At 73.2% G+C, this 113854-nt stretch carries 97 protein-coding genes and 1 pseudogene (2 of these 98 only partly in view); 47 read left to right on the top strand and 51 right to left on the bottom strand.

Going from position 1 to position 113854, the window contains the following annotated elements; genetic code table 11:
• The 4 genes in view from HEK131_RS13310 to HEK131_RS13295 are tightly spaced (at most 27 nt apart) and all read left to right on the top strand, a layout consistent with a single transcriptional unit that may run on beyond the window.
• Positions 1–1891, top strand: the 3' portion of a protein-coding gene (locus HEK131_RS13310; protein WP_244335193.1) for an alpha-L-rhamnosidase. Its footprint begins 1298 nt before the window's first position; 1891 of the gene's 3189 nt are visible here — the last part of the coding sequence; the start codon falls outside the window, past its left edge; its stop codon occupies positions 1889–1891.
• Positions 1892–1918: 27 nt separating this feature from the next.
• A complete protein-coding gene (rhaI, locus tag HEK131_RS13305) occupies positions 1919–3109 on the top strand; it encodes an L-rhamnose isomerase (RefSeq protein WP_244335191.1) in 1191 nt (396 codons plus the stop codon).
• A complete protein-coding gene (locus tag HEK131_RS13300) occupies positions 3106–5142 on the top strand; it encodes a bifunctional aldolase/short-chain dehydrogenase (protein ID WP_244335189.1) in 2037 nt (678 codons plus the stop codon). Before rhaI ends, HEK131_RS13300 begins: the two co-directional genes overlap by 4 nt.
• On the top strand, positions 5139–6602 hold the full coding sequence (locus HEK131_RS13295; RefSeq protein ID WP_432215627.1) for a rhamnulokinase: 1464 nt from the start codon (positions 5139–5141) through the stop codon (positions 6600–6602). Before HEK131_RS13300 ends, HEK131_RS13295 begins: the two co-directional genes overlap by 4 nt.
• A 2-nt stretch (positions 6603–6604) precedes the next feature.
• On the opposite strand, the gene HEK131_RS13290 is transcribed toward HEK131_RS13295, so the two are convergent.
• Positions 6605–8524, bottom strand: coding sequence for an N-acetylmuramoyl-L-alanine amidase (locus HEK131_RS13290; protein WP_244335188.1), 1920 nt, complete (start codon positions 8522–8524; stop codon positions 6605–6607).
• Positions 8525–8766: 242 nt separating this feature from the next.
• Here HEK131_RS13290 and HEK131_RS13285 point away from each other — a divergent pair, with 242 nt between their 5' ends.
• Together HEK131_RS13285 and HEK131_RS13280 are read left to right on the top strand one after the other, a co-directional pair.
• A complete protein-coding gene (locus HEK131_RS13285) occupies positions 8767–11379 on the top strand; it encodes an excinuclease ABC subunit UvrA (RefSeq protein WP_244335187.1) in 2613 nt (870 codons plus the stop codon).
• A gap of 156 nt (positions 11380–11535) precedes the next feature.
• Entirely contained in the window at positions 11536–11781 is a 246-nt protein-coding gene (locus HEK131_RS13280) for a hypothetical protein (RefSeq protein ID WP_161147436.1), read from the top strand.
• A 103-nt stretch (positions 11782–11884) separates the two neighbouring features.
• Here HEK131_RS13280 and HEK131_RS13275 read toward each other — a convergent pair whose 3' ends face one another.
• Complete coding sequence (locus HEK131_RS13275; protein ID WP_244335185.1) at positions 11885–12544, bottom strand: histidine phosphatase family protein; 660 nt, start codon at positions 12542–12544, stop codon at positions 11885–11887.
• A gap of 78 nt (positions 12545–12622) precedes the next feature.
• Complete coding sequence (locus HEK131_RS13270; RefSeq protein ID WP_244335184.1) at positions 12623–13222, bottom strand: TetR/AcrR family transcriptional regulator; 600 nt, start codon at positions 13220–13222, stop codon at positions 12623–12625.
• Positions 13223–13346: 124 nt separating this feature from the next.
• Here HEK131_RS13270 and HEK131_RS13265 point away from each other — a divergent pair, with 124 nt between their 5' ends.
• Positions 13347–14165 (top strand): alpha/beta fold hydrolase, encoded by an 819-nt coding sequence (locus tag HEK131_RS13265; protein ID WP_244452006.1) that lies wholly within the window; start codon positions 13347–13349, stop codon positions 14163–14165.
• Between the two features lie 30 nt (positions 14166–14195).
• Here HEK131_RS13265 and HEK131_RS13260 read toward each other — a convergent pair whose 3' ends face one another.
• From HEK131_RS13260 to HEK131_RS13250, 3 genes are all read right to left on the bottom strand, one after another.
• Positions 14196–14483 (bottom strand): hypothetical protein, encoded by a 288-nt coding sequence (locus tag HEK131_RS13260; RefSeq protein WP_244335183.1) that lies wholly within the window; start codon positions 14481–14483, stop codon positions 14196–14198.
• Between the two features lie 92 nt (positions 14484–14575).
• Entirely contained in the window at positions 14576–15526 is a 951-nt protein-coding gene (locus tag HEK131_RS13255; protein ID WP_244335181.1) for a carbohydrate kinase family protein, read from the bottom strand.
• A gap of 67 nt (positions 15527–15593) precedes the next feature.
• Positions 15594–16625, bottom strand: coding sequence for a LacI family DNA-binding transcriptional regulator (locus HEK131_RS13250; RefSeq protein ID WP_244335180.1), 1032 nt, complete (start codon positions 16623–16625; stop codon positions 15594–15596).
• Between the two features lie 216 nt (positions 16626–16841).
• On the opposite strand from HEK131_RS13250, the gene HEK131_RS13245 reads away from it, so the two are divergent.
• Entirely contained in the window at positions 16842–17900 is a 1059-nt protein-coding gene (locus HEK131_RS13245) for a zinc-dependent alcohol dehydrogenase family protein (protein WP_244335178.1), read from the top strand.
• Complete coding sequence (locus tag HEK131_RS13240; RefSeq protein WP_244335176.1) at positions 17897–19348, top strand: sugar porter family MFS transporter; 1452 nt, start codon at positions 17897–17899, stop codon at positions 19346–19348. The genes HEK131_RS13245 and HEK131_RS13240 overlap by 4 nt, the downstream gene beginning before the upstream one ends.
• Before the next feature lie 48 nt (positions 19349–19396).
• On the opposite strand, the gene HEK131_RS13235 is transcribed toward HEK131_RS13240, so the two are convergent.
• The gene (locus HEK131_RS13235; RefSeq protein WP_244335174.1) at positions 19397–20467 is read right to left on the bottom strand and encodes a glycoside hydrolase family 43 protein; all 1071 of its coding nucleotides are present in this window, start codon (positions 20465–20467) and stop codon (positions 19397–19399) included.
• A 127-nt stretch (positions 20468–20594) separates the two neighbouring features.
• On the opposite strand from HEK131_RS13235, the gene HEK131_RS13230 reads away from it, so the two are divergent.
• On the top strand, positions 20595–21701 hold the full coding sequence (locus tag HEK131_RS13230) for a hypothetical protein (RefSeq protein WP_244452005.1): 1107 nt from the start codon (positions 20595–20597) through the stop codon (positions 21699–21701).
• On the opposite strand, the gene HEK131_RS13225 is transcribed toward HEK131_RS13230, so the two are convergent.
• The 7 genes from HEK131_RS13225 to HEK131_RS13195 form a co-directional block, all read right to left on the bottom strand.
• Positions 21698–23104: a hypothetical protein gene (locus HEK131_RS13225; protein ID WP_244335172.1), complete on the bottom strand. Its 1407-nt coding sequence runs from the start codon at positions 23102–23104 to the stop codon at positions 21698–21700. The genes HEK131_RS13230 and HEK131_RS13225 overlap by 4 nt on opposite strands.
• A complete protein-coding gene (locus HEK131_RS13220; protein WP_244335170.1) occupies positions 23101–24216 on the bottom strand; it encodes a hypothetical protein in 1116 nt (371 codons plus the stop codon). Before HEK131_RS13220 ends, HEK131_RS13225 begins: the two co-directional genes overlap by 4 nt.
• 232 nt (positions 24217–24448) lie before the next feature.
• Positions 24449–25327 carry a geranyl diphosphate 2-C-methyltransferase gene (locus HEK131_RS13215; protein ID WP_217464092.1) on the bottom strand — a complete coding sequence of 293 codons (879 nt, stop codon included), beginning with the start codon at positions 25325–25327 and terminating at the stop codon, positions 24449–24451.
• A 67-nt stretch (positions 25328–25394) separates the two neighbouring features.
• Positions 25395–26447 carry a family 2 encapsulin nanocompartment cargo protein terpene cyclase gene (locus HEK131_RS13210; RefSeq protein WP_244335169.1) on the bottom strand — a complete coding sequence of 351 codons (1053 nt, stop codon included), beginning with the start codon at positions 26445–26447 and terminating at the stop codon, positions 25395–25397.
• Between the two features lie 16 nt (positions 26448–26463).
• Positions 26464–27906, bottom strand: a complete 1443-nt coding sequence (locus HEK131_RS13205; protein WP_244335167.1) for a family 2B encapsulin nanocompartment shell protein — start codon at positions 27904–27906, stop codon at positions 26464–26466.
• Between the two features lie 552 nt (positions 27907–28458).
• Positions 28459–29697 carry a hypothetical protein gene (locus tag HEK131_RS13200; RefSeq protein WP_244335165.1) on the bottom strand — a complete coding sequence of 413 codons (1239 nt, stop codon included), beginning with the start codon at positions 29695–29697 and terminating at the stop codon, positions 28459–28461.
• Entirely contained in the window at positions 29697–29981 is a 285-nt protein-coding gene (locus HEK131_RS13195) for a chaplin family protein (protein WP_244335163.1), read from the bottom strand. The genes HEK131_RS13200 and HEK131_RS13195 overlap by 1 nt, the downstream gene beginning before the upstream one ends.
• A 601-nt stretch (positions 29982–30582) precedes the next feature.
• Here HEK131_RS13195 and HEK131_RS13190 point away from each other — a divergent pair.
• Together HEK131_RS13190 and HEK131_RS13185 are read left to right on the top strand one after the other, a co-directional pair.
• Positions 30583–30930, top strand: coding sequence for a peptidase inhibitor family I36 protein (locus HEK131_RS13190; RefSeq protein WP_217464087.1), 348 nt, complete (start codon positions 30583–30585; stop codon positions 30928–30930).
• 233 nt (positions 30931–31163) lie between these two features.
• Positions 31164–32540, top strand: a complete 1377-nt coding sequence (locus HEK131_RS13185; protein WP_244335161.1) for an MFS transporter — start codon at positions 31164–31166, stop codon at positions 32538–32540.
• A 39-nt stretch (positions 32541–32579) separates the two neighbouring features.
• On the opposite strand, the gene HEK131_RS13180 is transcribed toward HEK131_RS13185, so the two are convergent.
• From HEK131_RS13180 to lnt, 4 genes are all read right to left on the bottom strand, one after another.
• Positions 32580–34532, bottom strand: a complete 1953-nt coding sequence (locus HEK131_RS13180; RefSeq protein WP_244335159.1) for a helix-turn-helix domain-containing protein — start codon at positions 34530–34532, stop codon at positions 32580–32582.
• Between the two features lie 76 nt (positions 34533–34608).
• The gene (locus HEK131_RS13175) at positions 34609–35406 is read right to left on the bottom strand and encodes a 3-hydroxybutyrate dehydrogenase (protein ID WP_244335157.1); all 798 of its coding nucleotides are present in this window, start codon (positions 35404–35406) and stop codon (positions 34609–34611) included.
• Between the two features lie 55 nt (positions 35407–35461).
• Entirely contained in the window at positions 35462–35941 is a 480-nt protein-coding gene (locus HEK131_RS13170) for an NUDIX hydrolase (RefSeq protein WP_217464083.1), read from the bottom strand.
• A gap of 68 nt (positions 35942–36009) precedes the next feature.
• A complete protein-coding gene (lnt, locus tag HEK131_RS13165; protein WP_244335155.1) occupies positions 36010–37617 on the bottom strand; it encodes an apolipoprotein N-acyltransferase in 1608 nt (535 codons plus the stop codon).
• Positions 37618–37892: 275 nt separating this feature from the next.
• Between lnt and HEK131_RS13160 the strand changes: the two genes are divergently transcribed.
• Positions 37893–38873 (top strand): O-antigen ligase family protein, encoded by a 981-nt coding sequence (locus HEK131_RS13160; RefSeq protein WP_244452004.1) that lies wholly within the window; start codon positions 37893–37895, stop codon positions 38871–38873.
• A 6-nt stretch (positions 38874–38879) separates the two neighbouring features.
• Here the strand turns inward: HEK131_RS13160 and HEK131_RS13155 are convergent, their stop codons facing one another.
• Both HEK131_RS13155 and HEK131_RS13150 read right to left on the bottom strand, forming a co-directional pair.
• Positions 38880–39425: a hypothetical protein gene (locus HEK131_RS13155; RefSeq protein ID WP_161146341.1), complete on the bottom strand. Its 546-nt coding sequence runs from the start codon at positions 39423–39425 to the stop codon at positions 38880–38882.
• Between the two features lie 113 nt (positions 39426–39538).
• Positions 39539–40318, bottom strand: coding sequence for a glutamate racemase (locus tag HEK131_RS13150; RefSeq protein WP_217464457.1), 780 nt, complete (start codon positions 40316–40318; stop codon positions 39539–39541).
• Positions 40319–40390: 72 nt separating this feature from the next.
• Here HEK131_RS13150 and HEK131_RS13145 point away from each other — a divergent pair, with 72 nt between their 5' ends.
• Positions 40391–41566 (top strand): glycosyltransferase, encoded by a 1176-nt coding sequence (locus HEK131_RS13145; protein WP_244335153.1) that lies wholly within the window; start codon positions 40391–40393, stop codon positions 41564–41566.
• A gap of 7 nt (positions 41567–41573) precedes the next feature.
• Here HEK131_RS13145 and HEK131_RS13140 read toward each other — a convergent pair whose 3' ends face one another.
• Positions 41574–42791 (bottom strand): TerD family protein, encoded by a 1218-nt coding sequence (locus tag HEK131_RS13140; RefSeq protein WP_244452003.1) that lies wholly within the window; start codon positions 42789–42791, stop codon positions 41574–41576.
• Between the two features lie 211 nt (positions 42792–43002).
• On the opposite strand from HEK131_RS13140, the gene HEK131_RS13135 reads away from it, so the two are divergent.
• From HEK131_RS13135 to HEK131_RS13120, 4 genes are all read left to right on the top strand, one after another.
• Positions 43003–43485 carry a DUF6643 family protein gene (locus HEK131_RS13135; protein WP_217464078.1) on the top strand — a complete coding sequence of 161 codons (483 nt, stop codon included), beginning with the start codon at positions 43003–43005 and terminating at the stop codon, positions 43483–43485.
• Positions 43486–43529: 44 nt separating this feature from the next.
• Positions 43530–44354, top strand: a complete 825-nt coding sequence (locus tag HEK131_RS13130) for an MOSC domain-containing protein (RefSeq protein ID WP_244335151.1) — start codon at positions 43530–43532, stop codon at positions 44352–44354.
• A gap of 204 nt (positions 44355–44558) precedes the next feature.
• Positions 44559–45164, top strand: coding sequence for an Rv1733c family protein (locus tag HEK131_RS13125; protein WP_244335149.1), 606 nt, complete (start codon positions 44559–44561; stop codon positions 45162–45164).
• 245 nt (positions 45165–45409) lie between these two features.
• On the top strand, positions 45410–47851 hold the full coding sequence (locus HEK131_RS13120; protein WP_244335147.1) for a right-handed parallel beta-helix repeat-containing protein: 2442 nt from the start codon (positions 45410–45412) through the stop codon (positions 47849–47851).
• A 7-nt stretch (positions 47852–47858) separates the two neighbouring features.
• Here the strand turns inward: HEK131_RS13120 and HEK131_RS13115 are convergent, their stop codons facing one another.
• Positions 47859–50207 (bottom strand): hypothetical protein, encoded by a 2349-nt coding sequence (locus HEK131_RS13115; protein WP_432215626.1) that lies wholly within the window; start codon positions 50205–50207, stop codon positions 47859–47861.
• A 315-nt stretch (positions 50208–50522) separates the two neighbouring features.
• Between HEK131_RS13115 and HEK131_RS13110 the strand changes: the two genes are divergently transcribed.
• A complete protein-coding gene (locus tag HEK131_RS13110; RefSeq protein WP_161149562.1) occupies positions 50523–51371 on the top strand; it encodes a DeoR/GlpR family DNA-binding transcription regulator in 849 nt (282 codons plus the stop codon).
• Between the two features lie 19 nt (positions 51372–51390).
• On the opposite strand, the gene HEK131_RS13105 is transcribed toward HEK131_RS13110, so the two are convergent.
• On the bottom strand, positions 51391–52515 hold the full coding sequence (locus tag HEK131_RS13105) for a PLP-dependent cysteine synthase family protein (RefSeq protein WP_217464073.1): 1125 nt from the start codon (positions 52513–52515) through the stop codon (positions 51391–51393).
• A 296-nt stretch (positions 52516–52811) separates the two neighbouring features.
• Between HEK131_RS13105 and HEK131_RS13100 the strand changes: the two genes are divergently transcribed.
• Together HEK131_RS13100 and HEK131_RS30290 are read left to right on the top strand one after the other, a co-directional pair.
• A complete protein-coding gene (locus tag HEK131_RS13100) occupies positions 52812–53135 on the top strand; it encodes a hypothetical protein (protein ID WP_217464072.1) in 324 nt (107 codons plus the stop codon).
• Between the two features lie 208 nt (positions 53136–53343).
• Positions 53344–53784: pseudogene (locus HEK131_RS30290) on the top strand (ATP-binding protein); the annotation flags it as partial.
• A 359-nt stretch (positions 53785–54143) separates the two neighbouring features.
• Here HEK131_RS30290 and HEK131_RS13090 read toward each other — a convergent pair.
• From HEK131_RS13090 to HEK131_RS13080, 3 genes are all read right to left on the bottom strand, one after another.
• The gene (locus tag HEK131_RS13090; protein ID WP_244335145.1) at positions 54144–54869 is read right to left on the bottom strand and encodes an NUDIX hydrolase; all 726 of its coding nucleotides are present in this window, start codon (positions 54867–54869) and stop codon (positions 54144–54146) included.
• Positions 54866–56104, bottom strand: coding sequence for an ROK family protein (locus HEK131_RS13085; RefSeq protein WP_244335143.1), 1239 nt, complete (start codon positions 56102–56104; stop codon positions 54866–54868). The genes HEK131_RS13090 and HEK131_RS13085 overlap by 4 nt, the downstream gene beginning before the upstream one ends.
• A gap of 61 nt (positions 56105–56165) precedes the next feature.
• Positions 56166–56831: an alpha-ketoglutarate-dependent dioxygenase AlkB family protein gene (locus HEK131_RS13080; protein ID WP_244335142.1), complete on the bottom strand. Its 666-nt coding sequence runs from the start codon at positions 56829–56831 to the stop codon at positions 56166–56168.
• Between the two features lie 78 nt (positions 56832–56909).
• On the opposite strand from HEK131_RS13080, the gene HEK131_RS13075 reads away from it, so the two are divergent.
• On the top strand, positions 56910–58046 hold the full coding sequence (locus tag HEK131_RS13075; RefSeq protein ID WP_244452000.1) for a methyltransferase: 1137 nt from the start codon (positions 56910–56912) through the stop codon (positions 58044–58046).
• Here HEK131_RS13075 and HEK131_RS13070 read toward each other — a convergent pair.
• Positions 58033–58902 carry a class II fructose-bisphosphate aldolase gene (locus tag HEK131_RS13070; protein ID WP_244335141.1) on the bottom strand — a complete coding sequence of 290 codons (870 nt, stop codon included), beginning with the start codon at positions 58900–58902 and terminating at the stop codon, positions 58033–58035. The genes HEK131_RS13075 and HEK131_RS13070 overlap by 14 nt on opposite strands.
• 20 nt (positions 58903–58922) lie before the next feature.
• Positions 58923–59804 carry an SIS domain-containing protein gene (locus HEK131_RS13065; protein WP_244335139.1) on the bottom strand — a complete coding sequence of 294 codons (882 nt, stop codon included), beginning with the start codon at positions 59802–59804 and terminating at the stop codon, positions 58923–58925.
• A 124-nt stretch (positions 59805–59928) separates the two neighbouring features.
• Here HEK131_RS13065 and HEK131_RS13060 point away from each other — a divergent pair, with 124 nt between their 5' ends.
• Positions 59929–60708, top strand: coding sequence for a DeoR/GlpR family DNA-binding transcription regulator (locus HEK131_RS13060; RefSeq protein ID WP_244335137.1), 780 nt, complete (start codon positions 59929–59931; stop codon positions 60706–60708).
• An 11-nt stretch (positions 60709–60719) separates the two neighbouring features.
• Here the strand turns inward: HEK131_RS13060 and HEK131_RS13055 are convergent, their stop codons facing one another.
• A complete protein-coding gene (locus HEK131_RS13055) occupies positions 60720–61412 on the bottom strand; it encodes a TetR/AcrR family transcriptional regulator (RefSeq protein WP_217464064.1) in 693 nt (230 codons plus the stop codon).
• Between the two features lie 129 nt (positions 61413–61541).
• On the opposite strand from HEK131_RS13055, the gene HEK131_RS13050 reads away from it, so the two are divergent.
• On the top strand, positions 61542–62003 hold the full coding sequence (locus HEK131_RS13050) for a nitroreductase family deazaflavin-dependent oxidoreductase (RefSeq protein WP_217464063.1): 462 nt from the start codon (positions 61542–61544) through the stop codon (positions 62001–62003).
• A 6-nt stretch (positions 62004–62009) separates the two neighbouring features.
• Here the strand turns inward: HEK131_RS13050 and HEK131_RS13045 are convergent, their stop codons facing one another.
• Positions 62010–63284: a geranylgeranyl reductase family protein gene (locus tag HEK131_RS13045; RefSeq protein WP_244335135.1), complete on the bottom strand. Its 1275-nt coding sequence runs from the start codon at positions 63282–63284 to the stop codon at positions 62010–62012.
• Positions 63285–63454: 170 nt separating this feature from the next.
• Here HEK131_RS13045 and HEK131_RS13040 point away from each other — a divergent pair, with 170 nt between their 5' ends.
• The gene (locus HEK131_RS13040) at positions 63455–64810 is read left to right on the top strand and encodes a dipeptidase (RefSeq protein ID WP_244335133.1); all 1356 of its coding nucleotides are present in this window, start codon (positions 63455–63457) and stop codon (positions 64808–64810) included.
• A gap of 58 nt (positions 64811–64868) precedes the next feature.
• Here the strand turns inward: HEK131_RS13040 and HEK131_RS13035 are convergent, their stop codons facing one another.
• Both HEK131_RS13035 and HEK131_RS13030 read right to left on the bottom strand, forming a co-directional pair.
• On the bottom strand, positions 64869–65912 hold the full coding sequence (locus HEK131_RS13035) for an NUDIX hydrolase (RefSeq protein WP_244335131.1): 1044 nt from the start codon (positions 65910–65912) through the stop codon (positions 64869–64871).
• Positions 65913–66054: 142 nt separating this feature from the next.
• Entirely contained in the window at positions 66055–66243 is a 189-nt protein-coding gene (locus HEK131_RS13030; protein ID WP_031180355.1) for a hypothetical protein, read from the bottom strand.
• A gap of 173 nt (positions 66244–66416) precedes the next feature.
• On the opposite strand from HEK131_RS13030, the gene HEK131_RS13025 reads away from it, so the two are divergent.
• Positions 66417–68435: an NPCBM/NEW2 domain-containing protein gene (locus HEK131_RS13025; protein ID WP_244335129.1), complete on the top strand. Its 2019-nt coding sequence runs from the start codon at positions 66417–66419 to the stop codon at positions 68433–68435.
• Between the two features lie 42 nt (positions 68436–68477).
• On the opposite strand, the gene HEK131_RS13020 is transcribed toward HEK131_RS13025, so the two are convergent.
• Complete coding sequence (locus HEK131_RS13020) at positions 68478–69431, bottom strand: ROK family protein (protein ID WP_217464058.1); 954 nt, start codon at positions 69429–69431, stop codon at positions 68478–68480.
• 219 nt (positions 69432–69650) lie between these two features.
• Here HEK131_RS13020 and HEK131_RS13015 point away from each other — a divergent pair, with 219 nt between their 5' ends.
• On the top strand, positions 69651–70700 hold the full coding sequence (locus HEK131_RS13015; protein ID WP_217464057.1) for a LacI family DNA-binding transcriptional regulator: 1050 nt from the start codon (positions 69651–69653) through the stop codon (positions 70698–70700).
• A gap of 5 nt (positions 70701–70705) precedes the next feature.
• On the opposite strand, the gene HEK131_RS13010 is transcribed toward HEK131_RS13015, so the two are convergent.
• The 5 genes from HEK131_RS13010 to HEK131_RS12990 form a co-directional block, all read right to left on the bottom strand.
• Positions 70706–71968, bottom strand: a complete 1263-nt coding sequence (locus HEK131_RS13010) for a DUF6986 family protein (protein WP_244335127.1) — start codon at positions 71966–71968, stop codon at positions 70706–70708.
• Positions 71969–72177: 209 nt separating this feature from the next.
• A complete protein-coding gene (locus tag HEK131_RS13005; RefSeq protein WP_217464055.1) occupies positions 72178–73140 on the bottom strand; it encodes an electron transfer flavoprotein subunit alpha/FixB family protein in 963 nt (320 codons plus the stop codon).
• 51 nt (positions 73141–73191) lie between these two features.
• Positions 73192–73977, bottom strand: a complete 786-nt coding sequence (locus HEK131_RS13000; protein WP_244335125.1) for an electron transfer flavoprotein subunit beta/FixA family protein — start codon at positions 73975–73977, stop codon at positions 73192–73194.
• Between the two features lie 220 nt (positions 73978–74197).
• Positions 74198–74707: a flavin reductase family protein gene (locus HEK131_RS12995; RefSeq protein WP_217464053.1), complete on the bottom strand. Its 510-nt coding sequence runs from the start codon at positions 74705–74707 to the stop codon at positions 74198–74200.
• Positions 74708–74899: 192 nt separating this feature from the next.
• Complete coding sequence (locus tag HEK131_RS12990; RefSeq protein WP_244451999.1) at positions 74900–75304, bottom strand: TlpA family protein disulfide reductase; 405 nt, start codon at positions 75302–75304, stop codon at positions 74900–74902.
• Positions 75305–75508: 204 nt separating this feature from the next.
• Between HEK131_RS12990 and HEK131_RS12985 the strand changes: the two genes are divergently transcribed.
• On the top strand, positions 75509–76237 hold the full coding sequence (locus HEK131_RS12985) for a lysophospholipid acyltransferase family protein (RefSeq protein ID WP_217464051.1): 729 nt from the start codon (positions 75509–75511) through the stop codon (positions 76235–76237).
• Between the two features lie 66 nt (positions 76238–76303).
• On the opposite strand, the gene HEK131_RS12980 is transcribed toward HEK131_RS12985, so the two are convergent.
• The 3 genes from HEK131_RS12980 to HEK131_RS12970 are packed head-to-tail and all read right to left on the bottom strand — an operon-like array spanning position 76304 to position 79556.
• Positions 76304–77374, bottom strand: coding sequence for a threonine aldolase family protein (locus HEK131_RS12980; RefSeq protein WP_244335123.1), 1071 nt, complete (start codon positions 77372–77374; stop codon positions 76304–76306).
• A complete protein-coding gene (locus tag HEK131_RS12975; RefSeq protein ID WP_244335121.1) occupies positions 77371–78117 on the bottom strand; it encodes an SDR family NAD(P)-dependent oxidoreductase in 747 nt (248 codons plus the stop codon). The genes HEK131_RS12980 and HEK131_RS12975 overlap by 4 nt, the downstream gene beginning before the upstream one ends.
• A gap of 41 nt (positions 78118–78158) precedes the next feature.
• Positions 78159–79556, bottom strand: a complete 1398-nt coding sequence (locus HEK131_RS12970; RefSeq protein ID WP_244335119.1) for a DUF6421 family protein — start codon at positions 79554–79556, stop codon at positions 78159–78161.
• 342 nt (positions 79557–79898) lie between these two features.
• Here HEK131_RS12970 and HEK131_RS12965 point away from each other — a divergent pair, with 342 nt between their 5' ends.
• On the top strand, positions 79899–80582 hold the full coding sequence (locus HEK131_RS12965; RefSeq protein ID WP_217464047.1) for a glycerophosphodiester phosphodiesterase: 684 nt from the start codon (positions 79899–79901) through the stop codon (positions 80580–80582).
• Between the two features lie 15 nt (positions 80583–80597).
• Here HEK131_RS12965 and HEK131_RS12960 read toward each other — a convergent pair whose 3' ends face one another.
• On the bottom strand, positions 80598–81134 hold the full coding sequence (locus HEK131_RS12960) for a GNAT family N-acetyltransferase (protein ID WP_244335117.1): 537 nt from the start codon (positions 81132–81134) through the stop codon (positions 80598–80600).
• Between the two features lie 70 nt (positions 81135–81204).
• Here HEK131_RS12960 and HEK131_RS12955 point away from each other — a divergent pair, with 70 nt between their 5' ends.
• Positions 81205–81597: a VOC family protein gene (locus tag HEK131_RS12955; protein WP_217464045.1), complete on the top strand. Its 393-nt coding sequence runs from the start codon at positions 81205–81207 to the stop codon at positions 81595–81597.
• Positions 81598–81607: 10 nt separating this feature from the next.
• On the opposite strand, the gene HEK131_RS12950 is transcribed toward HEK131_RS12955, so the two are convergent.
• Both HEK131_RS12950 and HEK131_RS12945 read right to left on the bottom strand, forming a co-directional pair.
• Entirely contained in the window at positions 81608–82162 is a 555-nt protein-coding gene (locus tag HEK131_RS12950; protein ID WP_244335115.1) for a MarR family winged helix-turn-helix transcriptional regulator, read from the bottom strand.
• Positions 82163–82210: 48 nt separating this feature from the next.
• Positions 82211–83899 carry an FUSC family protein gene (locus HEK131_RS12945; RefSeq protein WP_244335113.1) on the bottom strand — a complete coding sequence of 563 codons (1689 nt, stop codon included), beginning with the start codon at positions 83897–83899 and terminating at the stop codon, positions 82211–82213.
• A gap of 174 nt (positions 83900–84073) precedes the next feature.
• On the opposite strand from HEK131_RS12945, the gene HEK131_RS12940 reads away from it, so the two are divergent.
• From HEK131_RS12940 to HEK131_RS12905, 8 genes are all read left to right on the top strand, one after another.
• Positions 84074–84619: a DUF5134 domain-containing protein gene (locus HEK131_RS12940; protein WP_244335111.1), complete on the top strand. Its 546-nt coding sequence runs from the start codon at positions 84074–84076 to the stop codon at positions 84617–84619.
• 84 nt (positions 84620–84703) lie between these two features.
• Positions 84704–85636, top strand: coding sequence for a M56 family metallopeptidase (locus tag HEK131_RS12935; protein WP_244335109.1), 933 nt, complete (start codon positions 84704–84706; stop codon positions 85634–85636).
• Between the two features lie 113 nt (positions 85637–85749).
• Positions 85750–86403 (top strand): phosphatase PAP2 family protein, encoded by a 654-nt coding sequence (locus HEK131_RS12930; protein ID WP_244335107.1) that lies wholly within the window; start codon positions 85750–85752, stop codon positions 86401–86403.
• Positions 86400–87110, top strand: coding sequence for an HAD family hydrolase (locus HEK131_RS12925; protein ID WP_244335105.1), 711 nt, complete (start codon positions 86400–86402; stop codon positions 87108–87110). Before HEK131_RS12930 ends, HEK131_RS12925 begins: the two co-directional genes overlap by 4 nt.
• Positions 87111–87224: 114 nt before the next feature.
• Positions 87225–87911, top strand: a complete 687-nt coding sequence (locus HEK131_RS12920; protein WP_217464037.1) for a TetR/AcrR family transcriptional regulator — start codon at positions 87225–87227, stop codon at positions 87909–87911.
• 96 nt (positions 87912–88007) lie between these two features.
• Entirely contained in the window at positions 88008–89348 is a 1341-nt protein-coding gene (locus HEK131_RS12915; protein WP_244335103.1) for an NAD(P)-binding protein, read from the top strand.
• 137 nt (positions 89349–89485) lie between these two features.
• Positions 89486–90829 (top strand): nucleobase:cation symporter-2 family protein, encoded by a 1344-nt coding sequence (locus HEK131_RS12910; RefSeq protein ID WP_244335101.1) that lies wholly within the window; start codon positions 89486–89488, stop codon positions 90827–90829.
• A 31-nt stretch (positions 90830–90860) separates the two neighbouring features.
• Positions 90861–91676 carry a phosphotransferase gene (locus HEK131_RS12905; protein ID WP_244335100.1) on the top strand — a complete coding sequence of 272 codons (816 nt, stop codon included), beginning with the start codon at positions 90861–90863 and terminating at the stop codon, positions 91674–91676.
• Between the two features lie 25 nt (positions 91677–91701).
• On the opposite strand, the gene HEK131_RS12900 is transcribed toward HEK131_RS12905, so the two are convergent.
• The 3 genes from HEK131_RS12900 to HEK131_RS12890 form a co-directional block, all read right to left on the bottom strand.
• Positions 91702–96051: a cation-translocating P-type ATPase gene (locus tag HEK131_RS12900; protein WP_244335098.1), complete on the bottom strand. Its 4350-nt coding sequence runs from the start codon at positions 96049–96051 to the stop codon at positions 91702–91704.
• A gap of 9 nt (positions 96052–96060) precedes the next feature.
• Positions 96061–96588, bottom strand: coding sequence for a hypothetical protein (locus HEK131_RS12895; protein ID WP_244335096.1), 528 nt, complete (start codon positions 96586–96588; stop codon positions 96061–96063).
• 149 nt (positions 96589–96737) lie between these two features.
• Positions 96738–97499 (bottom strand): PaaX family transcriptional regulator C-terminal domain-containing protein, encoded by a 762-nt coding sequence (locus HEK131_RS12890; RefSeq protein ID WP_244335094.1) that lies wholly within the window; start codon positions 97497–97499, stop codon positions 96738–96740.
• A gap of 73 nt (positions 97500–97572) precedes the next feature.
• On the opposite strand from HEK131_RS12890, the gene HEK131_RS12885 reads away from it, so the two are divergent.
• On the top strand, positions 97573–99225 hold the full coding sequence (locus HEK131_RS12885) for a DNA alkylation response protein (RefSeq protein ID WP_244335092.1): 1653 nt from the start codon (positions 97573–97575) through the stop codon (positions 99223–99225).
• A gap of 14 nt (positions 99226–99239) precedes the next feature.
• Here HEK131_RS12885 and HEK131_RS12880 read toward each other — a convergent pair whose 3' ends face one another.
• Positions 99240–99827 carry an Rv1733c family protein gene (locus HEK131_RS12880; RefSeq protein WP_244335090.1) on the bottom strand — a complete coding sequence of 196 codons (588 nt, stop codon included), beginning with the start codon at positions 99825–99827 and terminating at the stop codon, positions 99240–99242.
• 114 nt (positions 99828–99941) lie between these two features.
• Here HEK131_RS12880 and HEK131_RS12875 point away from each other — a divergent pair, with 114 nt between their 5' ends.
• Positions 99942–101117: a WD40/YVTN/BNR-like repeat-containing protein gene (locus HEK131_RS12875; RefSeq protein WP_374201493.1), complete on the top strand. Its 1176-nt coding sequence runs from the start codon at positions 99942–99944 to the stop codon at positions 101115–101117.
• 68 nt (positions 101118–101185) lie between these two features.
• Here the strand turns inward: HEK131_RS12875 and HEK131_RS12870 are convergent, their stop codons facing one another.
• Complete coding sequence (locus tag HEK131_RS12870) at positions 101186–101863, bottom strand: uracil-DNA glycosylase (protein ID WP_244335088.1); 678 nt, start codon at positions 101861–101863, stop codon at positions 101186–101188.
• Between the two features lie 124 nt (positions 101864–101987).
• Here HEK131_RS12870 and HEK131_RS12865 point away from each other — a divergent pair, with 124 nt between their 5' ends.
• Positions 101988–102995: an N-acetylglucosamine kinase gene (locus HEK131_RS12865; protein ID WP_244335086.1), complete on the top strand. Its 1008-nt coding sequence runs from the start codon at positions 101988–101990 to the stop codon at positions 102993–102995.
• A 152-nt stretch (positions 102996–103147) separates the two neighbouring features.
• On the top strand, positions 103148–104068 hold the full coding sequence (locus tag HEK131_RS12860) for a sirohydrochlorin chelatase (RefSeq protein WP_217464026.1): 921 nt from the start codon (positions 103148–103150) through the stop codon (positions 104066–104068).
• Between the two features lie 102 nt (positions 104069–104170).
• Here the strand turns inward: HEK131_RS12860 and HEK131_RS12855 are convergent, their stop codons facing one another.
• On the bottom strand, positions 104171–105664 hold the full coding sequence (locus tag HEK131_RS12855; protein ID WP_217464025.1) for an FUSC family protein: 1494 nt from the start codon (positions 105662–105664) through the stop codon (positions 104171–104173).
• Positions 105665–105926: 262 nt separating this feature from the next.
• On the opposite strand from HEK131_RS12855, the gene HEK131_RS12850 reads away from it, so the two are divergent.
• Together HEK131_RS12850 and HEK131_RS12845 are read left to right on the top strand one after the other, a co-directional pair.
• The gene (locus tag HEK131_RS12850; RefSeq protein ID WP_244335084.1) at positions 105927–106406 is read left to right on the top strand and encodes an Lrp/AsnC family transcriptional regulator; all 480 of its coding nucleotides are present in this window, start codon (positions 105927–105929) and stop codon (positions 106404–106406) included.
• Positions 106407–106469: 63 nt separating this feature from the next.
• A complete protein-coding gene (locus tag HEK131_RS12845) occupies positions 106470–107957 on the top strand; it encodes an MFS transporter (protein ID WP_217464023.1) in 1488 nt (495 codons plus the stop codon).
• A gap of 39 nt (positions 107958–107996) precedes the next feature.
• Here HEK131_RS12845 and HEK131_RS12840 read toward each other — a convergent pair whose 3' ends face one another.
• A complete protein-coding gene (locus tag HEK131_RS12840; RefSeq protein WP_244335082.1) occupies positions 107997–108746 on the bottom strand; it encodes a LysR family substrate-binding domain-containing protein in 750 nt (249 codons plus the stop codon).
• A gap of 58 nt (positions 108747–108804) precedes the next feature.
• Here HEK131_RS12840 and HEK131_RS12835 point away from each other — a divergent pair, with 58 nt between their 5' ends.
• The 3 genes from HEK131_RS12835 to HEK131_RS12825 form a co-directional block, all read left to right on the top strand.
• Positions 108805–109197: a DUF5997 family protein gene (locus HEK131_RS12835; protein ID WP_161150933.1), complete on the top strand. Its 393-nt coding sequence runs from the start codon at positions 108805–108807 to the stop codon at positions 109195–109197.
• Positions 109198–109306: 109 nt separating this feature from the next.
• Positions 109307–110161, top strand: a complete 855-nt coding sequence (locus HEK131_RS12830; RefSeq protein WP_244335080.1) for a DUF4132 domain-containing protein — start codon at positions 109307–109309, stop codon at positions 110159–110161.
• On the top strand, positions 110158–113854 hold the 5' portion of the coding sequence (locus HEK131_RS12825; RefSeq protein ID WP_244335078.1) for a hypothetical protein. The gene runs 1304 nt beyond the window's last position; only the first 3697 of its 5001 coding nucleotides appear in the window; its start codon is at positions 110158–110160; its stop codon lies beyond the right edge, outside the window. Before HEK131_RS12830 ends, HEK131_RS12825 begins: the two co-directional genes overlap by 4 nt.

The raw sequence follows: 113854 nt of genomic DNA, 5'->3' as shown, positions 1-113854 counted from the left end.
CGGCCAGTTGGAGGTGACCTACACCGACGGGTCGACGGACCGGGTGCTGTCCGGCTCCGGTTGGCGTGCGGCCACGGGGCCGGTCACCAGCGCGGATCTGATGTCGGGCGAGGACTACGACGCCCGCCTGGAGACACCGGGCTGGACACGGGCCGGGTTCGACGACGCCGGGTGGGCGGCCGTGGACGAGGTCCAGAAGGTGACGGCCGGGCTGGTCGCCCAGGTCGACGGCCCGGTCCGGGTGGAGCGCGAGGTGGCCGCCAAGAAGGTGACCGAGCCGAAGCCCGGCGTGTTCGTCTTCGACCTCGGCCAGAACATGGTGGGCGCCGTCCGCCTGCGCGTCCGGGGCGCGGCGGGGACCACGGTGCGGCTGCGGCACGCCGAGGTGCTGAACCCCGACGGCACGCTGTACACCGCGAACCTGCGCACGGCGCGGGCCACGGACACCTGCGTGCTCAAGGGCGGCGGCACCGAGACCTTCGAGCCGCGCTTCACCTTCCACGGGTTCCGGTACGTGGAGGTCACCGGCTTTCCCGGCCGGCCGCCGCTCGACGCGGTCACCGGCCGGGTGCTGCACACCTCGGCGCCGTTCACCATGTCCTTCAGGACCGACGTGCCCATGCTCAACCAACTGCACAGCAACATCACCTGGGGACAGCGCGGCAACTTCCTCTCCGTGCCCACCGACACCCCTGCCCGCGACGAACGGCTCGGCTGGACCGGCGACATCAACGTCTTCGCGCCGACGGCCGCCTACACCATGGAGTCGGCGCGGTTCCTCGCCAAGTGGCTGGACGACCTGCGCGACGGCCAGACGGCGGACGGCGCCTTCCCGAACGTGGCGCCGTACATGGACGTCGGCGTCGGCGCGGCGGGCTGGGGCGACGCCGGGGTGACCGTGCCGTGGGCGCTGTACCGGATGTACGGGGACGTACGGGTGCTGGAGCGGGCCTGGGCGTCGATGCTGAGGTGGCTGGACCATCTCAAGGCGCACAGCAGCGGGTACCTGCGGCCCGACGAGGGCTACGGGGACTGGCTGAACCTCCAGGACGAGACCCCGAAGGACGTCATCGGCACCGCGTACTTCGCGCACAGCGCCGACCTGGTCGCGCGGGCGGCCGAGGCGCTGGGCAAGGACCCGGAGCCCTACCGGACGCTCTTCGGACACGTCCGGGACGCCTTCCGGGCCGCGTACGTCACCGGGGGCGGCCGGGTGAAGGGGGACACGCAGACGGCGTACGTGCTGGCGCTGTCCATGGATCTGCTCGCCGAGGCGGACCGCGCCCCCGCCGCCACCCGCCTGGTCGAGCTGATCGAGGCGCGGGACTGGCACCTGTCCACCGGTTTCCTCGGCACCCCGAGGCTGCTGCCCGTGCTCACCGACACCGGGCACACGGATGTCGCCCACCGGCTGCTGGCCCAGCGCTCGTACCCGGGCTGGGGCTACCAGATCGACCGGGGCGCCACCACGATGTGGGAGCGCTGGGACTCCATCCGGCCGGACGGCACCTTCCAGGACGCCGGGATGAACTCCTTCAACCACTACGCGTACGGCTCGGTCGGCGAGTGGATGTACGCCCACATCACCGGGATCGCCCCCGCCGCGCCCGGCTTCCGGAAGATCCTGATCCGGCCCCGGCCGGGCGGCGGTGTGACCGAGGCGCACGGCCGTTTCGACTCGGTGTACGGACCGGTCTCCACGGACTGGACGACGGGCGCCGGGGGTTTCCGCCTCACCGTGTCCGTACCGCCCAACACCACCGCCGAGGTGTGGATACCCGAGGCCCGTGAGAAGGCCCACGCCGTGGGCGGCACCGCCGCTCTGCTGCGCCGGGAGGACGGCTGCGCCGTCTTCGCCGCGGGCTCGGGCACCCACCGCTTCAACGGCTGACCCACCATCCTCCAGAAGGGCTGCGCGATGACCACCAAGGACGCCGCCGGGGCCGAGCCTCGCGCGCGGGACGCCGTGAAGGCGGCACTGAGCACCCAGGCCGTCGAGACCCCGTCCTGGGCGTACGGCAACTCCGGCACGCGCTTCAAGGTCTTCGCGCAGCCCGGCGTACCCCGCACCCCCTTCGAGAAGCTGGACGACGCCGCCCGCGTGCACGCGCACACGGGTGTCGCGCCGGCCGTCGCGCTGCACATCCCGTGGGACCGGGTGGACGACTACGGCGCACTGGCCGCCCACGCCTCGAAGCTCGGTCTGCGGATCGGCGCGATCAACGCGAACGTGTTCCAGGACGACGACTACAAGCTCGGCTCGGTCACCAACCCGGACCCGGCGGTGCGCCGCAAGGCGGTCCGGCACCTGCTCGACTGCGTGGAGGTCATGGAGGCGACCGGGTCGCGGGACCTGAAGCTCTGGTTCTCCGACGGCACCAACTACCCCGGCCAGGACGACCTGCGCACCCGGCAGGACCGGCTCGCCGAGGCCCTCGGTACGGTCTACGACCGGCTGGGCGAGGGCCACCGGATGCTGCTGGAGTACAAGCTCTTCGAGCCCGCCTTCTACGCCACCGACGTACCGGACTGGGGCACGGCCTACGCCCACTGCCTCAAACTCGGCCCCAAGGCAAGGGTGGTGGTGGACACCGGGCACCACGCGCCCGGCACCAACATCGAGTTCATCGTCGCCACGCTGCTGCGGGAGGGACGGCTCGGCGGCTTCGACTTCAACTCCCGCTTCTACGCGGACGACGACCTGATGGCCGGCGCCGCCGACCCCTTCCAGTTGTTCCGCATCATGTACGAGGTGGTGCGCGGCGGCGGCCTGACCGCGGACGTGGCCTTCATGCTCGACCAGTGCCACAACATCGAGCCGAAGATCCCCGCGATCATCCGCTCGGTGATGAACGTCCAGGAGGCGACCGCCAAGGCCCTCCTCGTCGACACCGGGGCCCTGGCCGAGGCCCAGCGCACCGGGGACGTGCTCGCGGCCAACGGCGTCCTGATGGACGCGTTCGACACGGACGTACGGCCGCTGCTCGCCGAGCTGCGCGAGGAGGCGGGCCTCGACCCCGACCCGATGGGTGCCTACCGGCGCTCGGGCTGGCCGGAACGGATCGTGAAGGAACGGGTCGGCGGCGAGCAGGCGGGGTGGGGCGCATGACACGGCAGCCTCTCGTGGTGGACGAACTCCTGGAGCGGGCGCACCGTCTGGGAGCCGACCCGCGCAACACCAACTACGCGGGCGGCAACGCCTCCGCCAAGGGCACGGCCGTCGACCCGGTGACCGGTGACGACGTCGGCCTGATGTGGGTCAAGGGCTCGGGCGGCGACCTCGGCACCCTCACGGCCGAGGGCCTCGCCGTGCTGCGCCTGGACCGGCTGCGTGCGCTCGCCGGTGTGTATCCGGGGGTGGCCGGCGAGGACGGGATGGTCGCCGCCTTCGACCACTGCCTGCACGGCAGGGGCGGTGCCGCTCCGTCCATCGACACCGCGATGCACGCGCTGGTGGACGCGGCCCATGTGGACCATCTGCATCCGGATTCCGGCATCGCGCTCGCCTGCGCGGCGGACGGCGAGAAGCTGACCGCCGAGTGCTTCGGCGAGCAGGTCGTGTGGGTGCCGTGGCGGCGGCCCGGTTTCCAACTGGGGCTCGACATCGCCCGGGTGAAGGAGGACAACCCGCGGGCGATCGGGGTGATCCTGGGCGGGCACGGCATCACCGCCTGGGGCGACACCTCCGCCGAGTGCGAGCGCAACAGCCTGCACATCATCCGGACCGCCGAGGCCTTCCTCGCCGCCCGCGGCAAGGCGGAGCCCTTCGGCCCCCTCCTCGCGGAGTACACCGCGCTGGAACCGGAGGGGCGCCGGGAGCGGGCGGCCGCGCTGGCCCCCACCGTCCGCGCGCTCGCCTCCCAGGACCGGCCGCAGGTGGGGCACTTCGACGACTCGCCCGAGATCCTGGAGTTCCTGTCCCGCGCCGAGCACCCGAGGCTCGCCGCGCTCGGCACCTCCTGCCCGGACCACTTCCTGCGCACGAAGGTGCGGCCCCTCGTCCTCGACCTGCCGCCGGCCGCCCCGCTCGACGAGGTCCGGTCACGCCTGCGGGAACTGCACGCCGCCTACCGCGAGGAGTACGCGGCCTACTACGCGCGCCACGCGGGCCCCGGCTCCCCCGCGATGCGCGGCGCGGACCCGGCGATCGTCCTGATCCCGGGCGTCGGCATGTTCTCCTTCGGCCGGGACGAGCAGACCGCGCGCGTGGCGGGCGAGTTCTACCGCAACGCCGTGAACGTGATGCGCGGGGCCGAGGCCGTGTCGTCCTACGCGCCCATCGAGGAGCGGGAGAAGTTCCGGATCGAGTACTGGGAACTGGAGGAGGCCAAGCTGCGGCGGATGCCGAAGCCGCGCCCGCTGGCCACCCGGATCGCGCTGGTGACGGGCGCGGGCTCCGGCATCGGCCGGGCGATCGCGCACCGGCTGGCCGCCGAGGGCGCCTGTGTCGTGGTGGCCGACCTCAAGGGCGCGGACACGGTGGCCGACGAACTGGGCGGGCCCGACCGGGCTGTCCCGGTGACGGTGGACGTGACGAGCGAGGAGCAGATCGCCGACGCCTTCCGCGCCGCGGTGCTGGCCTTCGGCGGGGTGGACCTGGTCGTCAACTGCGCCGGGATCTCCCTGTCCAGGCCGCTGCTGGAGACGACGGTGCGGGACTGGGACCTCCAGCACGCCGTCATGGCCCGCGGCTCCTTCCTGGTGTCCCGCGAGGCGGCACGGGTGATGACCGAGCAGGGTCTGGGCGGCGACATCGTCTACATCGCGTCCAAGAACGCGGTGTTCGCGGGCCCGGACAACATCGCCTACTCCGCCGCCAAGGCCGACCAGGCCCATCAGGTGCGGCTTCTGGCGGCGGAGCTGGGTAAACACGGCATCCGGGTGAACGGGGTCAACCCGGACGGTGTGGTGCGCGGTTCCGGGATCTTCGCGGGCGGCTGGGGCGCGCAGCGCGCGGCGACCTACGGCATCGCGGAGGAGGAGCTGGGCGCGTTCTACGCCCGGCGGACCCTGCTGGGGCGCGAGGTGCTGCCCGAGCACGTGGCCAACGCGGTGTTCGCCCTGACCGGCGGGGACCTGACGCACACCACGGGTACGCACATCCCGGTCGACGCGGGTGTGGCGGCCGCGTTCCTGCGGTGAGCGCCGCGCGGAACGCGTACGCCGCCGTCGACCTCGGTGCCTCCAGCGGCCGTGTCATGGTGGGCCGGGTCGGGCCGGGCACGCTCCGGCTCACCGAGGTCCACCGCTTCCCGAACCGCCCGGTGCGGCTGCCCGGCGGGCTGCACTGGGACGTGCTCGGCCTGTACGCCGGTGTCCTCGACGGCCTGCGCGCGGCGGGGCGCGAGGCGCGGCTGACCTCGGTCGGCATCGACTCCTGGGCCGTCGACCACGGCCTGCTGGACGCCGACGGCGCCCTGCTCGGCAACCCGGTGCACTACCGGGACACCCGTACCGAGGGCGTCGCGGAACAGGTGTGGGAGAAGGTCCCGGCACCGGAGCTCTATGCGCGCACGGGGCTCCAGTACGCCCCTTTCAACACGCTCTACCAGCTTCTCGCCGCCCGGAACAGCGTCCAACTCCATTACGCGAGGCAGTTGTTGCTCATCCCGGACCTGCTGACGTACTGGCTGACGGGCACGCGCGGCACCGAGCTGACCAACGCCTCGACCACCCAGTTGATCGACCCGGGCACCCGTACCTGGTCGCACGAGGTGGCGGATCGGCTGGGCATCGACCTGACGCTCTTTCCCCCGCTGCGCCCACCGGGCGTCCCCGCCGGGCTTGTGCTGCCCTCCGTACTGCGGGAGACGGAGCTGACCGGCCCGCTGCCCGTGACCACGGTCGCCTCCCACGACACGGCCTCCGCCGTCGCCGCGGTCCCGGCCGCCGCCGGGGAACGGTTCGGTTACGTCTGCACCGGCACCTGGTCCCTGGCGGGGCTTGAGCTCGACGCCCCCGTGCTCACCGAGGAGAGCAGGCTGGCCAACTTCACCAACGAACTCGGCCTGGACTCCACCGTGCGCTATCTGCGCAACATCATGGGCCTGTGGCTGCTCCAGGAGTGCCTGCGCTCATGGGACGAGCCCGACCTCGGCCGGCTCCTCGACGCGGCGGCGGAGGCGGCACCGCTCCGCTCCGTCGTGGACGCGGGTGACCCGGAGTTCCTGGCACCCGGACGGATGCCGGAGCGGATCGCCGATGCCTGCGTGGCCACCGGACAGCCCGCGCCCGGGGACCGGGCGGCCACGGTCCGCTGCGTCCTGGACTCCCTCGCCCTGGCCCACCACCGGGCGATCGCGGACGCCCAGCGCCTCTCCGGGCGTTCCGTGGACGTGGTGCGCGTCGTCGGCGGGGGCGCGCGCAACTCCCTGCTGTGCCAGCTCACCGCCGACGCCTGCGGGCTGCCGGTCGTCGCGGGGCCCACCGAGGCGGCGGCCCTGGGCAACGTGCTGGTCCAGGCCCGCGCACACGGCGACACCGGCGGCTCCCTGGCCGACCTGCGCGCACTGGTGGCCCGCACCCAGCCGCTGAGACGGTACGAGCCGCGGGGCACGACGAGTGCGTGGCGGTCGGCCGGAAAGCGGCTGGGTACGGGCTGAGGTCAGACCCCGTTCGCTGTCACGGCCGAGGAGTAGACCAGCGCGACACGGTGGTTGTACTGGATGGTGTACATCTGCTTGGCCCCGATGACGACCGCCCCGGAGGAGAAGTAGTCGTCGGTGTTGACCGGCGGCCGGGTGGCCACATACGCCTGACCGGCGGGGACGGTGTAGTAGCTGAGCGCCGTCTGCGTGGAGGGGGACAGTCCCGCGGGGTACTCCGACGGGTCGGGGTAGCTGGAGCCGTAGACCGGGACCGGTGCGGTGCCCGCGGCGGAGACCAGGGTCACGCCGTACGCGGGCGTGGTGTTGGCGCCGTCCGGGTTGTGGAACCAGACCTTGGTGCCGCTGAACCAGATGGCGGTCCAGTCGCCTTCGATGCCGGCCACCACGAACTGCTGGCCCGCCTGCGCGGTGGAGCCCCAGTCGCTGATCCGGTCGGTGCCCTCGGCCCCCTTGTGGACGGCCTGGTCGCCGAAGAGCGGGGCGGTGTCGTCGGGCGCGGTGCGCAGGGGGACGAAGTTGGCGGCCTGCCGCTGTCCGGCGCAGGCGGGGGTGGCGCCGGTGGGGTCGTCGCCGGGGCAGATCTGCACGGTCTGCTGGTTGGCGGCGAAGCCGGGGGCGATCGTCACCGCCGAGCCGACCGGGCCGACCCCGTGCTCCCCGGTCACCGGGGCGCCGAGCAGGCTCATGAAGTGCTCCCAGTCCCAGCCGGTGCCCGGGTCCCAGTGCATGCCCGCGATCAGGCCGGAGCTGGGGCCGGCGACATCGTCGTGGCCGAGGATGTGCTCACGGTCCAGCGGTATGCCGAAGCGGTCGGAGAGGTACCGCACCAGGGACGCCGTGGCCTGGTACTGCGCCTCGGTGTACCAGGCGTCGCCGTGCGCGGCGTAGCCCTCGTGCTCGATGCCGATGGAGTGCAGGTTCGTCGAGTAGTTGCCCGCGTGGTAGGCGACGTCCTTGGTGGGCACCATCTGCGTCACCGCGCCGTCCGAGGACCGCACCACATAGTGCGCGGAGCTGCCGCCCGGGGTCTGGAAGGTCGAGATGGCGGACTGGTACGACGACTCGGTGTCGTGGATGACGATCGTGTCGACGCGGACGCCGTTGGCGGGCCGGTTGGAGACCTGGCCGTTGGAGGCCGCAGCCGGGACGAAGGTGCAGGCGACGTCCGTCGGGCACTCGGTCGCGGTGGCCGTCGCGGCGCCGGCCACCTGCGCCTTCGCGGGGCGGACGTCGCTGTCGGCGGCCATCGACACGCGTTGCCCGTCCGAGGTGGTGCGGGCGGCGCCGGTGCGGAGGGTGGTGTAGACGCGGTCGGCGAACGCCGTGGCGGTCCCCTTGCGCGCGGAGCCGCTGTAGCGGGCCACCGCGCCGTACCACTGGCCGGGGTCCGACGACAGGCCGCCGCTCACGGTCTTCTGGTAGGAGGCGAGCAGCGCGGCGCCGCCCGCGATGTTGGCGGCCGGGTCCTCACGCAGCTCGGCCGGTGACAGCCCGGTGAGCCCGGCCGCCGCCCGCAGGGTGTGCAGGGCGGGGTCCTGCGCCATGTGGGCGAGGTCGGACCGGCCCACGGCTCCGGCCGGACCACTCGCGAGCATCGCCGGGGTGACGTCGGTGAGGTGCATCGGGCCGTAGCCGCCGCTGGTGCTCATCCGGCCGGCGTGGGCGTCCCACGCCGACTCCTGGTACGCCACGGCGAGCAACACCTGGGCAGGGACGTGGTACTTGGCGGCGGCGGCCGCGAAGGCGTGCTGTCGCGCGCCGGGCCCTGACGGCTCGGCGGTCACCGCCTGCGCGGTCGTGGGCACCAGGCCGGTCAGGGCTCCCGCGGTGAGCGCGGTCGCGGCGGCCAGGCCGAGCAGCCGATTCCGTACGACAGGCTTCCGGGACGCGTTGTCCGGCGTTCTTTCGGTCTTCATTTGTTTCCGTACTCCATGGCAACCGGGAAAGGATAAAGAGGCATTCGTCATCGCATTGCCGCGCTTCATTTCGGAGCGTCAAATCCTTTACGTAACACAGGCGTTCGAACCGTATGGCTAATGCACTCAGTTGCGCAACCAGCCCTCCGCCCCGCGGGACGAGGGCCGGCGCCGTCCTGCCGGCATCACCCGAACACCGGGCCCTCTCGGCATGAACCAGCCGGTCAGGCTAGGTTTTGCCCATGGCTCCACCCTCACGGCAGACGTCCGTACCGTCACCCACCGGAGCACCGGACACCGGTCAGGACGGGCTGATCAGAGTCCGGGGCGCCGACGAGCACAATCTGCGGCACGTGGATGTGGACGTACCCCGCGACCAGGTCGTGGCGTTCACCGGGGTTTCGGGGTCCGGCAAATCGTCGCTCGCGTTCGCCACCATCTACGCCGAGGCCCAGCAGCGCTACTTGGAATCCGTCGCGCCGTACGCCAGAAGGCTGATCGACCAGGGCTCTGCGCCCAGGGTCGGCGCGATCACCGGACTGCCGCCCGCCGTCGCCCTGCGCCAGCAGCACAGCGGGGGCAGCACCCGATCGACGGTGGGCACCGTGAGCCGGGTGTCGAACGTGCTCCGCATGCTGTACTCCCGCGCCGGTACCTACCCGGCCGGCCGCACCCCCGAGGATCTGGCGGGCACGTTCCCCCGCGACGCCGCGCCGCTGGACTCGGACAGCTTCTCGCCGAACACCGCCGTGGGCGCGTGCCCGACCTGCTCCGGCCTGGGCCGCCTGCACACCGTCGACGAGGCCAAGCTCGTCGGCGACGACTCCCTGAGCATCCGGGAGGGCGCGATCGCCGCGTGGCCGGGCGCCTGGCAGGGCAAGAACTACCGGGACATCCTGGCCGAGCTGGGCGTGGACATCGACGCGCCCTTCCGTACGCTGCCCGCCGCCCGCCGGGAGTGGCTGCTGACCACCGACGAGCAGCCGACGGTCACGGTGCACCCGGTCCGTGACGCGCACCGGGTCGCGCGCTCGTACCAGGGCACGTACATGAGCCCCCGCAAATGGGTGATGCACACCTTCGCCACCTCCAAGGCGGCCCATCTGCGGGCGAAGGCCGCCTCGTTCATGGCCGAGGAGATCTGCCCGACCTGTCACGGCAAACGGCTCAACCCGGAGGCGCTGGCGGTGACCATCGCCGGGCAGGACATCTCGGTCGCCACCTCGATGCCCCTGGCCCAGCTCTCGGCCTTCCTGGACACCGCCCGCGACCACCCCGACACCCTGGCTCTGCCGGCCGAGCGCAGGCAGGCCGCACACGCGCTGATCGGCGGCCTCCAGGAGCAGCTCCGCACGCTGACCGACCTGGGCCTGGGCTACCTCGCCACCGGACGCGCGACCTCGACCCTCTCCAGCGGCGAGCTGCAACGGCTGCACATGGCCACCCAGCTCCGCAGCGGCCTGTTCGGGGTGCTGTACGTGCTGGACGAGCCCTCGGCCGGTCTGCACGCCGCCGACACGGAACTGCTGCTCAACGCGCTGGGGCGGCTCAAGGGGGCCGGGAACAGCGTCTTCGTGGTGGAGCACAACGCGCAGGTGCTCGCCTCGGCCGACTGGATCGTCGACATGGGACCGGGCGCCGGACGCCACGGCGGGCAGGTCCTCTACAACGGGCCGGCCGAAGGACTGCACGAGGCGTCCGCGTCGGTGACCGCCCGGTACCTCCCGCTGGACGCGCCCGCCGTGCCCGGTCCGAAGCAGCCGCGCCGGCCCGAGGGGTGGCTGCGCCTGCACGGCGTCACCGGCCACAACCTCCGTGACCTGGACGCGAGTTTCCCGCTCGGCACACTGACCGCGGTCACCGGCGTGTCCGGGTCCGGGAAGTCGACGCTGGTGCGGCGCGCCCTGGCGGAGACGGTCCGCGATCATCTGCACGCCGACGACACCGCGGAGGACATCGCCCGCGCCCCCGCCTCGGTGGAGAACGCCGACGAGGAGGAGGCGGGGGTGCCGGTGTGGGACCTGGTGGAGGACCGGGTGACGGTGCGCTGCAGCACCGGACTCGAGCACATCGACCGCCTGGTGGTCGTGGACCAGAAGCCCATCGGGCGCACCCCGCGCTCGAACCTCGCCACCTACACCGGCCTCTTCGACAGCGTCCGCAAGCTGTTCGCCGCCCAGCCGACCGCGCGCGAACTCGGCTACACCGCGAGCCGGTTCTCCTTCAACGTGACACAGGGGCGCTGTCCGCACTGCCTGGGCGACGGAGTCGTCAGCATCGAACTCCTCTTCCTGCCCACGGAGACCTCCCCCTGCCCGGTGTGCGAGGGCGCCCGGTACAACCCCGGCACGCTGATGGTGCGTTACCGCGACAGGACCATCGCGGACGTGCTGGCGATGAGCGTGGAGGAGGCGCACGAGTTCCTGGCCGACGTGGGGCCCGCCGCCCGCATCCTCAAGCTGCTCTCCGACATCGGCCTCGGCTACCTGACGCTGGGTCAGAGCGCCACGACGCTGTCCGGCGGAGAGGCCCAGCGCATCAAGCTGGTGAGCGAACTGCACCGGGCACCACGCGGCCACAGCCTGTACCTGCTGGACGAGCCGACCACGGGGCTGCACCCGGCGGACGTGGACCTGCTGATCGGGCAGTTGCAGCGCCTGGTGGACGCCGGGAACTCGGTCGTGGTGGTGGAGCACGACCTGCGCACCGTCGCCGCCGCGGACTGGGTCCTGGACCTCGGTCCGGGCGCGGGCGACGACGGTGGCCGCATCGTCGCCGAGGGCAGCCCCCGGGAGGTCGCCTCGGCGGGCGGAACCCCGACCGCCGACCACCTGGCCCGCCGCCTGATCCCCTGATCAGCGGGCTCCTACAACGTCCACATTTGTCGGCATATCCGATGATTGTCGGTAGCATGGATACGGCCGTAGTCGCGCGAGCATCGACACGTGCCCGTACGGCTGCCAACCGAGGGGTGCGGGCAGGACGCTCCCCGACACGGAAGGTGAGCGATCATGACCGGCAAGATGGACGCATCAGAGGCCGCACGCATCATGGCCGACCCGAACGCCACGCCGGAGGAGCGCTCGGTGGCCGCCAGCGCCCTGTCCGACGTCGAGCGGGGCCACCACACGAGCAAGCGCGTCGGCTCCGAGGCGGGACAGCTTCTGGACGACAGCAACATCTCCGAGGAAGACCGCTCCGTCGCGGGCAGCGACCTCTCCCAGGACCGCAGGCGCGGCCACAAGGGCGACTCCTGAGGAGCCCCGCCCCTGTCCGGTGACAAGGCGGACGCCGCACCGAGCGGCGTCCGCCTCCGTCTGCCGTCACACGCCCTGCGCCTGCGCCCTGCGTCCCTGTGGCTCAGCGATAGGTGAGCAGCCGCCGCCGGTCACCGGTGAAGTGGGCGTGGTCGTTGAAGGTGAGAAGACTGGTGCCGGAACCGCCGACGACGAGGGTGGTGACGGCGGCGTTGACCGTGACCCGGTTGAGGGCGACGACTCCGGCGGACGGCAGGGACAGCAGGGCGCCGCAGAGCGCGGCGAGGACACCGCCCGAGGTGACGACCACGGCGTCGCGGCCCTGACCGAGGGCGGCGGACAGCTCGGCCAGCGCGGCCGTGGCGCCGCCCTCGAAGGCGGCCCATCCGGTGGGTCCGGTGCGTTCCGTGTCCCCCATCCACGCCGCCAGCGCCCGGTCGAGCAGTCCCTGCACGGCACGGGGGTCTGCCCGGCGTTCCGGGTCCGGGTCGGTGTAGTGGTCCAGCAGGGCGAGGTGGTCGTACTCGTTCCAGCGGGGGTCCTCGGCGAGGGGCTCCTTGAATCCGGCCGCGTCCGCGAGGAGTTGGGCGGTGTCGCGCTGGCGGGAGAGGGTGCCGCAGACGAGGTGCGGCTCACGCAGGCCCCGGCGCCCCAGCTCGTGGCCGACGGCGGTGGCCTGCTCTCGGCCCAGGTCCGACAGGGCGTCGTAGTCCCGCGCCCCGAAGGACGCCTGGCCGTGCCGGACCAGGGAGATGAGTGGCATGACGGGTGTCCCCTCTCGTCAGCCGCCGGCGCGGCGGATGGTCGAACGTGATGCGGGATGAGCGGCGGACGGACGCTCTCAGCCCTGCCTGTCGGTGAACTGCTCCACGACCCGATCCAGTTGGGCCGCGAGCAGCTCGACCAGGTCGGCCGTGGTGACCACCTCGTCGGTGGCGTCGACGGCCATCTCCTCCGCCATCGCCAGCCAGCCGCGCACGGCCAGCCGCAGCAGCGGCGCCGGGTCGCGCACGTCCGCCGCGTCCAGGACACGGTCGACCAGTGTGCGGCGGGTGTCCTCGAAGACCTCCAGGACCAGGTCGTCGCCGCCCGCGCCGGCCCGTACGAGCGCCACGTAATTGTCCTTCCGGCGCTGCACGAACGACACGAAGCCATCGACGATCCCCAGCATCCGCTCCGCCGGTGTGCCGTCGGCCGGGGGTTCGGCGTGCAGCAGTACCCGGCGCGCGGCCGCCCGGACGACCGCGACGTAGTAGTCCCGCTTGGTCGGGAAGTAGCGGAAGAGCAGGCCGCGGGAGATCCCGGCCTCGGCGGCCACCTCGTCGACCGACATCTCGTGGATGGGACGGGTCACCAACAGGCGCAGACCGATGCCGATGAGCTGGGTCCGGCGTTCCTCGGGCTTCAGCCGCACACGGGTGGGTGCGGACCTGGCGGTCATGGGGGCGACCGTAACGTGCTGAGCAATGCTTGACAAGACTGTTGAGCATCGCTCAGCAGGCCCCTATGCTCGGCTCCCACCGCAGGCGAAGACGCCTGGCGACGTGAAGGAGCCGCACGTGCCCATGGTCGAGGTAAACGGCGCGTCGATCGCGTTCACCGACACCGGGGCACCCCCCGGAAAGCCCGACGCGCCCACCGTCGTCCTCGGTCACGGGCTGCTGTTCAGCGGGTGGATGTTCCATCCGCAGATCGAGGTGCTCCGGGAGCACTACCGCTGTGTGACGGTGGACTGGCGGGGGCAGGGTGACACGCCCGCGACGCCCTCCGGGTACGACATGGACACCCTCACCGCCGACGCCGTGGCCCTCATCGGACGGCTCGCCGCCGGTCCCGTGCACTACGTCGGCCTGTCCATGGGCGGATTCGTCGGCCAGCGCATCGCGGCCCGGCACGGTGAACTGCTGCGCTCACTCACGCTGTTGGACACCAGCGCGGACGGTGAGCCACCGGAGAAGGCCAAGGAGTACCGGCTGCTCGCGCAGGTGTACCGCTTCACGGGAGTCCGGCCGGTCCTGGGGAAGGTCAAGGCCGCGATGTTCGGCCCCGACTTCCTGTCCTCGCCCGCGAACGGGCCCGTCATCGACGAGTGGGTACGACGCCTGGGCCGCTGCGAGCGGGCAGGCATACGCAAGGCCGTCCTGGGTGTCGTCGAACGGCAACCGGTCCAGCAGGAGTTGGGCCGGATCTCCGTACCCACCCTGGTCGCCGTCGGCGCCGACGACGTGGCCACACCGCCCGCGGACGCGGAGCGCATCGCGGCCGCCGTCGACGGCGCACGGCTGGAGGTGGTGAAGGGCGCGGGGCACAGCAGCACCCTCGAACAGCCCGACGCGCTCACGGCGTTGATCCGCGGCTTCCTGACCTCGGTCGACGGGGGCTGAGGCCGCCGCCCGACCTCGGTCAGGGGCGGGTCAGGGAGTGTCCGCGGCTTCCTCCTCGGCCGCCGCGGCCTTCTCCGTCGCCGCGAGGTCGATGAAGCGGCGGATGGTCTCGACGGGCATGTCCAGCCCCTGCGAGGCGGTCTCCTCGTCGCCGAACACCTCCACCGCCTCGACCACGGCGACGGCCAGCTCGGCCTCCGCCTTGCGCACCTTCACCTCGGCCTTGTCGACAGTGTCGACAACGGCCAGTTGACGACGCTGCTTCTCCTGGAGGCGCTGCTTACGGGACGGCGTCTTGCCGGGGCTCTGCACAGTCACACCAAGATCATAAACGGACCCGCAGCCGGACATGAAATCGGCAACTGCGCTTCACCGCAGCCCTGTTCGGAGCCCCGTACCGTCCGTTCCCGTCAGGCCGACAGCTCCCACGCGTAGGGCGGTTCGGCGCCGGAGCGCGAGCAGGTCAGGGCAGCGGCGCGGGCCGCGAAACCGAGCACGTCCCGCCAGACCTCGGCACCGAGACCCGCGACGGCCGCGTGGCTCAGCGCGTCGATCTCCCGCAGCCGGTGGAGCAGGGCCGCGTTGACCGTGTCGCCCGCGCCGATCGTGTCGACCACCGTGACCGACGTCCCCGGCACGCTCACCTGCCCGGCGCCCCGGCTCCACACGCTCAGTCCGTCGCCGCCCCGGGTCAGGACGATCGCCGCCGGGCCGCGCTCCAGCCAGGCGGCGAGGTGGTCGTCCAGGCCGTCGCCGGACTCGGTCTCCGCGAGCCAACAGGCGTCCTCCACCGAGAGCTTCAGCAGGGCGACGTGCGGCAGCCAGGACAGGAACCGCTCCCGGTAGGCGTCGGCGTCCGCGATCAGGCCGGCCCGGATGTTGGGGTCGAGGGCGGTGAAGACGCCGTTGCCCGACTCCCGGCGCAGCAGCGCCTCGTAGGCGCTCGCGCCCGGCTCCAGCACGAGCGAACAGGTGCCCACGGAGAGGGCGGTGGCGCCGTCCGGCAGTGCGGGCGGGAGGGCGAACAGCCGGTCGGCCGTGCCCTCGGTGTAGAAGCCGTAGCCGGCCGATCCGTCGCTGCCGACGTCGGCGACGGACAGGGTCGTGGGCTCGGGACCGCGTTGGACCAGCGCCGTGTCCACGCCCGCGTCCCGCAGCCCCGACAGGAGCGCGGTGCCGAAAGCGTCCGTGGAGACGCGCGAGCAGAACGACGTCGGGGAGCCGAGCCGCCCGAGCGCGACGGCGACGTTGTACGGGCCGCCGCCGCGCTGCGGCAGGAGCTGCGGCAGGGCGGAGGCCGGGTCGGAGGGGACGGGGGCGGGCACGAGGTCGATGAGTGCCTCGCCGGCGACGACGATCACTGTGCTGGTTCCTTTCGGTGAAGCCGTGGTGCGGCGGGGCGCAGAGGGTCTGCGGGGAGCCCGTACGTCAGCTCGGGGAGGGGGCGGGGTCGGGCGGGCAGCCGCAGGACGTGCGGTGGACGAGGGTGCAGGGAAGCCGGACGGTCCTCGTGGGGCGGTCCGGCGCGTCCAGCCGGTCCAGGAGGAGGCGCAGCGCCAGCTTGCCGAGGTCACGGCTCGGCTGGCGCACGGCCGTGAGGCTGGGCGAGAAGAGGTCGGCCCACTCGAAGTCGTCGAAGCCTGCGAGCGCGACGTCCTCGGGGATGCGCAGGCCCGCCTCGCGGAGCGCCTGGAGGACGCCGATGGTCATCGCGTTGTTCGCCGCGATCACGGCGGTGGGACGCGCGGGTCCGGCCAGCAGGCGTTCGGTCGCGTGGCGGGCGCCGTCGGAGGCGGAGTTGCCGTGGGCGAGCAGCTCCGGGTCGAACGGGAGGCCGGCCGCGGCGAGCCCCTGCCGGTAGCCGTCGATCCGCTCGGTCGTGGTGCTCAGCCCGGCGAGTCCGGCCACCATGGCGATCCGGCGGTGCCCGAGCGCGGCGAGGTGCTCGACCAGTTCCCGCACGGGCGCGGCACCCTCGGCGCAGACCTGGTCGTACGCCGGTTGCCCGCTCTCGTCGACGAGGCGGTCCAGGAAGACCACCGGGACGTCGGCGCGGTCCAGGTACGCGAGCAGCGCCGACGGTTCGGCCGAGGGGGCGATGATCACGCCGTCCACCCGGCGTTCGTGGAGCATGCGCACCACGCTCAGCTCGTGCGCGGGGTCGTCGTGCGGGTCGGCGATGAGCAGTCCGTAGCCGGAGGCCAGCGCCTCGGCCTCGACGCCCTGGAGGATCTCGGTGAAGTAGGGGTTGCTGATCGCCGAGACGGCCAGGCCGACGGAACGGGTGCGCGAGGTGACCAGGGACCGCGCCAGGGTGTTGTGGATGTAGCCCAGCTCGTCGATGGCACGCAGCACCGCGTCACGGGTCGACGGCCGGACCGGACGTGTGGCGTTCAGCACGTGGGACACCGTGGCCGCCGAGACACCCGCGTGCCTCGCCACGTCCGCCATCGTCCGCATCGCTCTCTCCTTCGTGTGCCCCGTGCCGCGTGTTCGCCTGCCCGCGGTGGAGCCGGACGGAGCCGAGCGCGGTCCGGGGGAGGCCGGCTCGTCCGTCCATGAGACGTCAGTGACCTATGAAAAGTCACACGTAAGCGTTTGCGCAAACGCTTACGCGGCGATTAGGTTTCGCGGCGTCTTCGGACATCCGTCCGCACACCGTTGTGAGGAGGCGCCATGCGCGCTGTCGTGGTCACCCAGCCGGGAAGCGCCGAGCTGGCCGTCATTCCCGATCCGAGTCCCGGTCCCTCGGAGGTGGTCGTCCGCGTCAGCTCGTGCGGCCTGTGCGGGACGGACATGCACATCCTGGGCGGCGAGCTGCCCTCGGTCCCCTACCCGCTCATCCCCGGCCACGAGCTGACGGGTGTCGTGGTGGAGGCCGGCAAGGACGTGCACTTCCCGGCGGTGGGCCAGCGCGTCGCCGTCGACCCCAACACCCCGTGCGGCGCCTGCCACTACTGCCGGATCGGCCGCGGCAACCTCTGTGAGCACTACACGGCGGTCGGCGTGACCCGCAACGGCGGTTTCGCCGAGTACGTCGCGGTCCCCGCGGCCCGCTGCCACGTCCTGCCCGACGGGCTGTCCGAGGCGGCCGCCGGGCTCGTCGAGCCGCTCTCCTGTGCCGTCCACGGCCTGAGCCGCCTGCCGAGGCGTCCCGGTGAGCACTACCTCGTCTACGGCGCCGGAACCATGGGCCTGATGATGGCGGCCCTCGTGGCGAACAACGGCGCGGCCTCCGTGTCCGTCGTCGACCCCAACACCCGCCGCCTGGACCTCGCCCGGCGCATGGGAGCCGACGCCACGGCGGCGAGCGCCGACGAGCTGGGCCGGGAGCACGGTTTCGAGGTCGTCATCGACGCGACCGGCGTCATCGCGGCCATCGAGGACGGTCTGGGCAGGGTCCGCAAGGGCGGCACCTTCCTGCAGTTCGGCGTGGCCGACCCGGCCAGGCGTGCCTCCTTCTCGCCCTACATGGTCTACAACCGCGAGATCGACATCATCGGTTCCATGGCGGTGCACAACGGCTTCCAGCCCGCCGTGGAGATCCTCGCCGGCGGCCTCGACCTCGACCCGCTGGTCAGTGACGTCCTTCCGCTGGAGGACTTCGACGAGGCCGTGCGGCTCTTCCGCGCCGGCACCGGGCAGAAGATCCACCTCGCCCCGCAGGCGGACGACCCGCGCACGGCGGCGGCCCGGCAGGCAGCGGCGGCCACGAACGCGGACGCGGCGTCATGAGCAGCCTGCCGGAGCCGGAGGCGGCGCCGAAGCGGCGGCCACGGCTGCGGAACGCCCTGATCTGGGTGTTCGGCGCCCTCGGCGGCATCCTGTGGGGGTACGACACGGGCGTGATCTCCGGCGCGATGCTCTTCATCCGCCAGGACATCGTCCTCACCCCGCTGCTGGAGGGCCTGGTCGTCTCCGGCCTCCTCGTCGGCGCGATGGCGGGCGCGGGGCTCGCCGGGAAGCTCTCCGACGCCTGGGGAAGGCGCCGCCTGATCCTGGGCGCCGCGCTGGTCTTCATCGTGGGCACCGTCGGCGCTGCGCTCGCCTCCGAGGCGTCGCTCCTCATCGGCGCGCGGGTGGTCATCGGCGTCGGCGTCGGCATCGCCTCGGTCGTCGTCCCGCTCTACCTGACGGAACTGGCGCCGGTGGAGGTGCGCGGCGGTCTCGCCTCCCTGATGCAGCTCCTGGTGACCGTGGGCATCTTCCTGGCCTACCTCACCGACTACGCCCTCGCCCCGGCGCACGCGTGGCGCTGGATGATCGGGCTCGGCGTGCTGCCCGCGGCGGTCCTCGCCCTCGGCATCCTCACCCAGCCGGAGAGTCCCCGCTGGCTGGTGGGACGGGGGCGCCGGGACGACGCCCAGCAGGTGCTGACCCGCCTGCGCGGCGACGGCGAGGCGGCCCGCAGCGAGCTGCTCGACATCGAGAAGACCCTCGCGGAGGAGCGCGCCGAGACGCGGCGGCTGACGCTGCGCGACCTGCTCTCCCCCAGGCTGCGTCCGATGCTGGTGGTCGGTCTGCTGCTGGTGTTCTTCCAGAACTTCGGCGGCATCAACACGATCATCTACTACGCCCCGACCCTGCTGACGAGCATCGGTTTCGGCGACAACGGCGCGATCCTCGCCAACGTCGGCATCGGCGTGGTCAACATGCTGATGACCCTCCCCGCGATGCGTCTGATCGACCGCCGTGGGCGCAGGCCGCTGCTCCTGTGGGGCTCGGTCGGCATGTGCGCCGGCATGGTCGTCCTTGCCGCGGTGAATCTCACGCCGCTCGGCGACGGTTCGCTGCTCGCTCCGCTGACGCTCTTCGGTGTCGCCCTGTACGTGGCCGCGTTCGCCATGTCGTGGGGGCCGGTGCAGTGGGTGATGCTGCCCGAGCTGTTCCCCACCCGCATCCGCGCGGGCGCGGTGGGCGTGTGCGTGGTGTTCAACTGGCTGTTCAACATGGCCGTCGCGCTGGTCTTCCCGTCCCTCCTCAGCGCCTGGGGAGCGGGGGCCAACTTCGTGATCTTCGCCGTCACGACCCTCGCGTCCGGCATCTTCGTCAAGAAGCTGCTGCCGGAGACGCGGGGGCGGACCCTGGAGCAGATCGAGCGGGATCTGCTGCATCGCGGGGGTACGGCCGACGCGCCGGAAGAGGCCCCGGAGCGGGCCGCTTCCACCGTGTCGGCGGGCTGACCGGGTCCGGGGCCCGGCACCGCCGGGTCCCGGAGGCTCGGGGCCGGTTCACTCGAAGAACTTCAGCCCCCAGCCGGTGTCGGCGGTCGGTCCCGGGACGTTGGCGCGGCGATATGTGGTGTCACCCCACCAGGTGAACGACCCGGTGTACCAGTAGCGGTTCTCCCAGGAGTACGGCGTGCCCTTGGGTACCGCGTGGAACATCGACGGGAAGCGCGGCCCGGCCGGCGGGCTGGTGCCGATGTCCCCGCCGAGCAGTACGAAGGTGTGGTGTCCGGGGCCGTTGACGTACAGCGTCGGGTCCCAGCCGGCCATCATGGTCGAGCGGTTGGAGCCGAAGAGGCAGCCGTTGGACTTGTACCAGTCCCACACGTACGTCGGGTCGCCGCCGGCCCTCAGGCGCAGGTCGGCAAGACAGTACTGGTCGCTCCAGCTTCCGTTCGCGGAGTAGACGATGTGGAGCTGGCCGTTCGGGTCCCGGATGGCCTCGGGAGCCTCGTTGATGAACGGGTTGCCGACCACGCGCTCCCAGCTCTCCCGCAGCTGGGAGATGATGTAGCGGGCCCCGGTCGGCGTGGTCGGGCTGCTCATCCGGGCGATGTAGAGGTTCTGCTCGACGTCGGTGTCGCCGGCCCAGCCCGACCAGACGAACCAGCGCTGCCCGTTGAAGGTGAACATGGTGCCGTCGATGGCCCACTTGTCGTCCGGGAGCGCCAGCCGCGTCTCGCCGCCGTAGCCGGTGTCCGCACTGGCGGAGCTGATGACGAACATCCGGTGGGCGGCGCCCCGGCCCGCCGTGAAGTAGATGTAGTAGCGGCCGCCGTCGGTGGTGATCTCCGGGGCCCAGACCTCTCCGCGCCCCTGGCTGTCCGACCACACCTGCCGGGCCGGCGCGGAGGCGAGACCCGCGGTGGAGGACGCCTGCCGCACGGCGATCCCACCGCCGGTGGACTGCGCCGAGACGTAGGTACCGCCGACCCGGATGACGCTCGGATCGGCCGCCCGCAGGGAGGTCTGCTCCGCCTCGGCGGGCCCGGCCGAGGCGACGGACAGCAGCGAGGCGAGGACGCCCAGCACCGTCAGCACGAGGGCGGCATGGATGCCGCGAAATGATTTCATGCCGGTCTTGTACATCGATGTAATAGGACTGCCCAGACCTCTCGCGTACCCCACTCCTCCACCCGCCCCGGCCGAACCCACCACTCCCCCGCCCCCGGCACGGCTCCCTTCCCTCTTGGAGAGGCGATTGTTCGTCTTCGTCTGTGCGCGGTGTGATGCCGGGCTGACGGTCCCCTTGTCCCAAGTCGCCCTTCCGGCCCATGCACGTCAGAACTACGGGGACGGGGTTCAGCTTCCGGTGCTCATGGAGTCGGGGACGTTCGCCGTGGACCCGGCCCCTTGGGGAGGGCCCTGGCGGATGTGGGACGAGGTCGAGCCTGGCGAGGCGGAGGCGCGCGGCGTCTACGCGCCGGTCCACGCCCTGTCGGCCAGCACGGCCGGGGCGATCGTCATCGCACCCGGCGACATCCGCGGGAGGCGGCTGATCCCCGAGAACTGCGACGGTGCCTGCTGTGGCCTAGACGGGGCCGACGGGCCCAACCTGGCCTGCGCGGCGTGCGATCTGCCCGTCGCGACGCGGGTCGACGACTGCTCGCTCTGGCAGGCGGTGAGGCTCAGCTCGGACGCTGTGCGCCAAGTCCTCATCGACGGTGTCCACGCCGAGCCGTCCTCCTGGGCCGAGCTGACCGAGAGGGAGGAGAGAACACCCCCGTTCGAGCCGGTCGCCACGTGGGGAGGACCGCTCGGGTCGGGCCACTACTGGTCGTGGAGTCCGCGATGGGAGGCGGCGGCCGGCCAGGCGCTGGCCCATCTGCTGGTGGCTTCCGAAGGGCAGCCGGTCAGGGTCCCGGGTGGTTTGACCGCGGACGTGTTCCAACGCGCGCTCGACGCCCTGCTGCCCGCGGACACTCCGCCACGGCGCGCCGTCCTGGCCGGACCAGGAGCGCCCCTTCCGGAAGCGGGCGTGGACATCCTCCTCGTGCCGGTCCACCCTCGGACCGGCCGGACCTGGACCCCCGACGGCACGGCCGCCTCGGCATACTTGGTGCCCCTGCCGCTGGGGATCTGGCTCTGGCTGGTCTCTCCCCAGCCGTACCTGCCGGTTCCCGTGTCGGGCGGCATGCCGCGAGAGGTCCTCCGCGACGATCCTCTCCCGCCGCGCCCCAACTACCTGTTCCGGGCCGACCAGGCGACGTTCACCCACACGTTGGTCCGGCTGCCGGCCGTCCGCAGCCCGTGGATGCGCACGATTCTCGAGAACCTCACGCGGGAGAGGTCGGCCGGCATCTTCTAGCGGATCTCCACCGAGACCGGTGCCTTGTTGTTCTCCGGACGCGGGTCCCCCGCCCGGTACATCGTCGTGACGTAACCGGCGCTCGAACTGCCGGGCTCGTCCATGCGGACCTCGAAGCGGTACCGGTCCATACGCCCCACCGCGAAGCGGGAGGAAGTCACGGGACCGCACCCGTACCCGCGGCCGCCCGGCTTGCCCAGCCCCAGGAAGCCCTCGGTGTACTTGGGGGGAACGCCGTTCGAGTACCCGACGCAGCCGGGCGGCGCCTTCACCACGCTCGCGCCGGGAGGGACGGAGAACCACAGTGCGCGGAAGGAACGCGTACCGTTCTCATCCTTGTCTCTCGCTGCTCTCGCACGCGGCCCGAGGTTGCGCACCGTGAACTCCACCGGCACGACATCGCCGGCCCGGCCCCGCAGGGTCGCCCCTTCGACGGCGAAGTCCGCGGTGTTCGTCACGTCGACGGTGCTGGACAGACCCCCCTGCGAGAGGTCCGTACGCAGGGATGTGGTGGCGCCGGTGCGTACCACGGCCCTCAACTCACTTGGCCCCGAACCCTGTTCCGCACGCTCCGAATGGAAGGGAAACAAGGGCCGTTCGGCCGTCACCCGCTGCACCTTGTAGGTGATGTCCTCGTACATGGCGTGCTCGTCGGCGCGCAGCGGACCGAAGTCCAGGTCGTAGGAGGTGCGCGGGGCGAACGGACCCTTGATCGTACAGAGGACCTCCGTCCTGCCGGCCTCCTCGTCGGGCGCGAACACGCAGTTGCGGAAGCGTTCGCCGAGGGACAGGCCCGACGACAGGCTGAGCGTGACTCCGGCGGTTTCGAGAGGGTAGCTGGAGTAGTTGGTGAAGCCACCGGGCAGCGTCATCGTTCCTCCGGGGGCGAGGCCGACCCGCTTCGGGGCTCCCCGGTCGAACTCGGGGCCGGTCTCGGGGACGGACACCACGAACCGGTTCGTGTCGACGGGGCCGCCCCTGGTGGTCGCGGCCATACGCACCAGCCGGTAGGTGCCGACGGCCGCGGCCTTCGGGCGGCCGATGCGTATGTCCCCCACCTTGACGGGCACACCGTCGCGCACGGGACCGATGCCGTGGCACTCGCCCACCAGGTCGCCGTCCGGGTCGCACGGCACGTCCACGTCGTCCGACACCGCTGCCAGGGCGGAGGCGTCGATGGACACGCTGACATCGGTGAGGTCCCCGCGCTCCACGTTGGACACCCAGACGTCCACGGTGCGGCGGTCCCCGGGACGCATCTCGTACAGCGATGTCCCGACGACGACGATCGGGCGGCCCGCCGTCTGAGCGCGCTCGGTGCCGGCGACGGCGGCGGGCCCGGTGCCCAGCAGGGCGCACACGGCGAGGGCCGTGCGCGAGAGGATTCTCAGCTCTCGTCTCATCGGTCGCCTCCGTCGGTGCGGGCGGCCGAGGAGCGGCGCCGCAGCCACAGGGCGCCCCCGCCCAGCGCCAGGACCGCGGTGAGGAGCGACGCGGCGGCCCACCGTGTGGACGAGCCGCTCCCGGCGCCCGCGATGTCGACCTTGACGGCCGCGGAGTTGTCCGACGGATCGTCGTCCTTGAACTCCCGGCGGTCCGGCATCGCGATCCTGCCGGGTGTGCCGTCCGCCCGGTCGATCCGGAACGTGAAGGGGAAGTGCTCGAACTGACCGGGAGACATGACCGATTCCCGGTACAGCCGCTTCTGCCAGCAGACGTACCGGATGGTGCTCGGGGTCGCCGCGCCCTTCGCCTTGGTCCGGCTGCCCCGGCAGTGGCTGGGGGCCTTCACCACCTTGAGCGCCGGTGGCACCGTCAGTTCCACGACGACGGCCGCGTCGTTGTCCGGTTCGTCGTCGAAGCTCGCGCGGACGGCCCCGGGACCCTTGTTCACGAAGAAGAAGTCGCCCTTGACTACGTCGCCCGGCCTGCCGCTAAGCGTCACCTCGTTGACCGCGAGGTCGTGGGTCCCGCCGACCTCGACTGCGGTGGTCACCGGGGTGCCCGGCTCCGCCGGTGCCGGTCGCACCCGGCCCTCGGCGCTGTCCCGCTCCGTGAAGGCGAGCGTCTCCGGCCCTCTGCCACGGCGCGCCGCCGGGGAGATCGGTGCGTCGCCGCGCTCGGCGCTCACCCGGTAGGTGATACGCCCGTTCCCGGCTTCGCTGTCGATGCGGGCCCCTCCGAGATAGAGGTCGTAGGACCGGCCGGGCCGCACCGCGCCCTCCAGCCGGCAGGTCATGCGGTTCACCCGGACCTCGGTGTCCGCGGCGGAGTACCAGCAGTTGCGGAACGCGCTGCCCATCGTGAACTGGCGGTCGAGGTCGACCTGCAGGTACACGGCGTCCAGGGTCCGGTCGGTGCCGTTGGTGAACCCCCCGGAGAGGTACAGCGCGGCACCGGGAGAGACGGTGACCCGTTCGATCGCCTCGTCGAAACGGAGCCCGTCGTCCTCGGCGGCGGCCGGATGGGCCGGGCCGAGGCTCAGCAGCAGGCCGGCCGCGACCGCCGCCGGCACGAACGGCCGTGATCGCCGTCCCCCCGCACTCCTTCTTCTCCCTGGCACAGACCCTCCGATGTCGTCGACCGCCGGCCGGCCGACTTCTCCAGGGCCGGGACCGGACGCTTGCTCACCGGGTGCGACCCGGATCGCCGCGTGAGGGTTGTACGTATGACAACGGAAGTTTTACCCGGAGCTTGCCGAGCGGGCGGCGCCCCGGTGGGACGCCGCCCCTGACGGGCCGTCCGGCTCAGACCCGGTCGGCCACGATCAGCAGGTACTGGAAGCTGCCGTTGCGGTAGGCGTCCAGGAAGGCGTCCTCGATGCCCGTGACCAGGTGGTCCGCCTCCTTGCGCAGCTCCCAGTAGGGGATGGTCGCCGCGGTGAGGTCCTCGACGTGGACCGGGACCAGGCGGTTGCGGGCCATCGCCTTGAAGTACTCCGAGCGCGGGTGGATGTCGCAGATGTAGTGCGCGTTGATCAGGGACACCTCGCGCGAGGCCTGCCCGTAGGTGTTATTGTAGCAGCCGGTGATCGTCACGTACCGTCCGCCACGGCGCAGCAGCCGGGCGTGCTCGGCGAAGAGCAGGTCCAGCTCGACGTACATCGTGGACTCGTTGTTCCACGACGCCGCGTACGCACCCGACTCGAAGCCGGTGGCGAGCATGTTGCGGTGGTGGTAGCGCACCTTGTCGTCGATGCCCCGGACGCGGGCCTGGTCGTTGGCGAAGTCGCACTGCTTGGCGGAGATGGTGACGCCGTCGGCGTGGCAGCCGTAGCGCAGATGCGCCGTGACACTGCCGCCGCCGCGCCCGCAGCCCGCGTCGAAGACCCGGTCGGCCGGGGAGAGCGGGCCGAGGTGGGCGGCGAGCAGCTCTGCCTGGGCGTGCTCCAGGCGGTGCAGTTCGGCGGTGATCCGCTCCTTGCGCCGGCCCGGGTCGGGGTCGTCGAGGACCGACCGGTCGGCGGCACCGATGCCGTAGTGGTGGTGGTAGAGGTCGTCCACCTTTCCGAGTTCGAGGTTGACCGGGTTCTCCTCGGCGTTCCAGTACTCCGCGACGCGGTGCTGGTACGTGGACTGCGTCGGCACGGCGACGGCCGGTGCGGTCGGGGCGGGGACGGTCGTCAAGGGTGACTCCTTGTGGCACGGGTGACGGTGTTCAGGGACTGCGGTGGCGGTTGCCCGTGAGGGTCCGTCACCAGTAGTCCGGCAGGTGATAGCGATGGGTGTTGGTGGCGTGCCACTCGTGGTTGCCGGACACCCAGGCGGCGAGCCCCTGGACATAGCGCTCCACGAGGGGCGAGGCGGCGGAGAGGAGCGCGGACTCCTCCTCGAAGCTCTCCATGATCCGGTTGTGGATCTCGACGGACTTCAGATAGGCGGCCTTCAGCCCGCCGCGGTCGTTGGCCGCGACGACCTGGGGCAGATTGAGGTGGTCGGGGTCGCTGGCCAGCTCCTTGGTGAAGGAGTACAGGTCGTTGACGATCGTGGTGGCGTTGCAGGCCAGGGCGGTGATCCGCTGGATCTCGGGGCGGGCGTACACCTGCTCGGGCAGTTCGTAGCCGTCCACCGCGTCGACGATCGACAGACAGGGGCGGAAGTTGTTGAACTGCCGCATCACCAGGTACTCCCACACCCGTGGCACGTACCGGGCCTCGGCCCAGGCGGCCTCCGCGAGGTAACCCATGTGCAGCCGGGCGATGTCGTGCACGAACCGGTCGGTCTGGCTCGGGGTGGCGAAGCCGGCGTAGTCGGCGAGGGCGAAGTGGTACGAGCGCAGGGGGCCGTCGGCCCGCATGCCCTCACGCCACTCCTCTTCCAGTTCCGGGACGCCGTGGTAGGGGTCGATCGCCGACTGGGCCATGATCAGCCGGGCGCCGAGCCCGCGCCGCGCCCCGCCCCGGCCCTCGTCCTCCTCGCAGTAGCAGGAGTCCACGACGTTCTCGGCGAGCAGCAGCTTCCCCGCGACCGTCAGCCGGTCCAGGTCCAGGGCGCCGGGATGCTGGAGCGCGACGGCCCGCCCGAACTGGAAGCCCGAGAAGTCTCCCTTCCAGGCTTCGGGAAACAGGTCAAGGCCGCGCGCCCAGGTCTCGAGCCGGCGGTCGATCTCGGCCGCCTTGACCGGGTCGGCGGGCACGGCCGGGCGGTGGTGCAGTCCGGGGATCGCCCCTGTGCGCCGCTCCCGGCGCAGGCTCCGGGCGATGTCCGGCGGACCGGGCAGCGCGTAGGAGTCGATGGATGTGCTCATGGCGTGCTCCAGACCGTCACTCGGCCGTCCGGCCGATCGTTACGTTCTCCAGGACTCCCGCCGCGTCGGGGACCAGGATGGCCAGCGAGTAGTAGGCCGTGACGAGGTAGTTGACGATCGCGGCGCGGTCGATGCCCATGAAGCGGACGTTCAGACCCGGCTGGTACTCCTCGGGGATGCCGGTCTGGTAGAGGCCGACGACCCCCTGGTTGGCCTCGCCGGTGCGCAGCGCGATGATGCTGCTGGTGTGGTCCCCGGAGACGGGGATCTTGCCGCACGGGAGGATCGGCACACCGCGCCAGGCCGGCACCTCGCGTCCGTCGACGTTCGCGGTGCCCGGCACCAGCCCGCGCCGGTTGCACTGCCGGAAGAAGGCCGCGATCGCCTTCGGGTGAGCGAGGAACACCTTGGTGCTGCGCCGCATCGTCAGCAGTTCGTCCATGTCGTCCGGCGTGGGCGGGCCGCTGTGGGTGCTGATCCGCTGGCCGTAGTCGATGTTGTGGAGCAGCCCGAACTCGCGGTTGTTGACCAGCTCCCACTCCTGCCGCTCGCGGATCTCCTCCACGGTCAGCCGCAACTGCTCGGCGGTCTGGTCCATCGGCTCGTTGTAGAGGTCGGCGACCCGGGTGTGGACCCGCAGCACGGTCTGGGTGAGCGACAACTCGTATTCGCGCGGGGCGAGTTCATAGTCCACGAAGCCGCCCTGGAGCGTCTCCTCGCCCACATGACCGGCCTGGACGGCCACTTCGGCCTCGCCCTTGCGGTTCATCGGCCTGGCCTGCCGCTCGGCGTACGCCCGCAGGTGTGCGGCGAGGGACGGCGCCCGGTCGGTCAGCTCCCGCACGGCCGTCCAGGGCAGCGCCAGCACCACGCCCGCGGTCTCCGCCCGGACCGAGGCCGGCCAGAGCGGATCGGTCTGCCCGACCGCCTCGTCTCCCAACTGGCCGCCGTCGGTGACGACCCCGAGGACCTCCTCCTCCCCGTACTTGCCGGCCGTGTAGCGCGTGAAGCGGCCGTGCACCACCAGGCACGCCTCGGTGACCGGCTGCCCGGCCTCGAACAGGACCTGTCCGGCCCGTACTTCCCTGGGCTGGAAGCGGGAGGCCAGCTCCCGCAGCACGTCGAGGTCCGGGTAACCGCGCAGGGCCGGCAGCTCGGTCAGCGTCTGCGGGACGACCCGGATGTCGTCCGCGCCGTTCTGCTCGAAGTGCACGCGCCCACGGCCGGTGCGCAGTTGGAGGCGCCGGTTGACCCGGTAGGCACCGCCCCGCACGTCCACCCAGGGCAGCGACTTCAGCAGCCATCGCGAGGAGATGGCCTGCATCTGCGGTGCCGACTTGGTCGTGGTGGCGAGCTGGCGGGCCGCCCGGGTACCCAGGCTGGTGGCCTGCCGGTCGTCCGGCGGGACGGGTTCGGGTCCGTCGACGGCGGAAGCGGTGACGATGTCCGGTGTGGACACTTTCCTCCCATCACAGAGGTGAGCGTTGGCGGCGCACGACCGTGGTGAACATCGGTGGTGGACGACGGCGCCGGAGAACACGGCTGGCGACGGTGAACGGATCGCCCGGTGGTGCTCCGGATGCCGGTGTGCTGCGCCAAGCCAAACAGTGCCCGTGATCTACGGATACAGCGCGAAGGGGGCGGATTCGATCTTGGGGTTGCGCAAACCTGCTGTCGGAAGCATTCGGCGTGGCGCAAGTGATCACGCGCCGGTGTTCCGCTTCCGCGCACTGGTGAGGACGGTGCGGCGTTGGTGCAGACTGGTCGGTGACGAGCGTCGATCAGCCGCCCCCGCCGACCCGTCAACACGCCGCGGACATCGGGCCGCGCTCGTGACGGCACAGCCGGACCAGGGACGTTCTATGGACAAGGCGAGCGCGCGCTCGAGCTCGTCGAGGACGCCGTGTACCGATCAACGAGGTACAGGACGAGCCCTCGACCCGTCTGAGGGGGCTCCGTCTCCGTGCGCGGCCCCAGGGCGGGGGTGGGGTGCCCTGGGGCCGCGATCTCCTCAGCGTGCGCTGAGGAGGAGGTCCTCGTAGGTGTGGTGGTGGCGGGTGGTGGTGCGGTGGTGCAGGAGTTCGGCGGCGCGAGCGGGGTCGCCCGCGTCGACGAGGGCGCGCGCCAGGGTGTCCTGGATGATCTCCCGCTCCACGCGTACCCCGCCGATCCGTTCAGCCTTCTCACCGAGAGCGCCGAGGGTGTCGGCCGCCGCTTCCGGACGACCGGCCGTGATCTCGGCCAGCGCCCGGACGACCGGGGCCAGGACCTCGCGGTAGTCGGGACGCCGGTCGGCGGCGGCCCGGCGCGCCAGGACCTCCAGATCGTCCGTGGCGGCCTCCACGGCCAGGGCCAAGGCCAGATTGAAGGTGTGGAAGACCTCGGCCATTCCGCCCGGTGCCGCGAGCAGTTCCCTCACGTGCTCCGGATCGCTGCGGCCGGCCGGTTCCTGCCCGGCGAGCAGGAGACGCCAGTTCGTCGCCGCCCGCATGCCGACGTCCTCGCGCCGTAGGGCCGCGTCGGCCCGGCGCCGGGCGTCGGCGAAGTCACCGGAGGCGATGGACTGCAGAGCGGCATGCCAGTTCAGATGTCCGGACTGCACCGCCTGCGGATCGTGTGTCAGCCACCGGTCCAGCATCGCGGCCGAAGCCGGTCCGGCCCCGAGTTCGTGTTCGGCGTGGGCGAGGGCGTGCACGGCCACTCCCGAACGGGGAAACCGGGACAGCGCGTGCTCGGCGAGTGCGTGCGCTTCGCGCACACGGCCCTGCTCCGCCCTGACCGAGGCCAGCCAACTCGTCCACGGCCAGTCGTCCGCCCCGGCCAGGGTGGCCTGCTGTTCCACCAGGGTGTCGCCATGGGCACGGTAGGCGGCGTCCCCACAGGCGGCGAAGGCTCCGAGCATGAGTCCGGCCTGTGTGTCGGCCGGCCACCGCGCGAAGTGCGCGACCAGGTGATCAGCGGTCAACCGGTACTGGCGGTGCGTGTGGAGGAACACGCCGTACACCAAGCTCGCTTCCCGCTCCCCGGCCGCCTGCGCATCCCGGTGCGCGATCGCCAACTGCTCCTTGAGCACCGTGTCCGTCAACCGGTCACCGGTCGCCAGGGTCAGCAGGCCACGGCCCACGCCGCAGCCGGGCTCGTCGCCCACCCACTTGCGCAGGAGCGGCAGCGCCTTCCCGCTCAGGGCCAGGAATTCCACCACCGCCCGCTCCCCGACCGGCACATCGACGGGTACCGCGGCCGCTCGCATCAGACCGCAGCCATGAACACGGCCGTGCAGACGATGCCGCTGTTGCCGCAGTCGATACGCGGCAGACTGAGCGGCAGTCCGGCCTGGTTGCCCGCGCCCAGTCCGCTCCCGGTGACCGTGGCTCCGTCGGCCCGCACACCGCCGTGGTTGACGCAGGTGTTGCCGAACGCCGCGTTCCCGACTCCGACGACGTTCGCCTGAGCCACCCCCGCGGGAAGCAGCGCCGCCGCCCCCGTGACCGCACCCAGCACCGTGACCCGCACACCCCTGCTCCGCGCTTCCATACCCAAGGTCTCCTTCGTCCGGTACCGGACGTGTCCAGGTGGACGATCCGGCCTTTCCTTGATCAACGACGGAACCCGGCTCCCGACACGACCCGTGTGGCATATGCAATCGCTCGCCGAAACCGGAGGTCCCAGCAGCGCATCCAGGTGCGCTTCGGCGAGTTGGTGTGCCGACGCGAGCCCAGGAGCGTAGCCAAGGGGGTGCCACCCTGATTCCGTTGGACTGCTGGTCAGCCCGGTGTCAGGCTCCGCCTCATGGAGATACTCGATGTCCTGACCGGCATGGCGAAGACGGGCCGGCTGGGCCCGGTGTTCATCGGGGCCGACGTCATCGGCCTGCCCGGCGACGGACACGACTGCCCGTGACGCGAAGCGCCGTCACAAACTCCCGCCCGGAGATCCCGAGGGAACTCGCCTTCTACGAGTGACCATTGATAGAGATTTTCGGTGACGACAGCGTGAAGGCTTTGCGCACGTTGCCGGATGCGCCCACGTATCAGTTTGGCTGAGAAATGCCCTCCCCTCTCATGAGAGCCAGGTGATCCAATGATCATCTGTTCGCCACATCGACCGATGGCGAACAATTCAGAATCGAGGATCTGTGAGCATTCTCAAGAGAAGCCTGACGACGATGGCTGTGGCCGCTGCGCTGCTGGGCGGCACTTTTGCCACACCGGCCGCTGCGGCTGATCCCAATACCTGCCCGCAGGGCAAATTCTGCGGATGGTCGGGGACGAACAGGACCGGAACCAGGACCGTCTACTCCAAGTCCCCCGGCTGTTACCCCCTCGACGCCATTGCTCGGTCCGTTTCGAACCAGACCTCTTACACCATTGAATTCTGGGACGTCACGACCGGCTGCGACACCGGCACCAAGCGGGTCACCCTGAAGCCGGGTACTTACTCGGACAACCCCGGCACCATCGACGGGGTCGGCGTTTACGGCTGAGCTGCACCGACGGCGCTCCGCCCGAGACGGGCGGAGCGCAGCGGTGAGCGACAGCCTTCTGCGGCTGACCTCGCCGAGCCAGACGTGCGGCGACTGCGACAGCGGAGACATAGTGGCCGCACGCACACTCCCGCACCGAACTATGGTGCCCCACCACATGTGCCCCTGACCTGCCCCTTCCTACGGTGTGCCGACACCCACCCGTCCCCACCGCACACAAGGAAGTGGCGCACATGGCACCCGGACACACCGCTGCCCCACCCCCCGCCAAACTCCCCCGCATCGTCGCCGCCAGCCTCATCGGCACCACCATCGAGTGGTACGACTTCTTTCTGTACGGGTCGGCGGCAGCCCTGGTGTTCAACAAGCTGTTCTTTCCGGACTCCGACCCGCTGGTCGGGACGCTGCTGGCGTTCGTGACGTACGCGGCCGGGTTCGCCGCGCGCCCGCTCGGGGCGCTGGTGTTCGGGCACTTCGGGGACCGGCTGGGGCGCAAGAAGCTACTGGTGCTGAGCCTGCTGCTGATGGGCGGCGCGACCTTCGCCATCGGCCTGCTGCCCACCCACGCCACCATCGGCACCGCCGCGCCGGTGCTGCTGACCATGCTGCGGCTGGTGCAGGGGTTCGCCCTGGGCGGTGAGTGGGGCGGCGCCGTGCTGCTGGTGTCCGAGCACGGGGACGCGCGAAGGCGCGGTTTCTGGGCCTCGTGGCCACAGACCGGCGCGCCCGCAGGGCAGTTGCTCGCCACCGGTGTGCTGTCCCTGCTCACCGCCACGCTGTCGGACGACGCCTTCGTCGCCTGGGGCTGGCGCATCCCCTTCCTGCTCTCCGGGGTGCTGGTGGTCGTGGGACTGTGGATACGTCTCTCCGTCGACGAATCCCCCGTTTTCAAGGAGGCGTTGGCCCAGGCCGAGGCTCGGCAGGGCGAGGCCGCGGAGAAGCTGCCGCTCGTGTCCGTGCTGCGCCATCACTGGCGCGAGGTGCTCATCGCCATGGGCGCCCGCATGGCGGAGAACATCAGCTACTACGTCATCACCGCCTTCATCCTCGTCTACGCCACCACGGCCGCCGAGGTGTCCAGGCAGACCGCGCTCAACGCCGTACTCATCGGCTCCGCCGTCCACTTCGTCGTGATCCCGGCCTGGGGCGCGCTGTCGGACAGGGTGGGCCGACGGCCGGTCTATCTGTTCGGCGCGGCCGGCATGGGCCTGTGGATCTTCCCCTTCTTCGCGCTGGTGGACGCCGGCTCCTTCGGCCGGCTGGTGCTGGCCGTCAGCGTCGGACTGATCCTCAACGGCGCCATGTACGCACCCCAGGCCGCCTTCTTCGCCGAGATGTTCGCCACTCGGATGCGCTACTCGGGTGCCTCGATCGGCGCCCAGTTCTCCTCCGTCGCGGCCGGTGCGCCCGCCCCGCTGATCGCCACCGCGCTGTTCGCGGAGTACGACAGCGCGACCCCGATCGCCCTGTACGTCATCGGCGCCGTCCTGCTGACCCTGGTCGCCGTGGGCGCGGCGCGCGAGACCCGGAACCGGGACCTCGCCGACGTGACGGCGGACGGTGTTCCGTCCGTCCCGGTGGACGCACCCGCCAGGACCCCGGCTCCCTGACCGGCGCCCGCCGCTGACCGGCACCCCCTCGGGTATCGGTCAGCGGCGCCCGGGTGCCGCCAGCCTGTGCAGCCGCAGGGCGAGTTGGATTTCCAGCGCACGGGGCGGCGTCTGCCAGTCCGCGCCCAGCAGGTGCCCCACCCGCTCCAGCCGCTGGGCGACGGTGTTCACATGCACATGGAGCACGTCCTTGGTGCGGACCGGGCTCATCGCGGCGGCGAAGTAGGCGTCCATGGTGCGCAGCAGATCGGTGCCGCGCTGCGCGTCGTACGCCACGACGGGGCCGATGGTGCGTTCCACGAAGCCGCCGATGTCCCGGTCCCCGGCGAGCAGCAGTCCGAGGAAGCCGAAGTCCTCGGCGGCCGCGCCGTCTCCTCCCCTGTCGAGCAGGTGGAGCGCGTCCAGGCAGCGGCGCCCTTCGGCGTAGGCGGCGGCCACCTTGTCGGGGTGGACGGCCAGGTCGGTGACGGGGGCGGAGGCGCCGACGGTGACCGGTTGGTGCACGGCGATGCCGAGTTCGCGGGCGGTGCGGCGGGCCAGTTCGGTGGCGGTGTCGCCGGTTTCGAGCGGGAGCAGCAGGACGGTACCGCCGTCGCGGCTGGCGGCCAGGCCGTGCCGGGTGGTGGCCAGGTGGGAGGCGGCGGACCACAGGCGGCGCCGGGCGGCGGCCTCCTCGTCGGCGTCGGCCGAGGACGCGTCGAGGCGGGTGGCCAGGACGGCGTGGGTGGCGTCCAGGTCGGCGTCCAGCCGTGCGGCGCGTTCGCGCAGCAGGCGCGGGTCGCGGTCGCGGGCGTCGAGGAGGTCGTCCAGCAGTTCGCCGCGCACACGTCGCTCGGCCTCGGCGGCGGAACGGCGGGCGAGCAGGAGCAGGGAGGTGACCATCGCGGCGCGCTCCAGCGTGCGCTGGTCCACCGGATCGAGGTCGGGGTTGCCGTGCAGCACGAGCGCGCCGAACACCTCCTCACCGGCGGCCACGGCCGCGATCCAGTCGGGTCCGTGGCGCACGGCGTGCCCCTCCGCGCGGGACGCCTCCAGCGCCTCGGCCGGCGTGGTGCCGATCTCGGTGAACTCCACGGCGCCGGCCAGGACTTCGGCGACCGCGTCGGCCACGTCGTGCACTCCCCCGCCGCGCAGCACGAGTTCGGCGAGCCGGTCGTGCACCTCGGAGGCACGCTCTATGACGGCGCTGCGGTCCTGGATGACCTCGTGGGCGCGCTCGAGTCCGGCGAGCGCGGCCTGGGTCTCGGTGAGGAGGTTGGTGGTGTCGATGGCGGCCGCGGCCAGGGCGGCGAAGGAGCCGAGCAGGGCGATCTGTTCGCGTTCGAAGACCCGCGCGCGGCGGTCGGCGGCGAACAGGACGCCGATGACGTGGGGGCCGAGTGTCAGCGGGACCCCGACGATGGCGAACAGCCCCTCGTCGCGCACCGCGCCGTCGATGGTGTCGGTGTGCTGGAAGCGGGCGTCCTGGAAGTAGTCGTCGGTGACGTACGGGCGGGCGGTCTGGGCGACGAGCCCGCCGAGCCCTTCGCCCATGCCCAGGCGCAGTTGCTGGAAGCGGGCGGAGACCGAGCCCTCGGTGACCAGCATGTAGGTGTCGCCGCGCACCGGGTCGTTGAGGCTGAGGTAGGCGATGTCGGTGGCGAGCAGGGAACGGGCGCGCTGCACGATCGCCCGCAGGACCGCGTCCACGTCCCTGAGCCCGGCCAGGTCGTGGGCGGTCTCGAAGAGGGCGGACAGCTCCGCCTCGCGGCGGCGGCGCCCCTCCAGCTCCGCGCGGACGCGGAGCGCCAGGAACTTGGCGTGCTCCAGCGCGGCGACGCGTTCGACGGGCTTCCCCTCGGCACGGGCGAGGAGGACGGGTCGCTCGTACGCCTCCGGGGAGGCGTCGCGGGCGAGCAGTTCGAGGTACGGGGCCTCCGCACAGGCGTCGGCCCCCGCCGCGGCGGCCCCGGTGACGGAGCGCGCGGCCGACTTGAGTCGATCGGGAGACATGGCCACAGGATCGCTCATCTCATGACCGGCCCGTCAGCCCTGTGGACAACCTGGCCCGGGCCGCTCCGGGCGCTGGTCAGTGGGCGGTCCAGCCGCCGTCCAGCACCAGTGAGGTGCCGGTGACGAAGGAAGCCTGCGGGCAGCAGAGATAGGCGACGGCCTCGGCGACCTCCTCGGGCTCGATGAGCCGTCGCAGGGCGCTGTCCTTGAGCAGGACCTCGGAGAGGACGCGTTCCTCGGGGATGCCGTGCGCCTCGGCCTGGTCGGCGATCTGCTTCTCGACCAGTGGGGTGCGCACATAGGCCGGATTGACACAGTTGGACGTCACCCCATGTGGGGCACCCTCCAGCGCGGCCGTCTTGGACAGGCCCTCCAGCCCATGTTTGGCAGCCACATAGGCCGACTTGAAGGCAGAGGCGCGCAGGCCATGGACGGAGGACACATTGACGATGCGGCCCCAGCCCTGCGCGTACATGTGTGGCAGCGCGCCCCGGATGAGCCGGAAGGGTGCCTCCAGCATCACGGTCAGCACGGTGTGGAAGATGTCGGGCGGGAACTCCTCCAGCGGGCGGACCAGTTGCAGCCCGGCGTTGTTGACCAGCACGTCGGCCCCGGCCGCGGCACGCTCGGCGGCGTCGAGGTCGGTGAGGTCCAGCACCTGCGGCACGACACCGCCCGCGAGGCCGTCGGCCCGCCTGGCCAGCCCGGCCAGGCCCGCCGCGTCCAGGTCGAGGGCCCGCACCTCGGCCCCGGCCGCCGCGAGCCGGAGCGCGCAGGCGCTGCCGATGCCGCCGGCGGCCCCGGTGACGAGGGCGACCCGGCCGGCGAGGTCCAAGGCCGTGGGGGTACTGGGCTGGGGGCTGGGCGAGATCATGTCCCGACCCTAATGACGTGCCCCCAGCTCACCACATAGGGCGAGAACCCATACTTCAGCCAAGAGTCATAGGGTCGAACCATGTGGGTGTCTCGGACAGGGCCTGCTTGATCCGGAGCAGCGAGAACTCGTTCAACTCCGGCAGCGCGTCCACCGTGAACCAGCCTACGTCCAGCGACTCGTCGTCGTTGACCCGCGCCTCGCCGCCCACGGCCCGGCAGCGGAAGGTGATGTCCATGTACTGGCACATGTCACCGTTGCCGTAGGTGACCGGTTGCAGGGCCTGGACCAGGACGACCCGCTCGGGCACGCAGTGCACGGCCGTCTCCTCGAAGACCTCGCGCACCGCGCACGCGGCGGGCTGCTCGCCTGGCTCCGGGATGCCGCCGACCACCGACCACTTGCGGGTGTCGGTGCGGCGCCCCAGGAGCACCCGGCCCTCGTCGTCGAAGACGATCGCGGTGACGCCGGGGAGCCAGAGCAACTGGTTGCCCGCCGTGGCCCGGAGCGTGGTGATGAATTCTGGTGTAGCCATGCCCCCGACCCTACGGGGCCGCGTACCGGCCGCCCGCCGCGGTCAGGGGCGTACGACCGGTCGTACGGCTACGCGCCACCGGCGCGCCGACCGCGCACCGCGGCCGCGCCGGCCCAGCCGAGGCCGCCCGCCGCGACCAGCAGCAGCGCCGTCTCGGGCAGGATGCCGAGCCGGGTCGCGGGCGTCTCGGAGGTCCGCAGCGGGACCTTCATGTCGATGTGGGCGGGGACGAACATGCCGGTGTGCCGAGCGACCCGTCCGTCCGGCATGATCACCGCGCTGACGCCGCTGGTCACGGGCACGGTCACGGTCCGGCTGTGCTCGACGGCGCGGACGCGGGACATGGCGAGCTGCTGGTAGGTCATCTCGCTGCGGTCGAAGGTGGCGTTGTTGCTCGGCACGGAGATCATCTGGGCGCCGTGGGTGACGGTGTCGCGCACGGCCCAGTCGAACGCGGCCTCGTAGCAGGTGGCGAGGCCGACCTCGACGCGGCCGAAACCGAACACGCCCGGCTTGTCGCCCCGGCTGAAGTCCTGGCGGACCATGCTGGTCCACTCGCCGTTGATCGCGCCGATGAGCGAGCGCAGTGGGAGGTACTCGCCGAAGGGCTGGACCTGACGCTTGTCGTAGGTCTGGGTGGGGCCCTTGGCCGGGTCCCACAGGATCTGCTCGTTGAGCAGCTTGCCGTCCCGCTCGACGACCGCGCCGACCGAGACGGGCGCGCCGATCGCCTCGGCGGCGCCCTGGATGACGGCGGCCGCGTCGGGGTTGGCGAAGGGGTCGATGTCGGAGGAGTTCTCCGGCCAGAGCACGAAGTCGGGGCGCGGCGCCCGGCCCGCGCGGACCTCGGCGGCCAGCCGCAGGGTTTCCCGGGCGTGGTAGTCGAGAACGGCGCGCCGCTGGGCGTTGAACTCCAGCCCGGAACGGGGCACGTTGCCCTGGATGACGGCGACGGTCGCGGTCCCGGCCTCGGCCTTGTCGCTGACCAGCGCACGGGCGCCGACCGCGCCCACCACCGGGACGGCGACGCTGAGCAGCGCGACGGCGGCGGCGGACCGCCGTACCTCGCCGTCGCGGCGGCGCAGGATCAGCCGCAGGACCTCGTGGAGGCCGAAGCCGCACAGAACGACGCCGAAGCCGAGCACCGGGGTGCCGCCCACCGCGGCGAGCGGCAGGAAGACGCCGTCCGCCTGTCCGAAGGCGACCTTGCCCCAGGGGAAGCCGCCGAAGGGCATCCGCGCGCGTACCGCCTCGCCGGCGGTCCACAGCGCCGCCGCCCATACGGGCCAGCCGGGCAGCTTGGACACGGCGGCGATGCCCACGCCGACCAGGGCGACGTAGACCGCCTCGATGACGACGAGCGCGAGCCAGGGGCCGGGGCCGACCTCCACGCCGGTCCACACCAGCAGTGGCAGCAGGAAGCCGAGGCCGAAGAGGTAGCCGAGGCCGAGCGCCCCCTTCCAGGTCCGGCCGCGCAGCGCCCAGGCGAAGCCCGCGAAGGCCGGCAGGGCCAGCCACCACAGGGTGCGGGGCGGGAAGCTGACGTAGAGGAGCACGCCGCTCAGCGCGGACACGAGGGCCGGGACCATACGGCGCAGCCGACGGGCGAGCACGCTCTGTGCCGGGGACGGCTGGAGCCGGTCCGGCTGGTCCACGGAAGTTGCGGTGACGGTCACCCTGGGGAGTGTACGGCGGCCCGCGCGCCCCCTGACATGCCGGTGGCGCCGCCGGGACCACGACGTTCCGCGCAACTCGTCCACAAATCGGCTCACAGCCGTTAGCGTGTGCCGAGCCTCGGCGGTGCGGCCGGTCCCGGCCGGATGCCGTGCGAGGTGCGGCCACAGGTCGGGGGACCGGGTGCGAGGGGCTACGGGTGGCGTCGACGGGGATGGGGTGCGCGTCCGATGCGGACGCGGGCCGTGCGAAACGCAATGTGTCCGACGGGGCGGGGATGATCCTGCTCGGGTTGTGCGCGGCCTGGGCGCTGCTCTCGGCGGCGGCCCACGACGGGCGGCCGGAGGGGATGCTGCTGGCGGTGCTCGCCACGGTGGCGGGCTGCGCGGCCGGGCGGATCTCGGGGGCGCTGCTGCCGGTGGCCGCGCCCTGCGTGGGGGCGGCGGCCGCGCTGGTGGTGGCCGTGACGATGCCCGGCCCGCTGCCCGGCACCGCCTACGCGGCTCCGCTCGGTCAGGCCGGTGCCGTGGCCGCGCTGCTGGCGCTGGCCACCGGGGCGCTGTGCTGCGCCGCCTGGTCGGCCCCCGTGCCGGGGGTGCGGCCGCTGCTGTGGCTGTCGGCCTGCGCCGTGGTGCCGGCCGGGGCGCTCCTGGGGTCGCCCGGAGGCTGCGCGGCCGCGGGCGCCGTACTGCTGTGCTCCGTGGCCGCGCGCTCGATGCCGCACCGGCGTGCGGGGCTCGCCGGGCTGGCGGTCGCGGCCGGTGTGGCGGTGGGTGCGGTGTGGGGGCTGGCGTCGGGGGTGGTGCCGGGCGGGCCCGCCGAGGAGTTCACGGAGCGGATCGGGCCGTACCGGGTGGGCCTGTGGGGCCGGTCGGTACGGCTGGCCCAGGAGGCGCCGGTGTGGGGTGTCGGGCCGGGGCGGTTCGGCACGCCGGGCGATCCGGCGGGGCGGCCGCACTCGGCGCCGTTGCAGTTGCTGGCCGAGCAGGGTCTGGTGGGTTTGCTGCTGCTGGCGGGCGTGTTCGTCTGGGTGCTGCACGCCTTGTGGCGGGCCGCCCGTCCGACGCCGGTGGTGCTGACGGCGGGGGCGGCGCTCACGGCGGTGGCGGTGATCGCGTCGGTGGGTGACGCGCTGAGCTTCACCACGGTGACGGCGGGCGCGGGCCTGCTGGCCGGGTGGGCGACGGCGCGGCCGTGGGGCGAGGAGGAGCGGGTGCCCCTGGCCGGGCCGGTGCCCCGGCAGGAGAAGGTGGGCTGAGCGGGCTCAGTGGGCGTTGTTCGCGGTGGTCGCGCGCAGCCGGGCCCGGATGACACGGACCGCCGACTCGGCGTCGTCCACGGTGATGGTGAAGGTGTGGCCGTCCCACAGGCTCAGCACGATGCCCTCGCCCCGGCGGACGACGACCGCGGTGCCCTTCTCGGGGCGCCAGCGGTAGCCCCAGCCGCCCCAGTTACGGGGGGTGACGTGCGGGATGTAGTCGGCGCCGACGACCTCGGAGAGCGGGATGCGGCGGCGCGGCAGCCCGACGTGGCCGCAGCGGACCTCCAGGAAGTCCTGGTCGAGCTTGAGGTCGACGTGCACGAAGGCGAGGGTGCCGAACAGGACCAGCAGCCCGACCGCGATGCATCCCACGACGGACATGACCAGGGCGATGATCCCCGAGGTCCACGCGGACTGCACGGCCAGCTCGATGCCGAGCGCCATGCAGGCGGCGCCGCCCAGCGCCAGCACCCACTGCACGCGGTTGGTGGCGCGTCCGGTCCAGACGTCGGGGTGCGGGGCGTCCTCGGAGTCGCGGTGCTCCCTCATGCCTATGAGGTTACCCAGGTTTCGCCGTGGTGGTACGTGCTCACGGAGCGTGCTCGGGCAACACGGGCCGGGCGGTGTCCGCGCCCGGTGTCACATCCGGTCGGCGCCCGGTGTCACATCCGGTCGGCGAGCGGGCCCGCCGCGGGCAGCAGCCGTCCTTCGGCGTAGTGCAGCGCGGGCGCGGGCAGTCCGCCCTCGCGGCCGCTCAGCAGCACGGTGAGGGCTCCGGCGGCGGGGGCGTCGGGCGCGGGGTGCTCGCCGATGCGGCGCAGGGCCTGGGCGGCGACGGCCCCGGCGGAGCCGTGCAGGACGAGCGGGGCGGCCCCGGGGCGCTGCACGGCGGCGCGGATACGTTCCGCCACGAGTTCGTAGTGGGTGCAGCCGAGGACGAGGGTCGTCACGTCGGCGGGGGTGAGTTCCGCGGCGGCGGCGACGGCCGTGGCGATGGCGCGCTCGTCCGCGTGCTCGACGGCCTCGGCCAGACCCCAGCAGGGCACCTCGGTGACCTGGACGCCGTGGGCGAATTCCGCGATCAGATTGCGCTGGTAGGGGCTGCCGGTGGTGGCGGGGGTCGCCCAGATCGCCACGTGTCCGCCTCCGGCGGAGGCGGGCTTGATCGCGGGGACGGTGCCGATCACCGGGATGCGGGGTTCGCAGTGGGCGCGCAGCGCGGGCAGGGCGTGGACGGTGGCGGTGTTGCAGCCGACGATGAGGACGTCCGGCCGCAGTGCGGCGGCGGCCTCGGCGACGGCCACGGCACGCCGGGTCAGGTCCTCCGGGGTGCGCGGCCCCCAGGGCATGCCGTCGGGGTCCAGGGAGAGGACGAGATCCGCGTCGGGCCGAAGGCGTCGTACCGCCGCGGTGGCCGCCAGGAGGCCGATTCCGGAGTCCATGAGCGCGATCTTCACCCGGCCACGATAGTCGATGGCCGCCGATGAGCCGTTCCGGTGGGGCAGACTGCGGCCGTGAGCGCCATCGTGTGGACCGCCGCCGTCTCCCTCGCCGTCTGGTGCTGGCTGCTGCTGGGCCAGGGCTTCTTCTGGCGCACCGATGTACGGCTGCCCCCGCGCCGCGAGCCCGAGGTGTGGCCGTCGGTCTGTGTGGTGGTACCGGCCCGTGACGAGGCGTCCGTGCTGCCCGCGAGCCTGCCCTCGCTGCTGGCGCAGGACTATCCGGGCCGGGCGGAGGTCTTCCTGGTGGACGACGGCAGCCGCGACGGCACCGGGGAGCTGGCCCGCGAGCTGGCCCGCCGGCAGGGCGGGCTGGCGCTCACGGTGGACTCCCCCGGTGAGCCGCCCGAGGGCTGGACGGGCAAGCTGTGGGCGGTGCGGCACGGGATCGCCCTGGCACGCGCGCGTGAGCCCGAATATCTGCTGCTGACGGACGCGGACATCGCGCACGCCCCGGACAGCTTGCGCGCACTGGTGGCGGCGGCGCGTACGGGCGGCTTCGACCTGGTCTCCCAGATGGCCCGGCTACGCGCGAAGAGCCCCTGGGAGCGGCTGGTGGTCCCGGCCTTCGTCTACTTCTTCGCCCAGCTCTACCCGTTCCGGTGGATCGGACGCCGGGGGGCGCGTACGACGGCGGCGGCCGGTGGATGTGTGCTGCTGCGGGCGGACATGGCCGAGCGCGCCCGGATTCCCGACTCCGTCCGGCAGGCGGTCATCGACGACGTGGCCCTCGCCCGCGCGGTGCGGGCGTGCGGCGGCCATCTGTGGCTCGGCCTGGCCGACCGGGTGGACAGCGTGCGCCCCTATCCGGGGCTGGGCGAACTGTGGCGCATGGTCTCGCGCAGCGCGTACGCCCAGCTCCGGCACAGTCCGACGCTGCTGCTGGGCACGGTGGCGGGGCTCGCGCTGGTGTATCTGGTGCCGCCCGCGGCGGTGGTGGCGGGCGGCACCATGGGGGACACGCCCACATGGGTGCTCGGCTCGGTGGCGTGGGCGGTGATGGGGGCGACGTACATGCCGATGCTGCGCTACTACCGGCAGCCGCTGTGGCTCGCTCCCCTGCTGCCGTTCACCGCGTTCCTCTATCTGCTGATGACCCTCGACTCGGCGGTCCAGCACTACCGGGGCCGGGGCGCGGCCTGGAAGGGCCGCACCTACACGCGTCCCGAAGCGGTGCCGGACGAGGGCTGAGCGGGGCTCACTTGCGGCCCGGCGTCCAGTTCATGCCCCAGCCGTAGGCCCGGTCGACGGTGCGCTGGGGGCTCACACCGCGCTCCGGGACGAGGTAGCGGGCCTCGCGCCGGACGACGAGGTCGCCGCCGGTGTCGGTGATCAGCGCGAGCGCGCACACCGTGGAGGGCACCGTGCACTCGTCCAGCGAGAAGTCGATCGGGGCGCCGTGCTGCGGCTGGAGGGTGACGGTGGCGTGCAGGTCGGCGAAGGAGGTGGCGCCCTCGTAGATCGTGACGAAGACCAGGACGCGCCTGAGGTGCTCCTTGTGGTCGAGGCTGATGGTGAGGTTCTCACCGTTCGCCGCTGCACCGGTGCGGTCGTCGCCGTCGAGGTGGATGTACGGCGGCCGGTCCAGCGCCCCGAAGGCGCTGCCGAGGGCTTGTACGACGCCCTTGCGGCCGTCCGCGAGTTCGTACAGGGCGCACAGGTCGAGGTCGAGGTCACCGGGCCGGGCGCCCCGGCGGCGGCCCGTGAGGTGCTTGCGGGTCTGCCAGTTGAGGTTGACGCGCATGACCCCGGAGGTGCCGCCCTGCTTGGCCAGCGACACGGAGGGCGCCGCCTTGGTGAGCGTGACCTTGGAGAGCCGCACCGGGGCCGTTGCCGGGACAGGGGGCGCGGCGGGGACAGGGGCCGTGGCCTGGACAGGGGACGCGGCCGGGTGCTGGGGTACGTCCACGGTGATGCCGAAGTCCGTCGCCAGCCCCTCCAGTCCGCTGTCGTAGCCCTGGCCCACGGCGCGGAACTTCCAGCCGCCCTGGCGCCGGTAGAACTCGCCGAGCACGAACGCGGTCTCCACGGTGGCGCCGGTGCTGTCGAAGCGGGCGACGGGGTGGCCGGTGACCGCTTCCGAGACCTGGACGGTGAGGCCGGGGACCTGGCCGAAGGTGCCGCCGTCCGCCGAGGCGGCGAGGACGATCCGCTCGACGCCGCCCTCCACGCGCGCGAGGTCGACGGACAGGGTGTCGGTGACGCGCTCCCCGGTGGTCTCCTTGCCCTGGTGGCGGACCGAGCCCGAGGCGTGTGCGGGCTGGTTGTAGAAGACGAGGTCGCCGTCCGCGCGGACCCGGCCGCAGGCGAGCAGCAGCGCGGAGGCGTCCACGTCGGGGATGCCGGGTCCTGCCCGACGGGTCACCTCGACGCGGAGCGCGGTGGTGGGCACCGGTGTGTTCGACCCCTTGGGCATTGACATGTCCGCCCCCATCTGAAGATCATCCGACGCTCCGTCAACCGCCGGTAACCCGGCAGGAACTCGGCTTTTACACGATCCAAACGCCGGATGGAGTCCATTTTTGCCAAGTTCGCTCGGATTAGCGATCCCAGATCGCCGCCGACACGGAAAACAACCCTCTTATCGGTCTCCCCAACCAGCACATCGTGGGCTTAACTTATGTGCCATGACCTCCCCCCGCTCCACCTATGGCGGCGGCTACTACTCCGCCTCCTTCCCGGACACCCCGATCTACGACTCGCTCGTCGCCGAGCGGGGCACCCCGCAGATCGCCCCGATCAGGGTCCCGGCCGCCTACGACAGCGCCATGGGCATGCAGCCCATGCAGCAGTCGCCCGGCATGCCCTCCCCCGGCGGCAACCTCCCCGCGCTGCCCTCCGCTCTCCCCGCCCTTCCCGCGGCGCCCTCGCCGCAGCCCCCGGCGTACGGCTACCCGCAGGCGCAGCAGGCCGCCCCGATGCAGCCGACCCCCACGGCCTACATCCCGCAGCAGGCCGGCGCCCCGCGCGGCTACCCCGGCGCGCAGCCCCAGCAGCCGCGCCCGGCGCCGGGCACCGGGTACGAGGCGATGCGCCCGGCCGCGCCCCGGCCGCCGCAGCAGCCGTACCAGGAGCAGCCGTACAACAACCAGCAGTACCGCGGCTACTGATCCCGTTCCGCTCTCCGTGAGGCGTCGTCTGGCAAGGTGACGGCATGGGGAACGTGACACTGCGATCGATTCACATCCACCCGGTCAAGGCATTCCGGAGCCTGACGCTCCCGGAGGCCGAGGTGGAGCCCTGGGGGCTGGCCGGTGACCGCCGGTGGGCGCTGATCGACGACGGGGGGAAGGTCGTCACCCAGCGCGAGCAGCCCCGCCTCTCGTGCGCCGTCGCCGAGCTGTCGCCCGGCGGCGGCATCCGTCTGTCGGCGGCCGGTCATCCGCCGCTGACGGTTCCCGTACCCCGTCCGGCCGGGACCATGCCGGTCACCTTGTTCGGCCGCAAGGTGGAGGCGGTCCCGGCCTCGGACGCCGCACACCACTGGTGTTCCGCCTACCTGGGGGCGCCGGTCCGCCTGGTCCATCTCGACGATCCGGCCACCCGCCGCCCCATCGACCCCGAGTTCGCCCTGCCTGGCGAGACGGTGAGTCTCGCCGACGGCTACCCCCTGCTGGTCACGACGCTCGCCTCGCTCGACGCGCTCAACTCGGCGCTGGCCGAGGGACCGCACGCGGAGGAGGGGCCCCTGCCGATGAACCGCTTCCGGCCCAACGTGGTCGTCGCCGGCACCGAGGCGTGGGACGAGGACGACTGGCGGGGGGTCTCCATCGGGGACGTCGACTTCCGGGTCGCCCGGCCCTGCGGGCGCTGCGTCGTGACCACCGTCGACCAGGGGACCGCCGTACGCGGCCGTGAGCCCCTGCACACACTGGCGCGGCTCCGCAGACGAGACGGGCGGCTGCTGTTCGGGCAGAACCTAGTCCCCCTGACGACCGGCACGATCCGGGTCGGCGACCCGGTGCGCGTCCACACCTGACCCGCCCTCACCGCCGGTCGGCTGTCCGGTCCCGGGAGCGGGGAACTCGGCTCCGGCCCCGGTCGTTGGGAGAACATGAGAAATCCGTGAGAGAAACCGCTTCGACGTGATGTCCTTCTCCCGTGCCCTCTTCACCGGGCCGGGGGATGAGCGGGGACGGCACGGGGCAGGACAGGGGGCATCGGAGGTAAGGGGGTGGGGGACGTGCACACCATCAGTGGTCTGTGGCGCTGGCGCGGCAATCCGCTGCGCCGCCCGACCGATGTGGCGGAGGCATGGGTGTGCCTCCTGGCACTGCTGCTGATCGTCGTGGCCATGCCCGTCGTCGGCACGGTGACCGGGTCCGCGGCACAGGACTCGCTGCGCCGTTCGGTGCGCGAGCAGCGGAACTCCCGTCACCTCGTCACCGCCACCGTGCTCCGCCCCCTCGCACAGCCTTCGCCCGAGGCCGATCCCGACACGGGCACGGCCCGCACCTCGCGCAGCCGGGTCGTGGCCGGCTGGACCGCGCCGGACGGCACCCGTCGGCAGGGCGCGGTGCAGGCGGACGTCAAGTCCCCCCGCGCGGGTGAGCACTTCCGGCTCTGGACGGACCCGAGCGGGCGAATAACGACCCGGCCGCTGGACCCCGCCACCGCGCGGGCGCACGCGGTGCTGGCCGGCTTCGGCGCCGCCGTGGTGGCGGCCGGCCTCGTCGAGAGCGCGCGGCGTCTCGTCGTGTGGCGCATGGTCCGCCGCCGGTACGCGAGTTGGGACCGGGCCTGGGACCGGGCGGGCCCGGACTGGGGCAAGGCGGGTACGGGCAGCTAGGGGCGGGTTTGGGCCCACCTTCCGGCTCTGGTCGGTCCGCCGCCCTTGCGCACGCTACGGTGGACCGGCCGACTCGCTTTCGGCATCGACCCGCGCGCGAGCGAGCCGAAGGCCGCGCCGGAGTCCGGAACACGCGCACACGCGAACGCCGTCAGCGGCGGTACGCGGTCGCCGTCCCGGCCCCGGCTGCGGAGCCCCTGAGGCGGACGAGCACAAGTACCACGAGGTGGGGGCACGGCAACGCCATGGCACAGGGCACGGTCCAGGTGACGCACACCGGCACATCGCGGTGGCGGCGCCGCACGGGTGAGTACGCGTCGCTCGCGGCCGCCCTGGAGGCCGCCTCCGACGGCGACGTCCTCACCATCGCCCCCGGCACCTACCGGGAGAACCTCGTCGTGCGCCGGGAGGTGACGCTGCGCGGCCCCGACAACGCGCCGGGCTCGGTGCGGATCGCGCCCGTGGACGGCGTACCGCTGACCGTGCGCGCCTCCGCCGTGGTGCAGGGACTGCACGTGGAGGGCCAGGACGGCGCCGCTCCGGCGCTGCTGGTCGAGGAGGGCACGCCCGAGCTGCTGGACGTGCGGATCGTGACCCGCTCCGCCTCCGGTATCGAGGTGCGCGGCGGGGCGCGTCCGACCGTGCGCCGCTGCACGGTGGACAACCCGGCCGGCATCGGCGTCCTCGTACTCGACGGCGGCGCCGGGGTGTTCGAGGAGTGCGAGGTCGTCTCGGCCGGGCAGGCGGGCGTCGCGGTGCGCGGCGGCGGGCACCCGCGGCTGGAGCGCTGCCGGGTGCACCACGCCTCGGGCACGGGCCTGAGCGCGACCGGGGAGAACTCCGCCCTGGAGGCGTTCGGTTGCGAGGTGTACGAGGTGCGGGGCGCCGGGGTGCAGATCACCCAGGGGGCCACCGCCCACCTCACCGACTGCGAGGTGCACCGCACTTCGGCGGACGGGGTCACGCTCGACACGGACGCGGTGCTGACGCTGGCCGACTGCCGCATCCACGACATCCCGGAGAACGCGGTCGACCTGCGCTCCCGTTCGGTGCTGACGCTGACCCGGACGACGGTGCGCCGGTTCGGGCGCAACGGTCTTTCGGTGTGGGACCCCGGCACCCGCGTGGACGCCAACCAGTGCGAGATCTTCGACAGCACCGGCGACTATCCGGCGGTGTGGGTGAGCGACGGCGCGACGGCGGTGCTGGACTCCTGCCGGGTGCACGACGTGCCGGACGCGCTGTTCGTGCTGGACCGGGGCTCCCGCGCGGACGTGGTGGACAGCGACCTCTCCCAGGTGCGCAACACGGCGGTCTCGGTGAGCGACGGGGCGACCGCGCAGCTCGACGACTGCCGCATCCGGGACGCGGCTACCGGCGCCTGGTTCCGCGACCACGGCAGCGGCGGCACGCTCAACAACTGCACGGTGGACGGCACCCAGACCGGCGTGATCGTCACCAAGGGCGCCGATCCGACGATCGAGCGCTGCGCGGTCGAGGACCCGGCCGAGGCGGGGTTCTACGTCTCCGCGGGCGGCCGGGGCAGCTTCGTCGACTGCCGGGTCACCGGCAGCGGCGGCTACGGCTTCCATGTGCTCGACGGCTGCCGCACGACGCTGCGCAAGTGCCGTACGGAGCGGTGTGCGCGCGGCGGTTACGAGTTCGCCGAGGCCGGGCCGGACACGGGTACGGGCGCGGGGCCGGTGGTGGAGGAGTGCACGAGCGACGAGAGCGGCGCGCTGCGGCCTCCGGCGGCGCAGGACACGGCGGTGCAGACGGTGCCCGCGTCCACCGGCGGGCTGCTCGGCGCGATCCCGGGGCAGCGGGCCGCCGCTCCGGAGCCCTCGGCGGCACCGCCCGTGCCGGAGCGGGAGACCCGCACGTCGAAGGCCGTGATGGGTGAACTCGACGCGCTGGTCGGCCTGGAGAGCGTCAAGCGCGAGGTGCGGGCGCTGACCGACATGATCGAGGTGGGCCGGCGCCGCCAGAAGGCGGGGCTCAAGGCGGCCTCGGTGAAGCGGCATCTGGTCTTCACCGGCTCCCCCGGCACAGGCAAGACGACGGTCGCCCGGCTGTACGGGGAGATCCTGGCCTCGCTCGGGGTGCTGGAGATAGGGCATCTGGTGGAGGTGTCCCGGGTCGACCTGGTGGGCGAGCACATCGGTTCCACCGCGATCCGCACCCAGGAAGCCTTCGAACGGGCGCGGGGCGGTGTGCTGTTCATCGACGAGGCGTACGCGCTGTCCCCGGAGGACGCCGGGCGTGACTTCGGCAAGGAGGCCATCGACACGCTGGTGAAGCTGATGGAGGACCACCGGGACGCGGTCGTGGTGATCGTGGCGGGCTACACGGCGGAGATGGAGCGCTTCCTGTCGGTCAACCCCGGTGTGGCGTCCCGTTTCTCGCGGACGATCACGTTCGGCGACTACGGCCCGGAGGAACTGCTGCGGATCGTGGAGCAGCAGGCCGACGAGCACGAGTACCGGCTGGCGCCGGGCACGGCGGAGGGGCTGCTGAAGTACTTCACGGTGCTCCCGAAGGGCCCGGCGTTCGGCAACGGCCGCACCGCGCGGCAGACGTTCGAGGCGATGGTGGAGCGGCATGCGAGCCGGGTCGCGCAGTTCGCCGACCCGAGCACCGACGACCTGACGCTGCTGTACGCGGAGGACCTGCCGGAACTGCCCTGAGCGGGCTTCATCCCTGGCCGGGTTCCGGGCGGGGTGCGGGCAGGTCGGGGTGGAGGCGGGCGAGCAGGCGGTCCCGCTCGCGGGTGAAGACGGGGTCCTCCTGGTAGTCGGAGTGGCCGAGGATCGGTGCGGGCAGCGGGTGTTCGGGGGTGCGGCCGTAGACGCGCGGGTCCGGCAGCGGCTCGTGGTCGACCTCGGGGCCGTGCCCGGCGGGCAGCCGTACCGGTCCGCCGATGGGGTCGGTGCGGCGGTGGAGGTTGCGCCAGCAGCCGATGTCGTGGTGCAGGGCGGCCAGCGCGGCAGGTCCGAAGTGGGCGGGGAACCAGCGCCCGTAGAGCCGCTCCAGCGGTGAGCCGTAGGTGAGCAGGGCGACGCGTTCGCGGACGGCGAGCGTGAGCTGCCAGGCCGCTGCGGCGGCCAGGACGCTGCCCTGCGAGTGGCCGGAGAGGACCAGACGGCCGCCGGTGCGCTCGGTCCAGGTCGCCGTGCGCCAGGTCAGGTCGGGCACGGCGCGCTCGGCGTAGCAGGGGGGCGCGAACGGGTGGGCGGCGCGCGGCCAGAAGGTGCCCACGTCCCACAGGATGCCTATGGTCCGGCGGGCCGAGGCGTCCTTGTAGGCGCGGCGTCCCCAGGCGACGAAGAGCAGGAAGCCGACGCCGATCAGCCAGGAGCCGAGTGCCTGGCAGGTCTCGGCGGCGATCCGGACGGTGTCGCCCGCGTTCCGTGCGGCCTGGGCGGGCGCGAGCCCGGTGGCGAGGGCGCCTACGACGGACCCCAGGCCGGCGACCAGGGTGGCGGCGGAGCCCACGGCGACGACCAGCGGGGCGCGGTCGGTGAGGGTGGCCATGGCGCGGACGCGGGCGATGTGCCGGGTGCGGGCGGGGTCCTCGGGCTCGCCGGGGTGCTCGGCGCGCACCCGGCGGCGCTCGGCGCGCGCGAGGCGGGCGGTACGCCGGGCCAGGACGGCGATGAGGACGAGGAGCACGGCGAGCACGGGCGGGATCGCGGACGCCTGCCAGGTGAGGGTGACGGGCGGCCCGGTGAGCGAGGCGCGGGTGCCGTCCAGCCAGTCGGCGACCCGCTGGGCGACCCCGCCGGAGGCGACCCCGCCGAGCGCGCAGGCCAGCAGGGCGACGGCCGGGCCGCCGAGGCCGCGCATCGCCGCGCGCGGGTCGGGCAGGCGGCGGTGCAGGCCGGCGGCGACGACGGCGAGGGCGACGACGAGGACGCCCTGCGCCAGCATGAGCGCGCCGAACGCCGGGTCGCCGGGCAGCCGTCCGCCGGAGTGCCAGCCCGGCCGGGACCAGCCCGCGTAGGCGACGGCGAGCAGCAGCAGGGCGACGGCGCCGAGGGGCAGGGCGCGCAGCAGGTGGCGGTCGAGCGTCTGGTCGAGCCGGCGTTCGCTGCGTCCGCGGCTGCACACCACCACGACGACGGCGCCGGCCCAGACGAGGATGCCGGAGCCGAGCAGGACGCCGAGGACGTGGAGGAGCGCGGAGCCGCCGGGGCGGTGGTCGAAGCGTGCGGTGGGCAGGGTGACGGCGGCGGCGACGGTGAGCAGGCCCGCGGCGGTGTGCGCCGCGCGGAGGCGGGCGCCGAGCCGGCGTCCGTACCAGAAGCCGGGGCGGGCCAGCGCGCTCTCGTCGGCGCCCGGTTCGGCGGTGGCGGCCAGCGGGCGGTGGGACTCGTAGGCGCTCCAGGTGCGGTGGGAGAGGTACCAGAGCAGCGCGGTGAGCAGGGTGGGGGCCAGGGCGGCGAGGGCGAGGCGGCGGCCGGGCCGGCTCCACCAGCCGTCGTCGGAGAGGGTGGGCGAGAGGAAGGCCAGCCAGGAGTGGCGGCCTGCGCAGGCGGGGGCCCCGGCGCACTGCCAGGCCACCAGGTCCAGCGCGACCTCGCAGGCGGCCGCGACCAGGAGCACCGTCAGGGTGAGCGCGGCCAGCCGGACGAGGAGGCCGTAGAGGCGGACCGGACGGCCGGGGCGCTCGGCGGCGGGGCGCATCCAGTGGGCGAGGTTGACCACCATGAACGGGAGCAGCAACAGCCACAGGGCGCGGGTGCCGTTGCCTGAGGTGAGGTTGCACCAGACGTACGCCTCGCGCACCGGGCCCCGGCCCGGGGGTTCGTCCAGCGTGGGAGGGGCGTCCCCGCCGGCGTCCGGGACGTCCTCGGCGCGGCGGAAGACGGCGGCGGTGTCGTCGCCGGTGACGCGGACCGTGCGCGGGTCGCCGAGCATCTCCTCCGGTGTGGTGCCGCCGACACCGTGCACGAGCAGTTCCAAGCCGCGTTCCGCCGTCGCGGCCGCCGGGACCGGAATGTCCGGCCGGGGTTCGGTGATGCGTTCTGGCGAATGTTCCACTTGTGGTCCGCACCCCCGTGTCACCTGAGGAGACTTAAGCCCGTGCGGGCTTCAGGTTCTCCGTTTCCCTTGTGACGTACACCCGCTGGAACCGCTTGTCACGGAATCTCCCCGATCCGGGTGACGACGGCCGCCATGGTGTCCGCACACATGTGCGCGCACCCTATGTGTGCGTGGTGACAGCCAGTGGCGCGGCCCATGGCGGCCCGTGACAAGATGAGAGGCCAGCGCATGTGGTGGGCCTGTGGAACGGCCGGGTCATCACCGCAGGTGCCAGGCGGCTCGGACAGGTGTGGCGAAAGGACCGGAGCGTACGTGAGCGAGAATCAGAACCTCCTCGCGGAGCAGCGCCGCGCCCTGATCGTGGACGAGGTCCGGCGCCGGGGCGGTGTCCGGGTCAATGAACTGACCCGCCAGCTCGGCGTTTCGGACATGACCGTGCGCCGCGATCTGGACGCGCTGGCCCGCCAGGGCGTGCTGGAGAAGGTGCACGGCGGCGCGGTCCCGGTGGTCGAGGCGAGCACGCACGAGCCGGGTTTCGAGGCCAAGTCGGGCCTGGAGCCGACGGCCAAGGAGGACATCGCGCGGGCGGCGGCGCGGCTGGTGGCTCCGGGCTCGGCGATCGCGCTGTCCGGCGGCACGACCACCTTCACACTGGCCCGGCAGTTGCTGGAGGTCCCCGATCTGACCGTGGTGACGAACTCGGTGCGGGTCGCGGACGTCTTCCACACCGCGCAGCGCACCTCGGGCCGGCGTCAGGGCGCGGCCACGGTGGTGCTGACCGGTGGGGTGCGCACCCCGTCCGACTCGCTGGTGGGTCCGGTGGCGGACCGGGCCATCGCCGCGCTCCACTTCGACCTGCTGTTCCTCGGGGTGCACGGGATATCGGCGGAGGCGGGGCTGTCCACGCCGAACCTGGCGGAGGCGGAGACCAACCGGCAGCTCGTGCGCTCGGCCCGCCGGGTCGTGGTGGTCGCCGACCACACCAAGTGGGGCACCGTGGGCCTCAGTTCGTTCGCCGCGCTGGACGAGGTGGACACGCTCGTCACGGACGGAGGGCTGCCCGCCGAGGCCCGCGAGGAGATCTCCGAGCGGCTGCGGCACCTGGTGGTGGCGGGCGAACCGGACGACGACGAGGAGCCCGAGGCCCCCGAAGAGGACTGAGGGTACGCCGGGAAGGACCTCAGTCCGGCCACACACCCGTGGCCAGCAGGGTCTCGATCGCGGCCGTGTACGGCCCGATGTCGAGGCTCTGCTCCTCCAGCCAGCTGTCCGAGTAGTACTTGTCGAGATAGCGGTCGCCGGGGTCGCACAGCAGGGTGACCACGCTGCCGTTGCGTCCCTCGGCCACCATCTCGGAGACGATCTTCAGCGCGCTCCACAGACCGGTGCCGGTCGAGCCGCCCGCCTTGCGGCCGAGTGCCCGCTCCAGCGCGCGTACGGCGGCCACGCTGGCGGCGTCCGGGACCTTCATCATGCGGTCGATCGCGCCGGGCACGAAGCTGGGCTCCATGCGGGGCCGTCCGATGCCCTCGATCCGGGAGCCGCAGTCGCAGGTGACATCGGGATCACCGGTCGTCCAGCCCTCGAAGAAACAGGAGTTCTCGGGGTCCGCCACACAGACACGGGTGTCGTGCTGGAGGTAGTGCACATAGCGCGCGAGGGTGGCGGAGGTGCCTCCGGTGCCGGCCGTGGCTACGATCCAGGCGGGCACCGGGAACCGCTCCAGCGCGAGCTGGCGGAAGATGGACTCGGCGATGTTGTTGTTGCCGCGCCAGTCGGTGGCGCGCTCGGCGTAGGTGAACTGGTCCATGAAGTGGCCGCCGGTCTCCGCCGCGAGCCGCGCGGACTCCGCGTACATGGTGCGGGGGTCGTCCACGAAGTGGCAGCGGCCGCCGTGGAACTCGATCAGGCGGCACTTCTCGGCGCTCGTGGTGCGCGGCATCACGGCGATGAACGGCACGCCGATCAGGGACGCGAAGTACGCCTCGGAGACGGCGGTCGAGCCGCTGGACGCCTCGATCACCGGGCGGCCGGGGCGGACCCAGCCGTTGCACAGGCCGTAGAGGAAGAGGGAGCGGGCGAGGCGGTGCTTGAGGCTGCCGGTCGGGTGGGTCGACTCGTCCTTGAGGTACAGGTCGATGCCCCATTCCTCGGGCAGGGGGAAGCGCAGCAGATGCGTGTCGGCCGAGCGGTTGGCGTCGGCCTGGACCTTGCGTACGGCCTCTTTCAGCCAGTCCCGGTAGGCCGCGTCACTGCGGTCGACATCGAGGGTGGCGCCGGTCCGGGCCGGTGGGGTGGTGCTCACGGCGGGGCTCCTTACGCTGGGCGCCGACGACGCCCAGCGCGGTCGGCAGCCCGATCATAGGCACCAGTCGCACCGCTTCTCACCTGCATCAACGCTTCTTTGAGCCACCCAAAGGCAGCCTGGGGCACATCCGTGCGAGGGGGCGCGGGGGCGCATTGGCGCGAGTACCGCGGCGCCACGTGCGCCCCGTCCGCGCGCACTGGTGCTCCCGTCCGCGCCGGGGCAGACTGCACCGCGTGGACCGGCCGCCGCACCGGGGGGCCGGTGGGCCGGGACGCGTGAGGGGCGGTGCAGGGATGGCGGAGCCGGAGTTCACGGCGAGGGGCGTGCGCATCGGCAAGGGAATGCGCTCGCTGACGCGGGCCGGGCGGGTCCGGATCAGCGACGGCAGGCTGGAGCTGCTCACCAGCGAGGGCAGCGAGATCGACAGCGCGCCGGTGCGGACCGTACGGGCCTCCAAGCCGTGGTTCGCCACGGACGACCGGGCACAGGCCGATGTGAACGGCCACCGCTACCAGCTCACGCTCACCGAACGTGACTCCGCTCCGGGTGAGCCGGGCCCGCCTGCCGGGCGGCGGTTCATCGAAGCGGTGCGCCGGGCCGCCGGGCGGGGTGGCTGACCTGCGGGCCACCGTGGCGAGTTGCGGGAGGGCGGGCACTGCGGCACGCTGATCTCACGTCACTCTGGGTTTACCGGAGGTAACGCTGCGGACCAGCCCCGTCGGCCTGAACGGCAGGCGGCCACAGGGACGCCGACGTCCTCCCGGATTTCCGTTGTTCTCCGTGTTCCTCCGGTTCGTCCGGACCTCACATCGGGGAGTCGCAGCCGTGATCAGTTACCCGAACAGGCACTGCACGGTGGAGCTCCAAGCCCTGCCGTCGCGGATCGGCCAGGTCCGCAGAATCGTATCTGCGCAACTGCGCTACTGGCATCTGGACCCGTTGATAGACCGGGCCGCGCTCGGTGTGACCGAGCTGCTGAGCAACGTCCACCGACATGCCCGGCCCGACAAGTCGTGCACCGTGGAGCTGGAGTTCCGGTCCGACCGGCTCACCGTCTCGGTCCGCGACCGCGATCCACGTCTTCCCCTGGTGGCCGACGCCACCGAGGGCGCGGACGGAACCCCGCTGGCCACATGCGGACGGGGCCTGGTCATGGTGGCCGCCGTCAGCGAGAGCTGGGGGGCCAGGCCGGACGGCGAGGACGGCAAGGTCGTGTGGTTCGCGCTGTCCGCGACCGCCGCCCCGGCCCCGCTCCCCCCGGCGCCGAAGCCGGTCCGTACGACGGAACAGCGCCCCGCACCCCCTCCTCTCACCGTCCAGCCACCGGCGCGCGCGCCCGAGCCGGTCGTGGTCCACGCACCGGCGCCCGAGCCCGCGGTGGCCCATGGTCCGGCCCGGACTCCCGAGCCCGCCGTGGCCCACTCCCCGGCCGGCGCACCGGCCCCGGAACCCGCCCTGACCCACGCGGCACCCGCACCCGTGGCCCCGGAGCCCGCCGTGGCGCACGCCGCGCCCGAGCCGGCGGTGGTGGCGGCTGCCGCTCCCGCACCGTCGGCCGTACCCGGCTGACGAGCGGCACGACGTGTCCGGTACCGCGCCCAGGCGTGATACCGGGCAGTGCCGCACTACACCTCGAAGAACCGCCCCGCCGCCAACTGCAGATACGACGCCACCGGCCCTTGCAGCGAACGAAGTTCGGACTGCGAGCCGACCAACTCCACCCGGTCGAACTCGGGATTCGCGCCCGACGCGGTATCGGCGCTCGCCGATTCCGCGTGCCGCTCGCGCAGTTCGCGCGCGGGGCGCGGCGGGGCGGTGAAGAGAAGACCCACACCGCCTCGGGAGTCACGGACCACCGGTCCCGGTACGAGGTCGTCGGCGGGGGTGTCGGAGCCGGTCTCCTCGGCCAGTTCACGGGCCGCGTGCCGCCGTAGCACGTCGAGATCCAACGCGGCTCCCTCGACCGGGGGTTCGAGGGTTCCACCGGGTGGCTGCCAGCGGCCGGGAGCCGAGGTGGTGGGCGACATCCTGCCCACCAGCAGGCGCCCGTCGCCGTCGGGTTGGAGCACCGCCACGAACAGCCCTGACACGGCGGGCGCGTCCGGGATCCCCCGGAGGTAGCGACAGCGGTACGTCAGCCGCGTCCAGGACACCGACAGGCCACCGGCGTCGTCGCGTCCGAGTCCGGTGAGCGCGGCGACCGGGCCGTCGAACAGAGCCGGGTTGGCGCGTACGGCCGCCGCCCAGCGCCGGTCCATCGCCGTCCGCTGCCCGGTGGTGAGGGCGGGCGGGGGCGTCTCCTCGAAGCGGAGGCGGGGGACGTCCCACAGCTCGGCCGGGGCGGACGTCACCGCAGGGCCGCGAGCGGGTCGTCGAGGACCGGCTGCCAGGCGAGTTCGGCCGCGCCGACCAGGCTGTCGTGGTCCAGGGTGCAGGGCAGGATCGGGACGCTCCCGCTCTGGCCCCAAAGGCTGCGCTCGGCGACGACGGCCCGCAGGCGCTCGGGGTCGGCGGCGAGCAGACCCCGGTGCAGTCCGCCCAGGATGATGCGGTCGGGGTTGAGGATGTTGACCAGCCCGGCCAGCCCCAGACCGAGCCGGTCGATCAGGGTCTCGGCGGCGGCGCGTACGGCGGGCTCGGCGTACCGGGTGCGCAGCAGGGTGTCGGCTTGGTCGAGGAGGGACACCTCGGGGCCGGGTTCGAGCCCCGCCTCCATGAGGAGGGCCAGCGGGTCGGCCTCGACGTCCAGACAGCCCCGGCTGCCGCAGTGGCAGACGCGGCCCTCGGGGTTGACGGTGAGGTGGCCGACCTCCAGGGCGAGTCCCGAACTGCCGGTGTGCAGGCGGCCGTCGAGCACCAGCGCGCCGCCGACGCCCCGGTGGCCGGTGGCCACGCACAGCAGGTGCCGGGCGCCCCGGCCCGCGCCGTGCCGGTGTTCGGCGAGGGCGGCGAGGTTGATGTCGTTGCCCGCGAAGGCGGGGCCGGTGATCCCGGCGGCCTCGACGAGGCCGGTGAAGATGCGGCGGACCGGTTCGCCGGCGGGCCAGGCCAGGTGCAGCGGGTTGAGGGCGAGTCCCTCGGGTTCGGCGACGGCGGAGGGCACGGCGAGCCCGGCGCCCACGCAGCGGCGGCCCGTGGCCCGCAGCAGGTCGGCGCCCGCCTCGACCACCGCGCCCAGCACCTTGGCCGGGTCGGCGTCGACGGTCTCGCAGCCGGGCGTGGTCGCCACGATCCGCCCGCCGAGCCCGACCAGGGCGGCCCGGAAGCCGTCCGTGTGGATCTGCGCGGCCAGCGCCACGGGGCCGTTCTCGGCGACCTCCAGGCGGTGCGAGGGGCGCCCCTGGGAACCGGCGGGGGCGCTGGGGCGGGCGTCGACCCGGATGAGGCCGAGCGCCTCCAGTTCGGCGGCGACGGCACCGGCGGTGGCGCGGGTGACGCCGAGTTCGGCGGTGAGTACGGCACGGGTGGGGGCGCGCCCGGTGTGCACCAGCTCCAGCGCGGGGCCGAGGGCACCGCGCCCCCGGTCCAGCCGCGCCCGTGAGATGGGTCCTGCCCCCGGCTTCCGGGGGTCCGCCATGCCGCTCATGGGGGCGAGTCTCGCATGATCCGCCCCGGTCGTGGCCTGTCCCGTGACCGATTTGACATGCTCAGCGGGCGGGGGCCGTCAGACCGCTCACCCGTAGGGTGATGTTGAGCCGTCCGGTCAGGCCCAGCTCGGGCGGTGCGGTGCCGGGGAGCACGCGCGGGACGCCGTGGAAGGCGAGGCGGGAGGGGCCGCCGAAGACGAAGAGGTCGCCGCTGCGCAGCTCCACGTCCGTGTAGGGACGGGTGCGGGTCTCGGTGTTGCCGAAGCGGAACACGCAGGTGTCGCCCAGGCTCAGGGAGACCACCGGGGCGTCGGAGCGTTCGTCGCCGTCGCGGTGCATGCCCATGCGGGCGTCGCCGTCGTAGAAGTTGATCAGGGCGATGTCGTAGGGGTCGCCGGGGACCGCCGCCGGGCCGAGGGCGTCGGCGACCGCGCGCCGGGCCAGCTCGTCCAGCCAGGCCGGGAAGGGCTTCACGGGCGTGTCGTCACCGTCGACGACGGTGCGGGCGTAGGCGTACGGGTACCAGTGCCAGCCGAGGCAGACCTGCCGGGCGGTCATGGTGCCGCCGCCGGGGGTGCGGACGGTACGCAGTCCGGCCGGCGGGCGGGCCCACTCCCGGCATGCGGTGAGCAGCGCGCGCTGCCGCTCCGTGTCCAGCCAGTGCGGGACGTGCACGGCGCCCGGAGCGGCTTCGGCCCGCTCCCGCGGGAAGAGTTCCACGTCCATGCGCCCCATCCTGCCCCAGGGGCGGCCGACGGGTCCTGATCTGGGGCTCGGCTAGCCTGGGGGGCGATGAACGACCGCATGACGACTCCGTGGGGCGAGACCGAACTGTCCCGTTTCCCCGACGATCCTCGCGACCGGCTGCGTGCCTGGGACGCCTCCGACGCGTATCTGCTGCGGCATCTTGCCGAGGAAGGGGTGGATCTGTCGGGCGAGGTCGTGGTGCTCGGCGACCGCTGGGGCTCGCTGGCGACGGCCCTCGCCGCGCACCGGCCGACGCAGATCACCGACTCCTTCCTGAGCCAGGAGGCCACGCGGGCGAACCTCGCGCGGGCCGGCGTCGGTCCCGGCGCCGTCCGGCTGCTGACCACGCAGGACCCGGTGCCGGAGCGGGTGGACGTGCTGCTCGTGCGCGTGCCCAAGAGCCTGGCGCTGCTGGAGGACCAGTTGCTGCGGCTGGCGCCCGCCCTGCACGCGGGGACGGTGGTGATCGGCACCGGCATGGTGAAGGAGATCCACACCTCCACGCTCAAGCTGTTCGAGCGGATCCTCGGGCCGACCCGCACCTCGCTGGCGCAGCAGAAGGCACGGCTGATCTTCTGCACGCCGGACCCCGCGCTCGCCCGGCCGAAGAATCCCTGGCCGTACGGGTACACCCTGCCGGACGGGGTCGGGGTGGCGTCGGGGCGGCCGGTGGTCAACCACGCGGGCGTCTTCTGCGCCGACCGGCTGGACATCGGCACCCGGTTCTTCCTCCAGCACCTGCCGGAGGGCCCGCGCGGGCGCCGGGTGGTGGACCTCGGCTGCGGCAACGGTGTGGTGGGCACGGCGGTGGCGCTGGCCGACCCGGAGGCCGAGGTGCTGTTCGTGGACGAGTCGTTCCAGGCCGTCGCCTCGGCGGAGGCCACGTACAAGGCGAACGGGGTGCCGGGGCACGCGGAGTTCCGGGTCGGGGACGGGCTGGCCGGAGTGGCGCCCGGCAGCGTGGACCTGGTGCTGAACAACCCGCCCTTCCACTCGCACCAGGCGACGAGCGACGCGACGTCGTGGCGGATGTTCACCGGCGCCGAGCAGGCTCTCAGGCCGGGCGGCGAGCTGTGGGTGATCGGCAACCGCCACCTGGGCTACCACGTGAAGCTGAAGCGGCTGTTCGGGAACTGCGAACTGGTGGCGAGCGAACCGAAGTTCGTGGTGCTGAAGGCGGTCAAGAAGGGCTGACGCCCGCACGCCCGAGTACGCGGACGATCCGGGCCACCTCGTCGGCCATGGCCGTCCGGCCGTCGGCGAGGTAGGTGCGGGGGTCGACGGTCTCGGGCTGCCGGCCGAGGTGGGCGCGGACGGCTCGGGTGAGGGCCGTGTTGAGCGCGGTGCCGACGTTGACCTTGCCGATGCCGCCCTCGACCGCCCTGACCAGCTCGTCGTCCGGCACGCCCGAGGAACCGTGCAGCACCAGGGGTACGGCCAGTCCGGCGGAGAGCCGCTTGAGCAGGGCGTGGTCCAGGCTTGCGGTGCGGGTGGTCATGGCATGGGCGCTGCCTACGGCGACGGCGAGCGCGTCGACGCCGGTCCGCGCGACGAAGTCCCTCGCCTGGGCGGGGTCGGTACGGGCGCCGGGGGCGTGGGCGTCCAGCGGGGGCCTGCCGCCCTTGCCGCCTATCTGGCCCAACTCCGCCTCGATCCACAGCCCTTGGGCGTGCGCCCAGTCGGCGGCCGCCTGGGTGGCGGTGAGGTTCTCGGCGTAGGGCAGGCGGGCGGCGTCGTACATCACCGAGCTGAAGCCTGCGTCGGGGGCCTGGCGCAGGAGGGCGTCGCTCTGGACGTGGTCGAGGTGCAACGCCACGGGTACGGCTGCCTGTTCGGCGGCGGAGACGGCCGCGCGAGCGAGGGGCCGGAGGTGACCGCATCTGAACTTGACCGCGTTCTCGCTCACTTGGAGGACGACGGGCGCTCCGGCCGCCTCGGCTCCGGCGACGACGGCCTCGACGTGTTCGAGGGTGATGATGTTGAACGCGGCCACGGCGGTGCGGAGTCGGGCGGCTCGGGTGATCAGTTCACCGGTGGTGGTGAGGGGCACGGCGGCTTGTCCCTTCCGCGTCAGGGGGTGAGGATCACCGAGCGGGTGAGGTGGCGGGGCCGGTCGGGGTCGAGTCCACGGGCTGCGGCCACGGCGACGGCAAGGCGCTGGACGCGGACCAGTTCGGCGAGCGGGTCGAGGCCGCCCTCGATCCACGACGCGCCGGTGGCGCGCACCTGTTCGGCGAGCCTTTCGGGGGCCGTGCCCAACATCCAGGTGGCGGTGTCCCCGGTGCTGATGCTGATCGGGCCGTGCCGGTATTCCATCGCCGGGTACGCCTCGGTCCAGGACAGGGACGCCTCGCGCATCTTCAGCGCCGCCTCGTTCGCCAGTCCTACGGTCCAGCCTCGGCCGAGGAAGGTGAACTCCCGTCGCTCCACGAGCCCTTCGGGCAGCGGAGTGGTGAGGGCCGCGCGGGCGTCGGTGACGGCGGCCGGGGTGTGCAGCCCCAGGTGGGCGCGGAGCAGGGTGAGGGCGGTGGTGGCGAACCGGGTCTGGACGACGGAGCGTTCGTCGGCGTGGTCGAGGACCACGAGATCGTCGGCGGCATCCCTGACGGGCGTCCCGGGGTCGGCGGTGATCGCGGTGGTCCGTGCCGTGCCCTTCAACCGGGCCAGCAGGTCGAGCACTTCGGTGGTGGTGCCGGAGCGGGTGAGGGCGACGACCCGGTCGTAGGACCGGCCGCGCGGGAACTCCGAAGCCGCGAAGGCGTCCGTCTCCCCCTGTCCCGCGTCCTCGCGCAGCGCGGCCACGGCCTGCGCCATGAAGTACGAGGTCCCGCAGCCGACGACCGCGACCCGCTCCCCCGGCACCGGCAGGGCCGCGCGATGCGGGCCCGCCTCCTTTACCGCCCGCTCCCAGCACTCGGGCTGGCTTCTCAGCTCGTCCTCGACATGGCTCATGCCACACCCTCCCCTGGCTGATCGTTCATGCAAGATACTGCCGACTTTCGAGCACTATCAAGCATCTGGACGCGAATCGTAGTGCGTTAGGGTCGCCGGGAGATCACAGGAACGGAGACGCCGGATGGCGCGGGACACCCGTTGGCAGGCACTGCTCGAACTCCTCGCACAGCGGGGCCGGCTGGAGGTGGAGGAGGCGGCTGCGGAGCTGGCGGTGTCGGCGGCGACCATCCGCCGCGATCTCGACGGGCTCGCCGAGCAGCGGATGCTGGTGCGCACCCGGGGCGGCGCGGTGGCGCACGGGGTGTCGTACGAACTGCCGCTGCGCTACAAGACGGCCCGGCACGCCTCCGAGAAGCAGCGGATCGCGGCGGCGGTCGCCGATCTGGTGGCGCCGGGCGAGGCGGTGGGACTGACCGGTGGCACCACGACCACGGAGGTGGCCCGCGCGCTGGCCGTCCGTGCCGACCTGGCCGCCGGCTCCCCCGCGCTGACCGTGGTCACCAACGCGCTCAACATCGCGGGCGAGCTCGCCGTGCGGCCCCAGTTCAAGATCGTGGTGACCGGCGGGGTCGCGCGCCCGCAGTCGTTCGAGCTGGTCGGCCCGCTCGCGGACGGTGTGCTCGGCGCGGTCACGCTGGACGTGGCGGTGCTCGGGGTGGGCGCCTTCGACCCGGTGCACGGAGCGGCGGCGCACGACGAGTCGGAGGCGGCAGTCAACCGGCTCCTGTGCGAGCGCGCGGAGCGCGTGGTGGTCGCGGCCGACTCCAGCAAGCTGGAGCGGCGGGCGTTCGCCCGGATCTGCGGCCCGGAACCGGTGGACACGCTGGTGACGGACGGCGCGGTACCGCCTGAGACGGTCCGCCGGTTCGAGGAGGCGGGCGTCCGGGTGCTCACCGTCTGAGCCCGCCCCGGTCAGGCGGCGGGCAGGCCCACGCTTTCGCCGAGCCGGACGGCGGCGTGCCGGAAGAAGCGCTCACGGTCCTCCACCACCCGCGTGAACTGCCCGAACACCTCGAACCCGACCAGCCCGAACAGCTCGGCCCAGGCCGCGACCATGGCGGGCGCGGCCTCGGGCGGCAGTCCGGGGGCGAGGTCGGCCGCCATCCGCTCGGCTTCGGGGCGCAGTTCGGCGGAGAGTGACAACCCGGTGAGGCCGGGACCCTCGTGGACGTCGCGGACGACCCCGATGAGCAGCAGTGCCACGCGCGCGGCGGACGGGATGGTGGTGGCGGGCGCGGCGTAGCCCGGTACGGGTGAGCCGTAGATGAGCGCGTACTCGTGCGGGTGGGCGAGCGCCCAGACACGCACCGCTTCGCACACGGCCGTCCAGCGGCGCGTGAAGTCCGCCTCGGGGACGTCCTGGTGGGCCCTCTCGGCCGCCTCGCCGAGGGAGTCGTAGGCGTCGATGATCAGCGCGGTCAGCAGGTCGTCGCGGCTCGGGAAATACCGGTACAGCGCGGACGACACCATGCCCAGCTCGCGGGCGACGGCGCGCAGCGAGAGCTTGGCGGCACCCTCGGCGGCGAGCTGCCTGCGGGCCTCGTCCTTGATGGCCGCGGTGACCTCGGTCCTGGCCCGCGCGCGGGCGCCCTCTGCGGTGCTCATGCGGGCCAGTGTGCCATGCATCGGAGCAGTGCACACAAAGCAGAGCACTGCTCTTGCGCGAGAGCACCGATCTCGGCACACTGGAACCCGAAGCGAGAGCACCGCTCTCCCGGATCACTGGGGGTCGTCATGTCGTCGTCCGCGCCGTATTACCTGAAGGCGGGCCCGCTGGGCACGTGGTTCAACGGGCTCGTCGGCAAGCTCGCGCGCCTCGGGGTCAGCCTCGCGGGCAGCGCGGAGCTGTCGGTACGCGGCCGCAAGAGCGGCGAGATGCAGCGCATCCCGGTCAACCCGCACACCTATGAGGGCGCGCAGTACCTGGTCTCGGCGCGCGGCCACTCCCAGTGGGTGCGCAACATGCGGGCGGCGAACGGCGGCGAGCTGCGGGTCGGCCGCAGGGTGCGCGCGTTCACCGCGGTGGAGCTTCCCGACGACGAGAAGCTCCCGGTCCTGCGGACCTACCTGGAGCGCTGGGGCTGGCAGGTCGACAAGTTCTTCGCCGGGGTGACCGCGAGTTCCTCCGACACGGAGATCCTCGCGGCCGCCTCCGACCACCCGGTGTTCCGGATCACCGTCGCGGACCGACGGTGATCACCGTCATGGACTGACGGTGTCCCCCTGCTCGGGCTGCTCCGGCTGCTCCGCCTGGACCTCCGGCGCGGTACGCCCCCGGTCCAGCGCGGCCAGCGTGCGCTGGGCGAGCGGCCGGGACCTGACCATCTCGCCGAGCGTCGTCGCGCCGGTGGTGATGTCCCGGAACGCCTTCCACGCGGGCCGGAATCCGGTGATCCCGGCGTGGAAGACACCGGGGCGGCGCTCGAAGGCGGCCAGCAGCCGCTTGCCGACGCTCATCTCCACCCCGAGCCCCGCCTTGATGGCGAAGGCGTAGTTCAGGGCCTGCCTGCGGGTGTCGACGGCGTCGTGGGCCTCGGCGATCCGCACCGCCCACTCCCCCGCGAGGCGCCCGGAGCGCAGCGCGAAGGAGATGCCCTCACGGGTCCACGGCTCCAGCAGTCCGGCCGCGTCGCCGCAGACCAGCACCCGGCCGCGGGAGAGCGGGGAGTCCTCGGCGCGGCAGCGGGTCAAGTGCCCCGACGAGATGCTCGGTTCGAAGCCGGCGAGGCCCAGCCGGGCGATGAAGTCCTCCAGGTACCGCTTGGTGGCGGCGCCTTCACCGCGCGCGGAGATGACCCCGACCGTGAGTGTGTCGCCCTTGGGGAAGACCCAGCCGTAACTGCCCGGCAGCGGGCCCCAGTCGATGAGGACGCGTCCCTTCCAGTCCTCGGCGACGGTGTCCGGCACCGGGATCTCGGCCTCGAGACCGAGGTCGACCTGGTCCAGCTTGACCCCGACATGGGCCCCTATGCGGCTGGCGCTGCCGTCGGCGCCGACGACCGCGTGGGCCAGTACCGTCTCGCCGCCCTGGAGGACCACGGCGACGGTGCGCCGGTCGGGGACCGCCGAGCCGTGCTGCTCCACGCGCTGCACGGTCACGCCGGTGCGCAGCTCGGCGCCCGCCTTCTGCGCGTGCTCCACCAGCCGCTGGTCGAACTCGGGCCGGTTGATCAGCCCGAACAGCATCTGCCGGGAGCGCCGGGTCCGGTTGAATCGGCCGTTGTGGGAGAAGGTCACCGCGTGTACCCGGTCCCGGAAGGGGAGTTCGAAGCCGGGCGGGAGCGCGTCGCGGGAGGGGCCGATGATGCCGCCGCCGCACGTCTTGTAGCGCGGCAGTTCCGCCTTCTCCAGCATCAGCACCCGGCGGCCCGCGACGGCCGCCGCATAGGCGGCCGATGCGCCCGCGGGTCCCGCGCCGACCACGACGACGTCCCAGACCCGCCGCTCATCCTCCGCCGAAGTGTTCTCGCCGCTCACGATGGTCTACCGCTCCGATCAAGCCGCTGCCGCTCCCCCGGTGCACGATGCCACGGGGCGGGGGACCCCCATCTCCCACGCATCCTACGGCCGGTACCCGGCTCGGGCCGCTGTGGGAGGATCGGTGTATTCCAGCAGTTCAACGTCGTAGCCCACGAGGAGCCGTGCCCATGTCGTCGAATCCGGTCGCCGAGACCGTCGCCTCGCTGATGCCCCGCGCCAAGGCGGAGCTCACCGAGCTGGTCGCCTTCAAGTCGGTGGCGGACTTCGAGCAGTTCCCGAGGAGCGAGAGCGAGGGCGCCGCGAACTGGATCGTCGACGCGCTCACCGCCGAGGGCTTCACCGACGTGGCACTCCTGGACACCCCGGACGGCACCCAGTCGGTGTACGGCTACCTGCCCGGCCCCGAGGGCGCGAAGACCGTCCTGCTCTACGCCCACTACGACGTGCAGCCGCCGCTGGACGAGGCCGGCTGGACCACTCCCCCCTTCGAGCTGACCGAGCGCGACGGCCGCTGGTACGGGCGCGGCGCGGCCGACTGCAAGGGCGGCCTGATCATGCACCTGCTGGCGCTGCGCGCGCTCAAGGCGAACGGCGGGGTGCCGGTCAACGTCAAGGTCATCGCCGAGGGCTCCGAGGAGCAGGGCACGGGCGGCCTGGAGCGGTACGCGGAAGCGCACCCGGAGCTGCTGACGGCGGACACCATCGTGATCGGCGACACGGGCAACTTCCGGGTGGGCCTGCCGACGGCGACCACCACCCTGCGGGGCATGACGATGCTCCGGGTCCAGGTCGACACCCTGGCCGGGAACCTGCACTCGGGCCAGTTCGGCGGCGCCGCCCCGGACGCGCTCGCCGCGCTGATCCGCCTCCTGGACTCGCTGCGCGCCGAGGACGGTTCGACCACCGTGGACGGCCTCGCGGCCGACGCCCGCTGGGAGGGTCTCGAGTACGGCGAGGAGCAGTTCCGCTCGGACGCCAAGGTGCTGGACGGCGTCGGGCTGATCGGTGACGGCGCGGTGGCCGACCGGCTGTGGGCGCGTCCCGCGGTGACGGTCATCGGCATCGACTGCCCGCCGGTCGTGGGCGCCACCCCGTCCGTGCAGTCCAGCGCCCGCGCGCAGATCAGCCTCCGGGTGCCGCCGGGCGTGGACGCCGCCGAGGCGACCAAGCTGCTCGTCGCCCACCTGGAGGCCCACACGCCGTGGGGCGCGCGGGTGAGCACCGAGCAGATCGGCCAGGGCCAGCCGTTCCGCGCCGACACCACGAGCCCCGCCTACCAGGCGATGGCCGACGCGATGGCCGTCGCCTACCCCGGCGAGACCATGCAGTACGCGGGCCAGGGCGGCTCGATCCCCCTGTGCAACACCCTCGCCGCTCTCTACCCCGAGGCCGAGATCCTGCTCATCGGCCTGAGCGAGCCGGAGGCCCAGATCCACGCGGTCAACGAGAGCGTCTCCCCCGAGGAGTTGGAGCGCCTCTCGGTGGCGGAGGCCCTCTTCCTGGGCAACTACGCGGCGAACTGACCTAGTTGGCGATGGCGCGCCCGCGCACGGGGGTGGGCGCGCCATCGTCTGCCAGACCTCAGCCGACCGGGATGCCCGCCTCCAGATACAGCGCCGCGCCGCGTTCGCGGGCTCTGAGGGCCCAGCGGAGGCGTTCGTAGCGGACCGGGGGGAGCATGGTGGCGGCCTCGCGTTCGGTGGCGAAGCGCCAGGCGCGCAGCTCCGGGCCGGGCAGGAGCACTCGGGCCGCTTCGTCGGGGGCGAGGCGGCCGCCGTCGAAGAGGAGGCGGAGTCCGCCGTAGCCGGGCGGGTCGGGGCGCTCCCAGTCGACCACGAGCAGCCGGGGCACCTCCCGGAGCCGTATCCCGACCTCCTCGGCGACCTCCCGCATCCCGGCGCGGGCCGGGGCCTCCCCTCGCTCGACCACCCCGCCGGGGAACTCCCACCCCGGCTTGTAGGTCGGGTCGACCAGCAGCACCCGGTCCTCCGCGTCGAAGAGCAGCACCCCGGCGGCCAGGGTCTCGCCGGCCGGTTCGGGGGTCTGCACGATCTCGCAGGGCCGGGCGGCACCGCCGCCCACGGCCTCGGTGATGCGGACGGCGCTCTGGTACGGGGTGAGAGGGCCGGTGTCGACCGGGTACGCGTCGGCGGTGAGCCAGGAGGCGAGGGCGGCGCGGTAGGGCTCGATGTGGTCGTACGCCCACTGCCGTACACGTATTTCGGCGTCGGGCACGTCCGGCGGGAGCTCCCGTTCGGCTATGCGCTGGCGCAAAATCGTTTCGGCCGGGGCGAGCAGCAGATGGCGTACGGAGATCCGGCGGGCGGCGAGACCGCCGAAGATCTCGTCGCGGTACTCCTGGCGCAGCAGGGTCATGGGGACCACCAGGGTCCCGCCCAGCTCGGCGAGCATCGCGGCCGCGGTGTCGATCACCAGCCGGCGCCAGATCGGCAGGTCCTGGAAGTCGTCGACCTCGGCGAGGCGCTTGGCCGGAAGCATGCGCGAGAGCGCCGCGCCGATCAGCTCGGGGTCGAAGAGCGTGCTGTTCGGGATCAGTTCGATCAGTTCCCGTGCGGTGGTGGTCTTGCCCGCACCGAACGCGCCGTTGATCCAGACGACGGTCACGGTTCCCCCTCTTCTGTTGGCCCCCTGGGGCTTGCCCGTTCCACCCTGCCACGGAAACCACGCGCAGTTGAGGGCGCACAGGCGGGTGCCGGGGCCCCTGGGGCAGGGGTCCCGGCACCGCGTGGACGGTCGCTTCCGGCCGTTACTGGCCGAGCGCGCCCTCGTCCACGTCGAAGCTGTCCTGGCTCACGATGTGGTCGACGGTGCTCAGGGTGTCGTCCACCTTGAGGTCGCTCAGGCCGGCGTTCTCCGCGGCGTGGGACGGGGTGAGGGCGGCCACCACGAATCCGGTGGCGAGGCTGGCGATGGCGAGCATGCTGCGCTTCTTCATGCCGTGATCAACTGCCGGACCGGCCGGAGGGTCACGCTGGACGAATTCCGGCCAGCCGAACCAACAGGATCGAACGCATGCGTCCCACCTCTTCCAACAGACTCGGACACGTCCTACCGTAATCGCGCACCGGTGCCCGCCCCTGTCCACCGCGAGCCGGAGGAACGTCGACCATGCGTCACCCTCACCCCCGCACGTCTCGCAAGCACCGCACCAGAACCGCCGCCACACTCCTGGCGGCCCTGCTGAGCGCGGGCGGTCTCGCCGCCCCGGCGGCCACCGCCGCGCCTCCCCGAGCCCCTGCCGAGGGGCAGGCCCTCACCCCGCCCATGGGGTTCAACAACTGGAACTCCACGCACTGCCGCGCCGAGTTCGACGAGGACATGGTCAAGGGCATCGCCGACCTCTTCGTGTCCGAGGGGCTCAAGGACGCCGGGTACCAGTACGTCAACCTCGACGACTGCTGGGCGCTCCCCCAGCGGGACGCCGACGGCAAGCTGGTGCCGGACCCCGCCCGCTTCCCGCACGGCATCTCGGCGGTCGCGGACTACGTCCACGCCAAGGGTCTCAAGCTCGGCATCTACACCAGCGCCGGGACCAAGACCTGCGACAACACCGGCTTCCCCGGCGCGCTCGGCCACGAGGAGAGCGACGCCCGGCAGTTCGCCGACTGGGGCGTGGACTACCTGAAGTACGACAACTGCAACAACCAGGGTGTCGACGCCCGGCAGCGCTACCGTGCCATGCGCGACGCCCTGAAGGCCACCGGACGCCCCATCGTCTACAGCATCTGCGAATGGGGCGAGAACAAGCCCTGGGAGTGGGCCTCCGACGTCGGCCAGCTCTGGCGCACCACCGGGGACATCAGCGACAACTGGGGCTCGATGCTCTCCATCCTCAAGCAGAACCTGCCGCTGGCCCCGTACGCCGGTCCCGGTCACTGGAACGACCCCGACATGCTGGAGGTCGGCAACGGCGGGATGACGGACACCGAGTACCGTTCCCACTTCTCGCTCTGGGCGGTCATGGCCGCCCCGCTGCTCATCGGCACCGACCTGCGCACCGCCTCCCCCGCCACCCTGGACATCCTGGGCAACAAGGAGGTCATCGCGGTCGACCAGGACCCGCTGGGCCGGCAGGGCACGGTCGTCTCCAGTGAGGGCGGTCGCTGGGTGGTGTCCAAGGAGATGGCGGACGGCAGCCGCGCGGTCGCCCTGTTCAACGAGTCCGGGACCGCCCAGCGCGTCGCCACCAGCGCCGCCGCCGTGGGCCTGCCCCGCGCCGCCGGCTACAGCCAGCGGGACCTGTGGCAGCACCGGGACACCAACACGGCCGGCACCATCGCCGCCACCGTCCCGGCCCACGGCACGGTCCTGCTCCGGGTCTCGGCCGACGGCCGCTGGGCCGAGCACCCGCCCGCCGTCCAAACCGGCCTGGACGAAGCCCCGTTCATCGAGCGGGACACCCCGGCCACGCTCACCACGACCGTCACCGACCTGGGCCGCACCCCGGCCCGCGAGGTCACGGCCGCGCTGACCGGCCCCGACGGCTGGACCGTACGCGCCCTTTCCCCGGCGACGACGGCCGGCCTGTCCACCGGGGCGTCCCTGCGCACCCGTTGGCGGGTGACGGCACCGCCGGGGACGGCCACGGGGGCGTACGACCTCTCCCTGCGCGTCCGGTACCGCTCCCCCGCCGGAGAGCGGGTCTCCACCGACCTCCCGGTGACCGCGTCCGTGGTGGTGCCGCCGCCGTCCGGGGTCTCGTACCTGAGCGATCTGCCCTGGCTGTCCGCGGCCAACGGGTGGGGGCCGGTGGAGCGTGACACCAGCAACGGGGAGAGCGCGGCGGGCGACGGCGGCCCGCTCACCCTCGGCTCGACGGTGTACGCCAAGGGGCTCGGGGTGCATGCCGCCGGCGAGGTCGCGTACTACGCGGGGCGGCGCTGCACGAAGGTCACCGCCCAGGTGGGCGTGGACGACGAGAAGGGCACGAAGGGCAGCGTGGCCTTCGAGATCTGGGCGGACGGGGTGAAGGCGGCCTCGACGGGCGTGCTGACCAACGCTCAGGCCGCCCAGCCGCTCACCGCCGACGTCAGCGGCGCGCGCGTGGTGCGACTGGTCGTCACCGACGGCGGCGACGGCGTCGACTCCGACCACGCCGACTGGGCGGACGCCCGCCTGAGTTGCTGAAAGCACGCGTGGCCACGGGGGTGCCCCGTGGCCACGCGTCGCTCAGACTCCGGCGGCCGTCGCGTCCGGCCTCAGGGCCAGCGCGGCGGCCGCGGCGCCGACGAGGCCGGCGTCGGTGCCCATCTGCGCGGGCACGACCGTGAGCCGCTGGACGAAGGACAGGGTGGCGTAGTCGGTGAGGGCCTTGCGCAGCGGGGCGAAGAGCACGTCGCCCGCCTTGCCCACGCCGCCGCCGATGACCGCGATGTCGATCTCGACCAGCGTCGCGGTCGCCGCGATCCCGGCGGCCAGGGCCTGCGCGGCCCGCTCGAAGGAGGCCACGGCGACCGGGTCGCCCCGCCGGGCCGCGTCCGCTACCGCGGCGGCGGAGGTGTCGCCGTCCGGGCCGGGCCGCCAGCCCTCCGCCAGGGCACGGCGGGCGATGTTGGGGCCGCTGGCGAGTCCCTCCACGCAGCCGCGCGCACCGCAGGGGCAGGGCTCGCCGTCGAGGTCGACGCTGATGTGGCCGATGTGACCGGCGTTGCCGGTGGGGCCCGGGTGCAGTCGGCCGCCGAGGACCAGGCCGCCGCCGACGCCGGTGGAGACCACCATGCACAGCGCGTTGTCGTGGCCGCGTGCGGCGCCCTGCCAGTGCTCGGCCGCCGTGATGGCGACCCCGTCGCCGATCAGCTCGACCGGCAGCCCGCCGGTCGCCGCGCGTACCCGCTCGACCAGCGGGAAGCCGCGCCAGCCCGGCACGTTCACCGGGCTCACGGTGCCCGCCGAGGCGTCCACCGGGCCGGCGCTGCCGATGCCGATCACCGAGGCGCGTCCCCACAGGGGCGAGGCGGCGAGGTCGCCGAGCACGTGCTCGACGGCCTGCATGACCGTTTCGCCATCCTGTCGCGCGGGCGTCGCGCGCTGCGTGCGCGCCTGAATCCGGCCATGGCCGTCCACCAGCGCACCGGCGATCTTGGTGCCGCCGATGTCCAGGGCCGCCACGAGGTCGGTGTGCATCAGAGTCTGGTCTCCCCGTCGAGCCGTAGGTTGCGTTTCACGTCCGAAGCGTCCCGGGCCGGTCGCGGTGGGGGCGCGGGCCGGGACGGCGGTGGACAGTCTCTCCCGCACCTGACAACGTTGTCCAGGCTCTATGCTCGACGCCACACGCTTGTACCGGCCCCCGATTCCCCGCACCGCCCCGCGACACCCCCGGACAACAGGACAGGACACCGCACCGTGCCCGAGACCACCCGTCGAGCAGAGCGCGCCAACGGCAGCCGTTACGGCAACCGGCCCACCATGAAGGACGTGGCCGCGCGGGCCGGGGTCGGCCTGAAGACGGTGTCCCGCGTGGTGAACGGCGAGCCTGGCGTCACCCCCGACACCGAGCGGCGGGTGCGGGAGGCCATCGACGCGCTGGGCTTTAGGCGCAACGACAGCGCGCGGGTGCTGCGCAAGGGCCGTACCGCGAGCATCGGCCTGGTGCTGGAGGACCTGGCGGACCCCTTCTACGGGCCGCTCAGCCGCGCCGTCGAAGAGGTGGCGCGCTCCCACGGTGCCCTGCTGATCAACGGCTCCAGCGCCGAGGACCCGGAGCGGGAGCAGGAGCTGGCGCTGGCACTGTGCGCGCGGCGGGTGGACGGGCTGGTGGTGATCCCGGCCGGCGACGACCACCGCTACCTGGAGCCGGAGATCCGGGCGGGCGTGGCGACGGTGTTCGTGGACCGGCCGGCCGGGGGCATCGACGCGGACGTGGTCCTCTCCGACAACTTCGGCGGCGCCCGTGACGGTGTGGCCCATCTGATCGCCCACGGGCACCGCCGGATCGGCTTCATCGGCGACATGCCCCGCATCCACACGGCGGCCGAGCGGCTGCGCGGCTACCGGGCGGCGATGGAGGACGCGGGAATATCCGTCGCGGAGCACTGGATGTCGCTGGGGGCGACCGATCCGGAGCGGGTGCGGCGGGCGACGGAGGAGATGCTCACCGGGCCGGAGCCGGTCACCGCCGTGTTCACGGGCAACAACCGGGTGACGGTCACGGTGATCCGGGTGCTGGCCGAGCACGCCCGGCCGGTCGCGCTGGTCGGGTTCGACGACTTCGAGCTGGCCGATCTGCTCCAGCCGGGCGTGACGGTGGTCGCGCAGGACGCGGCGGCCCTCGGCCGTACGGCCGCCGACCGCCTCTTCCAGCGCCTCGACGGCGCCCTGGGCGCCCCGGAGCGGATCGAACTGCCGACCCGGCTGATCACCCGGGGCTCGGGGGAACTGCCCCCGGCGGGCTGAGGGCGCTACTGGGGCCGGACCGCCGCCAGGTCCTCCAGCTCGGCCCGGCTCAGCCCACTCGCGGCCGTCACTTCGGCGCTGTCCAGGGCGCCGCAGTGCAGCCCCCGAAGCAGATAGCCGCTCAACGCCCGTGCGGTGGCGGGCTCGTCCAGCACGTCGCCCCGGGTGCGTGCGGTGTAGGCCGCGAGCCGGGCCGCCGCCTGGGCGAAACCCTCACGGTAGAAGGCGAAGACGGCCGCGTACCGGGTCGGCAGATGGCCGGGGTGCATGTCCCAGCCCTGGTGGTAGGCGCGGGCCAGGGCGCGGCGGGTGAGCCGGTGGTGCAGCCGCCAGGCGTCGTGCACCTGGGAGGTGGGTCCGACCGGCAGCACGTTGGTGGAGCCGTCCGAGACGCGTACGCCGGTCCCGGCGGCCGCGACCTGCATCACCGCCTTGGCGTGGTCGGCGGCGGGGTGGTCGGGGGCCTGGTGGGCGGCGGAGACACCGAGGGCGGCGCTGTAGTCGAAGGTCCCGTAGTGCAGTCCGGTGGCCCGGCCCCCGGCGGCCTGGATCATGCGGGCGACGGTGGCGGTGCCGTCGGTGGCGAGGATCGCCTGGCTGGTCTCGATCTGGATCTCGAAGCCGAGCCGCCCGGACTCCAGCCCGTGTGTCCGCTCGAAGGCGTCCAGGACACGGGCGAAGGCGGCGACCTGCTCGGCGTACGTCACCTTGGGGAGCGTGAGGTTCAGCCCCTCGGGCAGCCCCCCGGCCGCCATCAGCCCCGTGAGGAAGACGTCGAGGGTACGGATGCCCCGCTCCCGCACCCCCGCCTCCATGCACTTCACGCGCACACCCAGGTACGGCGGCCCGTCCTCGGCGAGCAGCCGGGCGGCGCGGGCGGCGTGCTCGTCCTCCTCGGCGTCCGGGCGGTGCCCGTAGCCGTCCTCGAAGTCGACGCGCAGGTCCTCCACCGGCTCGCGCTCCAGCTTGGCCCGGACACGTGCGTACACCGGCTCGGCGAGGTCCCCGGACAGCCCGAGCACGGTCGCGAACGAGTCGGCGTCCGGGGCGTGTTCGTCGAGCGCGGCCAGCGCCCGGTCGCCCCACTCGCGCACCGTGCCCGAGGTGAACACGTCACCGGGGACGTACACGGTGTGGACGGGCTGCCGTGTGCCGGGGTCGCCGGGGTAACGGAGTGCCAGTTCCGCGTCCACGGGGGCGAGGAGACCGTCGATCTCCTTGCCGACCTCCCCGCCGAGGCTCGTCCTCACATGCTCCTGCCGACTCATCCACACCCTCCGGCGTCCGCGGTACGGCCTCCACAAACCGTTGAGGGACGTTATCCACGGCGATTCAGCGGGTCAACAACGTCCTGTCCCCCTAGGGACCACCCTCAGCCGGTCTTCGTGGTGGCTTGGGTCCATCAGCTCTGACCCCCGGACAGCGCGAGGCCCCCGGAGCCGGTTCGGTTCCGGGGGCCTCGCTCAGCGTGCCGGGATCAGCCCTTGCGGGACTTCACTTCCTCGGTGAGCTGGGGGACGACCTCGAAGAGGTCGCCGACGACGCCGTAGTCGACGAGGTCGAAGATCGGGGCCTCGGGGTCCTTGTTGACCGCGACGATCGTCTTCGACGTCTGCATGCCGGCGCGGTGCTGGATGGCGCCGGAGATGCCGTTGGCGATGTAGAGCTGCGGGGAGACGGACTTGCCGGTCTGGCCGACCTGGTTGGTGTGCGGGTACCAGCCCGCGTCCACCGCGGCACGCGAGGCGCCGACGGCGGCACCGAGCGAGTCCGCGAGGGCCTCGATCAGCGCGAAGTTGTCCGCACCGTTCACGCCACGGCCACCGGAGACCACGATCGCGGCCTCGGTCAGCTCCGGGCGGCCCGTGGACTCACGCGGGGTGCGGCCGGTGACCTTGGTGCCGGTCGCCTTGTCCGAGAAGGACACGGACAGGGCCTCGACCGCGCCGGCGGCCGGGGCGGCCTCCACGGCGGCCGAGTTCGGCTTGACCGTGATGACCGGGGTGCCCTTGATGACCTGGGACTTGGTGGTGAAGGAAGCGGCGAACACCGACTGGGTGGCGACGGGACCCTCGGCCCCGGCCTCCAGGTCGACGGCGTCGGTGATCAGGCCGGAACCGATGCGCAGCGCCAGACGGGCGGCGACCTCCTTGCCCTCCGCGGAGGACGGGACCAGCACGGCGGCCGGGGAGACGGCCTCGACGGCGGCCTGGAGCGCGTCGACCTTGGGGACGACCAGGTAGTCGGCGTACTCGGACGCGTCGTCGGTGAGGACCTTCACCGCGCCGTGCTCGGCGAGGGTGGCGGCGGTGTCGGCGGCGCCGTTGCCCAGGGCGACGGCGACGGGCTCGCCGATGCGGCGGGCCAGCGTCAGCAGCTCCAGGGTGGGCTTGCGGACGGCACCGTCCACGTGGTCGACGTAGACGAGAACTTCAGCCATGGGATTGCTCTCCTGCGTAACGAAGTTGAGGGGTCGGCGGGGTGCGGGCCCTTAGATGAACTTCTGGCCCGCGAGGTACTCGGCGAGCTGCTTGCCGCCCTCGCCCTCGTCCTTGACGATCGTGCCCGCGGTGCGCGCCGGACGCTCGGTCACGGCCTCGACCTTGGTCCACGCACCCTCGAGACCGACCTCCTCCGCCTCGATGTCGAGGTCGGACAGGTCCCAGGACTCCACCGGCTTCTTCTTGGCCGCCATGATGCCCTTGAACGACGGGTAACGCGCCTCACCGGACTGGTCCGTCACGGAGACCACGGCCGGGAGGGAAGCCTCGAGCTGCTCGGAGGCGGCGTCGCCGTCGCGGCGGCCCTTGACGGTGCCGTCCTCGACCGAGACCTCGGAGAGCAGCGTCACCTGGGGCACACCCAGACGCTCGGCGACCAGCGCCGGAACGACACCCATGGTGCCGTCGGTGGAGGCCATACCGGAGATCACCAGGTCGAAGCCGGCCTTCTCGATCGCCTTGGCCAGCACCAGCGAGGTACCCATCACGTCGGTGCCGTGCAGGTCGTCGTCCTCGACGTGGATCGCCTTGTCGGCGCCCATCGACAGGGCCTTGCGCAGCGCGTCCTTCGCGTCCTCGGGGCCGACGGTCAGCACGGTGACCTCGGCGTCGTCCGCCTCGTCCGCGATCTGAAGGGCCTGCTCGACCGCGTACTCGTCCAGCTCGGAGAGCAGACCGTCCACGTCGTCGCGGTCGACGGTCAGGTCATCGGCGAAGTGCCGGTCGCCAGTGGCGTCGGGCACGTACTTCACAGTGACAACGATCCTCAAGCTCACGCCGGCTCTCCTACTGCATCGTCTTTTCCGGGCTGCCTCTTGAAGGCAGCATAGGCGCCTCAAGCGGCCGATCCCGGTCGGGGCGTCCGCGCGCTCCGACCGAAATATTACTCGTCAGTACACCCAGTTCCTGCCCGCTAAGCAAGCGCTTTGAACTGTGACCTTCGCAACGCAGCGTAACCGGAACTCGACGGCTCCGCAGAGCCGGGGCCCAACCCGCTCAGTCCCGCAGGGCGTTGAAACGTCCCTGGTGATAGAGCAGCGGACGGCCGTCGCCGGAGGGGTCGCCGAGCATCACCTCGGCGAGCACGATCCGGTGGTCCCCGGCTGGTACCCGGCCCACGATCCGGCACACCAGCCAGGCGAGCACGTCGTCCAGCACGGGCACACCCTCGGGCCCCTCGCTCCAGTCGGTGGACGCCCCGAAGCGGTCGGCGCCGCTGCGGGCGAAGGTGGCGGCGAGGTCGCTCTGGTGCTCACCGAGCAGATGCACACCGACATGGTCGGTCCGCGCTATCGCGGGCCAACTGGAACCTCCGGTGCCTATGCCGAAGGAGATCATCGGGGGTTCGGCGGAGACGGAACTGAGCGAGGTGGCGGTGAAGCCGACCGGGCCGTGCTCGCCGCGCGCGGTGATCACCGCGACACCGGCCGCGTGCCGGCGGAAGACCGAGCGCAGCAGGTCCGGCGAGGCGGGGCGGCGGGAGCCGAGGCCAGGGGTGGCCGTCATGGGGTCGTCCTTCTGCTTACGGGGGCGAGCGAATCGGGTCCGTGGCTGCTCAGCGGCCCGGACAGCGGACGCTCCCGGGACGGGCCGGGCCGCTGGGGACCGGTCCGGCGAGAAGGTGTTCGATCGGCACCGGGCCAGGCTGACGACAGACGGCGGGTGCCGTCAAGTCGCCGCCGGGGCTCCCTCCGGCGCTCAGTCACCGCGCCGCCCGCCGACGGCCTCGCCGAGCGCGGCGATGACATCGGCCCTGCGTGGCTGCCCCTGGGCACGCCGCACGACGGCGCCGTCCGGGCCCAGGACGAGCACGGTGGGGGTCTTGAGGACCTCCAGTTCGCGGACGAGACCGAGGCGGGCCTCCGCGTCGATCTCGACGTGGGCCACGCCGGGAACCATGCGGGCGACCTCGGCGAGGGTGCGCCGGGTGGCCCGGCAGGGCGCGCAGAAGGCGCTGGAGAACTGCACGAGGGTGGCCCGCTCCCCCAGTCCGCCGCCCAGATCGGCCGCCGTCAGCCGCCGTACGTCGTCCCGCCCGCGCACCCTTGTCCTCCGCTCAGCCGCTCGCGCGGCACCGTTCGTCCCGGTCCTCCCCAACACCAGCGCTTCGAGGGCCGAATGGATTCCCGGCCTCCGAAAGTGGGGCGTACGGGGGGACGTGACGAGGATCTCGCCGCCACCGGGCACCAGGACTGGTCACCCGCCCGTTCTTGGGGCACGATCTGCGAGAGCCGTAAACCTACGGCTCCGTAACTTCCCGCCGGGAGCCCCCTTTCCCGAGCAGAGCAGAAAGGGACCACCCCGCTTATGGCAGAGCTGGTCTACCGCCCCGTCGTCGGTTTCGCCAAGACGTTGTTCAAGGTGTGGGACCTCAAGATCGACTGCCAGGGGTCGGAGTACATCCCGCGTACCGGCGGCGCCGTGCTGGTGAGCAATCACATCAGCTACCTGGACTTCATCTTCAACGGGCTGGCCGCGCTGCCGCAGAAGCGCCTGGTGCGCTTCATGGCCAAGGAGTCGGTCTTCCGGCACAAGGTGTCGGGTCCGCTGATGCGCGGCATGAAGCACATCCCGGTCGACCGCGAGCAGGGTGAGTCGGCGTACGCGCACGCGCTGGCCTCGCTGCGCGCCGGTGAGATCGTCGGGGTGTTCCCGGAGGCGACGATCTCGGAGTCGTTCACCCTGAAGAGCTTCAAGTCCGGTGCCGCGCGCCTGGCGCAGGAGGCGGGCGTCCCGCTGGTCCCGATGGCGGTCTGGGGCACCCAGCGGCTGTGGACCAAGGGCCAGCCGCGCAACTTCAAGCGCAGCCACACCCCGATCACCATGCGGGTCGGCGAGGCACTGGAGGCGTCGCGCGACCAGTACGCGGGCGCGATCACCCGTCGGCTGCGCGAGGGCGTCCAGGAGCTGCTGGAAGCGGCCCAGCGCGCCTACCCGGCCCGCCCCAAGGGCGCCGAGGATTCCTGGTGGCTCCCCGCCCACCTGGGCGGCACGGCCCCGACGAACGAGCAGTTGCGGGCGGCCCAGGCCCTCTGAGACGACGACGGCCGGGCCGGACGATCACCGTCCGGCCCGGCCGTACCTGCGTCTGCGGGACGTCCCTCAGCGGGCCATCTCCTCCTTGAGCGCCGCCACGAAGGTGTCGACGTCCTCCTCCGTGGTGTCGAAGGCGCACATCCAGCGGACGTCACCGGCCGCCTCGTCCCAGAAGTAGAAGCGGAACCGCTTCTGCAGGCGCACGCTCACGTCGTGCGGGAGCCGGGCGAAGACGCCGTTGGCCTGCACCGGGTGCAGGATCTCCACCCCGTGCACCGCGCGGACGCCCTCGGCCAGGCGCTGGGCCATCTCGTTGGCGTGGCGGGCGTTGCGCAGCCAGAGGTCCTTGGCGAACAGTGCCTCCAACTGCACCGAGACGAAGCGCATCTTGGACGCGAGCTGCATGGACAGCTTGCGCAGGTGCTTCATGTGCGAGACGGCGTCCTGGTTGATGACGACGACCGCCTCGCCGAACAGCGCACCGTTCTTCGTCCCGCCCAGCGAGAGGATGTCGACGCCGACCGCGTTGGTGAACGCCCGCATGGGGACGTTCAGGGAGGCGGCGGCGTTGGATATGCGGGAGCCGTCCAGGTGCACCTTCATGCCGTGCCCGTGGGCGTGCTCGCAGATCGCGCGGATCTCGTCGGGCGTGTAGAGGGTGCCCAGCTCGGTGGACTGGGTGATCGAGACGACCTGGGGCATCGCCCGGTGCTCGTCGTCCCAGCCGAACGCCTGCCGGTCGATCAGCTCGGGGGTGAGCTTGCCGTCCGGGGTGGGCACGGTGAGCAGCTTGAGCCCGCCCATGCGCTCGGGCGCGCCGCCCTCGTCCACGTTGATGTGCGCGCTCTCGGCGCAGATCACCGCGCCCCAGCGGTCGGTGACCGCCTGGAGCGCGACGACGTTGGCGCCGGTGCCGTTGAACACCGGGAACGCCTCGGCGGTGGCGCCGAAGTGACTGCGGATGATCCGCTGCAGGTTCTCGGTGTACTCGTCCTCGCCGTAGGCCACCTGGTGGCCGCCGTTGGCCAGGGCCACGGCGGCGAGCACCTCGGGGTGCGCCCCGGCGTAGTTGTCGCTGGCGAAACCGCGGACCTGCGGGTCGTGGTGGCGACGGGCATCGGTCCTGGCAGGGTTCACGGCTTCTCGGTCAGCCACAGACGGTTTCCGTTCACTTCGGTGGCGGGCCTGCTCCAGACGCCCTCGATGGCCTCGGCCAGTTCCTTGACGTCCGTGAAGCCCGCGAACTTCGCGCTCGGGCGCTCCGCGCGCATCGCGTCGTGCACCAGCGCCTTCACCACCAGGATGGCAGCGGCGGCCTTGGGCCCCTCCTCGCCCCCCGCCTTGCGGAAGCCGTCGGCCATGGCCAGCGTCCACGCCTCGGCCGCGGCCTTGGCGGCGGAGTACGCGGCGTTGCCCGCGGTCGGCTTGGAGGCGCCGGCGGCGCTGATCAGCAGGTAGCGGCCGTCGCCGGCGCGCTGGAGGGCGTCGTAGAAGGCGAGCGAGGTGTGCTGGACGGTGCGGATGAGCAGCCTCTCCAGCAGGTCCCAGTCGGCGAGGTCGGTGTCGTCGAACTTGGCGCCGCCGCGCCAGCCGCCGACCAGGTGGACCAGGCCGTCGACGCGGCCGAACTCCTTCTCGATGCCCGAGGCCCAGGCACGGGTGGAGTCGAGGTCGAGCAGGTCGACCGTCTCGCCGGTGACCGTGGCGCCTCCGTTGGCGTAGCGGGCCGCGTCCACGGCCTCCGCCAGGCGGGCCGGGTCGTTGTCGGCGCCGACCACGGTCGCGCCCGCCTCGGCGAGCCTGACCAGGGTGGCCCGTCCCGCGGGTCCGCCCGCTCCGGCCACCGCGATCACCGCGCCCCGAAGAGCCCCGTTCCCCATCGTCTTCCCTTCTTCGTCTGCCGTGTCGTGCCCGCGGTCGCTCACGCGGCGATCCGCTCCGCGCCGTCCGCCGTGATGCCCTTGGTCTCGGCGATCACATTCTTCAGCTTCTTGGCCAGCGCCTCATAGAACATGCTCAGCGGAAACTCGTCCGGGAGCACGTCGTCCACGAGCTTGCGCGGCGGCAGGCTCAGGTCGAGGGCGTCGGGACCCTTGGCCCACTTCGAGCCGGGGTGCGGGGAGAGGTAACCGGCGACGAGTTCGTACCCGGCGAACCAGTGCACCAGCTTGGGGCGGTCGATGCCGTCGCGGTAGAGCTGCTCGATGTCGGCGCAGAGCTGGTTGGTGACCTGCGGGGCGCGCTCCCAGTCGATGGCGAGCTTGTTGTCGGTCCAGCGGACCACGTCGTGCTTGTGCAGGTAGGCGAAGAGGAGCTGGCCGCCGAGCCCGTCGTAGTTGCGGACGCGGTCGCCGGTGACCGGGAAGCGGAACATGCGGTCGAAGAGCACCGCGTACTGCACGTCACGGGCCTGCGGGACGCCGTCCGCCTCCAGCTTCACGGCCTCCTTGAAGGCGGTGAGGTCGCAGCGCAGCTCCTCCAGGCCGTACATCCAGAACGGCTGGCGCTGCTTGATCATGAACGGGTCGAACGGCAGGTCGCCGTGGCTGTGGGTGCGGTCGTGGACCATGTCCCAGAGCACGAACGCCTCTTCGCAGCGCTTCTGGTCGTGGACCATCGCGGCGATGTCCTCGGGCAGCTCCAGGCCCAGGATGCCGACGGCCGCGTCGGTGACCCGGCGGAAGCGGGCGGCCTCGCGGTCGCAGAAGATGCCACCCCAGGAGAAACGTTCCGGCGCCTCACGGACGGCGATGGTCTCCGGGAAGAGGACGGCGGAGTTGGTGTCGTAGCCCGCCGTGAAGTCCTCGAAGGTGATGCCGCAGAACAGCGGGTTGTCGTACCGGGTGCGCTCCAGCTCGGCCAGCCAGTCCGGCCAGACCATGCGCAGCACGACCGCCTCGAGATTGCGGTCCGGGTTGCCGTTCTGCGTGTACATCGGGAAGACGACCAGGTGCTGGAGGCCGTCCGCGCGATTGGCCGCGGGCTGGAACGCCAGGAGCGAGTCCAGGAAGTCCGGCACCTCGAAGCCGCCCTCGGCCCAGCGGCGCAGGTCTCCCACCAGGACCCGGTGGTACTCGGCGTCGTGCGGGAGCAGCGGAGAGAGCTCCTCCACCGCGTCCACGACCCGGCCCACCGCCGCCTCGGCCTCGGCCCGCTCGGGGGCGCCCTCGGCGGCGAAGTCGATCGAGCCGTCCTTCGACTGCCATGGCCGGATCTGCTCCACCGCGCCCTTGAGGACGGGCCACGCCGCGTGCTCGACCACCCTGGTCAGCGAAGGAACCTGTCCTTCCGTACCGGCCTGCACAAGTATTTCCGTCATGTCCCATCCTCCACGGGAGAACCTCGCGTATGGACACCGTATGCATACCCCGTTTCGCCGAACAAGAGGGTCATCGGGAAATTATTCTGCGCGGCCACATGGTCACCGCTGTTTTTCCCGCGCCAAACCGTGATCACACTCACTTTCACTGTGAGTGTCGAGACATCACGAGCGGGTGACCGATCGCCCGGTTCCGGCCATCGGGCGCCGGGCGCCGCGCCGGGAGGTCCGCGATCGCACCGGTGCGGGCACGGCCGTTAGGCTGCGAGCCAGGCGTGCGGACGACGACACTCCGTCGGGTCCGCGAAAGCCGATCCGCCGTCGACGGAAGCGAGTTGAACCTTGAACTTCCTTACCATCGGGCACCGTGGGGTCATGGGGGTCGAGCCCGAGAACACCCTCCGTTCCTTCGCCGCCGCCGAGCAGGCCGGTCTGGACCTGATCGAACTCGATCTGCACCTGAGCAAGGACGGTGCGCTGATCGTCATGCACGACGCCGCGGTGGACCGCACCACGGACGGCACCGGACGGATCGCCGAGAAGACCCTCGCGGAGCTGCGCGCTCTGGACGCGGGGCGCGGCGAGCGGGTGCCGGTGTTCGAAGAGGTCCTGGACGCGGTGAGCGCGCCGCTCCAGGCCGAGATCAAGGACGTGGCGGCCGCGAAGGCGCTCGCGGAGGTGATCCTCCGGCGGGACCTCGTCTCACGGGTGGAGGTCATCTCCTTCCACGACGAGGCGATCGCCGAGACCGCCCGGCTGGTGCCCGGGGTGCGCACCGCGCTGGTCGCGGAGCACTACGGCCCGGAGGTGGTGGACCGCGCGGTCGCGGCCGGCGCGGCGACGCTCTGTCTGGACGTCCGCAGGCTGACGCTGGAGGTCGTGGAGAAGGCGCGCGCGGCGGGTCTGAGGGTCTTCGCCTGGGTGGTGAACACGCAGGACGAGCTGCGGCTGGTGCGCGCCCTCCAACTGGACGGCGCGACCACCGACCTCCCGGACATCAAGCGCACCGGCCGCTTCACGGCGTGACGCGGGAGCCGCTGTTCACGCCAGCGGCTTGACCAGCAGCTCGAACCGCAGGTCGGGGCGGCGCGGAATGCCGAAGCGCTCGTCGCCGTACGGGAACGGGGTCGTCTCGCCCGTACGGCGGTAGCCCCGGCGCTCGTACCAGCCGATCAGGTCGTCGCGGACCGAGATCACCGTCATGTGCATCTCGGTGGCACCCCAGGCGGTACGCGCCTGCCGCTCCGCCTCCGTCATGACGGCCTTGCCGAGCCCGGCCCCCTGGAGGGTGGGGCTGACCGCGAACATGCCGAAGTAGGCGTGGGCGCCCCGGTGTTCGAGCTGGCAGCAGGCGACGATCCGGTCGTCCCGCTCCACGACGAGCAGCCTGCTGTCGGCGGCCTTGATGACCTGGAGCACGCCCTCGGGGTCGGTGCGCTGCCCGTCCAGGATGTCCGCCTCGGTGGTCCACCCGGCCCGGCTGGCGTCTCCCCGGTACGCCGACTCGACCAGCGCGACGAGGGTGTCCACGTCGGCATCGGTGGCGTCGCGGAACGTCAGTCCGGTGGCGGTGTCCATGGGGTGTACTCCGTTTCAGGGGCGCGGCTGAACAAGGACGAGGGTAATCGGGCGGCTAGGCTCCGCTCGCATGGTGCATGTACTGGGCAGCCGGACCCTGATCCGCCCCACGGACCCCGACCGTTCCCGCGCCTTCTACGGAGGGCAGCTCGGGCTCGCCGTCCACCGCGAGTTCGGTGAGGGGCCGGAGCGCGGGACGGTCTACTTCCTCGGCGGCGGCTTCCTGGAACTCTCCGGCCGGGCCGAGGCCCCTCTCGCGCCGTCGGTGCGGCTGTGGCTCCAGGTCGCGGACGCGGCCGCCGCGCACGACGAGCTGCGGGCCGAGGGCGTGGAGATCGTGCGGGCGCCGGTCCGGGAGCCGTGGGGACTGATCGAGATGTGGATCGCCGACCCGGACGGCATCCCGATCGTGCTGGTGGAGATCCCGGCGGACCATCCACTGCGGTACCGGCCCGGCATCTGAGACGGCGGCGTCAGCCGCGCAGGGCGCCCAGCCTGCCTTCCAGTCCGTCGAGGAGGCCGGCGAGCAGGCCGGACAGCTCGTCCTGGCGCTCGGGGGCGAGGGTCGACAACACCACCTTCTCGTAGGCGAGTTGCTCGGGGAGGATGCCGTCCACGAGGTCGCGGCCGGCGTCGGTGAGGCGGAGGTGGGAGACGCGGCGGTCACGGGTGTCACCGCGCCGCTCGACCAGCCCGCGTCCGGTGAGCTGCTTGACGCGCTTGGTCACGGCCGCCCCGGAGGAGAAGGTCTCCCGTGCCAGCTCCCCCGGTGTCAGCTCGTGGCCGGTACGGCGGAGCGCGCCGAGCAGGTCGAACTCGGCGCGGCTGAGCCCGGCGCGGCGCAGCGGGGCGTCCTCGGCCTGCTGGAGGAGCGCGGCGCAGCGGTTGATCCGGCCGATGACCTCCATGGGTCCGGTGTCGAGCGCGGGGTGCACGGCACGCCACTGCCGGACGACCGAGGCGACGGTGTCGGCCCTCTCGGGTCCCTCGTGCGCCGTCTCCGGGTGCTTGCTTCCCGTGTCGGTCATGGCCGTGTGTCCTCCGTGGTCCCGCTGTCGTCCTGTGTCGGTCCTGCGTCAGTCCTGCTTCAAGGGTGCGGCTCCCCGGTGCCGTACCGCAGCGGCGAGCGTACGGTGTCCGGCCTGCTCGGCGAGCACGAGGCGTTCTGCGGGGAAGGGCCGCTGCCACCACTCCCCCTGGGCGGTGTCGGCCGTGGCGCGCAGGTCGGTCAGTGCGGCGGCGAGGGCGCGGCGGGCCGCCGGGAGGGCGTGCGGGGCGGGGTCGGGGTGGCCGAGCAGGTGCTCGGTGCGCGCGCGAGCGTGCTCGGCGGCGGTGATGGCGTCCGTCACGCGGTCCCCCGCCCGGCGGTTGGTGACCACCACGGCGGCGGCGAGTCCGGCCAGGGCGCCGACCAGGGTGTCCAGGACCCGCTGGGTGATGAGCACGCCGGGGTCCTGGAGGTGGGTGAACTCGGTGATGAGCAGCGCCATGGGCGTCACGCAGACCGTGCCGAGCCAGTAGTTGCGGGCGATGAGCGCCTCGGCGCCGAAGCTGCAGGCCAGGACGGACACCACGAGGGCGGCCGGGTGGAGGCGGGTCAGCGGGGTGAGCGCGGCGAAGAGGAGGACGCCGAGGACGTTGCCGACGACGCGCTGGACGCCCCGGCTCCAGGTGAGCGTGACGTTGGCCTGGAAGAGCGAGGCGGCGGTGACCAGGGCCCAGTAGGGACGGCCGACTCCGAGGGCCAGGGCGGCCAGACCGGCGAGGGCGCAGCCGAGGGCGGTGCGGGTGGCGATGGGGGTGAGGTGGTGCAGGGGGCCGCGGTGCTTGGTGGCGGGTCGCGGGCACGGATCGGCTCGCGGGTCCGGTCGTTCCGGGGCGGTGCGCTTGGGCGCGCGTGCCGTGCCGGGCAAGGACTGGGGACCGGTGCGCTGCGTGACGTCCGGGCCCGGACGCCGGTCCGCGTGCGCGTCCGCCCCTTCCGGCACGGGCACCTCGGGTACCCGGCCCGTGCCGCGCAGGGCTCGGGCCCAGGCGCGTAGCTGGTCGGCGTCGGCCGGGGCGGCCTCCGCGTGGATCAGGAGATGTTCGAGGGCACGCCGGGTGGGATCGGGGCGGGTGCCGGGGGTGCGCAGCGTCTGCCAGGCGTTGTGCGCGGCGGTGCGGGCACGGACGTGACCGTCGTCCTGGGCGGTGGCGGCCGCGCGGAGGGCGGCCGCGACGGCGCGGCGCTCGGGCCCGTGCGGGCGGAGCGCTCCGGGGGCCATGCAGACGAGCCAGGCCCAGGCTCCGGCGGCGAGGGCGAGTGCGAGGTGGCCGGGGACCTGACTCGGGGTCTGCGGGACGAACAGGGCGGCGGAACTGATGAAGGTGACGACGACATTCCCGGGCGGGCCGACGCGCGTGGCCTCGCAGACCGTCTTCTGGGCGGCGGCCAGCAGGGCGCCGACGATCACCAGGACGACGGGGCCGGGGGTGAGCGCCGAGGCGAGCAGGGCGATGCCGAGTCCGGCCGTCATGCCGAGCACCACCCCGGTGAGCACGCGGGCGCGGGCCGGGTAGGGCCGGTGGTGGGCGTAGAGCGCGCACAGGGACCCGGCCATCGTGTAGAGGGCCAGGTCGAGGCGGCCGAGCGCCAGCAGGAGGAGGTTGGGCGGGGCCGCCGACACGACCACGCTGAGCGCGGGTTTGAACCAGATGGCGGAGGGCCCCTGGAGGCGGAGCGCCTGGGCGAGGGGGAGACGGCGGAGGTGCAGGCTGCTCATACGAAGAATTTAGCAGGTGTTTCACCAGTAAAAGACTTTCCCGGGCTCCGTAACAGTCCTGGTCACACGCCGTGCTCCGGCGAACGCTCCCCGTACACCCCCTTGCGCTCGCGTGCGCTGCGCGCGTCGTGGGCATCGCATCCCTCGACCGAGCGTCGAACGGGGGTGGTGCGCGTGCACGGACCGGTGTCACCGGCCTGGCTGCTGGTCGCGCTGTGCGCGGCGACCGGCGCCTACTGTCTGCTGCGGATGCGCAGCGGTGTCGAGGAGCAGCGGCGGGCGGCGGGCGGCGAGGCACTGATGGGCTTCGGAATGGCGGCGATGGCGGTGCCCGCCGCGGTGTTCACCCCGCCGCGCTGGGTGTGGCCGCTGTACGCCCTGGTGTTCGGGCTGGCCGCGTTGCGCGCGCTGTGGTCGGCCCGGCAGAGCGCCCACCACCTGCACCATCTGCTGGGCAGCGCGGCGATGGTGTACATGGCGGTGCTGATGACGGCCGCCCCGGTATCGCACCACCACACGGGCGGCTCCGGCCCGGCCCCGGTGACGGGCGCGCTGCTGCTGTACTTCACCGGCTATGTCCTGCTGACCGGAGCCCGCTTGGTGCCCGCCACCGTCCGGGGCGGACCGGGCGGGGTGCGGTGGGGCGACCGGCCCGAGCTGTCCCGGGTGTGCCGGCTGTCGATGGGGATAGGCATGCTGGCGATGCTTCTGACGATGTGACACCTCAAGCGGTCGGCGCGAAAAGGGAGTTGCCTGCGTCACTTAGGCACCGGCGGGCACTCCGGTGCTCATAGGGTGCTGCCCATGATGGTCCCCGTGGCACTGCTGCTGCTCGGCATCCTGACCTCCGTCGCCGCCCCGCGCCTGCTGGCCCGGGCCGACTGGCCGGACCGGGAGCCGGTGGTGGCGCTGTGGGCGTGGCAGTGCGTGGTGGCCGCCGTACTGCTGTGCTGCGCGCTGTCGATGACGCTGAGCGCGGCGGCGGCCTGGCAGGCGGTGCGCTGGCAGTTGTTCAGCGGGGCGCCGCACGGGGTCGTCGAGGCGTACGCCCTCGGCGCGGCCGGGCCCTGGGCCGCGCCCACCGCCGTGGCACTCGCCTGCGGAGGGCTGTGGACCCTGACGATGCTGGCAGGCGAGGTGCTGCACGCGAGGCGGCACCGACGGACCCGCCGGGCCGAACTCCGGCAGCGGGCACCCTTGTTGCCGGGCGAGGGGCCGGGCGGGTGGCTGGTGGTCCTGGAGGGCGAACGGCCGGACGCGTGGTGGCTGCCCGGAACCACCCCTCGGCTCGTCGTCACCACGGCCGCGCTCCGCCGCCTCAAGGGCAGCCGCTTGGACGCCCTGCTGGCCCACGAGCAGGGGCACGCCCGGTTCCGGCACGACTGGCTGCTGCACTGCTCGGCCGCCCTGGCCGGCGGCTTCCCCCAGGTCCCGGTCTTCGCCGCCTTCCGCGACGAGATGCACCGCCTGGTCGAACTGGCCGCCGACGACACCGCCTCCCGCCGCTTCGGCCGGGTGACGACGGCACTGGCCCTGGTCGAAATGAACGAGGACCGAGGCGTGTTCGGTCCCTCCCCCACCCCGCACTCCCAGCTCCCGCACCGCGTGGACCGCCTCCTCACAGCACCGGCCCGCCTCCCGGCCCCCCACCGCCTACGCCTGACGGCGACGGCCGCGCTGGTGCCGGTGATCCCGGTGTTGGTCGCTCTCGTTCCGGGGCTGCGGGCGTTGCATTAGGGTCTGTCGTCCCGAGTGGACGACATGGGTGAGGAGCGGCCGCGCAACGCGGTTGAGCGCGGCCGACGCGTCGGGTGATGGCCCCCAACGCCCCCATCGGCGAGGATCCCCCCATGCACCACCAAATCCCCCGTACCGCCCTCCTCGTCACCACCGTCCTCGCCCTCTCCTCCGCCCTGCTCCTCACCCTGGTCGCGATCGAATGGGGCCCCCTCTTCACCCTCGACGAAGAGATCGCCCGCACCACCCACCGCTGGGCCGTGCGGCAGCGGGGCCTGACCCAGACCTTCCGGGTGCTGACCGACTGGGTGTGGGACCCGGTGACCATGCGGCTGCTGTGCGCCGGGGTCGCGTTGTGGCTGTTGTGGCGTGCGGCCGCGTGGTGGACGGCGTTGTGGCTGGTGCTCACCTGCGCGGTGGCGGCGGTGGTGCAGCAGGGGGTGAAGGCGGCCGTCGCCCGGCCCAGGCCGGTCTGGCCGGACCCCGTGGACAGTGCGCGGTACACCGCCTTCCCATCGGGGCACGTCATGACGGCCACCGTGGTGTGCGGGCTGTTGCTGTGGCTGATCCACCGTCACGGCGTACGCGGCGCCCGCTGGTCGGCGGCCGTCGCGGTGGCCGTCGTCTCGGTGGTGGGCGTCGGTGTCACGCGGGTGTGGCTGGGGGTGCACTGGTTCTCGGACGTGCTCGGGGGCTGGCTGTTCGGGGCCTTGGTGGTGGCCTTCGCCGTACTGGTCGATGAGCGCAGGAGTAGGGTCCGCGCATGACCGCTGTGCTGTTCGACTTCTCGGGCACTCTGTTCCGTGTCGAGTCCACCGAGTCCTGGCTGCGGGGCGCCCTCACGGCGACCGGCATCACGCTGCCCGAGCCGCAACTCAGAGAGAAAGCAGCCGCGTTGGAGGCGGCGGGCGCGCTGCCGGGCGGCGCCGAACCGGAGACCGTACCGGACGCGCTTGCCGCGGCGTGGGACGCGCGGGACCTCGGCGCCGGGGAACACCGGGCCGCGTTCACGGGACTGTCCCGGCAGGTGCCGCTGCCCGAGGAGAGCCTGCACGACGTGCTGTACGACCGGTACATGACCCCCGCCGCGTGGAACCCGTACCCCGACGCGGGCCCCGTACTGCGGGAGTTGAAGGAGCGCGGGATCGCCGTCGGGATCGTCAGCAACATCGGCTGGGACCTGCGGCCGGTCTTCCGGGAGCACGGGCTGGACCGCTACGTGGACGCGTACGTGCTGTCGTACGAGCACGGGATGCTGAAGCCCGACCCCCGGCTGTTCGCCGTGGCCTGCGCGCAGTTGGGTGCCGATCCACGGCGGACGCTGATGGTCGGGGACAACAGGGAGGCCGACGGTGGTGCGGCCGCGCTCGGCTGCCGGGTGCACTTCGTGGATCACCTGCCGGTGGACCGGCGTCCGGACGCGTTGCTGCCCTTGCTGGATCTGGTGCCGGAAGCGGAACTGCCGTCCGTCTGAGGCGCTCCCCCGCGGCGCTCAGACGAACGGCAGCCCTGAGAAGGCCCCGCGCGATGCGGCGCCTCACTCCTTGAGTATAGTTGGCTGACAGCCAGTCAACGCAGGAGTTCCGTAATGTCCCCGCGCAGCGCCTCGGTCAATGAAGAATTGCGGCGGCGCTCGCGCGAGCGGCTTCTCCAGGCGGCGGTCGAGCTGGTGGACGAGCGCGGGTTCGAGGCGACCACCCTCGGCGACATCGCGGACCGCGCCGGTTCGGCGCGCGGACTGGTCTCGTACTACTTCCCCGGCAAGCGCCAGCTCGTGCAGTCCGCCGTGCACCGGCTGATGCACCGCACGCTGGAGGAGGCGCTGGAGCGGGAGCCGCGCACCGAGGACGGCAGGGAGCGGCTGGCCCGTGCCATCGACGCGATCCTGGGCCTGGCGCGGGAGCGGCCGGTGCTCATGCGCCAGCACATGGCGGGCCTGCTGCACGCGGAGGGCTTCGTGCAGTGCCCGGAGCAGCGGCGCCTGTCCGAACTCCTCGGCGACACGGTCGCCCGCTGCGGCTCGGACGACGTCACGGCCGACTATCCGATGCTGCGGGCGCTGCTGATGGGCTCGGTTTACGCGGCGCTGGTGCCGGGGGTGCCGATGCCGGTGCCGGTGCTGCGCGCGGAGCTGTTCCAGCGGTACGGGCTCGACGGCGAGCTGGGTACGCCGCCGGGCAGCGACTCGGACGAGGAGTCCGGCCGGGCCGACCTGTCCCGCTTCTTCGCCACGGACGAGCGGACGGACGAGCGGACGCACGAGCGGGGCGAGTAGCCCGGCGGGCCGCCAGCCCCTGCCGTCGCGGGCGCGCGGTGCGATGCTGGAGCCGTCAGGGCTGTCTCCCGATGCCCTCGGGGTGAGGAGTACGCCGTGCTGCGGGTCGCCGTCGTCGGCTCCGGACCGAGCGGGTGCTACACCGCGCAGAACCTGGTGGAGCGCCACCCCGACGTGCACGTGGACGTGCTGGACCGGCTGCCGGCGCCGTTCGGGCTGGTGCGCTACGGCGTCGCCCCCGACCACGAGAAGATCAAGTCGCTCCAGGGCAGCCTGCGGGCGGTGCTGGAGCACGACCGGGTCCGGTTCCTCGGCGGGGTCGGTGTCGGCGGCCCGGACGGGGTGCCGGTGGAGCGGCTGCGGGAGCTGTACCACGCGGTGGTGTACTGCGTGGGCGCGGCGGCCGGCCGTCCGCTGGACATTCCCGGCGAGGAGCTGCCGGGGAGCTGGTCGGCGTCGGAGTTCGTGTCCTGGTACAGCGCGCATCCGGACGCGGCCGACGAGGGTTTCCTGCGCGATGTGCGCTCAGCCGTGGTCATCGGGGTCGGCAATGTGGCCGTGGACGTGACGCGCATGCTGATGCGCGGCGCGGCCGAGCTGCACGGGACGGACATGCCGCAGGCGGCGCTGGAGATGCTGGCCGGGGGCGGCGTCGACGAGGTGCTCATGGCGGGGCGGCGTGGGCCCACACAGGCCCGGTTCACCACCAAGGAACTGCGTGAGCTGGGCGGGCTGCCGGGCGTCGGGGTCTCGGTCGACCCGGCGGACCTGGCGCTCGATCCGGGCTTCGCGGACCTCTCCGCACTGCCCGCCGCGCAGCGGCGCAATACGGAGGTGCTGCGCGATTGGGCCGCCGTCTCTCCCCCGGACACCGATCGGACCATCCGGCTGCGGTTCTTCCTGCGCCCGGTGGAGGTGCTGGAGTCGGACGGCCGGGTGGGCGGAGTGCGCTTCGAGCGGACGGAGCCGGACGGACAGGGCGGGGTGCGGGGCAGCGGTGTGCACGAGGACGTGCCGGCGCAGTTGGTGCTCCGCTCGGTGGGCTATCGCGGGATGCCGCCGGAGGGTCTGCCGTCCGATCCGGTGACCGGGATGGTGCCGCATCTGGCGGGCCGGGTGCTGAGCGACGGCGTACCCGTGCCGGGCGAGTACGTGGCCGGGTGGATCAAGCGCGGCCCGACCGGTGTCATCGGCAGCAACCGCTCCTGCGCCAAGGAGACGGTGACCTCGCTGCTGGAGGACGCCCCGGCGCTCAAGTCCCGTGAGGTGCCGCAGGACCCGCTTCCGGGGCTACGGGCGGCGGGCGCCGACCCGGTGGCGTGGCCGGGCTGGCTGGCGATCGAGCGCGCGGAGGCGGAACTGGGCGCGAGCCTGGGGCGGAACCCGGTCAAGCTGTCCGACTGGGACGCGCTGTGGGCGGCGGCACGGTCGGAGTAGTGCGGCGGATGGTGTCCGTGGTGTCTGCGTGGGCATGACACACAGCGGCAACGCCCCGGAAATCAACAATCTGTTCAAGGCCCCTACGGTCTCCAGCAGTCCGGTTGCCGCTCCCCGCCCGCCGCTCAGGAGGCCCCATGGCCACGACCGCCGAAGAAGTGCACCCCGTCGACGAGATACCCCCGCCGCGGCAGCTCGCGGCCTTCGGGCTCCAGCATGTGCTGGCCATGTACGCGGGCGCCGTGGCCGTACCGCTGATCGTGGGCGGCGCGCTGCGGCTCTCCGCCGCCGACCTGGCGTATCTGATCACCGCCGACCTGCTGGTGTGCGGGGTGGCGACGCTGATCCAGTGCGTCGGCTTCTGGCGGTTCGGCGTGCGGCTGCCGATCATGCAGGGGTGCACGTTCGCGGCCGTCTCGCCGATGGTGCTGATCGGGACGACGGGCGGCGGGCTGCCCGCGATCTACGGTTCGGTGATCGTCGCGGGGCTGGCGATCGTGCTGCTCGCGCCGGTCTTCGGCCGGCTGCTGCGGTTCTTCCCGCCGCTGGTCACCGGCACGGTCATCCTGATCATCGGCGTCTCCCTGCTGCCGGTCGCGGGCAACTGGGCGGCCGGTGGCGTGGGCGCGAGGGACTTCGGGGCGCCCCGGAACCTGGCGCTGGCCGCGTTCGTGCTGGCGGTGGTGCTGGGGGTGCAGCGGTTCGCCCCGCCCTTCCTGGCCCGGGTGGCCGTGCTGACCGGCATCGTGGCCGGCCTGGTGGTGGCCGTGCCGTTCGGCTTCACGGACTTCGGCGGGGTCGCGGACGCGGACTGGGTGGGGATCAGCACCCCGTTCCACTTCGGCGCGCCGGAGTTCCGGGTGTCCGCGATCGTGTCGATGCTGGTGGTGGCGCTGGTGACGATGACGGAGACCACGGGTGACCTCATCGCGGTGGGTGAGATGACCGGGCGGAAGGTCGACCCGCGTTCGCTGGCGGACGGGCTGCGCGCGGACGGCCTGTCGACCGTGCTGGGCGGGGTGTTCAACACCTTCCCGTACACGGCCTACGCGCAGAACGTGGGCCTGGTCGGCATGACACGGGTGCGCAGCCGCTGGGTGGTGGCCGCGGCGGGTGGTCTGCTCGTACTGCTCGGTCTGCTGCCCAAGCTGGGCGCCGTGGTGGCGGCCGTCCCGGCGCCGGTGCTCGGCGGGGCGGGGCTGGTGATGTTCGGGACCGTCGCGGCGAGCGGGCTGCGCACACTGGCCGGGGTGGACTTCCGGGGCAACCAGAACCTCACCGTCGTGGCGGTGTCGGTGGCGGTCGGCATGCTGCCGGTGGGCGTGCCCACGGTGTACGCGAAGTTCCCCGACTGGTTCCAGACGGTCATGAACAGCGGGATCAGCGCGGGCTGCCTGACCGCGATCGCGCTGAACCTCCTGTTCAACCACCTGCCGAAGCGCGCGCCCCGTGAGGCACCCGCACTCGCCGAAGGCGCCTGACCCGCCTTCCACCCCCGATAGCGTGATCGGCATGAGAGCTGAGGACGGAGCGGCACACGGCGAGGCGCTCGACGGCGGCATGACGAACGCGGGCGCGGTCTTCCGGCGCGGTTCCCTGGTGGAGCGCCCGGCGCCGCCCACCGCTCCTGCCCTCCACGCCCACCTCCGCGCACTGGGAGAACTCGGCTTCGACGCGGCCCCGACCCCGCTCCGGCTCACCCCGGACGGCCGCGAGCAACTGACCTACATCCCCGGCGACGTCGCCCTGCCGCCGTTTCCCCGCTGGGTGATGACGGAGACCGCTCTGAGGTCGGTGGGCAGCCTGCTGCGACGCCTGCACGACGCCTGCGCGGCCGTCCCGGTGGACACCCGCGCCGCGTGGCCCCGGGCTCTGGCCGATCCGGAGGGAGGAACGACGCTGTGCCACAACGACGTGTGCCCGGAGAACGTCGTCTTCCGCGACGGCCGGGCCACGGCCCTGATCGATTTCGACCTGGCGGCGCCCGGACGGCCGCTGTGGGACGTCGCCATGACCGCCCGCTACTGGGTGCCCATGCTCGACCCCGTCTCCGCGGCAGCCCTCCACCCCGCCGGGCTGGACGCCCCGGCGCGACTGCGTGTCCTCGCCGACGGCTACGGCCTCTCCCGGCGGGAGCGCGCCGAACTGCCCGGCCTCATCGAGCAGGCCACGGCATCCTGCCGGGCGTTCGTCGCCGACCGGGTGACCGACGGCGAACCCGCCTACACACAGGCGCTGTCCGAGCGCGGAGGCTGGCGGCGGTGGGACCGCGTCCAGGAGTGGCTCGTGGCCCACCGCGAGACGTTCACGACCGCCTTGCTGGACTGACCGGGCCGAAGGCCGGGGAACGGGCTCAGGGCCGGGCCTCCATCGGCACCATCCCCGCGACCAGTTCCTCCAGCCGGGGCAGGGCCCGCTGGCCGGCCAGGGCGAGGCCGATCGCCAGGGCGACGCCCGCCCAGGCGACCGGGCCCAGCGGGGTGCAGTCGACGAGGCGGCTGACGCCGGGGGTCTGGATCACGGCGACGAGGACCGCGCCGGAGCCGAGGGCGGTGAACCGGACCAGGGTGCTGTCCCGGCGGTCGAGGAGGGTCTGCACGAGCTGGGTGCCGACGACCCCGCACAGGGCCATGGTGCTGGCGCGGCGGGCGGTGCCGGGGGTGAACCGGCCGATGAGCCATGCGGTGATGGCGCCCAGCGCGGTGGTCAGGGCGCGGTGCCGGATCTGCCGGATCAGCGGCGCGCCGAGGACTCCGCCCGCCACGTCCTCCGGGGAGGCGGTGCGGCTGCGTACGTCGTCGCCGTCCTTCGGGGTCACGGCCACCGCCATGGCCGGGAACAGGTCGGTGAAGAGGTTCACCAGCAGCATCTGCCGGGTGGACAGCGGGGCGGTGCCGGAGAGCAGGGTGCCGAGGATGCCGAAGGCGACCTCGCCCGCGTTGCCGCCGATGAGGATGGCGATGGCGTCGGCGACGCTGTGCCACAGCGAGCGTCCTTCGCCGATGGCGTCGATGAGGACGGTCAGGTCCTCGTCGGTGAGGACGATGTCGGCGGCGTTGCGCGCGGCGGCCGAGCCCCGGGCGCTGATGCCGACGCCGATGTCGGCGGCGCGGATCGCGGCGGCGTCGTTGGCGCCGTCACCGACCATGCCGACGACCCGGCCCGCGTCCCGCAGGGCCTCCACGACCTGGAGCTTCTGCTCGGGCGCGACACGGGCCACGACCCCGGCGTCCCGCAGCATCCGGGCCCTGGTGCGCCGGTCGGCGGCGGCCAGCTCGTCCCCGGTGACCACCTGGGTGTCCTCGGGCCAGCCGAGCTCGCGGGCGATGGCGCGGGCGGTCTGCGGGTGGTCGCCGGTGAGCATGACCGGCCGTACGCCTTCCTCGTAGAGGCCGCGCACCAGCGCCTCGGAGGTCTCGCGGGGCACGTCGGAGAGGGCCAGCAGGCCGGTGAACTCCAGTCCGGTCAGCGCGTCTTCGAGGGCGTCGGACTCGGTCTCGCCCTCGGCGAGGCGCCGGGAGGCGACCGCGAGGACCCGCAGCCCGGTGCCGGCGAGGGCGTGGGCGCTGTCGTGCGCGCGGTCGGACAGGTCCGCGCAGCCGGGCAGCACCGTCTCGGGGGCGCCCTTGACGACCAGGGTGCGGGGGCCGTCGCCCTCGCGGCCGACGGCGGCGGCGTAACCCCGCCCGGCCTCGAAGGAGAGGCCGCCGAGCTGGGTCCAGTCCGGGTCGGGAAGGGCCGCGTCGATGACGGCCTCGTCGGTGGCGTGCACCGGGCGTCCGGAACCGTTCACGCGGGGGCAGGCCCGCGCGGCGCGGCGCAGGGTCGCGGCGGGGCCCGGCTCGCCCGCGTCACCGGCCGCCCACTCGCCGCCCTCGGCGTCGGAGACGCGGACGACCCGGAGCCGGTTCTCGGTGAGGGTGCCGGTCTTGTCGAAGCAGATGGTGTCGACGCGGCCCAGCGCCTCCAGCGTGCGCGGGGTGCGGACGAGGACACCGTCACGGCTGAGCCTGCGGGCGGCGGCGAGCTGGGCGACGGTGGCGACCAGCGGCAGCCCTTCGGGCACGGCGGCGACCGCGACGGCCACGCCGCCGCTGACCGCCTCGCGCACCGGGGTGCCGCGCAGCAGGGCGAGACCGGTCACGGCGGCGCCGCCCGCCAGGGTCAGCGGCAGTGTCTTGCGGGTGAGTTCCTGGAGCCGGGCCTGCACCCCGCCCGCCGGGGGCGTGCGGGCGGCGAGGTGGACGGCGCGGGCGGCCTCGGTGCGCTCGCCGGTGTCGACGACGACGGCGTGGGCGGTGCCCGCCACGACGGTGGTGCCCTCGAAGACCATGCAGCGCCGGTCGGCGACGGCCGCGTGCGGGGTGGCCCCGACGTGCTTGTGCACCGGCAAGGACTCGCCGGTGAGCGCGGACTCGTCCACCTCCAGGCCGTCCTGCCACAGCAGGCGGGCGTCGGCGGGGACCACGTCGTCGCCCTTGAGCTCGATCACGTCGCCGGGCTGAAGTTGTCCGGCGTCCACGGTGCGGGTGCCACCGGCGGGCGCCTCCTCCGGCGGGGGCGCGACGCGCGCCTTGCGCTGCTGCTCGGTGTGCAGTCCGGACAGCGCCCGCTCGGCGCGCAGCCGCTGGACACCGCCGACGAGCGCGTTCAGGTCGAGGGCGCCGACGACGAGCAGGGCGTCCACGACCGAGCCGAGGATCGCGGAGGCGGCCGAGCCGACCGCCAGCACCGGGGTGAGCGGGTCGTCGAGTTCACCGCGTACGGCCTGGCCGAGCTGCCAGGTGAAGCGGGCCGGGGCGAGGGCGGGGACGTGGACGATCCGCCAGGCGGCCTCACGGATCCCGGCGGCGGCCCGTACCAGGGCGCCGGGTTCGGGGGGCGCCTCGCGGTCCAGTCGCTCCACGGCCTCGTCGGGGTCCAGTTCGTGCCAGCGCACGCGGGCGTGCGGGTGCGGTGCGCGGGCGGCGGCCACCCCGAGCGCGGCCCAGACGCCGTACGCCAGGGCGGTGAGCGCGCCGGTGTCGACGGGGGCGTGGCGCAGTCCGGGCAGCACCGAGCGGCGGCCGCGGCCGCGCCGGGCCTCGCCGATGGCCACCAGCAGGCCGGAGAGCGCGGCGCCCGAGCGGGCCAGGATCTGGCCCCGGCTGCCGACCGTGCGGGCGGCGGGGATCGCGGTGAGCAGCCGCCACACGTCCGGCAGGCCGTGCGGGGCGAGGATGTCGGCGCCCCAGACGACGGCACCCTCCTGGTCGGTGAGCGCGATGGCGATGTCGGCGGCGTCCAGCCCGGCCAGCACGTCGCTCTCCTGGGCGGCACGCGGCCGGGCGACCGTGATGACGACGCGTTCCTCCGCCTCCTCGCCGTCGTCCTCGGCGCGGGCGTCCAGCTCGCCGCGCAGTGCGTGGACGACGTCGTCCAACGGCCTTCTGGCGTCGACCACTTGGTCGGCGAGCCCGGTGAAGTCCTCCAGGGCGGGGTCGTCCACGAGGACGACGCGCAGCCGGGCCCGGCGGGCCGCGTCGAGCACGGCCTCGGTCCACGGGTCGGGGAGCCCCTCGTCCGTGCGCAGCGCGCTGGGGTGCAGCAGGAGGGTCCCGGCCATCTCCAGTTGTCTGAGTCGTTCCGGGTCGCGCACGAGCACATCGGCGCGGGCCAGGGCGGTGCCGAGTACGGCGTGGAAGGCGGCGGGGGCGTACCTGGCGGCCTTGGGCGAGCCCGAGAGGGCGGCCTCGGCGGCGGAGTTCAGGTTCCGTTTGACCAGCAGCGCGGCCACGGCGCCGAGCACGCTGCCCGCCGAGGCGTGGGCCGCGTACACCTGGGCCGGGGACTCGCGCAGCGGTGGGCGCGGGGTGCCGGCGGGGGCGACGCTGACGCGCTCGGGTCCGCACAGCTCGTCGTGGAGGGAGTCAAAGGCGGCGGCGCGGGCCATGGTCTCGGTGAGCTGGAGGGAGCGCAGGGCGCCGTCGAGCACGAGCGAGGTGGGGGTCTGCCCCCCGGCGTGCACGATCGCGTTGGCGGTGGCCAGCAGGAGGTCCATGCGGGCGGCGCCGATCCGGGCGCGCAGCAGGGCGCGGACGCGGGGGTTCTCGCGCAGCAGGGTGACCAGGGCAGTGACCGCGCGGGGCGTGGGGGGCAGCCGCAGGGCGTACCCGGTGAGGGCGCCGGCGATGCCGAGCAGGTCGACGCCGAGGGTGGTGGCGGCGGCGCGCACTCCGGCCGGGTCGGCGGGGTGGTCGAGTTCCTCGGGGTCGCCGCCCGCCACGAGCAGTCCGTCGCGTACGGCGAGTTCGGCGGCGTGGTCCACCACGCGGTCGCCGACGGCGTCCTCGGTCATGGTGACGACCAGGCGGGCGAGGCCCTCGTCCCAGTAGGCGAGGAGCACGTCGGGCCGGTCGGCGAGCGCGGCCGCGATCCGGCGGGCCAGGTGGGTTCGGCCGCCCGCGCCGTGCACCTGGTCCGGTTCGGCGGTGCGCAGCGGGAGGTGGATCCGGGCGCCGGAGCGCCAGTGGGCGGGGCCGCCGGGCAGCGCGGTGCGGGTGACCCGCGTCACGCGTACGACGGCGTCCGCACCACGCACACCGGCCCGGGCGGTGCCCGCGGCGGCGCCGGCCGCCGCGCCGATCAGGGGTGCGGCGGCCTCGGCGAGAAGGCGGGGCAGGCGAAGGGCGGCGGTGGGCGCGGTGAGGAGGTCGAGGGCCATGCGGGGCCGTCAGAGACTGGTGCGTTCGGGGCGCGCGGTCGGACCGAGCTGGCTGGTGGCCCCCTTGGGCTGCTTGCCGGCCTTCGACTGCTTCCCGTGCTTCTTGTGCGAGGACTGCGAGGACTCCGGGTGCGCCGGCTCGGTGTCCGTGACCTTCACGGGGCCGGGAGCGTCGGGGTGCCCGGTGTGCAGGGCCGCCTCGCCCACCTCGGCCTCGCTCGCGGGGGCCGGCTCGTCGGTCTCCGCCACCGGGGTCTTCACGGCGCCGTTGCCGGTGTGGGCCGGGCGGGGCTGGGTCAGCCAGGCGATGGCGGCCCCGGTCAGCGCCACGGGCCACTCCACGACCCCGGCGACTCCGAGCACGCCCGCCCCGGTGTACACCACGAGGCGCCGCCCCCGGGGCGAGACCGCGCCGACCATGTCCAGCGTGTCCTGGGCCGCCTTGGAGACCATCGACGCGCCGGGCACCTTGCTCAGGACGGAGGCGGCGCCGCGCAGGGGCGCGGTGAGGACCGACGACGACGTGTGCTCAGCCATGACTCTCCTCGGGCGAGATCGCCTGCCGTGCGCCACCCGGTGCCCGTGAGCCCGCGCACGCTGGTCACCCCCTCCTCTCCCAGGAGACGCCAAGCCCCGGGCCCGCGCCACTCGGCCCGCCCGCCCGGACCAGCGCGGCTGCCGTCCGGCTACGCCCCGCCCGGCAGCCCCACCGACGCGGCCAGCTCCCGCTGGTAGGCGGCGTAGGCAGCCCGGAGGGCGTCGCCCGGCCAGTCGGCGGGGAGGAGGGGGTCGGGCAGGACGGGGTCGGTGAGCAGATGCCGGACGACGGCCGCGTAGGCGGTGAGGCGTTCGGCCGGGTGGGAGGCGGCGGTGGCGCTGCCGAGCAGGGTGCGCGCGTCGGCCGCCCAGGTGGCCGGCGGCCACAGCCGGGCCACCAGTTCGGCGCCGGGCTCGTCGGGGCGGGCGGTGCAGGTCAGGGCCACCTCGGACAGTTCGGCGGGCAGCGGCCGGGCCAGGTTGGCGGGGCGCAGCCAGACGCCCTCGCGGAGTTCGGCCAAGCGCAGCACGGTCAGCCGCGCGCGCAGGTCGGCCCGCTCGGCGGGGCCGCGTCCGGTCGCCGTGATCACGGCCATCTCCCAGTCGCCGTCCCACGCGCGCGTGCGCGGCCTCAGCGCCTCGTCCTGGCGGCGCTGCCGGTCCAGCAGGCGGTCACTGAGCCCGTACACGGCGTCGGTGCGCCTGAGGTCGCCCGCGGCGACCATCCGGCTGAGCGCGGCACGGAGCGTGGAGCCGCCCACGCCGAAGGGCTCGACCAGGCGTACCAGTTCCCGTACCGGCAGCCGGGGCGGATGCGCGCCGAGCAGCAGGCTCAGCACGACCGACCGCGCGGACAACGGCCTGGTCACGGGTCCGGCGCCGCCGGGCTCGGCCGACAGGTTCATGCGCATGGGCACGTACTGTACGTGCGGCGATCGGTATTGCGTCATTGCTACAACCGTACGGAGAGTGCAACATGGCCGTATGGTCCCGATGCCCGAGCAGTCGCCGCCGTACGCCACCCACGACGTCACCAACCAGCCGCCGCCGCTGGCTCCCTACGACGCGTCCGCAGACCCGGCACTGCTGGAGGGGCTGCGCCGCGAGGGCGCCGGCTGGGCCGAGCAGGGCATCCGGGTGCTGGGGCTGCGCGCGGGCGGGGCCGAGGCGCAGGAGTGGGGCGAGCTGGCCAACCGGCACGAGCCGGAACTGCGCACCCACGACCGCTACGGCAACCGCGTCGACGAGGTCGAGTTCCACCCGAGCTGGCACCACCTGATGCGCACCGCCGTCGCCGAGGGCCTGGCCGGCACCCCGTGGGCGGAGGACCGCCCCGGCGCGCACGTGGCTCGTACGGCGGGCGGCCTGGTCTGGGGGCACACCGAGGCGGGACACGGCTGCCCGACCTCGATGACCTACGCCGCCGTCCCCGCCCTGCGCGCCCAGCCGGACCTGGCCAAGGTGTACGAACCCCTGCTCACCAGCCGGGAGTACGACCCCGGGCTGCGCGTGCCCACCGAGAAGCGGGGCCTGCTCGCCGGGATGGGCATGACCGAGAAACAGGGCGGCTCGGACGTCCGCACCAACACCACCGTGGCCACCCCGACGGACGAGCCCGGTGTGTACACGCTGCGCGGGCACAAGTGGTTCACGTCGGCGCCGATGTGCGACGTGTTCCTGGTGCTGGCGCAGGCGCCGGGCGGCCTCTCCTGCTTCCTGGTGCCGCGCGTGCTGCCGGACGGCAGCCGCAACACCTTCCGCATCCAGCGCCTGAAGGACAAGCTGGGCAACCGTTCCAACGCGTCCTCCGAGCCGGAGTTCGACCGCACGGTGGCCTGGCTGGTCGGGCCGGAGGGGCGCGGGGTGAAGACCATCATCGAGATGGTCAACTGCACCCGGCTGGACTGCGTGATGTCCTCGGCGACCCTGATGCGCAAGAGCCTGGTCGAGGCGGGCCACCACGCCCGCCACCGCAGCGCGTTCGGCGCCCGGCTGCTGGACCAGCCGCTGATGCGCAACGTCCTGGCGGACCTGGCCCTGGAGTCGGAGGCGGCCACGACGCTCACCCTGCGGCTGGCCGGGGCGGCGGACCGGGCGGTGCGCGGGGACGAGGGCGAGCGGGCGTTCCGGCGGATCGCCACGGCCGTCGGCAAGTACTGGGTCACCAAGCGGGGCCCGGCGTTCACCGCCGAGGCCCTGGAGTGCCTGGGCGGCAACGGGTACGTCGAGGACTCCGGCATGCCCCGGCACTACCGCGAGGCCCCGCTGCTGTCGATCTGGGAGGGCTCGGGGAACGTCAACGCCCTCGACGTGCTGCGGGCACTGGGCCGCGAGCCGGAGAGCGCCGAGTCACTCTTCGGCGAACTCGCCCTCGCGCGCGGGGCCGACGCCCGCCTGGACGCGACCGCGGCCTCGCTGAAGCGGGAGCTGGCGGAGGCGGACCAACTGAGCGCGCGCCGGGTGGTGGAGCGGATGGCGCTGGCCCTCCAGGCGTCCCTCCTGGTCCGTCACGCCCCGCCGGCCGTCGCCGACGCCTTCTGCGCGACCCGGCTGGGCGGCGACTGGGGCCACGCCTTCGGCACCCTGCCCTCGGGCACGGACCTGGACACGATCCTCGACCGGGCGCTGCCCGCCTGAACCGGGCGGGGCCGTCACCCCGTCATACGCCCCCACTGCGGGCCGAACCTGGCCCACTCGGCGTCCCATAGGGCCAGGCGGCGGCGTTCCAGCCGGGCCAGCAGGAGGCGGCTCCCGGCGAAGGGCACGGCGGCCGCGCACGCACCGGCCAGGGTGCCGACGAAGGCGGCGCGGACGGCGGCCTCGGCGGCGGTGGCGGGCCGGGCGACGAGGCGTCCGCGCTCGTCGGTCCAGACGGCGACCGGCGCGCCGGTCGCCGCGCCCGGCGCGACCCGGACCTGGCCGGTGCGGGGCGAGCCGTCGCCCGCCGTCCAGCGGACCTCCGCCCAGACCCGTTCACCGCTGGAGCTGCGGCCACCTGACCGGCCGGGGGCGCGTGCGACGACGTAGGCGACCATCGGATGCCAGGCGGCGCGCTCGTGGGCGAGGCCGCGCTCGACCGACCGCGCGGCCACCAGCCCGGCCACGGTCCCGGCCAGCAGGGTCAGTAGCCAGGCGCCCAGCAGCACCCACCCCTCCACCACGTCGGCGCGGCGCCGCAGCGGACCGCGCCGCCACCGCCACAGCCACACACGCGGAACACGGAACGCCTTCAAGGCCATCCTCCTCACGAGCGCGCCGGAAAGGCCGGACCTCCTTCCGATACGGACGCCCGCCGCCCGTTGCTCACACACCGCCCTGACCTGCGACGACGACCACACTGAAGGTCACTGTCAGTGGTCGGGTGCAGACTGGGCGGAATCGAGGAAAGCCGCATAGGGCACCGATGCGGCAGAGTGGACGACGAAGTCCCGGAGGTGGTCGGCATGACCGAGGTACTGCTCGCCGTGGGTACCCGCAAGGGCCTGTTCATCGGCAGGCGGCGCGGCGGCACGTGGGAGTTCGACGACGGCCCCCGGTTCAACGCCCAGGCCGTCTACTCCGTCGCCATCGACACACGCGGTGACACACCCCGGCTGCTGGCCGGTGGAGACAGCGCGCACTGGGGTCCCTCGGTGTTCCACTCCGACGACCTGGGCCGGACCTGGTCCGAGCCCGCCCGGCCCGCCGTGAGGTTCCCCAAGGACACGGGCACCTCGCTGGAGCGGGTGTGGCAGTTGCACCCGGCGGCCGCCGAGCCGGACGTGGTGTACGCGGGCACGGAACCGGCCGCGCTGTACCGCTCCGAGGACCGCGGGGAGAGCTTCGAGCTGGTGCGTCCGCTCTGGGAGCATCCCACCCGCTCCCGGTGGGTGCCGGGCGGTGGCGGGGAGGGGCTGCACACGGTGCTGACCGACGCCCGTGATCCGCGCGCGGTGACGGTGGCGGTCTCCACGGCGGGGGTGTTCCGCACGGAGGACGGCGGTGCGAGCTGGGCTCCGTCGAACTCCGGGGTGTCCGCCGTCTTCCTGCCCGATCCCGACCCGGAGTTCGGGCAGTGCGTGCACAAGGTCGCCCGGGACGCCGAGGACCCGGACCGCCTGTATCTGCAGAACCACTGGGGTGTGTACCGCAGCGACGACGCGGGCGCGCACTGGACCGACATCGGCGAGGGCCTGCCCTCGACCTTCGGCTTCGCGGTGGCCGCCCATCCGCACCGGGGCGGCACGGCTTACGTCTTCCCGATCAACGCCGACGCCGACCGGGTGCCCGCCGACCGCCGCTGCCGGGTCTTCCGCACCTCCGACGCGGGCAAGAGCTGGGAACCGCTGTCGGAGGGGCTGCCCCAGGAGGAGCACTACGGCACCGTGCTCCGCGACGCCCTGTGCACGGACGACGCGGACCCGGCGGGCGTCTACTTCGGCAACCGCAACGGCGAGGTGTTCGCCTCCGCCGACGACGGGGACACCTGGCGGCAGGTGGCATGCCATCTGCCGGACGTGCTGTGTGTGCGGGCGGCAGTGGTGGGCTGAGGGCGGGCGCGACCGGGGGCCGGTGGCGCTCGCGCGGCCCGGCGCCCCTGGGCACCGGGCCCTCGCGGCTACGGCAGGCGCCAGTCCACGGGCTCGGCGCCCTGGCCGGTCAGCATGTCGTTGGCACGGCTGAACGGGCGGGAGCCGAAGAAGCCGCGGTCCGCCGACATGGGCGACGGATGCGCCGACTCGATCGCGGGATGGTCGCCGAGCAGGGGCCGCAGGTTGCGGGCGTCGCGGCCCCACAGGATGGACACCAGCGGCTTGCCGCGTGCGGCGAGCGCGCGGATGGCCTGCTCGGTGACCTCCTCCCAGCCCTTGCCGCGATGGGCCGCGGGCTTGCGGGGCGCCGTGGTGAGGGCCCTGTTCAGCAGCAGGACACCCTGGGAGGTCCACGGGGTGAGGTCGCCGTTGGAGGGCCGGGGCAGGCCGAGGTCGGTGTTCAGCTCCCGGTAGATGTTCTCCAGGCTGCCCGGCAGCGACCGCACCTCGGGGGCCACCGCGAAGCTCAGCCCGATCGCCATCCCCGGTGTCGGATAGGGGTCCTGACCGACGATCAGGACCCGTACGTCGTCGAAGGGCTGCTGGAAGGCCCGCAGGACGTTCGCCCCGGACGGGAGATAGGTCCGGCCCGCGGCCACCTCGGCGCGCAGGAAGTCCCCCATGGCCGTGATGCGGTCGGACACCGGGTCCAGGGCCTTCGCCCAGCCGGCCTCTACAAGTTCGTTCAACGGTCGTCGTGCCACGTCAAGTCACTCTACTGGCCGCCACCGACAACACCCGAACGGCTGTGGACCGAGCCCCGCGCACCGCCCGCCCCCGCTACCCTTCCCCCGTCGTGCGCGCTCCGGCGAGGAGAGGGGAATCCCATTGTTCCCGCGAGGCAAGGCGGTCGGCCCGGCCGTCCCCGGATTCCTCGCGGTCGACTCCGGGGGCTCCGGTCTGCGGGTGGCCGTGGGGGCGTTCGGCGGGGCACCGCCCGCCGAGGGCAGGTCCGGCCGCCCGGTGCGGACCGGGGAACGGGGCATCGACCCGGCCCATCTGCTGGCAGAGGTTCTCCCGTTGGCGCGGGCCCTCGCGGCGGAGGCGGGTGTGGACGAGCTGACCACGGCCGTCGTCGGCGCCGCCGGGTTCGCCACCCTGGGGGACGCCCTGCGCGCGGAACTGCCGGACGCGCTCGCCGGGGAACTGGGCGTAGGCATCGTGGGACTGGCCGCCGACGCGGTCACCGCCTACATCGGCGCTCTCGGTCCGCGTCCGGGCGCCGTGCTCGCGGCGGGCACGGGCCTGATCGCCATCGGCACGGACCTGACCGGCTGGCGGCGGGCCGACGGCTGGGGCCATCTGCTGGGCGACTGCGGCGGCGGCGCCTGGATCGGGCGGGCCGGTCTGGAGGCGGCGCTGCGCGCATACGACGGCCGCGCGGAGGGCTCCGCGCCACTGCTGGAGCGGGCACGGGAGCGGTTCGGGCCGCCGCCGGAGCTGCCCGGTCTGGTCTATCCCCGGCCCGACCGTGCCGCCGTACTCGCCTCCTTCGCCCCGGAGGTCGCCGCCTGCGCGCCGCGTGACCCTGTCGCCACCGGCATCCTGCGCACGGCCGCCCGGCACATGGCCGAGTCCGTCGCCGCCGCGTGTCCGGCGTCCGGGGCACCTGAAGTTGCCTGTACCGGCGGCCTGTTGAAGCTGGGTGAACCCCTTCTCGCCTTCCTGCGAGAGGAGTTGAGGCGACAGGTGCCGCACGCCAGGCAGGTGACGGCCCAGGGCGATCCGCTGCACGGCTGCGTCCGGCTCGCGGCCGGGCTGGCGGCGGGGGACGCGGTCTGGCCCGAGGACCCGCGCCTGCTGTGCGTGACCGGCGCAGGGAAGAGAGGGACATAAAGGGGATCGCGCCCACCTGAGCCTCAACTGCCCGATAGGGGGCCGGATCAGCCACCCCATGTACGCAACTCATCCGACAAAACCGGACGGATACCGCTCACCTGCACCCTCCCCGAACAGGGGAGCCCGGGAAACCAGTAACATGCGGCGCCATGAGCTCCCCCACTGGACCCGAGTCCGGCCTGCCAGTACGAATGCCGCGACCCCGCCAGCCCGGACGGCACCGCCGTCCGGAGCCGCTGGTGGCTCCCGAGGACGCGCCCGCGTTCGTCCTCGCGGTGCCCGGTGCGCCCAGCGCCGCCACGCGCAGCCTCGCCGAGGAGGTCGTGAGCATCGCCCGCTCCGAGCTGCCCGGCCTCGACGCGCGGATCGGTTACCTGGACGGGGACGACGCCGAATTCCCGAGTCTGCGCGCCGTCCTGGCGCACGCCGCCGAAGAGCGCACCGCCCGCCATGAGCAGGCCGTCGCCGCCGGTTCCGACGCCAAGGCGCCGGACGGCCCGGTGGCCGTGGTCGTGCCGCTGCTGGCCGGCCCCGACAACGCCCTGCTGCGGCAGACCCGCCAGGCCGTGATGGACAGCCGGGTCGCCGCCGAGCTGACCGACGTCCTCGGCCCGCACCCGCTGCTGGCCGAGGGGCTGCACGTGCGGCTGTCGGAGGCGGGCCTGGCCCGTGCCGACCGCGCGCGCCTGTTCACGGTGGCGACGGCGGCGGACGGCATCATCCTGGCGTCCGTGGGCGGCGAGGAGGCCGTGCAGGCCGCCGGCATCACCGGCATGCTGCTCGCCGCGCGCCTGGCCGTGCCGGTGATGGCCGCCGCGCTGGACCAGGAGGGCTCGATCGCCTCCATCGCCGAGCAGCTCCGCGCCTCGGGTTCGCAGCAGCTCGCGCTCGCTCCGTACCTGATCGGCCCGGAGATCGACACGGCGCTGCTGACGGCCGCCGCCGAAGAGGTCGACTGCGCCACCTCCGAGGCGCTCGGCGCCTACCCGGCGATCGGCAAGCTCGCCCTCGCCAAGTACACGGCGTCCCTGGGCATCGCCCAGCAGCCGCAGGGCGCTCCCGCGTTCTGACGGACCCGCTCCGCACATACGGCGAAGGGCCCGCTCCGGTCACGACCGGAGCGGGCCCTTCGTGTCGCGCCACTCAGGGGCGCGACGAGCCACGGCGCACCCTCAGGCGCCCACCAGCCGGGACGGCGCCGCAGCTCCCCTGAGGGGTTCCGCCAGGTCGGCCAGGGCGTGCTCCAGGCCGTGGAGGTGGACCAGGGCCGGTTCCACCGGGACCTCGCCGGGCCGGTGCAGTGGATCGGAGCCCCCGTCCGTGAGCGCCTCCACCGCGGCCTCCACGCGCCAGCAGGCCGCGGCCAGGCGGGCGTCGTGGGACGCCTCGGGGTCGGCGGCGACGGCGACCAGACCCCGGACCTCGCGGGCGCAGTCGTCCAGCAGGGCGAGCACACTGCGGGCACGCCGCTTGCGGCCCAGCAGGGGGTTCAGCGGGTGCACCAGCGGAGCGACCGACATCCGGACCCGGCCGAGCAACTGCTCCAGCTCGGCCACGCGCGGCGCCGGGTCGGCGGTGGCCGAACCGGCGAGCCGGGCGGCGGCCTCGGCGGTGCAGGCGTGGACGCAGCGCAGGGCGCGCTGGATCCAGGCGTCCGTGGTGATGTGGGTCGTCACGGGCAGCACGAGCAGTACGGCGAGCATGGCACCGGCCGCGCCGACCGCCGTCTCGGCCACGCGCAGCGCGAGCAGCGACGGGGTGAGGACGCCGAGCAGGCCGTAGAGGACCTCGGCCAGCAAGGTCACGCAGAGCATCATCCAGGTGTAGGAGACGGCGGCCGAGTAGAAGATGCCGAAGACGGCGAGCGCGACGAGCACCAGTGACGGGACGACGGCCCCGTCCACCGGAAGCGCGACGAGGAGCCCGAGGGCGATCCCGAGGACCGTGCCGAGGACGCGCCGGAACCCGCGTACCAGCGTCTCGCCGCGCGAGGCGGTGTTGACGAAGACCCACCAGGTCGCGCCGACGGCCCAGTACCAGCGCTGTCCGGACAGCAGTTGCCCGAGGACCAGCGCGAAGCCGGCGCCCGCGACCGCCTGGACGGCCTGCCGGGTGGTCACGCGGGCCAGCCCGGTGCCGCCCGGCGCGGCGGGCGCCGTCGGCGCGGGGCGCCCGCGCTCGTAGCACCACACCCCGAAGCGCACCGCGGCCGCGGTGAGCACGGACAGCAGGACGGCGACGTACAGCTCGGGCAGTTGCACCGGCGTGACGTGCAGGAACTGGCCGACGAAGAACATCATGAAGGCGAACACACCGAGGCTGTGCCCGCGCGGGCCCCAGCGGCGCGCGTACACACCGGCGCCGACGACCGCGAGGAACGCCAGGTCACGCGCGACCGGGTAAGCGTGCAGCTCGGCCGCGACGGCCAGCACCAGCACCCCGGTACCGGGCAGCAGGGCCGTGGTGACGGCCTGCCCGCGCACGGTGGGGTCGGCGACGGTGAACAGGGTCAGCAGCGCGGCGAGCCCGCCGGCGACCATGCCGGTCAGGGACTGCCCCATCAGCCCGCACACGACGACGGCCAGACCGATGCCGAGCACGGCCCGCGCGGCGAAGCGCAGTCGGATCCGTCCCGGGTCCGGCGCCATGAACACCTTCTTCAGCACTACTCGTCCGCCCCCTAGTGGCCATACGCACGAAAAAGGCGCCGCGGAATCCGCAGCGCCATCGACCCCCCTATGACAGCACCTCAGGTCCGTTTGGCTCAACTGGCTCCGATTTCACTGCGCCATTGGCACAGACAAGGCGAGTTCCCGTGATCAGTGGACGGACCAACGGCCCAGGTCGCACAGCACGGGCGCGCAGGGAGACACTGGGCCATTGGTACAGTCACCGGCGGTCGACGAGGCACGAGGAGGCCGGAACGCCATGGCCGTGGACGAGCTGGACACCCGCATCCTGCGGCTGCTGCTGGAGCAGCCGCGCACCAGCGTGCGCGAGTACGCCCGCATCCTGGGCATCGCGCGGGGCACCCTCCAGGCCCGGCTGGACCGGATGGAGCGGGACGGTGTGATCACGGGCACGGGCCCCTCCCTGTCCCCCGCCGCGCTCGGCCATCCCGTCCTGGCCTTCGTGCACATCGAGGTCACACAGGGCCATATGGACGACGTCGGCGAGGCGCTCGCGGCGATCCCGGAGATCGTCGAGGCGTTCTCGACCACCGGCGGCGGCGACCTGCTGGCACGCGTGGTGGGCCGGGACAACGCCCATCTGGAGGATGTGATCCAGAAGCTCATCAGCGTGCCCGGCGTGGTGCGCACCCGCACCGAGGTGGCCCTGCGGGAACGGGTGCCGTTCCGGCTGCTGCCCCTGGTGGAGTCGGTCGGCCGGTCGGCCGACCAGCCCTGAACCGCACGGACGCGGGTGCATCCCTGTAATGCGCGGGTCGCCTTCACTGCATAGCGTGACCCCATGACTACAGTCCAGACCCGCCCTGCCGACGCCGACCGACGGCGCTGGCAGGCGCTCGCGGTCTGTCTCGTGGCGGGCTTCATGACGCTGCTCGACAGCTCGATCGTGAACGTCGCCCTGCCCTCGGTCGAACGCGGACTCGGCGCCGACGCCGCCGACGTGTCGTGGGTGGTGTCGGGGTACGCGCTCACCTTCGGCCTCGCCCTCGTCCCTGCGGGCCGCCTCGGCGACGTGCGCGGACGCCGGGCGGCCTTCCTGTTCGGGCTCGCGCTGTTCACGGTGGCCTCGGTGGCGTGCGGGCTGGCGCCGAGCTCCGGATGGCTGGTGGTGTTCCGGCTGCTGCAGGGCGCGGCCTCCGGCATCGTGGCGCCGCAGACGACGGGTCTGATCCAGCAGATGTTCCAGGGCGCGGAGCGGGCGCGCGCCTTCGGCATGCTCGGCAGCGTGGTCGGTATCTCCACGGCGGTCGGACCTCCGGCGGGCGGCCTGCTGATCCAGGCGTTCGGCGTCGAGGACGGCTGGCGCTGGGTGTTCTACGTCAACCTGCCCATCGGCGTGGCCGCGTTCTGTGCGGCGCTGCGGCTGCTGCCCCGCACACCGGTGGCGGAGAAGAGGCGCGAGGGCGCCGATCTGACGGGGGTCCTGCTGCTCGGCGCGGGTGTGCTGGCGCTGATGCTGCCGCTGGTGCAGGAGCAGCAGTGGACCGGCCGGCTGAAGTGGGCCCTGCTGCCGGTCGCGGCACTGCTGCTGACCGCGTTCTGGCGGTGGGAGCGGCGTCAGGGCCGGCTCGGGCGCGGGCCGCTGATCGACCTGGAGCTGTTCTCCCTGCGGTCCTTCACCCTGGGCGTGCTGCTGAACCTGGTGTACTTCGGCGGCTTCACCACGGTGTTCTTCGTGTACACCCTGTACTTGCAGAACGGCCTGGGCTACGGCGCCCTCGCGGCGGGGCTGGCCTCGCTGCCGTTCGCCGTCGGTTCGGCGGTCGGGGCGGCGCTGGGCGGCAAGCTGGTGGTGCGGCACGGCCGCAAGCTGGTCGTCATCGGGCTGGCCGGGGTGGCGGTGGGCCTGGTCGGCGTCATCGGCGCCGTGCAGTTCGTCCAGGGGGCCGGTGCGGCGTGGGCGGCGGCGCTGCCGCTGCTGCTCGCGGGGGTCGGCTCCGGCGTGACGATCTCCCCCAACACCACGCTCACCCTCACCCGGGTCCCCGTACGGCGGGCCGGTGCCGCGGGCGGCATCCTGGTGACCGCCCAGCGCATCGGCTCGGCGGCCGGTATCGCCGCGGTGGGCGCGGTCTACTTCGCCCACCTCGCCAACCACGGCACCTCCACCAGGGCGCTGCAACTGGGCCTGCTCACGGCGGTGGGGATCATCCTGGTCGCGCTCGCCCTGGCCGTCGCGGACCTGCGGGAGCGGCAGACGCACCCGGAGCCGCCCATGGGCGAGGGCCCGGCGCCGGAGCCGTTGGAGAGCACGGCGTCGAAGGCCTGAGCGCGCCGTTCAGGACATGCCGTTCAGGACTTGCGGCGTTCAGGACTTGCGGCGCGGCTTCCCCGTACGGCCGCCGGAGCGCCCGCGCACGGGCCGCCCGGCGGGCTTGCCGCTCTTCTGCCGGGCACCGCCCTGATCGGGCTTTTTCTTCTTCTGCTGCTTGGCCTCGGGGGGCGTCTCGCGGCCTCGCGTGCTGTTGACGGTGCGCCCCCGGACGATGCCGATGAAGTCCTCCACCAGGTCGGTGGTGGCCTCCTCGGGCCAGGACAGCGCGATGCGGGACTGCGGGGCGTCGACGACCGTGCGGTAGGTCAGGTCCTTGCGGTGGTACAGCCGGGCCAGCGACTGCGGGACGATCAGCAGGCCGACGTTGGCCGCGACCAGTTCCAGGGCGTCCGGGGTGGTGGCGGGCCGCTCGAAGGCGGGCTCACCGGGCGGGGCGTCCCAGTCGAAGACGTCGTCCAGCGGGTGGAAGAGCACCTCGTCGGCGAGGTCGGCGAGCGTGACCTCCTCGGCCGCGGTGATCAGGTGGTCCTTGGGGACGACGACCACGGTGGCCTCGGTGTACAGCGGGATCGCGCTGAAGAAGTCGCGGTCGACGGGCAGCCGCACGAAGCCCGCGTCGGCCTCCCCCGCGCGCATGAGCGCGTCCGCCTCGGCGGCGGGTACCTGCGTGAGGACGAGCGGGGTGCCGGGCAGGCGTTCGTTCCAGATCCGCACCCATTTGGCGGGCGTCACTCCGGGGACGTACGCGAGCCGGAACGACGGTGATTCTTCCGAGCCTGTCACCAGGCCAGGCTACCGGCCGTGGTCGGCTGCCACGCACACGGCCGATACCCTTGACCTCATGAGTTCGCAGCAGAGCACCCAGACGATGAAGCCCGCCACCGCGGCGAAGAAGCTGGGTGTGTACCTCCCCGCCACCCCCGCCGCCTTCCAGGAGGGTGTGGTCTCACGCGCGGAGCTGAACGAGCTCCAGACGAACCCGCCCGAGTGGCTGCGCGAGCTGCGGCAGAACGGCCCGCACCCGCGTCCGGTGGTCGCGGCCCGGCTGGGCGTGTCCATCGCCGGTCTGGCGCGCGGCGGTGTCACCGAGGCGCTGACCACCGAGCAGATCGAGGCGCTGCGCGAGGAGCAGCCCGAGTGGCTGGAGAAGGAGCGCGCCACGCAGGCCGACGTCCGCAAGGAAGCCGCGCGGATCAAGAAGCTGCACGAGGAGAAGGAAGCCAAGGAGGGCTGACGCTCCGTAGTACGTCCTGACCAGCGCCCCCGGCCCGTCCGGGGGCGTTGTCAGTGGCCTCCTCTACAGTTCCCGTCACTTGATCGTTCCGGGGTGCGGGGAGGCACGTATGGGGTGGGTTCCGGCGGGCGGCTATGAGGTCGCCCTCGAGTGCGGGAAGGTCGTGTGCCGCAACGCGGCCGGACGGCTGCTGAAGTCCGTGCCCCCGAAGATCGCCGATGATCCGGCGGTCGTGGGGCTGCGGCAGCTCACCGAGTGGCTGGAGCGGCACGAGCGGGAGGCGCTCGCCGCCGTGGAGCGGTGGATGGTCCGCTCGCTGCCGGTACCGCTCGCCGTCGTCGCGCGGGTGTGGCCCGACCCGGCCTGGCGGGCCGCGCTCGGCGATCTGGTGGTCACGGGCGAGGACGGCCGCGTCGCCGGCTTCCTGCGGGACGCCGACCCCGAGCGGGGTCTCGGCCTGGTCGACCTGGACGGCGACACCGTCCGCATCGCCCCCGCCCTGGTCCGCATCCCGCATCCCGTCCTCCTCGCGGACCTGGAGGAGCTGCGGGAGTTCGCCGTCGAACTGGGCGTGGAGCAGCGCGCCCAGCAGCTCTTCCGTGAGGTGTTCCGGCGTCCGGCCGCCCTGCCCGCCGACGCCAAGGAGGTGGAGGAGTACGCGGGCGGCTCGTTCAAGGAGCTGCGTTTCCTGCACGGCCGCGCCACCCAGCTCGGCTACCGCGTGCGCGGTGGCAACGCGGTCTGCTCCGTCCTGGAGGACGGCCGGGGCGTCGAGGCCCGCGTCTGGATCGGGGACTACGACAGCTACGAGCAGACCGAGACCGGCCCCCTGACCTGGACCGACCCTGCCGGGCAGGTGCTGAAGCTCGGGCAGGTCGGTCCGGTGGCCTGGTCGGAGGGCATCCGCATGGCCGCCGCGCTGTACGCCGGCCGGGACATCGAGGACGAGGAGCGGGCGGCATGACGGACATCGCCGAGTACGACGAGACCACCCTGACCGCCCTGCTGGAGGCGGGCGCCGTCCTGCCCCTGGGCAGCACCGCGCGCGAGGACGCCGACACCCTCACAGTGCGCTCCTACGCCCACCCCGCGCTGGCCGACCGCCGGATAGTGCGGCTGGTCCCGGGCACCCTGGGCGAGGCCGAGGACCTGGCGCTGGAGTTCCTCGGGCTCACCCCGGCCGAGGAGGCGTTCGAGGCGGGGCAGGTGCGCCGGGAGACGCTGGGCTTCCCCGCCTGGGCGCTGGTGCACGACCCGGCCAACGGCCACCACGCGCTCGCCCTGGTGAAGGACGTGGAGCGGCTCGCCCGGCAGGCCAAGTCCCGCCCCGGCAACGCCAAGGAGGGTTTCGAGGCGCTCGGCACCCGGCTCGGCCGTGCCGTGCCGCACTTCCTGCCGACCTTCTACGAGCAGGCGGCGCGGGTCTTCCTCCAGCACGAGAACACCACGTACGCCGCGGCCTTCTTCGGCAAGGCGCGTGAGGCCGAGCGGGTGCACGCCCTCACGGTGGACGAGGAGCGGCAGCGGGCGGTGTTCCTGGAGTTCGCCTTCGCCGGGGCACTGACCGTGAAGGCGCTCAAGGAGCATGTGAAGGACCTCGGCCGGCGGCTGGACCCGGCGGCCGCGTGGGCGCAGTTCCGGCAGCTCACGGTGGAGCGGTGCGCGGCCGGGATGCCGCCGTACGCCTCGCTGCCGCAGGACGCGCGCGGGCTGATCAGGGCGGCCGGGCTGGACCGGGACGCCGAGGAGCGCGCGCTCGTCGCCGATCTGATCGCCTCTCCGGCCGCCGTCCGGGCGCCCGCGTCGTTCTGGACCGCCTACCGCCCGGTGCTGCGCGCGCTCGCCGGGGAGCGGCCCGCGGTGCGGGTCCGGCTGCTGGAGATCATGCCGAGCGGGCTGGGGCGGGACGTCGAGGACGACGAGTCCTGGCTGGCCCTGCTCGCGGAGACCGGCGCCGACCGGCTGCTCACGGACGCGGCGGCGGCGACGGAGCACGGCGTCGACCCCGCCGACTGGCTGAACCGCTGGGCGCTGTTCCGCAAGCACGGCGGCTCGTTCTCGCGGCGTTCCCCGGCGACCCTGGCCCTGGTCGAGAGGATGGCGCCGGCGCTGCGCGCGGCCGGGCGCCCGGTGGATCTGTTCACCGGTCGCTGGCACGCGGGCGCCGACCTCGACCTGCTCGACCTGTGCGCGGCGGAGGGCGTCCCGCTCACCGTTCCGGGCGCCGATGTCACCGTGCACCTGGTGCTGCACCCGTGGCTGACCGACGACCGGCCGGGCCGCCGTGACCTGGCCGCCGTGGCCGCCGAGCCCCGGCTGCGGCGGCTGCTGCACCTGGCGGTGGGCCAGGTCGGGGAGGGCCGCCTCGCGTCTGGGGCGCTGGAGCCGCTCGCCGCGCACCCGGTGCTCTCGGTGGTGCTGCGGGAGTGGCTGGAGGAGGCGGCCGCCGAGTTCACCGGCGCGGCCGGCCTGCCCGGCGCCCATGAGGCACTGGCCCGGCTGCGGAGCTTCCGCCCGGTGGCCGCCCGGACCGGACCGGACGCGGTGGCGCGGGTCGCCGCGCACCCGGTGCCAACGCTGCTCGGGCGGACGCTGCGCGCGGGTGTCCTCGACGAGCTGGGCTGGCCCGCTCTGGAAGAGGCGCTGGACGTGCTGGGCACCCAGCCGCAGCACAGGAACGCGGACAACTCGCTGACCGTGCAAGAGGCTTGGCCCGCGCTGATCCTGTCCCGGGGGTCGAAGGCGGTCGTGGTCGGCCCGGAGGAGGTGCTCCTCGATCACGATCTGCGGCTGCCGCACGACCTGGACCGCTGGCAGCGCCCCCGGTTCCGGTACGTGGACGGGGAGTTGCTGGTCATCTGGTGGCACAAGAGCAAGCAGTACGGCTACTGGTCGGCGCGGCCCTCGGAGGTGTTCCCGCTCGGCGGCGAACGGACGCCGACCTGGTGGTCGGGCAACGACACGGTCGTCCCCTCCCTGCCCCTGCCCGGCGGCGGCCGGGCCACCGGTGGCCGCACCCTGCACGCGGGCGACACCGAACTGCCCGCCGCGCGCCCCGTCCTCGGTGACGGCACCGCGTACTGGCGGCAGGGCAGGCACGGCAGGCGGACGGTGTGGCTGGAGTACGACCCGGCCACCGGCACCCACGGCCGCGCCTCGCTGCCCGCCCTGCTGACGGCCGGCGTCCGCGAGGGCACCGAGCTGCTGCCGGGTGAGTGCGAGGTGCTGCCGCTGCGACCGGGTCTGGAGACGACCCCGTTCGGTACCGACGGCACGGTGCTGGGCCGCTGGGTGCGCGTCGAGCGCGAGGGCGCCGAGGGCTTGCGGACCGCCGGCACACCGGACGGCCGTACGGTCTCGGTGCCGGTGGTGCCCGGCGGCCGGGAGGACTGCGTACCGCTGGGCGCGCTGCGGCTGCCCGGTGGTGCGCGGCCGGTCGTCGTCCGGCTGTCGCGGGGCATCGCGCTGTTCGCACAGGACGACACCTCGGGGACCGGCCAGTTGGGCCGGGTCGCGCCGAACGGGCAGGGCGGGGAGTTCGCGGCGGGGTCCCGCCTGGTGCCCCCGCTGCCCTTCTGGCACGCCCTGCGCCCCCGTGACGAGGCGGGTTCGGCGGTACTGCGCGCCGTCACCGACGCACAGGCCGCGGAGTTGATGCGCGGCGTGGCCGAGGTGCTCGCCGAGCGGCAGGAGGCGCTGGTCCGCGCCGGGGAGGACGAGGCGGCGAAGGCCGCGGTCCGGCCCGCCGACGAGATCACCGTGGACGCCGTGCGCCGGGTGCTGCCGGGTCTCACCGACGCCCGGCTGCTGCTCGGCGTGGCGGCGCTGGTGCGCTCGGCCGTGCGGCTGGCGGACTCGGCCGTCGCCTTCGTGGCACCGCCGAAGGAGCCGGAGGCCCGTCCGCGCGCCCGGACCGAGGGCATGTTCGCCGACTTCAGCCCCGAGCACGGCGACGACCGCAGCCTGCGTGAGGCGCTGTCCCGGTTCGGCGGTATCCGCGGCTGGTGGAACTCGCCCCAGTGGAGCGTGCTCCGGCAGATGCGCGCGGTGAACCACGTGCTGTCCGGCAAGCCCGCCGACGGCAAGCCGCTCTCGGACGCCAAGCGGCTCAACGCCCTCCGGGACGACTGGCGGGGCGAGGAGTTCACGGTCCCGGACACCAGCGGCGGCTGGCCGGCCGTGCTGCCCCACCTGCGGGCGCTGGCGCTGCGGGCCACGTCCCCGGTGCTGTCGGATGCCCGGCGCGAGCCGCTGCTGCTGATGTTCGAGGCGCTGGCCGAGGGGCCGCTGCTGACGTCGGACGGCACGCTGCGCACGGTGGTGCTCGGCGAGCCGCGCGGGGCCGGCGGGCGGGCCGGTCAGGTGCTGCGTCGCGGCGGACGCACGGTGGTGATCCTCGGCTCGCAGAGCGTCGACCACCGCCGCGACCAGATCAACTGGCTGGCCCTGGACCACGATCCGGCCGGGGCGTTCGGCGCGGTCGCCCACTTCACGCTCGAGAGCGAGGACCGGTACACGCCGATGGTCTCCGCCCCCGACCTGGCCGCCGTCGCCCGCCTGGCGCGGGACAAGGGCGCCGCTCCCTGGCGGCCGGGGGCCGTCGCGGAGCTGGAGGCGGCGACCGGTGGCGGGCTGGGCCCGGCCCAGGCCGCCGCGC

It is taken from the genome of Streptomyces seoulensis (assembly GCF_022846655.1).
In the GTDB taxonomy this organism is placed as follows: domain Bacteria; phylum Actinomycetota; class Actinomycetes; order Streptomycetales; family Streptomycetaceae; genus Streptomyces.
This window is presented reverse-complemented; position numbering and strand designations above follow the sequence as displayed.

Bases quoted from the DNA above. Each gene is read 5' to 3' on its own strand.
- rhaI (WP_244335191.1), top strand. From the start codon at position 1,919: ATGACCACCAAGGACGCCGCCGGGGCCGAGCCTCGCGCGCGGGACGCC.
- HEK131_RS13300 (WP_244335189.1), top strand. From the start codon at position 3,106: ATGACACGGCAGCCTCTCGTGGTGGACGAACTCCTGGAGCGGGCGCAC.
- HEK131_RS13290 (WP_244335188.1), bottom strand. From the start codon at position 8,524: ATGAAGACCGAAAGAACGCCGGACAACGCGTCCCGGAAGCCTGTCGTA.
- HEK131_RS13285 (WP_244335187.1), top strand. From the start codon at position 8,767: ATGGCTCCACCCTCACGGCAGACGTCCGTACCGTCACCCACCGGAGCA.
- HEK131_RS13280 (WP_161147436.1), top strand. From the start codon at position 11,536: ATGACCGGCAAGATGGACGCATCAGAGGCCGCACGCATCATGGCCGAC.
- HEK131_RS13275 (WP_244335185.1), bottom strand. From the start codon at position 12,544: ATGCCACTCATCTCCCTGGTCCGGCACGGCCAGGCGTCCTTCGGGGCG.
- HEK131_RS13270 (WP_244335184.1), bottom strand. From the start codon at position 13,222: ATGACCGCCAGGTCCGCACCCACCCGTGTGCGGCTGAAGCCCGAGGAA.
- HEK131_RS13265 (WP_244452006.1), top strand. From the start codon at position 13,347: ATGGTCGAGGTAAACGGCGCGTCGATCGCGTTCACCGACACCGGGGCA.
- HEK131_RS13250 (WP_244335180.1), bottom strand. From the start codon at position 16,625: ATGCGGACGATGGCGGACGTGGCGAGGCACGCGGGTGTCTCGGCGGCC.
- HEK131_RS13245 (WP_244335178.1), top strand. From the start codon at position 16,842: ATGCGCGCTGTCGTGGTCACCCAGCCGGGAAGCGCCGAGCTGGCCGTC.
- HEK131_RS13240 (WP_244335176.1), top strand. From the start codon at position 17,897: ATGAGCAGCCTGCCGGAGCCGGAGGCGGCGCCGAAGCGGCGGCCACGG.
- HEK131_RS13235 (WP_244335174.1), bottom strand. From the start codon at position 20,467: ATGAAATCATTTCGCGGCATCCATGCCGCCCTCGTGCTGACGGTGCTG.
- HEK131_RS13225 (WP_244335172.1), bottom strand. From the start codon at position 23,104: ATGAGACGAGAGCTGAGAATCCTCTCGCGCACGGCCCTCGCCGTGTGC.
- HEK131_RS13210 (WP_244335169.1), bottom strand. From the start codon at position 26,447: ATGAGCACATCCATCGACTCCTACGCGCTGCCCGGTCCGCCGGACATC.
- HEK131_RS13200 (WP_244335165.1), bottom strand. From the start codon at position 29,697: ATGCGAGCGGCCGCGGTACCCGTCGATGTGCCGGTCGGGGAGCGGGCG.
- HEK131_RS13195 (WP_244335163.1), bottom strand. From the start codon at position 29,981: ATGGAAGCGCGGAGCAGGGGTGTGCGGGTCACGGTGCTGGGTGCGGTC.
- HEK131_RS13185 (WP_244335161.1), top strand. From the start codon at position 31,164: ATGGCACCCGGACACACCGCTGCCCCACCCCCCGCCAAACTCCCCCGC.
- HEK131_RS13180 (WP_244335159.1), bottom strand. From the start codon at position 34,532: ATGTCTCCCGATCGACTCAAGTCGGCCGCGCGCTCCGTCACCGGGGCC.
- HEK131_RS13175 (WP_244335157.1), bottom strand. From the start codon at position 35,406: ATGATCTCGCCCAGCCCCCAGCCCAGTACCCCCACGGCCTTGGACCTC.
- HEK131_RS13170 (WP_217464083.1), bottom strand. From the start codon at position 35,941: ATGGCTACACCAGAATTCATCACCACGCTCCGGGCCACGGCGGGCAAC.
- HEK131_RS13160 (WP_244452004.1), top strand. From the start codon at position 37,893: ATGATCCTGCTCGGGTTGTGCGCGGCCTGGGCGCTGCTCTCGGCGGCG.
- HEK131_RS13155 (WP_161146341.1), bottom strand. From the start codon at position 39,425: ATGAGGGAGCACCGCGACTCCGAGGACGCCCCGCACCCCGACGTCTGG.
- HEK131_RS13150 (WP_217464457.1), bottom strand. From the start codon at position 40,318: ATGGACTCCGGAATCGGCCTCCTGGCGGCCACCGCGGCGGTACGACGC.
- HEK131_RS13140 (WP_244452003.1), bottom strand. From the start codon at position 42,791: ATGCCCAAGGGGTCGAACACACCGGTGCCCACCACCGCGCTCCGCGTC.
- HEK131_RS13135 (WP_217464078.1), top strand. From the start codon at position 43,003: ATGACCTCCCCCCGCTCCACCTATGGCGGCGGCTACTACTCCGCCTCC.
- HEK131_RS13130 (WP_244335151.1), top strand. From the start codon at position 43,530: ATGGGGAACGTGACACTGCGATCGATTCACATCCACCCGGTCAAGGCA.
- HEK131_RS13120 (WP_244335147.1), top strand. From the start codon at position 45,410: ATGGCACAGGGCACGGTCCAGGTGACGCACACCGGCACATCGCGGTGG.
- HEK131_RS13100 (WP_217464072.1), top strand. From the start codon at position 52,812: ATGGCGGAGCCGGAGTTCACGGCGAGGGGCGTGCGCATCGGCAAGGGA.
- HEK131_RS13085 (WP_244335143.1), bottom strand. From the start codon at position 56,104: ATGAGCGGCATGGCGGACCCCCGGAAGCCGGGGGCAGGACCCATCTCA.
- HEK131_RS13080 (WP_244335142.1), bottom strand. From the start codon at position 56,831: ATGGACGTGGAACTCTTCCCGCGGGAGCGGGCCGAAGCCGCTCCGGGC.
- HEK131_RS13075 (WP_244452000.1), top strand. From the start codon at position 56,910: ATGACGACTCCGTGGGGCGAGACCGAACTGTCCCGTTTCCCCGACGAT.
- HEK131_RS13065 (WP_244335139.1), bottom strand. From the start codon at position 59,804: ATGAGCCATGTCGAGGACGAGCTGAGAAGCCAGCCCGAGTGCTGGGAG.
- HEK131_RS13060 (WP_244335137.1), top strand. From the start codon at position 59,929: ATGGCGCGGGACACCCGTTGGCAGGCACTGCTCGAACTCCTCGCACAG.
- HEK131_RS13055 (WP_217464064.1), bottom strand. From the start codon at position 61,412: ATGAGCACCGCAGAGGGCGCCCGCGCGCGGGCCAGGACCGAGGTCACC.
- HEK131_RS13050 (WP_217464063.1), top strand. From the start codon at position 61,542: ATGTCGTCGTCCGCGCCGTATTACCTGAAGGCGGGCCCGCTGGGCACG.
- HEK131_RS13040 (WP_244335133.1), top strand. From the start codon at position 63,455: ATGTCGTCGAATCCGGTCGCCGAGACCGTCGCCTCGCTGATGCCCCGC.
- HEK131_RS13030 (WP_031180355.1), bottom strand. From the start codon at position 66,243: ATGAAGAAGCGCAGCATGCTCGCCATCGCCAGCCTCGCCACCGGATTC.
- HEK131_RS13025 (WP_244335129.1), top strand. From the start codon at position 66,417: ATGCGTCACCCTCACCCCCGCACGTCTCGCAAGCACCGCACCAGAACC.
- HEK131_RS13020 (WP_217464058.1), bottom strand. From the start codon at position 69,431: ATGCACACCGACCTCGTGGCGGCCCTGGACATCGGCGGCACCAAGATC.
- HEK131_RS13010 (WP_244335127.1), bottom strand. From the start codon at position 71,968: ATGAGTCGGCAGGAGCATGTGAGGACGAGCCTCGGCGGGGAGGTCGGC.
- HEK131_RS13005 (WP_217464055.1), bottom strand. From the start codon at position 73,140: ATGGCTGAAGTTCTCGTCTACGTCGACCACGTGGACGGTGCCGTCCGC.
- HEK131_RS12995 (WP_217464053.1), bottom strand. From the start codon at position 74,707: ATGACGGCCACCCCTGGCCTCGGCTCCCGCCGCCCCGCCTCGCCGGAC.
- HEK131_RS12985 (WP_217464051.1), top strand. From the start codon at position 75,509: ATGGCAGAGCTGGTCTACCGCCCCGTCGTCGGTTTCGCCAAGACGTTG.
- HEK131_RS12975 (WP_244335121.1), bottom strand. From the start codon at position 78,117: ATGGGGAACGGGGCTCTTCGGGGCGCGGTGATCGCGGTGGCCGGAGCG.
- HEK131_RS12970 (WP_244335119.1), bottom strand. From the start codon at position 79,556: ATGACGGAAATACTTGTGCAGGCCGGTACGGAAGGACAGGTTCCTTCG.
- HEK131_RS12960 (WP_244335117.1), bottom strand. From the start codon at position 81,134: ATGGACACCGCCACCGGACTGACGTTCCGCGACGCCACCGATGCCGAC.
- HEK131_RS12955 (WP_217464045.1), top strand. From the start codon at position 81,205: ATGGTGCATGTACTGGGCAGCCGGACCCTGATCCGCCCCACGGACCCC.
- HEK131_RS12950 (WP_244335115.1), bottom strand. From the start codon at position 82,162: ATGACCGACACGGGAAGCAAGCACCCGGAGACGGCGCACGAGGGACCC.
- HEK131_RS12945 (WP_244335113.1), bottom strand. From the start codon at position 83,899: ATGAGCAGCCTGCACCTCCGCCGTCTCCCCCTCGCCCAGGCGCTCCGC.
- HEK131_RS12935 (WP_244335109.1), top strand. From the start codon at position 84,704: ATGATGGTCCCCGTGGCACTGCTGCTGCTCGGCATCCTGACCTCCGTC.
- HEK131_RS12930 (WP_244335107.1), top strand. From the start codon at position 85,750: ATGCACCACCAAATCCCCCGTACCGCCCTCCTCGTCACCACCGTCCTC.
- HEK131_RS12925 (WP_244335105.1), top strand. From the start codon at position 86,400: ATGACCGCTGTGCTGTTCGACTTCTCGGGCACTCTGTTCCGTGTCGAG.
- HEK131_RS12920 (WP_217464037.1), top strand. From the start codon at position 87,225: ATGTCCCCGCGCAGCGCCTCGGTCAATGAAGAATTGCGGCGGCGCTCG.
- HEK131_RS12910 (WP_244335101.1), top strand. From the start codon at position 89,486: ATGGCCACGACCGCCGAAGAAGTGCACCCCGTCGACGAGATACCCCCG.
- HEK131_RS12905 (WP_244335100.1), top strand. From the start codon at position 90,861: ATGAGAGCTGAGGACGGAGCGGCACACGGCGAGGCGCTCGACGGCGGC.
- HEK131_RS12900 (WP_244335098.1), bottom strand. From the start codon at position 96,051: ATGGCCCTCGACCTCCTCACCGCGCCCACCGCCGCCCTTCGCCTGCCC.
- HEK131_RS12895 (WP_244335096.1), bottom strand. From the start codon at position 96,588: ATGGCTGAGCACACGTCGTCGTCGGTCCTCACCGCGCCCCTGCGCGGC.
- HEK131_RS12890 (WP_244335094.1), bottom strand. From the start codon at position 97,499: ATGCGCATGAACCTGTCGGCCGAGCCCGGCGGCGCCGGACCCGTGACC.
- HEK131_RS12885 (WP_244335092.1), top strand. From the start codon at position 97,573: ATGGTCCCGATGCCCGAGCAGTCGCCGCCGTACGCCACCCACGACGTC.
- HEK131_RS12880 (WP_244335090.1), bottom strand. From the start codon at position 99,827: ATGGCCTTGAAGGCGTTCCGTGTTCCGCGTGTGTGGCTGTGGCGGTGG.
- HEK131_RS12860 (WP_217464026.1), top strand. From the start codon at position 103,148: ATGAGCTCCCCCACTGGACCCGAGTCCGGCCTGCCAGTACGAATGCCG.
- HEK131_RS12850 (WP_244335084.1), top strand. From the start codon at position 105,927: ATGGCCGTGGACGAGCTGGACACCCGCATCCTGCGGCTGCTGCTGGAG.
- HEK131_RS12845 (WP_217464023.1), top strand. From the start codon at position 106,470: ATGACTACAGTCCAGACCCGCCCTGCCGACGCCGACCGACGGCGCTGG.
- HEK131_RS12835 (WP_161150933.1), top strand. From the start codon at position 108,805: ATGAGTTCGCAGCAGAGCACCCAGACGATGAAGCCCGCCACCGCGGCG.
- HEK131_RS12830 (WP_244335080.1), top strand. From the start codon at position 109,307: ATGGGGTGGGTTCCGGCGGGCGGCTATGAGGTCGCCCTCGAGTGCGGG.